The organism is Escherichia sp. WS1368, assembly GCF_046487485.1.
Lineage (GTDB): Bacteria > Pseudomonadota > Gammaproteobacteria > Enterobacterales > Enterobacteriaceae > Escherichia > Escherichia coli.
In genome coordinates this window covers 57,672-172,143 of record NZ_JBJQJI010000006.1, presented here as the reverse complement: position 1 = coordinate 172,143, position 114,472 = coordinate 57,672, and the positions used below count along the sequence as shown (strand labels likewise).

Genomic DNA, 114,472 nt, shown 5'->3' with positions numbered 1-114,472 from the left:
GTTTGTCGCTGAACGCCCCATATCAAGGAACGGATCAACGCCCATCAGCAAGATCAGCCCCGCTTCCGGAATATTGAACTGGTTGAGCGTGGCGGCGATAACCACCATTGAGGCGCGTGGTACGCCAGCCATTCCTTTCGAGGTCAACATCAGGATCAACAGCATGGTGATTTGCTCACCGATGGATAAATGGATATTGCAGGCCTGGGCGATGAAAACTGTGGCGAAGGAGCAGTAGGCCATTGATCCAACGAGATTAAATGAGTAGCCAATGGGTAAGACAAAGCTGGCAATTTTGGGGGAAACGCCAAATTGCTCCAGTTTTTCAAGCGTTCCCGGAAAAGCCGCTTCAGAACTGGATGTGGTAAATGCCAGCAGGGCGGGTTCCGAAAGGGCGCGGGTCAGGCGTCTGATGCAGGGGCCAACATAAACGATGGCCAGACCGATAAGCAGCACCCAAAGTAATAACATGGTGAAATAAAATTCACCCATAAAGATCCCGGCGCTCACCATAACTGCCAGTCCTCGTTCAGCAATCAATGCTGAAATAGCAGCGAATACGGTCAGGGGAGCGAAGAGCATGACGTAGCCAGTGAGCTTTAACATGGCATGTGCCAGCGAATCTAAGGCGTGAACGATGGCGCTGCCTTTCTCGCCAATCGCCGTCAGGCTACAGCCGAGGAAAATTGAGAACACCACGATTTGCAAAATTTCATTGTGCGCCATGGCATCGACAATGCTGGTGGGGAAAGCATGCGAAATAAATACTTTTAGCGTAAAGGGTTCTGACGCGACCACTCCGGTGGTTTCGGCTCCGTGTGCAACAAAATTAATTCCTGTGCCTGGCATGAAGAAATTTACTGTTATCAAGCCTAAGGCAATTGACAGCAATGAGGCGCAAATAAATAAAAAGAGTGTTTTAGAAAAAATACGACCAAGGGCTTTGGCATCTCCCATTTTAGCTATACCTACCACCAGGGTAGAGACCACTAACGGAGCGATAATCATTTTTATCAGTCGTAAGAAAATCGTCGTGAATATCGATATTTCTTGCGCATAGAGTTTTGCGGTTTCCGGTGAAGCAGTGTTATTGAGCACTACGCCGATAATCATTCCAAGTACCAGCGCCAAAAGAATCATCGTGGTTAAACTTATTTTCTTCATTTTTTCCTCCATCAGGTGCACCGCGATAAATCAGAATCAGGAGAAGTAGATGCTCGAATAGAGATTCAGGCATCTACCTGCTATTACAACCTTACAAATAGCTGAAGTGTTGAACTGCAATAAGTGACGGGATGTCAGTTGGCTAAAAGTGTTCGGATTTTTACAAATCGAAACTCATATTTAATAAAGGTGCATGTTGCTGTGCGCCATAGACATCATTGTCACCTACATTCCCGGAGATAATATCTCGTGGCATGACGATTTTTACTGCGTTAGAAGGATCAAACCAGACAATACGATGAATAAAGTCAGGTTCAACATGATATAAGCGCGCGATCAGTTCTGGGGTTAATTGCCCTGATGATTTAACTCGCTCATAGTTTTCTTTCGTTTTAAATAAAATATCTAAAACCAGTTCGTAAGGTCCGGCATTTTTCGAACGAATGACTTGCGCCAGTGAGACAATTGACTGTTTCATGCCTGAACTCCTTCTGGCGTCACCTGTTCAATATGGAAATCAAAACGCAGAGCGTCGTTGGCTTCAATCAGGTGATATATGGAAAATTCGTATACTGGCCCGCCCTGGATATCAGAAGGGGAGAACGGGAACGCCAGATTACCTGCGGTAGCGATGCGGTTTTCATAGCCGTAGTGCAGCATGGTAGAGCGCACCAGCGAGCAAACGCTGTTGGCAATTTCCTGGGTCGGTGCAACTACATCAAGGACAATCCCCAGCTCATGCCCGGCAGTTTGCATCGGTTCATGGTCTCCCATCACCCCGTTTTTGCCGTACAGGTGGAAATTGATGCGAATGCTGTCATCGTCGAGCGACAGGTTACGCGAAACGCTGGTTTTGACTTCATCGATGATTTTATCGATCCCGGCGATCATGATCGGGTCGCGCGTTCCTGCGATGGTCAGACAGCGGAAGCCCACTCGTCGCGCACCTTCCAGTTTCAGGGCATACGGCGTTTCTTCATGCTTAGAACCGCTGACGTACACTTCGCTGTCATTGACCGCTTTAAATGTGCAGCCTTTCAGGTTCAACACGCCGCCAGGTCCAGGCAGGAAGTAGGGATCGGATTTCTCATACAGTGTGTGTGCAGCCGCTGACGTTTCGGTAAATTTACGCTTCGGATTAAATGTCTTCAGCGTAAAGCCGTTGTCATCAATGATGCCCATCGCACAGTCAGAGCCTGAGCCGGGCGTTGCGGCGATTGCCGCGCATTCAAGGATTTTCCCACAATGCAGCGCCAGACCTTCATCAAAGCCTTGCATGATCGGAAGCGCAGCAAAGCAGGCCGGGTCGTAAGCGCGCCCGCCCAGCACCACTTGCGCGCCTTCTTTCAGCGCCCGCTGGAAGGGTTCGATGCCCATTTGCGCAACGATATACGTACTTTCGTCAATCGCGTCGTGGGTTAACGGCGGGACAAACTCCAGCGCCGTGATTTTGCCGTTATCCAGCGCCTGGTGGACGATGGCTTTGTCAACGTCTGCCGGGATCAGCGCCATTGAGAACGAGAGGTGCTCTTCCTGGGCAATCTCATGAATTATTTCTCGGCACCACTCCAGGTGTGGTGCGGCACCAGAACCGCCAGCCGTTCCGATCACCACCGGTATATTATTTTGCACGCCTGCGGTGATCATATAGCGCAGATCGCGCTTGACCCCTGCGCGATCGGTAAACGGTTTGCCTGCCCCGAGGTAGTGGGGGCCTGGATCGGAAGAGCCTGCATCAACGGCGATCAGATCGGGCGATTCTGCCATCGCTTTACGGAAGCTCTCTTCCGGGAATCCATACCCGAGGATTGCCGTTGGCGATAACACTTTAAAAGAACGAGCCATTTGTTAATCCTTAGCCTGCAACAGCGCGATAGTACGATTCATTTCGTTGAAGACGATATCGAGGCCTTCGTCAAAGCCCATCCCTGGCTTTACCAGCATACGCATAGGGCGAGCGGCAAGGGCGACGTGGACACAGGTGCGGGCACTGACATCAGTTTCATTGCAGGTGCCGCCCTGGTACGCTTCCATGCTGTGGCTATTGCAGTAAAGAACCGCATCGACGATGTTGTGAATACTGCCCAGATCCGGGGTTTTGATTTGCACCATGTGACAACTGGCGGCATCAGTAAAATCAACAATATCCTGGTAGGTGTTACACCATTCATCGGCCACAATTTTCACGCCGGAACCGAGGCGCGTCAGCTCTTTGGTAATCGCGGTCAGCAGGCGAATTTGATCGGGCTTGTTACCGGCATCGACCGGCCCTTCAATGTAGAGCGGCAGGCCTTGCGCTTCTTTTTCCAGGCTGGCGATGTATTGCGCACAGCGAAGCGGATCCATATCGAAGATCAGACCGATAGTGCCGTATACATCGATGTGCAGGGTAGGGTGGTAGCGTGCGCTGGTGCGCTTGCTCAGAATACGATCCGACAGCCAGCGGACATATTCGCGCAGTTTTTCACCTTTAAAGCCTAGTTTCTCTTCGACGTTATTAATCAGTGCATGGGGCAGCACGTCGATGCCCTTAAGGATCATCTTATCGACGGCGATATATCGATCGTCACCGCTCTGACCAAATAATGGAATGGATTCCGCCACGCGTGGCAACTGCCATTCATCGCAAACTACTTCAGTTTTCAGACGGCCGGTTGCCAGCGCGGTAGCATCAAGCAGCGCCTGTGATAATCCGTAGCGCACGGCGGTATGCAGCAAGTTGCCGTCAATACGCAATTTGTCGAAGAAACGGGCATTCGGCAGGAAAGCATCCACATCGCGGCCTACCAGTAATGGCTTGATATGGTCGTTGAGAAACGGAATAAAGTGCTCAGCGAGGAACAGTGGATCGCGACCACCTGCCCCGGAATACTGTACGGCAGCACAGTCACCTACGGCGACCGCGCCGTTTTCCAGAATCAACTGTACCGATACGCACTCCCCGGCCTGACGAACGGCGTTAAACCCCTGTGTTACCGGCTCCCCGGTATAAAAAAAGCCGTCATGACCCGCTCCGTTTTTTATCGCCTGCTGGTCATCGAAATAGAATGAGGAGTAGCCAGCGGTGAACAGGGCCTGTTTTATTTTCATTATGGTCTTCCTATTAATTTACTGTGGGATACAGCATTGATGTCATCTACAACCATCTGGAATGTCGGTTGGCGTCCTTCAAAGCGTGCGCGTTCAGCAACGTAATCGTGGTGGAGGTCGAGAATATCTTTTGGCAATGGAACGGCTCCAGCTTCCAGTACGCGTATCGCGCCGGTGTTGTCACGGACCGGAAGAATTTTGCCCGCGTTACACGCGGCTGGTGCAAACGGCACATCCAGTACGCCCGCTTCAAATGCCAGCACCGTACCGCGCGCAATATCACCATTACCCAGTTCGAACACTTTATTGAGTACCGCGCGAACCTCGCTCTTAATCAGTTCAATTTCCAGTTCAACCGCAGGGCACGGCGGGAATTTCTGCTCATTGACCATGTTGAGCATCTGGCGGGAGGCTTTCAGCCCCTGAATGTTGGCAGCGGCAGTCGGGATTCCACAGGCTTCGTGCGGACTTTTGGTGATGACTTTGGTGGCACCAGACATCCCCGCGACGGCTGCGCCCCAGGAGATAATAGCGAACGCTTTCGATTCGTCTTCCGGAAAGCCGCCCATCCACTGGTGAAACACGGTACTTAATTCATAGTCGGTATAGCCATAGCTCTGAAAATATTCGTGTGCAAGTTCACGCAGAGACTGGATCGCCGCAACATCCTGCGTCAGGCTGCCGACCTGTCCATAACCAACGGTGATAGATTTCACACCCTGTTCCAGCGCCAGCAAGCCTTCGATTATCGCGATAGAGTGCGAGATAAACGGCGGGATCAGCGTACCTGTTAGTGGGCCAAACGGTTCGCGGTTGATGCGGATCCCGTGTTCTTCATACATCCCCATTAAACGGTCGCAGTACTGCCAGTCGCGGATCGATTTTTCCAGCGTTACGCGTTTGGCATACGGAATGTTGTAGGAAATGCCGCCGCCTTCATAACTGGTAAAGCCGCTGGACATCGAGATTTCTGCCAGCAGACGCGCATCTGGCGTGCCGTGGCGGATCTGTAGCGGTTTTTGCAGGGCTTCGGTGAGGCGACGGCAAGCTGCGACACCATGGTTAACTACCGGCAAACCGTTCAGTTTAGAGGTTCCGGCTTCGATGGATTTTTTAATCCCTAAAGCCGCTTCTTCGTACCGATTCAGACGGGTATATGCATCGATAGTGCTCGGCAGCAGATCGCACTCTTCTTGTAGTGTTTTCAGTAGTTCGATGTGTTCGTCCATCAGCGCCACACCTGCGCGCGGTTGGCTAAGGGTTTTACCTTCCTTGTCTGCTTTCAACAGCGCAAGAGAGAAGCGTTTATGCTCAGGAATGGTTTGTTGGTATTTAACGCCATCTTCAAAGTTTTCAACATCCTTGCCGGTTTCCCAGGTTTTCAGTACCTGTTGCCGCTCGGTCATGAATTCGTCATGGGTTAATTTCTTATTTCGAAGTTCCATTGATTGCAGCCTTAATTGTTATAGGGTTAAGCATTGAATACTGGTGCGCGCGGCGGCCAGTGGATCGACTCTGGCGACGTTTGCCAGCAGTGGTAATAGCCCCCGGGAATCGCGGTAATATTCAAATTCGGTCGGTAAGAGAATGCGTTTACCGTCGTCGTTTAACTCGCGGTATTTCAACCAGTGATGCATATCGAACTGACTGGCACGCGAGAGCCAACCGCCGGAACCCACGACTTTACGCACGGTTGTCAGGTCACGTCCCATCTGTAAATCGACATTGCCGACGCAGGTGCAGACCTCTTTTTTGGTGCCCGCATGTCTTTCGGTGGCATAACCCACACACAGTCCGGCCAGGACGGTATCGAAATATTTTTCTTCTGCATTCGCGGGTAAGTAGTCGGGATGAGCGACTAGATGACGGAGGTAATGATAAAAAGCGTCCAACTGTGCGGGTTGCTTAGCAAAATTCACACTGACTAACTCTTTCGCACTTTCACCAACCACCATTGCCGAGACGCGCATTCCCAGATCGCCTTCCACCGTCCGTTTTACGAAGGGTTCCGGTACGCCATGTAAAACAGTGTCGGGCGAGAGCGTGTTGGCACAGGCGGAATAGACATCGGTGGTTGCACCGCCCATGTCGATCAGCATGAACTCTTTCCAGCTGTGATCGACGTTACTGATTGCCTTAACCAGTTCAAAGACCGTCCATGGTGTCGGCATTGGTTCTTCGCCTGTTTTATCAACAATGACATCCAGCCCTTTCCCTTTAACGATGCGTTTAAGGAATATGTCGCAGATAGCCTGGCGTGCAGCTAAAGGGTTCGGATGGTCAAGATCGGGCAGAACGTTGTCGACGATGGTCAGGTCTTTATGCCCGAGGATCTCCTGCACCTCGTCCTGAATATCCCGGTTTCCGGCATAAATAATGGCGCAGTCGAGTTTGGATTCTGCCAACACACGGGCGTTATTCAGTCCGTAGCTTTCTTCTCCGCCATCGGTGCCGCCGGTGAATAAGAGAATATCGGGCTGCGTTTCTTCCAGTGCCTGGATATCACGGCGGTTCAGCTTGTAGGCGTAATATTGCGCAATTTTAGCACCCGCAGAGTGAGCGGTTACTTTCGCGGTTTCCAGGGTGATAGAAGGCACCAATCCCATTGCGGCAACCGCCAGCCCACCTTTGGCAGAGGAGGAATACTTCAATGCAACCTCACCACTGTTTAACAGGGGGAGGGCATCATCTACGTTTAACACCTGGTCCAGGCTGGAGAAAAACCCCTTCGCCAGATGATGGGTGGTGGTTGGGGTCAGAACGTGGTTAACCAACGTTAACGCGTCCCCCTCCCGGGTGAAGAGGGCTGCTTTGGTCCACGTCGAACCAATATCGACAGAGACGATTTGCATCAGATTGCCTCTTCAAGAATGCGAGTATCAACGTTATGACGTTGGTTGATATCGTGGGCCATCAGCTGACAAACATCTTCTAAGTCATGACTTGGGGAAAAGACGCGATCAAATCCCATCTCTTTGAACTTGGTTTCCACGTCAGCGAAGTCATGTTTTCCGACCACCAGGTTACCGCCCACATAGAGCAGGATGTTACCCAGCCCACGCTCGATGCAGCATTCGCGCATGCCCAGACAATCGATATCGCCATGCCCATAGATAGAGGAGACGACAATCGCGTCAGCACCAGTTTCAATGGCAGCATCAATATATTCGTCCTGGCTGACCATTACGCCCAGATTAATAACTCTGAAGTCATGGTTGCTAAAAACGCGGTCCAGAACTTTATTGCCTACTGCATGGCAGTCCGCGCCAATAACGCCAATCACAAGTGTTGCTTTCTTCATGGGTAATCCTTTGTAAGACAGAGAGTAAAATAAGTTACACACGTCGTATTTATGGCCGCTCATAACGGCACAGGTTTAATATCACAGGAGTGTCTTTATCTGACCGTAATGTTGCAATTGATCTATTTTCAAAATGTCTTTCGGGAAATGATTGTTTAAAGTGTGTTTTCAAATTCTCATTTTAATTCAGTGTGTTATGTCAACTAATGTCATGAATGTTAAATTTTTAAAATTAACTTGATTTGATGTATTGAGATAATTGTGATCAACTTCTAATTTGCATTTTTGTGACGTGGCTTTAGCCATGAGTAAATGCATTTCATAAAAGTTAAGTCGAATTTCACTGCAATTCATCTCTGCTTAATGTAAAAATAATGTTGAAAATAACAAATAATTAATGATTCATGCGAATTATGACCTTTGTTAGCTCTTTTGATTTTTCGTAAAAAAGAAAAGTACATGAAGGTGCTACCAGTACGAGTAACGTTAATCAAAAGTTTTATTACGTCTGGCAATAACGCAGGCCATTTTCGCGACAGGAGGGATTTAATCAGTATAATCCTCATACAATAGGTCAGGATTTACTGAACCGTTAACGGGGATTTGGTGTTGAAATTTAGAAATGGCGGAGTCAATTAATGAAGACAATATCGGAAAAATGACAGTGTCAGAATTAATTTCAATTAATCCTTCTCGTTGTTGACCAAAAAAGATATTTATCTTGATTTCATTTGTACTACGGCAATCAATATGCAGTAATTTTTGATCGCTGAGATTTTCTGTTTCATAAATGTTTTTGGCGATAGTCGGATGTATTGATGCCAGACATCTGCTCAGATAAGCCAGATCCTTTAGGGAACACCCCGCTGAGTAGAGGATGTCAGAGAATTTTTGTGTGTCAACTGTTGTCTCTGAAGCGTATGTTGCATTGACAGGAAGGGTGTTGAACGAGATTTGAGATGGGATCATTATTTAAATCTTTCCGTGAGTAATAAAAATTAATCCCCGGGCATTGTTTGGCAATATTTGCCACAGGGAATATATAAAAATTAAAGTATTTGATTGGCATCGGTTAACTGATCAATAACCAGTGCCAGATTGGTAAACATTTTGAAAAAGCGATACTGGCTCGGAATATCTCTTTCAAAGACGAAACATTCAATGTCATTGTTTGAAAAATAAAGGACTAGTGTTGCTGATTCGTCAGGAAAAATATGGAAATATATCTGGTTACCAGAAGGAGGATAGTCCAGAAGAAGGGTATCTTTGCCCGTCACATACCTGTTGTGGTCGTGGATGCTACGCTCACACTTCATTAGAGGTGTCATGATACTCATGTATTCATCTGATGTTAATATATTAAAATCACCATCCATTTTAAAGAAACGATAAAGTAACAGTACATCCTCTTGCGTAACCGGTTCGTTTGTTTTTAGAGGGAAATAAGTGGGAACCAGAAGATGAGGTTCTAATCTATTTTGTTGAGCGCTATAACTAAATTTGAACATAAATTCCGGAACGCTCATCAATTGAGCGACATAATTATGCCTGGCTTCAAAAATTTTAACTTTTATCAGGTTAAATAAGTCTGTTTCGTCATCCTGTATTAAAAGACATTGGCCATAGCAGCCAGGCTTTTTTTCATTATAAGCAGAAACGGTTATTCTGTCAGGAGTGTCAACGTTATATCCAAAAGCCAGATAGTGACCTTCCTCATCGAGATTTGTTTCCAGGTTATTTAAATTCATCACATGAAGTGTTTGCAATGCTGATTCAATGAGCTGTTGACTCTCTGAGGTAAATGTTTCGCGCTGCGTTGTATAAAGTGTATCGATTCCAACGACTATCCGATGTGGGTCAAGGATGGCGGCAATCATCTTTATTACCTGCACAGTCACGGGTGATGTCATTGATTCTTTATCTGTTTTTAGAGAATCATTAGATGGCCAACCTGAGAAGCGATTGACAGCCGAACCGATATTATCAGGACTCATAGCAGCAACCTCATTGTAATCAAGCGAGGCGCTGAGCGTACTCGGCTATAGAAAAACTAACTTGCAAAAATCGCTCATTTTTCATTTATCAGGCGAAAGTGGCCTCTGTTCACTCAGAAACAATCACTCCCGCTAAGTCATACCTGTTTCATCGATACATTTAAGTGATTATTACTAATGAAACAATAACATAACGGGCATATGGTCGGTGCTCATAAAGGCAACAATCAATTAACTTTGATAAAAATATGTTATGTGAAATAGCAACAAATTGGCTACTCTAATCAATTGGTATTATAAAAAGTGGATAGGGCGGTTCTGTTAAATAAAACACTGTTTTTTTATCTATACTTTTTCATTGTAATAATTGTGTTGCATAAATATTTCACAATAAATTAACAATAAAATTACCAATGATCTATGGTTTATACATAATTAACATATTTGGTTGATTTTGATATAAATCAATTTTTAATTCTTGAAAAAAATCTGCAAAACACGATAAATTGTCGTAGATCAAATTGGTGAGATCGTGACAATTTCGCTATAAATTGATCACTGTCGAAAAATGCAAATTTGCTCAATAAAAACCTGTTTATTGTAAGGATTTTGCGGCGTAATATAATTACGGGATCAATTTGGTTTATTCATTAACATATTTGTAACTTTTTTATCATTGTCTTTTCCTCTTTTGATGAAATGGCAACGATAGAGGCGAGCAAATAATTTTGTATTGGGGCATGCGTGTGACCCTTTCTAACGGGGTTCACTCTCGGAGTCTTCATGCGATGAGCAAGGAGTCATGATGTTAGATATAGTCGAACTGTCGCGCTTACAGTTTGCCTTGACCGCGATGTACCACTTCCTTTTTGTGCCACTGACGCTCGGTATGGCGTTCCTGCTGGCCATTATGGAAACGGTCTACGTCCTTTCCGGCAAACAGATTTATAAAGATATGACCAAGTTCTGGGGCAAGTTGTTTGGTATCAACTTCGCTCTGGGTGTGGCTACCGGTCTGACTATGGAGTTCCAGTTCGGGACTAACTGGTCTTACTATTCCCACTATGTAGGGGATATCTTCGGTGCGCCGCTGGCAATCGAAGGTCTGATGGCCTTCTTCCTCGAATCCACCTTTGTAGGTCTGTTCTTCTTCGGTTGGGATCGTCTGGGTAAAGTTCAGCATATGTGTGTCACCTGGCTGGTGGCGCTCGGTTCAAACCTGTCCGCACTGTGGATTCTGGTTGCGAACGGCTGGATGCAAAACCCAATCGCGTCCGATTTCAACTTTGAAACTATGCGTATGGAGATGGTGAGCTTCTCCGAGCTGGTGCTTAACCCGGTTGCTCAGGTGAAATTCGTTCACACTGTAGCGTCTGGTTATGTGACTGGCGCGATGTTCATCCTCGGTATCAGCGCATGGTATATGCTGAAAGGTCGTGACTTCGCCTTCGCTAAACGCTCCTTTGCTATCGCTGCCAGCTTCGGTATGGCTGCCGTTCTGTCTGTTATTGTTCTGGGTGATGAATCTGGTTACGAAATGGGCGACGTGCAGAAAACCAAACTGGCTGCTATTGAAGCCGAGTGGGAAACGCAACCTGCGCCTGCTGCCTTTACTCTGTTCGGCATTCCTGATCAGGAAGAGGAGACGAACAAATTTGCGATCCAGATCCCTTACGCGCTGGGTATCATTGCAACGCGTTCCGTGGATACTCCAGTTATCGGCCTGAAAGAACTGATGGTGCAGCATGAAGAACGCATTCGTAACGGGATGAAGGCGTACTCTCTGCTCGAGCAACTGCGTTCTGGTTCTACCGACCAGGCGGTTCGTGACCAGTTCAATAGCATGAAGAAAGACCTCGGTTACGGTCTGCTGCTGAAACGCTATACGCCAAACGTGGCTGATGCGACTGAAGCGCAGATTCAACAGGCAACCAAAGACTCCATTCCGCGTGTAGCGCCGCTGTACTTCGCGTTCCGTATCATGGTGGCGTGTGGCTTCCTGCTGCTGGCAATCATCGCGCTCTCTTTCTGGAGTGTCATCCGCAACCGCATTGGCGAGAAAAAATGGCTGCTGCGCGCCGCGCTGTACGGTATTCCGCTGCCGTGGATTGCTGTAGAAGCGGGCTGGTTTGTGGCTGAATATGGCCGCCAACCGTGGGCTATCGGTGAAGTGCTGCCGACAGCTGTGGCGAACTCGTCACTGACCGCAGGCGATCTCATCTTCTCAATGGTGCTGATTTGCGGCCTGTATACCCTGTTCCTGGTGGCAGAATTGTTCTTAATGTTCAAGTTTGCACGCCTCGGCCCAAGCAGCCTGAAAACCGGTCGCTATCACTTTGAGCAGTCTTCCACGACTACTCAGCCGGCACGCTAAGACAGGAGTCGTCAAATGATCGATTATGAAGTATTGCGTTTTATCTGGTGGCTGCTGGTTGGCGTTCTGCTGATTGGTTTTGCAGTCACTGACGGTTTCGACATGGGGGTGGGCATGCTCACCCGTTTCCTCGGTCGTAACGACACCGAGCGTCGAATTATGATTAACTCCATCGCACCACACTGGGACGGTAACCAGGTTTGGCTGATCACCGCAGGCGGCGCACTCTTTGCTGCCTGGCCGATGGTCTATGCCGCTGCGTTCTCCGGCTTCTATGTGGCGATGATCCTCGTGCTGGCGTCTTTGTTCTTCCGTCCGGTCGGTTTTGACTACCGCTCCAAGATTGAAGAAACCCGCTGGCGTAACATGTGGGACTGGGGCATCTTCATTGGTAGCTTCGTTCCGCCGCTGGTGATTGGTGTAGCATTCGGTAACCTGTTGCAGGGCGTACCGTTCAACGTTGATGAATATCTGCGTCTGTACTACACCGGTAACTTCTTCCAGCTGCTTAACCCGTTCGGCCTGCTGGCTGGCGTGGTGAGCGTAGGGATGATCATTACTCAGGGCGCAACCTATCTGCAAATGCGTACCGTGGGCGAACTGCACCTGCGTACCCGTGCAACGGCTCAGGTGGCGGCACTGGTGACACTGGTCTGCTTCGCACTGGCTGGCGTATGGGTGATGTACGGTATCGATGGTTATGTTGTGAAATCAACAATGGACCATTACGCAGCCTCTAACCCGTTGAATAAAGAAGTGGTTCGTGAAGCTGGCGCATGGCTGGTTAACTTCAACAACACGCCAATTCTGTGGGCTATTCCGGCACTGGGTGTAGTTCTGCCGCTGCTGACCATCCTGACTGCTCGTATGGATAAAGCTGCGTGGGCGTTTGTGTTCTCCTCCCTGACGCTGGCCTGCATCATCCTGACTGCCGGTATCGCAATGTTCCCGTTTGTGATGCCGTCCAGCACCATGATGAACGCAAGTCTGACAATGTGGGATGCAACTTCCAGCCAGCTGACGCTTAACGTCATGACCTGGGTTGCGGTGGTTCTGGTACCGATCATTCTGCTCTACACCGCCTGGTGTTACTGGAAAATGTTCGGCCGTATCACCAAAGAAGATATTGAACGTAACACCCACTCTCTGTACTAAGTAAGGAGCTAAAAATGTGGTATTTCGCATGGATTCTGGGAACGCTTCTTGCCTGTTCGTTTGGGGTAATCACCGCGCTGGCGCTTGAGCACGTCGAATCAGGCAAAGCCGGTCAAGAAGACATCTGATGAGTAAGATTATCGCAACCTTGTATGCGGTAATGGACAAGCGCCCCCTGCGGGCGCTTTCCTTCGTGATGGCGCTTCTGTTAGCAGGATGTATGTTTTGGGACCCATCACGTTTCGCCGCGAAGACCAGTGAACTGGAAATCTGGCATGGTTTATTGCTGATGTGGGCCGTCTGTGCTGGTGTTATTCACGGCGTGGGCTTTCGTCCGCAGAAGGTTCTCTGGCAAGGGATTTTTTGCCCTTTGCTTGCCGATATTGTTCTCATTGTCGGGCTGATTTTCTTCTTCTTTTAAATCAGAATTCTCTTTAAAAATTTATGGGCCGCTCCAGGCCCATAAATTTTTACGCTCCCTTAACTTGCCCTCATTCCCAAACCTCAATCGCGCGCGTATAGTAGCAGCGTTTAAAAGCTCTAACTTTTGTTGCATTACCGGGATGTAAAGTGAATACAACGCTGTTTCGATGGCCGGTTCGCGTCTACTATGAAGATACCGATGCCGGTGGTGTGGTGTACCACGCCAGTTACGTCGCTTTTTATGAAAGAGCACGCACAGAGATGCTGCGTCATCATCACTTCAGTCAACAGGCGCTGATGGCTGAACGCGTTGCCTTTGTGGTACGTAAAATGACGGTGGAATATTACGCACCTGCGCGGCTCGACGATATGCTCGAAATACAGACTGAAATAACATCAATGCGTGGCACCTCTTTGGTTTTCACGCAACGTATTGTCAACGCCGAGAATACTTTGCTGAATGAAGCAGAGGTTCTGGTTGTTTGCGTTGACCCACTCAAAATGAAGCCTCGTGCGCTTCCCAAGTCTATTGTCGCGGAGTTTAAGCAGTGACTGACATGAATATCCTTGATTTGTTCCTGAAGGCTAGCCTTCTGGTTAAACTTATCATGTTGATTTTGATTGGTTTTTCAATCGCATCCTGGGCCATTATTATCCAGCGGACCCGTATTCTTAACGCAGCGGCGCGTGAAGCCGAAGCGTTTGAAGATAAATTCTGGTCTGGAATCGAACTCTCTCGCCTCTATCAAGAGAGTCAGGGGAAACGGGATAATCTGACTGGTTCGGAACAAATCTTTTACAGCGGGTTCAAAGAGTTTGTGCGCCTGCATCGTGCCAATAGCCATGCGCCGGAAGCCGTAGTGGAAGGGGCGTCGCGTGCTATGCGTATCTCCATGAACCGTGAACTTGAAAATCTGGAAACGCACATTCCGTTCCTCGGTACGGTTGGCTCCATCAGCCCGTATATTGGTCTGTTTGGTACGGTCTGGGGGATCATGCACGCCTTTATCGCCCTCGGGGCGGTAAAACAAGCAACACTGCAAATGGTTGCGCCCGGTATCGCAGAAGCGTTGATTGCGACGGCAATTGGTCTGTTCGCCGCAATTCCGGCGGTAATGGCTTATAACCGTCTCAACCAGCGCGTAAACAAACTGGAACTGAATTACGACAACTTTATGGAAGAGTTTACCGCGATTCTGCACCGCCAGGCGTTTACCGTTAGCGAGAGCAACAAGGGGTAAGCCATGGCCAGAGCGCGTGGACGAGGTCGTCGCGATCTCAAGTCCGAAATCAACATTGTACCGTTGCTGGACGTACTGCTGGTGCTGTTGCTGATCTTTATGGCGACAGCGCCCATCATCACCCAGAGCGTGGAGGTCGATCTGCCAGACGCTACTGAATCACAGGCGGTGAGCAGTAACGATAATCCGCCAGTGATTGTTGAAGTGTCTGGTATTGGTCAGTACACCGTGGTGGTTGAGAAAGATCGCCTGGAGCGTTTACCACCAGAGCAGGTGGTGGCGGAAGTGTCCAGCCGTTTCAAGGCCAACCCGAAAACGGTCTTTCTGATCGGTGGCGCAAAAGATGTGCCTTACGATGAAATAATTAAAGCACTGAACTTGTTACATAGTGCGGGTGTGAAATCGGTTGGTTTAATGACGCAGCCTATCTAAACATCTGCGTTTCCCTTGCTTGAAAGAGAGCGGGTAACAGGCGAACAGTTTTTGGAAACCGAGAGTGTCAAAGGCAACCGAACAAAACGACAAGCTCAAGCGGGCGATAATTATTTCAGCAGTGCTGCATGTCATCTTATTTGCGGCGCTGATCTGGAGTTCGTTCGATGAGAATATAGAAGCTTCAGCCGGAGGCGGCGGTGGTTCATCCATCGACGCTGTCATGGTTGATTCAGGTGCGGTAGTTGAGCAGTACAAACGCATGCAAAGCCAGGAATCAAGCGCGAAGCGTTCTGATGAGCAGCGCAAGATGAAAGAACAGCAGGCTGCTGAAGAACTGCGTGAGAAACAAGCGGCTGAACAGGAACGCCTGAAGCAACTTGAGAAAGAGCGGTTAGCTGCTCAGGAACAGAAAAAGCAGGCTGAAGAAGCCGCAAAACAGGCCGAGTTAAAGCAGAAGCAAGCGGAAGAAGCGGCAGCGAAAGCGGCGGCAGATGCTAAAGCGAAGGCCGAAGCGGATGCTAAAGCTGCGGAAGAAGCTGCGAAGAAAGCGGTTGCAGACGCGAAGAAAAAAGCAGAAGCAGAAGCCGCCAAAGCCGCAGCCGAAGCGCAGAAAAAAGCCGAGGCAGCCGCGGCGGCACTGAAGAAGAAAGCGGAAGCGGCAGAAGCAGCTGCAGCTGAAGCAAGAAAGAAAGCGGCAACTGAAGCTGCTGAAAAAGCCAAAGCAGAAGCTGAGAAGAAAGCGGCTGCTGAAAAGGCTGCAGCTGAGAAGAAAGCGGCTGCTGAAAAGGCTGCAGCTGATAAGAAAGCGGCAGCAGAGAAAGCTGCAGCCGACAAAAAAGCAGCAGAAAAAGCGGCTGCTGAAAAGGCAGCAGCTGATAAGAAAGCAGCGGCAGAAAAAGCCGCCGCAGACAAAAAAGCGGCAGCTGCAAAAGCAGCAGCTGAAAAAGCCGCTGCAGCAAAAGCTGCCGCAGAGGCAGATGATATTTTCGGTGAGCTAAGCTCTGGTAAGAATGCACCGAAAACGGGGGGAGGGGCGAAAGGGAACAATGCTTCGCCAGCCGGGAGTGGTAATACTAAAAACAATGGCGCATCAGGGGCCGATATCAATAACTATGCCGGGCAGATTAAATCTGCTATCGAAAGTAAGTTCTATGACGCATCGTCCTATGCAGGCAAAACCTGTACGCTGCGCATAAAACTGGCACCCGATGGTATGTTACTGGATATCAAACCTGAAGGTGGCGATCCCGCACTTTGTCAGGCTGCGTTGGCAGCAGCTAAACTTGCGAAGATCCCGAAACCACCAAGCCAGGCAGTATATGAAGTGTTCAAAAACGCGCCATTGGACTTCAAACCGTAATCGCGATGTTGACTGTTCCGACGGTCAACATCAGGCACCGGTTGCCACGGGGTTCTGGTAGTTTTGTGTATTTTAGTTTGTTAACATTCTGCTAAATTATCGTGGGCCATCGGTCCAGATAAGGGAGATATGATGAAGCAGGCATTACGAGTAGCATTTGGTTTTCTCATACTGTGGGCATCAGTTCTGCATGCTGAAGTCCGCATTGTGATCGACAGCGGTGTAGATTCCGGTCGTCCTATTGGTGTTGTTCCTTTCCAGTGGGCGGGTCCTGGTGCGGCACCTGAAGATATTGGCGGCATCGTTGCTGCTGACTTGCGTAACAGCGGTAAATTTAATCCGTTAGATCGCGCTCGTCTGCCACAGCAGCCGGGTAGTGCGCAGGAAGTACAACCAGCTGCATGGTCCGCGCTGGGTATTGACGCTGTAGTTGTCGGTCAGGTCACTCCGAATCCGGATGGTTCTTACAATGTTGCTTATCAACTTGTTGACACTGGCGGCGCACCGGGTACTGTACTTGCTCAGAACTCGTACAAAGTGAACAAGCAGTGGCTGCGTTATGCTGGTCATACCGCCAGTGATGAAGTGTTTGAAAAACTGACCGGCATTAAAGGTGCGTTCCGTACCCGTATTGCCTACGTTGTTCAGACCAACGGCGGTCAGTTCCCGTATGAACTGCGCGTATCTGACTATGACGGTTACAACCAGTTTGTCGTTCACCGTTCACCGCAGCCGCTGATGTCTCCGGCGTGGTCACCAGACGGTTCTAAACTGGCTTATGTGACCTTCGAAAGCGGTCGTTCCGCGCTGGTCATCCAAACGCTGGCAAATGGCGCTGTACGTCAGGTGGCTTCATTCCCGCGTCACAACGGTGCACCTGCATTCTCGCCAGACGGCAGCAAACTGGCATTCGCCTTGTCGAAAACCGGTAGTCTGAACCTGTACGTAATGGATTTGGCTTCTGGTCAGATCCGCCAGGTGACGGATGGTCGCAGTAACAATACCGAACCGACCTGGTTCCCGGACAGCCAGAACCTGGCATTTACTTCTGACCAGGCCGGTCGTCCACAGGTTTATAAAGTGAATATCAACGGCGGTGCGCCACAACGTATTACCTGGGAAGGTTCGCAGAACCAGGATGCGGATGTCAGCAGCGACGGTAAATTTATGGTAATGGTCAGCTCCAATGGTGGGCAGCAGCACATTGCCAAACAAGATCTGGCAACGGGAGGCGTACAAGTTCTGTCGTCCACGTTCCTGGATGAAACGCCAAGTCTGGCACCTAACGGCACTATGGTAATCTACAGCTCTTCTCAGGGGATGGGATCCGTGCTGAATTTGGTTTCTACAGATGGGCGTTTCAAAGCGCGTCTTCCGGCAACTGATGGACAGGTCAAATTCCCTGCCTGGTCGCCGTATCTGTGATAATAATTAATTGAATAGTAAAGGAATCATTGAAATGCAACTGAACAAAGTGCTGAAAGGGCTGATGATTGCTCTGCCTGTTATGGCAATTGCGGCATGTTCTTCCAACAAGAACGCCAGCAATGACGGCAGCGAAGGCATGCTGGGTGCCGGCACTGGTATGGATGCGAACGGCGGCAATGGCAACATGTCTTCCGAAGAGCAGGCTCGTCTGCAAATGCAACAGCTGCAGCAGAACAACATCGTTTACTTCGATCTGGACAAGTACGATATCCGTTCTGACTTCGCTCAAATGCTGGATGCACACGCAAACTTCCTGCGTAGCAACCCGTCTTACAAAGTCACCGTAGAAGGTCACGCGGACGAACGTGGTACTCCGGAATACAACATCTCCCTGGGTGAACGTCGTGCGAACGCCGTTAAGATGTACCTGCAGGGTAAAGGCGTTTCTGCAGACCAGATCTCCATCGTTTCTTACGGTAAAGAAAAACCTGCAGTACTGGGTCATGACGAAGCGGCATACTCCAAAAACCGTCGTGCGGTACTGGTTTACTAAGAGAATTGCATGAGCAGTAACTTCAGACATCAACTATTGAGTCTGTCGTTACTGGTTGGTATAGCGGCCCCCTGGGCCGCTTTTGCTCAGGCACCAATCAGTAGTGTCGGCTCAGGCTCGGTCGAAGACCGCGTCACTCAACTTGAGCGTATTTCAAATGCTCACAGCCAGCTTTTAACCCAACTCCAGCAACAACTCTCTGATAATCAATCCGATATTGATTCCCTGCGTGGTCAGATTCAGGAAAATCAGTATCAACTGAATCAGGTCGTGGAGCGGCAAAAGCAGATCCTGTTGCAGATCGATAGCCTCAGCAGCGGTGGTGCAGCGGCGCAATCAACCAGCGGCGATCAAAGCGGTGCGGCGGCATCAACGACGCCGACAGCTGATGCTGGTACTGCGAATGCTGGCGCGCCGGTGAAAAGCGGTGATGCAAACACGGATTACAATGCAGCTATTGCGCTGGTGCAGGATAAATCCCGCCAGGATGACGCAATGGTGGCATTTCAGAATTTCATCAAAAATTACCCTGATTCAACTTACCTGCCAAACGCCAATTATTGGCTGGGTCAGTTAAACTACAACAAGGGTAAAAAAGATGATGCGGCGTATTATTTTGCTTCGGTAGTGAAAAACTATCCGAAGTCACCAAAGGCTGCAGATGCGATGTTTAAAGTCGGCGTCATCATGCAGGACAAAGGTGATACCGCAAAAGCGAAAGCCGTATACCAGCAGGTTATCAGTAAATACCCTGGTACTGATGGCGCTAAACAGGCACAAAAACGTCTTAACGCGATGTAATGCATAACACACGACCAGAAGTCGCATTATTTCTGGTCGTGTCGTGCGAATCATAAGCAGTTGAGTGATCTACATCGAAATTTTTGTTGCGCTCAAGTCTGAAATCAGTAATATATGCCGCCGTTGCCACGGGATATCAAACAAACCGAAAGCAACGAAAAAGTGGGTCGTTAGCTCAGTTGGTAGAGCAGTTGACTTTTAATCAATTGGTCGCAGGTTCGAATCCTGCACGACCCACCACTAACCTAGTTAGTTGTAGTATCCAGCGTAGTATCGGGTGATTAGCTCAGCTGGGAGAGCACCTCCCTTACAAGGAGGGGGTCGGCGGTTCGATCCCGTCATCACCCACCACCGGGTCGTTAGCTCAGTTGGTAGAGCAGTTGACTTTTAATCAATTGGTCGCAGGTTCGAATCCTGCACGACCCACCACTAATTACGGTGGGTTCGGTGGAAGTAGTTTGTAGTATCCAGCGCAGTATCGGGTGATTAGCTCAGCTGGGAGAGCACCTCCCTTACAAGGAGGGGGTCGGCGGTTCGATCCCGTCATCACCCACCACTCGGGTCGTTAGCTCAGTTGGTAGAGCAGTTGACTTTTAATCAATTGGTCGCAGGTTCGAATCCTGCACGACCCACCAATTTTAACATCAAACTCAGATGTTAAGCGTGAAGGATAACGTTGCGCCAGCAACGGCCCGAAGGGCGAGCGAAGCGAGTCATCCTGCACGACCCACCAATTTTAAAGATTGGTTCCGAGTAGAAATCTTTCAGGTAACACCCGTATGGGTCGTTAGCTCAGTTGGTAGAGCAGTTGACTTTTAATCAATTGGTCGCAGGTTCGAATCCTGCACGACCCACCATCCTGAATGATTAAAGCAGCATAATCCCGCAAGGGGTCGTTAGCTCAGTTGGTAGAGCAGTTGACTTTTAATCAATTGGTCGCAGGTTCGAATCCTGCACGACCCACCAATGTAAAAAAGCGCCCTAAAGGCGCTTTTTTGCTATTCAGGCATCTCTCAATTTCAATTCTTAACCCTGATGACATACTCCGCGCTTGCTGCGTAAACAACTCTACGTCGGAGGAATAAGACGCAAAGTGTGGCATTCGTCATCTCATACGTAATTCGAGTGACTTTTCCCCACCATTCGACTATCTTGTTTAGCATATAAAACAAATTTCACCGATAACAGCGAATATTACGCTCATGTCGGTTTTAACGTTAAGCCTGTAAAACGAGATGGTAAGATGAGCGTGATGTTTGATCCAGACACGGCGATTTATCCTTTCCCCCCGAAGCCGACGCCGTTAAGCATTGATGAAAAAGCGTATTACCGCGAGAAGATAAAACGTCTGCTAAAAGAACGTAATGCGGTGATGGTTGCCCATTACTATACCGATCCCGAAATTCAACAACTGGCAGAAGAAACCGGTGGCTGTATTTCTGATTCTCTGGAAATGGCGCGCTTCGGTGCAAAGCATCCCGCTTCTACGTTGTTAGTCGCTGGGGTGAGATTTATGGGAGAAACCGCCAAAATTCTCAGTCCGGAAAAAACAATTCTGATGCCGACACTTCAGGCTGAATGTTCACTGGATCTCGGCTGCCCTGTTGAAGAATTTAACGCATTTTGCGATGCCCATCCCGATCATACTGTCGTTGTCTACGCCAACACTTCTGCTGCGGTAAAAGCGCGGGCAGATTGGGTGGTAACTTCAAGCATTGCCGTCGAACTTATTGATCATCTGGATAGTTTGGGTGAAAAAATCATCTGGGCTCCCGACAAACATCTGGGGCGTTACGTGCAAAAACAGACGGGCGCAGACATTTTATGCTGGCAGGGTGCCTGCATTGTGCATGATGAATTTAAGACTCAGGCGTTAACCCGCTTGCAAGAAGAATACCCGGATGCTGCCATACTGGTGCATCCAGAATCACCACAAGCTATTGTCGATATGGCGGATGCGGTCGGTTCCACCAGTCAACTGATCGCTGCTGCGAAAACATTGCCACATCAGAGGCTTATTGTGGCAACCGATCGGGGTATTTTCTACAAAATGCAGCAGGCGGTGCCAGATAAAGAGTTACTGGAAGCACCAACCGCAGGTGAGGGTGCAACCTGCCGCAGCTGCGCGCATTGTCCGTGGATGGCCATGAATGGCCTTCAGGCCATCGCAGAGGCATTAGAACAGGAAGGAAGCAATCACGAGGTTCATGTTGATGAAAGGCTGCGAGAGAGGGCGCTGGTGCCGCTCAATCGTATGCTGGATTTTGCGGCTACACTACGTGGATAACGAATAATAAGGCGTAACGTTACGCTTTGGGGGAAAGATGGATTTTTTTAGTGTGCAGAATATCCTGGTACATATACCAATAGGAGCAGGCGGTTATGATCTCTCATGGATCGAAGCGGTAGGCACGATCGCTGGGTTGCTGTGTATTGGCCTTGCCAGTATGGAGAAGATCAGCAACTACTTCTTTGGCCTGATCAACGTCACCTTGTTTGGCATTATTTTCTTTCAGATTCAGCTGTATGCCAGCCTGCTATTACAGGTGTTTTTCTTTGCCGCGAATATTTACGGTTGGTATGCGTGGTCGCGACAAACCAGTCAGAACGAGGCGGAGTTGAAAATTCGCTGGTTGCCATTGCCGAAGGCGCTCAGCTGGTTGGCGGTTTGCGTTGTTTCGATTGGTCTGATGACGGTATTTATCAATCCGGTGTTTGCATTTTTGACCCGCGTGGCAGTCATGATCATGCAAGCATTAGGATTACAGGTTGCGATGCCTGAACTACAGCCGGACGCTTTCCCGTTCTGGGATTCATGCATGATGGTGTTATCCATCGTGGCAATGATTCTGATGACGCGTAAGTATGTGGAAAACTGGCTGTTGTGGGTGATTATTAACGTGATTAGCGTCGTTATTTTTGCACTTCAGGGCGTTTACGCCATGTCTCTGGAGTACATCATCCTGACCTTTATTGCGCTTAACGGCAGCCGGATGTGGATCAACAGCGCACGCGAAAGAGGTTCACGCGCGCTGTCCCATTAATGGTGATGATGTGAATGGCCAGACACCCCTTCATTCAGGTGGCAGTCTGGCCCATGACAAGGTTGATATTCCATCTGAATAGTGGCGTGCTCAATCTGATAGTGATCCATCAGGTAGTGTTGGATCTGATCTAACAAGGCATCGTGATCGTGTGGCGGGATCACCTGCACATGCAGCGTCATCACCGGCTTCTCGCCTACCATCCATACATGTACATGGTGCACATTGCGGACTTCCGAGATTTCCCGGCACATACGACGCTTCAGTTCGGCGATATCCAGCGATACCGGTGCACCTTCAAGTAATTCATTCACGCTATCTTTCAACAGTCGCCACGCGCTACGCAGAACCAGAAGCGACACCAGTATTGAGAGAATGGGGTCAGCAGGTGTCCAGCCGGTCCAGATAATAATCAACGCGGCAATAATAGCCCCAACCGAACCCAGCAGGTCCCCGAGCACATGCAGTGCCGCTGCTCGCACGTTGAGGTTTTTCTCTTCGCTGCCGTGATGAAGTAACCAGAAAGAAAGTATATTTGCCAGCAGCCCAGCCACGGCAATTGCCATCATCATGCCGCCCTCGACCGGACGCGGAGTGCGGAAGCGTTCTATCGCCTCCCAGACAATCAAAATAGTAATCACCACCAGGGCGATGGCATTCACAAACGCCGCGAGCGTGGTCAATCTTAGCCAACCGAAAGTGTGGCGAATGGTGGGAGGACGACGGGAAAATTGCACTGCGAGTAGGGCGAAAAGCAGGGCGGCAGTATCGGTCAACATATGACCCGCATCGGCCAGCAATGCCAGAGAACCGGAAAGAAAACCACCAATGACTTCTACGAGCATAAACCCGGCAGTCACGCCGAAAGCATACAACAAGCGACGAGCATTATTATCTTCTGGCAGGTGTGAGGAAGTGTGTGAGTGTGAGTGCGCCATGACGAGTCATCCCTTAATTATTCTCACTTAACTTTATGACATCATACTGCTTTTAGAAGGGAAAAATTAAAAGGGAGAGACTCCGCTCTCCCATTATTGGCTATTTCGCAGGGTTACTGCGTGGTACCGTCGGTTTTGGTATCGACATCATTGTTGATGCCATCACCAGTTTGTACCTTTTTATTGATATCCGGACAGCGACCATCTTTGCACATGGTGTTCTTGTGCTCTTCATCTTTGGTCATGCCGTCATTGTTCATTGAAGAACCATCCGGATGCAGCATTGTGCCGCCAGAACCGGTATTTACCCCGTTATTGTCGACGTTATTTGGCGCGACATTTTCACGGGCATCAGGGGCTACCTGGCCCGCATCAGCTGCGGCGTTTGCCTGGCCGTTATTGCTTTGCGCTCCGCTATCGGCAGCCAGTGCGGCACCGCTGGCAAGGCTTAGAGTGGCAGTCAAAAATAGTGTGGCCAGTTTTGTCATTTTCATAGGATGCTCCTGTTATGGTCGTTATGTCGGATAACCTCTTCCAACAGTGCATTTGCAGGTGAATATAAGGCAATGGTTTAAGATTTCAGCCAAGCAAAGATACCCAGCAGAGAATCTTGAAATAATTAACAAACAAAGGAGTTACAGTTAGAAATTGTAGGAGAGATCTCGTTTTTCGCGACAATCTGGCGTTTTTCTTGCTAATTCCAGGATTAATCCGTTCATAGTGTAAAACCCCGTTTACACATTCTGACGGAAGATATAGATTGGAAGTATTGCATTCACTAAGATAAGTATGGCAACACTGGAACAGACATGAATTATCAGAACGACGATTTACGCATCAAAGAAATCAAAGAGTTACTTCCTCCTGTCGCATTGCTGGAAAAATTCCCCGCTACTGAAAATGCCGCGAATACGGTCGCCCATGCCCGAAAAGCGATCCATAAAATCCTGAAAGGTAATGATGATCGCCTGTTGGTGGTGATTGGTCCGTGCTCAATTCATGATCCTGTCGCGGCTAAAGAGTATGCCGCTCGCTTGCTGACGCTGCGTGAAGAGCTGCAAGATGAGCTGGAAATCGTGATGCGCGTCTATTTTGAAAAGCCGCGTACTACGGTGGGCTGGAAAGGGCTGATTAACGATCCGCATATGGATAACAGCTTCCAGATCAACGACGGTCTGCGTATTGCCCGCAAATTGCTGCTCGATATTAACGACAGCGGTCTGCCAGCGGCGGGTGAATTCCTGGATATGATCACCCCACAATATCTCGCTGACCTGATGAGCTGGGGCGCAATTGGCGCACGTACTACGGAATCGCAGGTGCACCGCGAACTGGCATCAGGGCTTTCTTGCCCGGTAGGCTTCAAAAATGGCACCGACGGTACGATTAAAGTGGCTATCGATGCCATTAATGCCGCCGGTACGCCGCACTGCTTCCTGTCCGTAACGAAATGGGGGCATTCGGCGATTGTGAATACCAGCGGTAACGGCGATTGCCATATCATTCTGCGCGGTGGTAAAGAGCCTAACTACAGCGCGAAGCACGTTGCTGAAGTGAAAGAAGGGCTGAACAAAGCAGGCCTGCCAGCACAGGTGATGATCGATTTCAGCCATGCTAACTCGTCAAAACAATTCAAAAAGCAGATGGATGTTTGTGCTGACGTTTGCCAGCAGATTGCCGGTGGCGAAAAGGCCATTATTGGCGTGATGGTGGAAAGCCATCTGGTGGAAGGCAATCAGAGCCTCGAGAGTGGGGAACCGCTGGCCTATGGCAAGAGCATCACTGATGCCTGCATCGGCTGGGAAGATACCGATGCTCTGTTACGTCAACTGGCGAATGCAGTAAAAGCGCGTCGCGGGTAAGGTTTAATTGTCGGATGCGCCGTCAGAGTGGCATATCCGATGAATCACCGTAGCCCTGATAAGACGCGCAGCGTAGCATCAGGCAATGTGCTCCATTGTTAGCAACGACAAACAAAAAAGCCGACTCACTTGCAGTCGGCTTTCTCATTTTTAAACGAATGACGTTTACTTCGCTTTACCCTGGTTCGCAACGGCTGCTGCTTTCGCCGCGATCTCGTCAGCATTACCCAGATAATAGCGTTTCAGCGGTTTGAAGTTCTCGTCAAACTCATAAACCAGCGGCACGCCGGTCGGGATATTCAGCTCAAGAATCTCTTCTTCGCTCATGTTATCAAGATATTTCACCAGCGCACGTAACGAGTTACCGTGTGCAGCGATGATTACGCGCTCACCGCTCTTCATACGCGGTAGAATAGTTTCATTCCAGTAAGGGATCACGCGGTCAATGGTCAGCGCCAGGCTTTCCGTCAGTGGCAGTTCTTTCTCGCTCAGCTTCGCGTAACGTGGATCGTGACCCGGATAACGCTCATCATCTTTAGTCAGTTCCGGCGGAGTCACTGCAAAACCACGACGCCACTGTTTCACCTGCTCGTCGCCATACTTTTCAGCAGTTTCCGCTTTGTTCAGACCCTGCAACGCACCGTAGTGACGTTCGTTCAGTTTCCAGGATTTCTCAACGGGCAGCCATGCCTGATCCAGTTCGTCCAGCACATTCCACAGGGTATGAATAGCGCGTTTCAGCACAGAGGTGTAAGCAAAGTCAAAGCTGTAACCTTCCTCTTTCAGCAGCTTACCTGCTGCTTTTGCTTCGCTTACGCCTTTCTCAGACAGATCCACGTCGTACCAACCGGTGAAACGGTTTTCTTTGTTCCACTGACTTTCGCCATGACGAACCAGAACCAGCTTAGTTACAGCCATATACTTACTCCTCAAATCATCTTTTAATGATAATAATTCTCATTATATTGCCGTGACGAAGCAACAGCAATGCTTACGCATAACCATAGCGAAAATAGTGTCGCAGTGTAAGGTTGTTGTGAATATTGAGTTGCAAATATGTCGGTGTTTGCTGGTGATTTGAACAATATGAGGATAAAGCCCTCATGACGAGGGCTTAACATTACTGAGCAATAAACTGATATTCCGTCAGGCTGGAATACTCTTCGCCAGGACGCAGGAAGCAGTCTGGTTGCGGCCATTCAGGGTGGTTCGGGCTGTCCGGCAGAAATTCGCTTTCCAGAGCCAGCCCTTGCCAGTCGGCGTAAGGTTCGGTTCCCCGCGACGGTGTGCCGCCGAGGAAGTTGCCGGAGTAGAATTGCAGAGCCGGAGCGGTGGTGTAGACCTTCAGCTGCAATTTTTCATCTGCTGACCAGACATGCGCCGCCACTTTCTTGCCATCGCCTTTGGCCTGTAACAAGAACGCGTGATCGTAACCTTTCACTTTGCGCTGATCGTCGTCGGCAAGAAACTCACTGGCGATGATTTTGGCGCTGCGGAAATCAAAAGACGTTCCGGCGACAGATTTCAGGCCGTCGTGCGGAATGCCGCCTTCATCAACCGGCAGATATTCGTCCGCCAGAATCTGCAACTTGTGATTGCGCACGTCAGACTGCTCGCCGTCAAGATTGAAATAGACGTGATTAGTCATATTCACCGGGCAAGGTTTATCAACTGTGGCGCGATAAGTAATGGAGATACGGTTATCGTCGGTCAGACGATATTGCACCGTCGCGCCGAGATTACCCGGGAAGCCCTGATCGCCATCATCTGAACTCAGGGCAAACAGCACCTGACGATCATTCTGGTTCACAATCTGCCAGCGACGTTTGTCGAACCCTTCCGGGCCGCCGTGCAGCTGGTTAACGCCCTGACTTGGTGAAAGCGTCACGGTTTCACCGTCAAAGGTATAACGGCTATTGGCGATGCGGTTGGCATAACGACCAATAGAGGCCCCCAGAAATGCGGCCTGATCCTGATAGCATTCCGGGCTGGCGCAGCCAAGCAGCGCCTCTCGGACGCTGCCATCGGAAAGCGGAATACGGGCGGAAAGTAAAGTCGAACCCCAGTCCATCAGCGTGACTACCATCCCTGCGTTGTTACGCAAAGTTAACAGTCGGTACGGCTGACCATCGGGTGCCAGTGCGGGAGTTTCGTTCAGCACTGTCCTGCTCCTTGTGATGGTTTACAAACGTAAAAAGTCTCTTTAATACCTGTTTTTGCTTCATATTGTTCAGCGACAGCTTGCTGTACGGCAGGCACCAGCTCTTCCGGGATCAGCGCGACGATACAGCCGCCAAATCCGCCGCCGGTCATGCGTACGCCACCTTTGTCGCCAATCACAGCTTTGACGATTTCTACCAGAGTGTCAATTTGCGGAACGGTGATTTCGAAATCATCGCGCATAGAGGCATGAGACTCCGCCATCAACTCGCCCATACGTTTCAGGTCGCCTTGCTCCAGCGCGCTGGCAGCTTCAACGGTGCGGGCGTTTTCAGTCAGGATATGACGCACGCGTTTCGCCACGATTGGGTCCAGTTCATGCGCAACAGCGTTGAACTCTTCAATGGTGACATCGCGCAGGGCTGGCTGCTGGAAGAAACGCGCACCGGTTTCGCACTGTTCACGACGGGTGTTGTATTCGCTGCCAACCAGGGTACGTTTGAAGTTACTGTTGATAATGACGACAGCCACACCTTTCGGCATGGAGACTGCTTTGGTACCCAGTGAACGGCAATCGATCAGCAAGGCATGATCTTTCTTGCCGAGTGCGGAAATTAGCTGATCCATGATCCCGCAGTTACAGCCAACAAACTGGTTTTCTGCTTCCTGGCCGTTAAGCGCGATTTGTGCGCCGTCCAGCGGCAGATGATAAAGCTGCTGCAATACGGTTCCGACTGCGACTTCCAGTGAGGCGGAAGAACTTAACCCGGCACCCTGCGGCACGTTGCCGCTAATCACCATGTCCACGCCGCCGAAGCTGTTGTTACGCAGTTGCAGATGTTTCACCACGCCACGAACGTAGTTAGCCCATTGATAGTTTTCATGTGCGACAATGGGCGCATCAAGGGAAAACTCGTCGAGCTGATTTTCATAATCGGCTGCCATTACGCGAACTTTACGGTCATCGCGTGGCGCACAACTGATCACGGTTTGATAATCAATCGCGCAGGGCAGAACGAAACCGTCGTTGTAGTCGGTGTGTTCACCAATCAAATTCACGCGGCCAGGCGCCTGAATGGTGTGAGTGGCAGGGTAGCCAAATGCGTTGGCAAACAGAGATTGTGTTTTTTCTTTCAGACTCATTTCTTACACTCCGGATTCGCGAAAATGGATATCGCTGACTGCGCGCAAACGCTCTGCTGCCTGTTCTGCGGTCAGGTCTCGCTGGGTCTCTGCCAGCATTTCATAACCAACCATAAATTTACGTACGGTGGCGGAGCGCAACAGAGGCGGATAAAAGTGCGCGTGCAGCTGCCAGTGTTGATTCTCTTCGCCATTAAACGGTGCGCCGTGCCAGCCCATAGAGTAGGGGAAGGAGCACTGGAAGAGGTTGTCATAACGACTGGTCAGCTTTTTCAACGCCAGCGCCAAATCGCTGCGCTGGCCGTCGGTCAAATCGGTGATCCGCAAAACGTGGGCTTTGGGCAGTAGTAGCGTTTCGAACGGCCAGGCAGCCCAGTAAGGCACTACGGCTAACCAGTGTTCGGTTTCGACAACGGTACGGCTACCGTCTGCCAGCTCGCGCTGAACATAATCCACCAGCATTGGTGATTTCTGTTCGGCAAAATATTCTTTTTGCAGGCGGTCTTCACGCTCAGCTTCGTTAGGCAGGAAGCTATTTGCCCAAATCTGTCCGTGCGGATGCGGGTTAGAGCAGCCCATCGCCGCACCTTTGTTTTCAAAGACCTGCACCCATGGGTATGTTTTCCCCAGTTCTGCGGTTTGCTCCTGCCAGGTTTTGACGATTTCCGTCAATGCCGCAACGCTCAGTTCTGGCAACGTTTTACTGTGATCCGGTGAAAAGCAGATCACCCGGCTGGTACCGCGCGCGCTCTGGCAACGCATCAGCGGATCTTTGCTTTCTGGCGCATCTGGCGTGTCAGACATCAAGGCCGCAAAGTCATTAGTGAAAACGTAAGTCCCGGTGTAATCGGGGTTTTTATCGCCTGTCACCCGCACATTACCTGCGCAGAGGAAGCAATCTGGATCATGCGCAGGTAACACCTGTTTGGCTGGCGTTTCCTGCGCCCCCTGCCAGGGGCGCTTAGCGCGGTGCGGTGAAACCAGAATCCATTGCCCGGTGAGCGGGTTGTAGCGGCGATGTGGATGATCAACGGGATTAAATTGCGTCATGGTCGTTCCTTAATCGGGATATCCCTGTGGATGGCGTGACTGCCAGTGCCAGGTGTCCTGCGCCATTTCATCGAGTGTGCGCGTCACGCGCCAGTTCAGTTCACGGTCGGCTTTGCTGGCGTCCGCCCAGTAGGCCGGAAGGTCGCCCTCGCGACGCGGTGCAAAATGATAGTTAACCGGTTTGCCGCAGGCTTTGCTGAAGGCATTAACCACGTCCAGCACGCTGCTGCCTACGCCAGCGCCGAGGTTGTAGATGTGTACGCCTGGCTTGTTCGCCAGTTTCTCCATCGCCACGACGTGACCGTCCGCCAGATCCATTACGTGGATGTAATCGCGCACGCCAGTACCGTCTTCGGTCGGATAATCGTTACCAAAAATCGCCAGCGAGTCGCGACGGCCTACAGCAACCTGGGCGATGTATGGCATCAGATTATTCGGAATGCCTTGCGGATCTTCGCCCATATCGCCCGACGGATGCGCGCCAACCGGGTTGAAGTAGCGCAGCAGGGCAATGCTCCAGTCCGGCTGGGCTTTTTGCAGATCGGTGAGGATCTGTTCCACCATTAGCTTGCTTTTGCCGTAAGGGCTTTGCGGTGTGCCGGTCGGGAAGCTTTCAACGTATGGAATTTTGGGCTGATCGCCATAGACGGTGGCGGAGGAGCTAAAAATAAAGTTTTTGACGTTCGCGGCGCGCATGGCGCTAATCAGGCGCAGGGTGCCGTTGACATTGTTGTCGTAATATTCCAGCGGTTTTTGTACCGATTCGCCAACGGCTTTCAGCCCGGCGAAGTGGATCACGGTGTCGATAGCGTGATCGTGCAGGATCTCGGTCATCAACGCTTCGTTACGAATATCGCCTTCAACAAACGTTGGATGTTTGCCGCCTAAACGCTCGATAACGGGCAGTACGCTGCGCTTACTGTTACAGAGGTTATCAAGAATGATGACATCATGACCGTTTTGCAGTAATTGCACACAGGTATGACTTCCAATGTAACCGCTACCACCGGTAACCAGAACTCTCATAATTCGCTCCATTAGGCTTATGGTATGAAATAACCATAGCATAACAAAGATGCGAAAAGTGTGACATGGAATAAATTAGTGGAATCGTTTACACAAGAATTTAGCCGTTTTTTATGCGCGATTAAGTGATTATAAAACAGAGGGTTTATGAATGATTGCGCTTTTTATCTGAAAAAAAAGACGCGGTTTCATGCCTGGATGCGTCGAACCGTTGGCCGGAGAGGGCGCTTAGGCCGCCTCCGGCACGGTCAGCACTACCGACTCAATTTATTTTTGTCAGCACATAGCGATAGAGTCCGCCGTCTGGCACGAACTCAAGACGATGGGTAATACAGGCAGGCGCATCTTCAGCGTGGTGCGAAACAAACAACAATTGCGTTTCACCTTCGCTAATCAGCACATCAACAAAACGGCGGATAAGCTGGCGATTGAGCGGATCAAGCCCCTGTAGTGGTTCATCGAGAATAAGCAACGTCGGATGTTTCACCAGTGCACGGACGATCAGCGCCAGGCGTTGTTGCCCCCAGGAAAGACTATGGAACGGAGCGTCAGCCGTGCGTTTATCAATGCCGAGAATATCCAGCCACTGCTGCACCAGTTTTTGCTGGCGATCCGAAACGGCCTGATAAATGCCAATCGAATCAAAATAGCCAGAAAGGATCACATTACGCACGGTAGTGCTGACCCGGTAATCCAGATGCAAACTACTGCTGACGTAACCGATATGCTTTTTGATATCCCAGATGGTTTCGCCGCTGCCGCGACGTCGTCCGAAAAGCGTCAAATCGTTGCTGTAACCTTGCGGATGATCGCCAGTAATCAGGCTTAATAACGTCGATTTTCCCGCGCCATTTGGCCCGACAATTTGCCAGTGCTCGCCTGGATTCACCTGCCAGCTAAGGTTATTAAGAATGGGGCGATCGTTATAAGAAACCACGCCGTTGTTCAGCACAATGCGCGGTTCGTTGGCGGGTAAGGCGTGACGTGCTGAAGGTTCATCCGGCTCCGGCAGTTGTACACCTTCAAGCTGTTCACTATGCGCCAGTTGCGCGACGAGTGCTTGTTGGAGCAGTTCCTCTTTAGCGCTAGTTTCCGCTAACGTGCAATCCGCCAGCACGCCAGCAAACTGGACAAACTCCGGGATCTCATCGAAGCGATTGAGCACCAGTACCAGAGTAATACCGGACTGATGTAACGAGGCGAGTCGCTCAGCCAGCTGCTGACGTGAGGCAACATCCAGGCCATCGAACGGCTCATCAAGAATCAACAAGTCAGGCTCCGACATCAGCGCCTGACACAGCAGGGTTTTTCGTGTCTCGCCAGTGGAAAGGTATTTAAAGCGTCGGTCGAGGAGGGCGGTAATACCGAACTGCTGCGCCAGTTGCATGCAACGCGGAGTATCCTTTACTTCATCCTGAATGATCTCAGCCGTGGTACGCCCGGTGTCATCTTCGCCAGGACTAAGCATATCGGTGTTATTCCGCTGCCATTCGTCGCTGACGAGCTTTTGCAATTGCTCGAAGGAGAGACGAGTGATGTGGGAAAACTGGCTTTGCCGTTCACCTTTCAAAAGCGGAAGTTCCCCCGCCAGCGCGCGGGCCAGGGCCGATTTCCCGCTTCCATTCGAACCGACAAACGCCCAACTATCACCCGCGTTTAACGTTAGCTGAGGCAATTGCAGCGTTTTTGTGTCGCTAAGACGAAACGTGCCTTGCAAAATTTGCAACGATGACATTTTATATCCCATTTTGTGCAGCGATTACTGACAGGGATACGTGTTTCATAACAAATTGTCAACACGCTTAGCATAGCGTGGCGATAATCACGCTGTCGGCATTAAAGTAGGCCGTGACATTCTGTCCTTGCTGAAGAGAAGTCGCTTCATTTACCGGCACTGTGGCGCACAGTGTTTGCCCGTCGGGTAGCGCCATTAATACTTCGCACTGCTCTGCGCCGCGCTCAATATGACTAATAATACCCGGTAATTGGTTGTCGGCGTTTTGTGCGACCGCTTCGTCCTGAGTAATGCCTACCCACGGCGCTTTTAGCAATATCAACACTTCTTTGCCTTCATCCAGCCCCAGACGTGCGCCGCTTTGTGCGGTAATTGCGACTTTCAGGCGTGTTTTTCCATCAGCCAGTAAGACATCAACATGCTGTTGAACGTCATCATGATCGCGGGCGGTGATGGTACCGAACCACTGGTTACGGGCGCTGGTTTGCAGTGAAAAACGTGAGATCGCGGCCAGCAGGCTGTTCAGCGGCAGGGCGTCATCGTCACTTAACACATCAAAGGCTTTTTGCTGGATTTGCGCCAGTAAGTCATAGAGCTGAATCAGTCGCTGACCATAGCGGGTCAGTACTGCGCCGCCTCCACCTTTACCGCCTGTTGCGCGCTCAACCAGAATATGCTCACTTAACTGATTCATCTCGTTAATGGCATCCCAGGCGCTTTTATAGCTGATACCGGCATCTTTCGCTCCCTGGCTAATGGAACCGGAAAGCGCAATGTGTTTTAGTAGCGAAATGCGGCGCGGGTCGGCGAATAATTTTTGTTGGAGCTTAAGGGTGAGAAGGATTTCGGCCTGCATAACAATGTCCTGGCAAAAGTCTTATTGTGACGGAAAACGAACGCCACGCAAAGCTGACCGCACAAAAGGGGAGTGCTTTTCTGTGCTTAGCGGTTAGAATAGTCTCATGACTATATCTGGAGTTGACCATGTTAGAGTTATTAAAAAGTCTGGTATTCGCCGTAATCATGGTACCTGTCGTGATGGCCATCATCCTGGGTCTGATTTACGGTCTTGGTGAAGTATTCAACATCTTTTCTGGTGTTGGTAAAAAAGACCAGCCCGGACAAAATCATTGATTCCCTGAATGCCCGCTTAGTCGGGCATTTTCTTTTTCTCAACTTCCTGCTTTTCCTGCCGATATTTTTTCTCATCTACCTCACAAAGGTTAGCAATAACTGCTGGGAAAATTCCGAACTTGCCGTTATATTGACGCCTACATAACGTTACATTAAGGGGTTACCAATGGCTCGTAAATGGTTGAACTTGTTTGCCGGGGCGGCACTCTCTTTCGCTGTTGCTGGCAATGCACTGGCAGATGAAGGGAAAATCACGGTGTTCGCCGCCGCATCACTGACTAACGCAATGCAGGACATTGCTACGCAGTATAAAAAAGAGAAAGGCGTGGATGTGGTTTCTTCTTTCGCTTCGTCATCTACTCTCGCCCGTCAGATTGAAGCGGGAGCCCCTGCGGATCTGTTTATTTCTGCCGATCAGAAATGGATGGATTATGCGGTTGATAAAAAAGCGATCGATACAGCTACGCGTCAGACACTGCTCGGCAATAGCCTGGTCGTTGTAGCACCGAAAGCCAGTGAGCAGAAAGATTTCACCATCGACAGCAAAACCAACTGGACTTCACTGCTGAATGGCGGTCGCCTGGCGGTTGGCGATCCGGAACATGTCCCTGCTGGCATTTATGCAAAAGAAGCACTGCAAAAACTGGGCGCATGGGATACGCTCTCCCCGAAACTGGCTCCGGCGGAAGATGTTCGTGGCGCGCTGGCGTTGGTCGAACGCAATGAAGCGCCGCTGGGTATTGTTTACGGTTCTGACGCAGTTGCCAGCAAAGGGGTAAAAGTGGTTGCCACCTTCCCGGAAGATTCACATAAAAAAGTGGAATATCCGGTTGCTGTTGTGGAAGGGCATAATAATGCGACAGTGATAGCATTTTATGATTATCTGAAGGGGCCGCAGGCTGCGGAAATCTTTAAACGTTACGGATTTACAACCAAGTAATGATACTGACCGATCCAGAATGGCAGGCAGTTTTATTAAGCCTGAAAGTTTCTTCCCTGGCTGTGCTGTTTAGCCTGCCGTTTGGGATCTTTTTTGCCTGGTTACTGGTACGTTGCACGTTTCCGGGCAAAGCTCTGCTCGATAGCGTACTGCATCTACCGCTGGTGTTACCGCCCGTGGTCGTCGGTTACTTATTATTAGTTTCGATGGGACGGCGCGGATTTATCGGTGAACGTCTGTATGACTGGTTTGGTCTTTCTTTCGCGTTTAGCTGGCGCGGCGCGGTTCTCGCTGCCGCCGTCATGTCGTTTCCGCTGATGGTGCGGGCAATTCGTCTGGCGCTGGAAGGGGTTGATGTCAAACTGGAACAGGCCGCAAGAACACTGGGTGCCGGGCGCTGGCGCGTTTTCTTTACTATCACGTTACCGCTGACCTTACCGGGCATTATTGTTGGTACGGTACTGGCTTTTGCTCGTTCTCTCGGTGAGTTTGGTGCAACCATCACCTTTGTGTCGAACATTCCTGGTGAAACGCGAACCATTCCTTCTGCCATGTATACCCTGATCCAGACTCCCGGCGGGGAAAGTGGCGCGGCGAGACTGTGCATTATTTCTATTGCACTGGCGATGATCTCCCTGTTGATTTCAGAATGGCTGGCCAGAATCAGCCGTGAACGGGCGGGGCGCTAATCATGCTGGAACTGAATTTTTCCCAGACGTTGGGCAACCATTGCCTGACCATTAATGAAACGCTGCCCGCCAATGGCATCACTGCTATCTTTGGCGTCTCCGGTGCCGGAAAAACTTCGCTGATTAACGCCATCAGTGGACTGACGCGCCCGCAAAAAGGGCGGATTGTCCTCAATGGGCGGGTACTAAATGATGCCGAAAAAGGTATCTGCCTGACGCCAGAAAAGCGTCGCGTTGGCTATGTTTTTCAGGATGCACGGCTGTTCCCGCATTACAAAGTGCGTGGCAATCTGCGCTACGGCATGTCGAAAAGTATGGTCGATCAGTTCGATAAGCTGGTGGCGCTTTTAGGCATTGAACCGTTGCTTGACCGTTTACCAGGCAGCCTGTCCGGAGGCGAAAAACAGCGCGTGGCGATTGGTCGGGCTTTGCTGACAGCACCGGAATTGCTGTTGCTGGATGAACCGCTGGCGTCACTGGATATTCCGCGTAAACGCGAACTGTTGCCTTATCTGCAACGGCTGACACGGGAAATCAACATTCCGATGTTGTATGTCAGCCATTCGCTGGATGAGATCCTCCATCTGGCAGACAGAGTGATGGTACTGGAAAACGGTCAGGTGAAAGCCTTTGGCGCGCTGGAGGAAGTGTGGGGCAGTAGCGTGATGAATCCGTGGCTGCCGAAAGAGCAACAAAGTAGCATTCTGAAAGTGACGGTGCTTGAGCATCATCCGCATTACGCGATGACCGCGCTGGCGCTGGGCGATCAGCATTTGTGGGTCAATAAGCTGGACGAACCGCTGCAAGCTGCGCTACGTATCCGCATTCAGGCTTCCGATGTTTCTCTGGTTTTACAACCGCCGCAGCAAACCAGCATTCGTAACGTATTGCGGGCAAAAGTTGTTAATAGTTATGACGACAACGGCCAGGTGGAAGTGGAGCTGGAAGTCGGCGGTAAAACGCTGTGGGCGCGTATCAGCCCGTGGGCCAGGGATGAACTGGCGATCAAACCAGGCCTGTGGCTGTACGCGCAAATTAAAAGTGTGTCGATAACCGCCTGATTAAATCAGGTGGCTATAAATGAACCGGGCAATGCTGTCGGTGGTGTTATCACCAATCACAATGTTGGCGCGCGCTTTTACCGCATCATCGGCGTTGCCCATCGCCACGCCTGTACCAGCGGCTTCCAGCATACTGATATCATTAAAGTTATCGCCGAATGCCACGACGTTTTCCATCGACCAACCTTGTGCCTCAACCCATTTCGCCAAACGTTTACCTTTGCTGTTGCCGCCGCGTGCAATATCAACCTGATCGTGCCAGGACCATTCACACTCAAGTCCCAGTTCATGTTCGACATGCTTACCAAAATGCTGCAATTGCGGCAGGTCATCGTGCGTCAGGGCGAACTTCCATACGGCGTTAACTTGTTGCGCCGTTTCAGCCAGAGAAGCGACTTGTGTGAAAGTCGGACGCTGTTCCGGCGGCAGGGTTTGCGCCCAGTTAGACGTGCGAATGACATGCCCGGTCGGGTGCTCATAGACCATTGCATCATCGACATACATCAGACCGTGAATGTGGTGTTCATTCAGCATCTCAATGAGTTGCAGGGCTTTATTAACGGGCATTGGGTCCGCTTCCAGCACTGTTTTTGCATGATAATCATACAAATAGGTGCCATTACAGCAAATAGCAGGTGTATCCAGCGCCAGCGCCTGATAAAAAGGATGAATAGCGACGTGATGGCGACCTGTGACGATGATTAATTGATAGCCTGCTTCGCGAGCGCGGGCCAGGGCTTCTATCGATGATGGAAGCAAGGTCTTTTTCGGGGTCAATAAGGTGCCGTCTAAGTCGAGAGCAATCACGCGTGTGGTCATGGCGTATTCCAGATTAAGGTTAAGAATTTTCTTCTGCGCGAATGGTACACCGATACCACTATCGGACAAAATTCTGCGTTTTAATTCAGCATTCACCGCCAAAAGCGACTAATTTTAGCTGTTACAGTCAGTTGCTAAATGCAAAGGAGCATTCATGAAGCAAACAGTTTATATCGCCAGCCCTGAGAGCCAGCAAATTCACGTCTGGAACCTGAATCATGAAGGCGCACTGACGCTGACACAGGTTGTCGATGTGCCGGGGCAGGTGCAGCCGATGGTGGTCAGCCCGGACAAACGTTATCTCTATGTTGGTGTGCGCCCTGAGTTTCGCGTCCTGGCGTATCGTATCGCCCCGGACGATGGCGCGCTGACCTTTGCTGCAGAGTCTGCGCTACCGGGTAGCCCGACGCATATTTCCACCGATCACCAGGGGCAGTTTGTCTTTGTCGGTTCTTACAATGCGGGTAACGTGAGCGTAACGCGTCTGGAAGATGGCCTGCCAGTGGGCGTCGTCGATGTGGTCGAGGGGCTGGATGGTTGCCATTCCGCCAATATCTCACCGGACAACCGTACGCTGTGGGTTCCGGCATTAAAGCAGGATCGCATTTGTCTGTTTACGGTCAGCGATGATGGTCATCTGGTGGCACAGGACCCTGCGGAAGTGACTACCGTTGAAGGGGCCGGCCCGCGTCATATGGTATTCCATCCAAACGAACAATATGCGTATTGCGTCAATGAGTTAAACAGCTCAGTGGATGTCTGGGAACTGAAAGATCCGCACGGCAATATCGAATGTGTCCAGACGCTGGATATGATGCCGGAAAACTTCTCCGACACCCGTTGGGCGGCTGATATTCATATCACCCCGGATGGTCGTCATTTATACGCCTGCGACCGTACCGCCAGCCTGATTACCGTTTTCAGCGTTTCGGAAGATGGCAGCGTGTTGAGTAAAGAAGGCTTCCAGCCAACGGAAACCCAGCCGCGCGGCTTCAATGTTGATCACAGCGGCAAGTATCTGATTGCCGCCGGGCAAAAATCTCACCACATCTCGGTATACGAAATTGTTGGCGAGCAGGGGCTACTGCATGAAAAAGGCCGCTATGCGGTCGGGCAGGGACCAATGTGGGTGGTGGTTAACGCACACTAACCGCTGATTTACCCGGCGCAGTCTCTCCTGCGCCGGTGTATTAACCTATCTCCTGTAACGCATGTCTCTGGCGTTCGACGATATTGGTCCACAAATTGTCTTTATCGTCAGTCCACAAATTAATCAGCAAGGCAAAAAAGCGTTCAGCTGCCGGAGAAAGCACGGCATCTTTGCGGCGAATAATCCCCAATGTCCGACGTATAACGGGTTCCACCAGTGGGATACCAATAATCGAAGAATAGGGCGCATGGGGCATTGCCAGACCAGGAAGCGCCGAAATCCCCAGTCCTGCCTCCACCAGTCCTAATGACGTCGAAAGATGACGCACTTCGTAAAACCAGTCCAGCTTCCAGGGCTTGTCGGCTAGCTGTTGTTCTATCAACAGTCGGTTGCCGCTGGAGGAGCGTACGCCAATCATTTTGTAACCCACTAACTCCTGCCATTCTACAAGCTGCTTTTTGACCAATGGATGGTCACGCCGACAGGCCAGCACGAACGGCTCGTTGACCAGTGGGGTAAAATCGATGGATGAATTTGTGACGTTGTTCATGTTTATGCCAAAGTCTGATTCGTTACACAGCACCGATTCCATGCAATTATTCGTGCCTTGTTCCAGAATCCGCACTTTAATATTGGGATACAGCTCATTAAATTTACCGATTGCCAGCGGTAAAAAATAAAATACTGCGGTCGGAATACACGCTAATGTCACCATACCACGATGATAAGCATTCATATCACGAATATTAAAAAGCGTTTCATCGAATTTCTTTATTAATTCCCGCGCCTCCGGGAGCAATCTTTTTCCTACTTTTGTTAACGTAACCTTGCGAGTTGTACGCTCAAATAGTTGGATATGTAAATCTTCCTCCATCTTTTTTATTCTTCGCGTTAATGCAGGTTGCGTAATATTGAGTAATTTAGCGGCATTGTTAAATGAACTGGACTCTGCCAGTATGACAAATGCCTTCATACTTGATAATTCATGCTTCATTATTACTCCGGAAAATGGAAGCGTCGATTTTGGGTGGCTGACCGTTAAAAATTTTAACTGCATTTAACCAACTTAAATTAATGAAAAAATGTTATTAATCGTTGAGCTAAAGTCATTAGAGATGCTTTGCCCTTAATGTAACCATATCGCAATAAGTTATGTTTTTAAATTGAGGGCATTATTATGAAAAAAATACCCTGCGTGATGATGCGAGGTGGAACCTCGAGGGGCGCGTTCCTGTTAGCGGAACATCTACCCGAAGATCAAACGCAGCGCGATAAAATATTGATGGCAATTATGGGTTCCGGTAACGATCTGGAAATTGACGGTATTGGCGGCGGTAATCCGCTGACCAGTAAAGTCGCCATTATTAGCCGCTCCAGCGATCCGCGTGCAGATGTCGATTATCTGTTTGCTCAAGTTATCGTCCATGAGCAACGTGTCGATACCACGCCTAACTGCGGCAATATGCTGTCTGGCGTTGGGGCATTCGCCATTGAAAATGGTTTGATTGCAGCGACTTCGCCAGTTACCCGCGTACGTATCCGCAACGTCAATACGGGTACGTTCACCGAAGCTGATGTGCAAACGCCAAATGGTGTTGTCGAGTACGAGGGCAGCGCCAGAATTGACGGCGTACCGGGTACTGCCGCACCGGTTGCGCTCACTTTCCTGAATGCCGCCGGAACCAAAACCGGAAAAGTCTTCCCGACGGATAATCAGATTGATTATTTTGACGATGTCCCGGTGACCTGTATCGATATGGCGATGCCAGTTGTCATTATTCCTGCTGAATATCTGGGAAAAACAGGCTATGAATTACCGACGGAGTTGGATGCCGACAAAGCATTATTAGCTCGCATTGAATCTATCCGTCTACAAGCGGGTAAAGCAATGGGCTTAGGCGATGTCAGTAATATGGTTATCCCTAAACCTGTACTTATTTCTCCAGCGCAGAAAGGCGGGGCAATTAATGTGCGTTATTTTATGCCGCATTCTTGCCATCGCGCTTTGGCGATAACCGGTGCTATTGCTATTTCCAGTAGTTGTGCATTGGAAGGCACCGTCACCCGACAAATCGTCCCTTCTGTAGGATACGGCAATATCAATATTGAACACCCCAGTGGTGCGCTCGACGTTCATTTAAGTAATGAAGGTCAGGATGCCACGACGTTACGCGCATCTGTTATTCGGACGACCAGAAAAATATTTTCCGGTGAAGTTTATCTTCCCTGAAAAAATTCGTTGTCAGGATAAGGACAATCAATAAAGGACTTCTGTATGAGTCATACAGAAAGAACAGGATATTAAATGAATAAGAAATCGTTATGGAAGCTAATTCTGATATTAGCAATCCCATGTATTATTGGCTTTATGCCAGCTCCAGCAGGATTAAGCGAACTGGCGTGGGTGCTTTTTGGTATTTACCTGGCGGCCATTGTGGGGCTGGTTATCAAGCCTTTCCCGGAACCTGTCGTACTGTTAATTGCCGTCGCCGCATCGATGGTAGTGGTGGGTAACTTATCAGGTGGGGAATTTAAAACCACCGCCGTATTAAGCGGTTACTCTTCCGGTACCACCTGGCTGGTGTTTTCTGCGTTTACTTTAAGCGCCGCGTTTGTAACCACAGGCTTAGGTAAACGTATTGCCTATCTGCTGATTGGTAAAATTGGTAGCACTACCCTGGGTCTGGGTTACGTTACGGTATTTCTCGATCTGGTACTGGCTCCGGCAACACCGTCTAACACCGCGCGTGCGGGCGGCATTGTGTTACCGATCATCAACAGCGTGGCGGTGGCTTTGGGGTCAGAACCGGAAAAAAGTCCGCGTCGTGTCGGACATTACCTGATGATGTCCATTTACATGGTCACCAAAACCACCAGCTATATGTTCTTTACCGCAATGGCGGGGAACATTCTGGCGCTGAAAATGATCAACGACATTCTGCACCTGCAAATTAGCTGGGGTGGATGGGCGCTAGCCGCCGGATTGCCTGGCATCATTATGCTGCTGGTCACCCCGCTGGTGATTTACACCATGTATCCACCAGAAATTAAGAAGGTGGATAACAAAACCATCGCTAAAGCGGGCCTTGCCGAACTGGGACCGATGAAAATCCGCGAAAAAATGCTGCTCGGTGTCTTTGTGCTGGCGCTGCTGGGCTGGATTTTCAGTAAGTCTCTGGGGGTTGATGAATCCACCGTGGCAATCGTTGTTATGGCAACTATGCTGCTGCTGGGTATCGTTACCTGGGAAGACGTGGTTAAAAATAAAGGCGGCTGGAATACCTTAATCTGGTACGGCGGTATTATCGGCTTAAGCTCCTTATTATCGAAAGTTAAATTCTTCGAATGGTTAGCTGAAGTCTTTAAAAATAACCTGGCATTTGATGGTCACGGGAACGTTGCTTTCTTCGTTATTATTTTCCTCAGCATCATCGTGCGTTATTTCTTCGCTTCTGGTAGTGCCTATATCGTTGCCATGTTACCGGTATTTGCCATGCTGGCGAATGTCTCCGGCGCACCGTTAATGTTAACCGCGCTGGCACTGTTGTTCTCTAACTCCTATGGCGGCATGGTTACTCACTATGGCGGCGCGGCAGGTCCGGTCATCTTTGGCGTGGGTTACAACGATATTAAATCCTGGTGGTTGGTCGGTGCGGTACTGACGATATTAACCTTCCTGGTGCATATCACCCTCGGCGTGTGGTGGTGGAATATGCTGATCGGCTGGAACATGCTGTAAATATACTCGTCATACTTCAAGTTGCATGTGCTGCGTCTGCGTTCGCTCACCCCAGTCACTTACTTATGTAAGCGCCTGGGGATTCACTCTCTTGTCGCCTTCCTGCAACTCGAATTATTTAGAGTATATCCATTTATTATCTTTCTGCGCACTTTCCGGTGCGCAGATATCTGGAGCATTTGATGATCAAGTTATCTGAAAAAGGCGTGTTTCTCGCCAGTAATAACGAAATAATTGCCGAAGAACATTTCACCGGCGAAATTAAAAAAGAAGAAGCCAAAAAAGGCACTATTGCCTGGTCTATTCTCTCTTCTCATAATACGTCCGGAAATATGGATAAACTTAAAATTAAGTTTGATTCATTAGCCTCTCACGATATTACCTTTGTTGGTATTGTACAGACCGCTAAAGCGTCCGGTATGGAACGTTTCCCGCTGCCGTATGTGCTGACCAACTGCCATAACTCACTCTGCGCCGTCGGCGGCACTATTAACGGTGATGATCATGTTTTTGGTTTATCGGCAGCCCAGCGTTATGGCGGTATTTTTGTGCCTCCGCACATTGCGGTCATCCATCAATATATGCGTGAGATGATGGCAGGCGGCGGCAAAATGATCCTCGGGTCAGACAGCCATACCCGTTACGGTGCGTTAGGGACAATGGCGGTTGGCGAGGGCGGCGGCGAGTTGGTAAAACAACTGCTTAATGACACCTGGGATATCGACTATCCGGGCGTGGTTGCGGTGCATCTGACCGGAAAACCTGCGCCGTATGTGGGGCCGCAGGATGTGGCGCTGGCTATCATCGGTGCCGTGTTCAAAAACGGTTACGTCAAAAACAAAGTGATGGAGTTCGTAGGTCCCGGTGTTGCAGCGCTCTCTACCGATTTCCGCAACAGCGTTGACGTGATGACCACTGAAACGACCTGTTTAAGTTCTGTCTGGCAAACCGATGAAGAAGTCCATAACTGGCTGGCGTTGCACGGTCGCGGCCAGGATTACTGCCAGCTTAACCCTCAACCAATGGCGTACTACGATGGCTGCATCAGCGTTGATTTAAGCGCCATCAAACCAATGATTGCGCTGCCGTTCCACCCGAGCAACGTCTATGAAATCGACACGCTGAACCAGAACCTGACCGACATTCTGCGTGAGATTGAAATTGAGTCCGAACGCGTGGCGCACGGTAAAGCCAAACTCTCGCTGCTGGATAAAGTCGAAAACGGTCGCCTGAAAGTGCAGCAGGGGATTATCGCGGGCTGTTCTGGCGGTAACTACGAAAACGTCATCGCGGCGGCGAATGCACTGCGCGGTCAATCCTGTGGCAATGACACCTTCTCGCTGGCGGTTTACCCGTCATCACAGCCGGTGTTTATGGATCTCGCCAAAAAAGGTGTGGTCGCAGATTTGATTGGCGCAGGCTCAATCATCAGAACCGCGTTCTGCGGCCCATGCTTTGGCGCGGGCGATACGCCAATCAACAACGGTTTGAGTATTCGCCACACCACGCGTAACTTCCCGAACCGCGAAGGCTCTAAGCCAGCTAATGGGCAGATGTCAGCGGTGGCGTTGATGGACGCTCGTTCTATTGCGGCGACTGCGGCAAACGGTGGCTATTTAACCTCTGCCAGCGAGCTGGATTGCTGGGACAACGTGCCGGAGTACGCCTTCGATGTAACGCCGTATAAAAACCGTGTTTATCAGGGCTTTGTGAAAGGGGCGACCCAGCAACCGCTGATTTACGGACCGAACATTAAAGACTGGCCAGAATTGGGTGCGCTGACTGACAATATCGTCCTCAAAGTGTGCTCGAAGATCCTCGACGAAGTGACCACCACCGACGAACTGATTCCTTCCGGTGAAACCTCTTCTTATCGTTCAAATCCGATTGGTCTGGCGGAGTTTACCCTGTCACGCCGCGATCCAGGTTATGTTGGTAGAAGTAAAGCGACTGCTGAGCTGGAAAATCAGCGTCTGGCGGGAAATGTCAGCGAGCTGACAGAGGTGTTTGCGCGCATTAAGCAGATTGCTGGTCAGGAGCATATTGATCCGCTGCAAACTGAAATTGGCAGCATGGTTTATGCGGTGAAACCAGGCGATGGGTCTGCGCGTGAACAGGCGGCGAGTTGTCAGCGTGTGATTGGCGGTCTGGCGAATATTGCCGAGGAGTACGCGACTAAACGCTATCGTTCTAACGTCATCAACTGGGGGATGTTACCGCTGCAGATGGCGGAAGCACCGAACTTTGACGTAGGTGATTACATTTACATCCCTGGCATTAAAGCAGCGCTGGATAATCCGGGTACGACGTTTAAAGGTTATGTGATCCATGAAGATGCGCCGGTAACGGAAATTACGCTTTACATGGAAAGCCTGACGGCCGAAGAGCGCGAGATTATCAAGGCGGGTAGTTTGATTAACTTCAATAAAAACCGTCAGATGTAAAAAAAGGCGCTATGAAATATAGCGCCCAGTTTCATTAACCCGATGGTTCAGACTATCGGGTTTTCTTTTTTACTTCTTCGCCTCTGCAACCACTTTGCTACCCACGCCGCGGTTATTGTATTCCCACATGCGGTTGTAGTTAGTGTCATTCAGATTGCGCTGTACTTCGTCGTTATCATCAACGTTGCCAGTATTACCCGCAAACGGACGATTGGAAATCACCGCATCGGCCCACGGTTTCGCCGTGTTAAAACCTTCGTTGATGGCGCTATCACGGATCACTACCTGACCGTTGGTATTGGCATCAACATCCAGCGAGCGGCCCAGTTGCGCCACGCCATCCCCGGAAGCATTGAAACGGCTGTTTACGGCGAGGAAACCGTAGTAAATGTTGGACAGCGTAGCCGGTGCAAACACATACGCTTCTTGCTGGGTACGGGAGTTCACCACGCGGAATTCGGTGTTATCGAACACCACTGCGCCGCGACCAGAAACGATATCCACATCCCCTTCAATGTAGCTGTTAGTCACCAGGGTACGCGGCTGACGGTTGCTTTCCAGACGGTTTTGCACACCGCTGTTGGTGACAAAGAAGGTATTCTGGCGACCGAGAATATTGACGTTATTGATCTGCACTTTGTCGCCATCAGTACGCAGTGCCACCGCCGGATGGTTACCCGCATCTACGCTATCGCCCAGTGTGTTTTCGATGGTCAGGTTTTGCAGTTGCAGGCCATTGTTTTGTGACCAGAAGACCGCAGAACAGAGCACGCCAATGCTGTCGCTGCGTTTGCTCTGGCAGCTATCGTACATATACCACGCTGGTTTACCCGGCATATATTTGCCGCGTGGGTTGACGTCGTGACGCCAGTCGGCTGGGCTCATGCCCCCATCAAGGGAAAGCCCAATTTTCACATCAATCGGTTTTTCACCTGTACCGTACAGAGTAATTCCACCCGGAGCGGCAGGGACATACACCGTTCCCTGATACTCACCAGGCATCACGGCAATATACTGGCGCTTGTTGGTACGCTTGATAATTGCCGCATCTACCGCCGCCTGAATCGTGGTATGCGTTACACCTTGAGTACCCGCCGGGCCGACAACAAAGTCAGGTTGTGCAGGCAGGGTAATCGGGGAAGGATTCCACGCTGCAGCACCTGGTGTCAGGGATGCAAAATAGTGTTGAGCATCGAAATTCTGCGCTTCTTTTGCCGACAGAATCGGGCGAGAAGAGGTACCAGGCGCGGTTTGATCAGAAGGACGTTGATCGGGCGGTGTTGAGCTACAGGCGGTCAGCGTCACGCCAAAAGCCAATGCCAGCGCCAGACGGGAAACTGAAAATGTGTTCACAGGTTGCTCCGGGCTATGAAATAGAAAAATGAATCCGTTGAAGCCTGCTTTTTTATACTAACTTGAGCGAAACGGGAAGGTAAAAAGACAAAAAGTTGTTTTTAATACCTTTAAGTGATACCAGATGGCATTGCGCCATCTGGCAGAGTGATTAACTAAACATCGCAGTAATCGAGGCTCTCGCCAGAGAGTGAAAATGAACGTTAAACCCGACCATCGCGCCGCTGGCACCTTCATCGACATCAATACGTTCTACATCCAGCGCGTGAACGGTAAAAATGTAGCGATGGGTTTCGCCTTTCGGCGGCGCTGCGCCATCGTATCCGGTTTTACCAAAGTCGGTACGCGTCTGCAAAACGCCGTCTGGCATTGCTACCAGACCAGAGCCAAACCCTTGCGGTAATACGCGGGTATCCGCGGGTAAATTAACAACTACCCAGTGCCACCAGCCGGAGCCAGTTGGCGCATCCGGGTCGTAGCAGGTGACAACAAAACTTTTCGTTCCCACAGGAACATCATCCCACGCCAGATGCGGTGAAATATTATCGCCATCGTAACCCATGCCGTTAAAGACATGACGATGCGGCAGCTTATCGCCATCGCGTAAATCATTACTGATGAGTTTCATGAGCCCTCCTTTCTTGTTTGCAGAAAGTGTAGCCAGAAACCCTCACGCTAACTTCCCGTTATTGGCAAAAAAATGTTTCATCCTGCACCGCACGATTAACCGCTGCGGTCAGACGCTGCAACTGTTGCGGGAGAATAATATAGGGCGGCATCAGGTAAATCAGTTTGCCAAAAGGCCGGATCCAGACACCCTGTTCGACAAAGAATTTTTGCAGCGCTGCCATATTCACCGGACGAGTGGTTTCGACCACGCCGATTGCCCCCAGTACGCGCACATCGGCAACCATTTCGGCGTCACAGGCGGGGGCAAGTTGCTCGCGTAGCTGCCCTTCAATAGCCGCCACCTGATGCTGCCAGTCGCCAGATTCGAGAATCGCCAGGCTGGCGTTTGCTGCTGCGCAGGCCAGCGGATTGCCCATAAAAGTTGGCCCATGCATAAAGCAGCCGGCTTCGCCGTTACTGATGGTTTCCGCAACCTCGCGCGTGGTGAGCGTGGCGGAAAGGGTCATTGTGCCGCCGGTTAAGGCTTTACCGAGACACAAAATATCCGGCGCGATTTCTGCATGTTCACAGGCAAACAGTTTGCCGGTACGACCAAATCCGGTGGCGATCTCGTCGGCAATCAGCAAGATACCTTCGCGATCGCACATTTTGCGGATTCGTTTTAACCATTCCGGATGGTAGATGCGCATCCCGCCTGCGCCCTGGACAATCGGTTCAATGATCACTGCGGCGATTTCATGACGATGCGCCGCCATCAGGCGGGCAAAGCCCACCATATCGCGTTCATCCCATTCACCATCCAGGCGGCTTTGCGGGGCGGGAGCAAACAAGTTTTCTGGCAGATAGCCTTTCCACAGGCTGTGCATTGAGTTGTCCGGATCGCACACCGACATCGCGCCAAAGGTATCGCCATGATAACCATTGCGGAAGGTCAGAAAACGCTGGCGCGCTTCGCCTTTGGCCTGCCAGTACTGCAACGCCATTTTCATCGCCACTTCTACCGCTACGGAGCCGGAGTCCGCGAGAAAAACGCACTCCAGCGGTTGCGGCGTCATTGCCACCAATTTGCGGCACAGCTCAATGGCGGGCGCATGGGTGATACCGCCAAACATCACATGCGACATAGCATCAATTTGCGATTTCATCGCCGCATTAAGCTGCGGGTGATTGTAACCGTGGATCGCCGCCCACCAGGACGACATACCGTCAACAAGGCGTCTGCCGTCAGACAAAATTAGCTCGCAACCCTCGGCGCTCGCCACCGGATAAACCGGTAGCGGGGAGGTCATGGATGTGTATGGGTGCCAGATATGGCGTTGGTCAAAGGCAAGATCGTCCGTTGTCATAATCGACTTGTAAACCAAATTGAAAAGATTTAGGTTTACGAGTCTACACCGAATTAACAACAAAAAACACGTTTTGGAGAAGCCCTATGGCTCACCGCCCACGCTGGACATTGTCGCAAGTCACAGAATTATTTGAAAAACCGTTGCTGGATCTGCTGTTTGAAGCGCAGCAGGTGCATCGTCAGCATTTCGATCCACGTCAGGTGCAGGTCAGCACTTTGCTGTCGATTAAGACCGGAGCTTGTCCGGAAGATTGCAAATACTGCCCGCAAAGCTCGCGCTACAAAACCGGGCTGGAAGCCGAGCGGTTGATGGAAGTTGAACAGGTGCTGGAGTCGGCGCGCAAAGCGAAAGCGGCAGGATCGACGCGCTTCTGCATGGGCGCGGCGTGGAAGAATCCCCACGAACGCGATATGCCCTACCTGGAACAAATGGTGCAGGGAGTAAAAGCGATGGGGCTGGAGGCGTGTATGACGCTGGGTACGTTGAGTGAATCTCAGGCGCAGCGCCTTGCGAACGCCGGGCTGGATTACTACAACCACAACCTCGACACCTCGCCGGAGTTTTACGGCAATATCATCACCACGCGTACCTATCAGGAACGCCTCGATACGCTGGAAAAAGTGCGCGACGCCGGGATCAAAGTCTGCTCGGGCGGCATTGTGGGCTTAGGCGAAACAGTAAAAGATCGCGCCGGATTATTGCTGCAACTGGCAAACCTGCCAACGCCGCCGGAAAGCGTACCAATCAACATGCTGGTGAAGGTGAAAGGCACGCCGCTTGCTGATAACGATGATGTCGATGCCTTTGATTTTATTCGCACCATTGCAGTTGCGCGGATCATGATGCCGACCTCTTACGTACGCCTTTCTGCCGGACGCGAGCAGATGAACGAACAGACTCAGGCGATGTGCTTTATGGCTGGCGCAAACTCGATTTTCTACGGTTGCAAACTGCTGACCACGCCGAATCCGGAAGAAGATAAAGACCTGCAACTGTTCCGCAAACTGGGGCTAAATCCGCAGCAAACTGCCGTGCTGGCGGGCGATAACGAACAACAGCAGCGTCTGGAGCAGGCGCTGATGACCCCGGACACTGACGAATATTACAACGCGGCAGCACTATGAGCTGGCAGGAGAAAATCAACGCGGCGCTCGATGCGCGGCGTGCTGCCGATGCCCTGCGTCGCCGTTATCCAGTGGCGCAAGGAGCCGGACGCTGGCTGGTGGCGGACGATCGCCAGTATCTGAACTTTTCCAGTAACGATTATTTAGGTTTAAGCCATCATCCGCAAATTATCCGTGCCTGGAAGCTGAGTGCGGAGCAATTTGGCGTCGGTAGCGGCGGCTCCGGTCACGTCAGCGGTTATAGCGTGGCGCATCAGGCGCTGGAAGAAGAACTGGCCGAGTGGCTGGGCTATTCGCGGGCACTGCTGTTTATCTCTGGTTTTGCCGCTAACCAGGCAGTTATTACCGCGATGATGGCGAAAGAGGACCGTATTGTTGCCGACCGGCTTAGCCATGCCTCATTGCTGGAGGCTGCAAGTTTAAGCCCGTCGCCGCTTCGCCGTTTTGCTCATAACGATGTCACTCATCTGGCGCGACTGCTTGCTTCCCCCTGTCCGGGGCAGCAACTGGTAGTGACAGAAGGCGTGTTCAGCATGGACGGCGATAGTGCGCCACTGGAGGAAATCCAGCAGGTAACGCAACAGCACGATGGCTGGTTGATGGTCGATGACGCCCACGGCACGGGCGTTATCGGGGAGCAGGGGCGTGGCAGCTGCTGGCTGCAAAAGGTAAAACCAGAATTGCTGGTGGTGACTTTTGGCAAAGGATTTGGCGTCAGCGGGGCAGCGGTGCTTTGCTCCAATACGGTGGCGGATTATCTGCTGCAATTCGCCCGCCATCTTATCTACAGCACCAGTATGCCGCCCGCTCAGGCGCAGGCATTACGTGCGTCGCTGGCGGTCATTCGCAGTGATGAGGGTGATGCACGGCGCGAAAAACTGGCGGCACTCATTACGCGTTTTCGTGCCGGAGTGCAGGATTTGCCGTTTACGCTTGCTGATTCATGGAGCGCCATCCAGCCATTGATCGTCGGTGATAACAGCCGTGCGTTACAACTGGCAGAAAAACTGCGCCAGCAAGGTTGCTGGGTCACGGCGATTCGCCCGCCAACCGTACCCGCTGGTACTGCGCGACTGCGCTTAACGCTAACCGCAGCGCATGAAATGCAGGATATCGATAGTCTGCTGGAGGTGCTGCATGACAACGGTTAATAAACAAGCCATTGCAGCGGCATTTGGTCGGGCAGCCGCGCACTATGAGCAACATGCGGATCTACAGCGCCAGAGTGCTGACGTCTTACTGGCAATGCTCCCACAGCGTAAATACACCCACGTACTGGATGCGGGTTGTGGACCTGGCTGGATGAGCCGTCATTGGCGGGAACGTCACGCGCAGGTGACGGCGTTAGATCTCTCGCCGCCAATGCTTGTTCAGGCACGCCAGAAGGATGCCGCAGACCATTATCTGGCGGGAGATATCGAATCCCTGCCGTTAGCGACTGCAACCTTCGATCTTGCATGGAGCAATCTCGCGGTGCAGTGGTGCGGTAATTTATCCACGGCACTCCGCGAGCTGTATCGGGTGGTGCGCCCCGGAGGCGTGGTCGCGTTTACCACGCTGGTGCAGGGATCGTTACCCGAACTGCATCAGGCGTGGCAGGCGGTGGACGAGCGTCCGCATGCTAATCGCTTTTTACCGCCAGATGAAATCGAACAGTCACTGAACGGCGTGCATTATCAACATCATATTCAGCCCATCACGCTGTGGTTTGATGATGCGCTCAGTGCCATGCGTTCGCTGAAAGGCATCGGTGCCACGCATCTTCATGAAGGGCGCGACCCGCGGATATTAACGCGTTCGCAGTTGCAGCGATTGCAACTGGCCTGGCCACAAAAACAGGGGCGATATCCTCTGACGTATCATCTTTTTTTGGGAGTGATTGCTCGTGAGTAAACGTTATTTTGTCACCGGAACGGATACCGAAGTGGGGAAAACCGTCGCCAGTTGTGCACTTTTACAAGCCGCAAAGGCAGTAGGCTACCGGACGGCAGGTTATAAACCGGTCGCCTCTGGCAGCGAAAAGACCCCGGAAGGCTTACGTAATAGCGACGCGCTGGCGTTACAGCGCAACAGCAGCCTGCAGCTGGATTACGCAACGGTAAATCCTTACACCTTCGCAGAACCCACTTCGCCGCACATCATCAGCGCACAAGAGGGCAGGCCGATAGAATCATTGGTAATGAGCGCCGGATTACGCGCGCTTGAACAACAGGCTGACTGGGTGTTAGTGGAAGGTGCTGGCGGCTGGTTTACGCCGCTTTCTGACACTTTCACTTTTGCGGATTGGGTAACACAGGAACAACTGCCGGTGATACTGGTAGTTGGTGTGAAACTCGGCTGTATTAATCACGCGATGTTGACGGCACAGGCAATACAACACGCCGGACTGACTCTGGCGGGTTGGGTGGCGAACGATGTCACGCCTCCGGGAAAACGTCACGCTGAATATATGACCACGCTCACCCGCATGATTCCCGCGCCGCTGCTGGGCGAAATTCCCTGGCTTGCAGAAAATCCAGAAAATGCGGCAACCGGAAAGTACATCAATCTTGCCTTAATGTAGTCATCCTGTACTTGGTTAAATTGCGAGCGAGATCGCGTCTTCGATTGACTGCAATTTAACCAATTAAATTCTAAAAAAATCACGAAAAAAATTTTACCTCCGCATCATGCGGTGAATGTGGGAATTGCCCAGGCGGCGGGGGATAGGGGCTGCAGACAGTTATCCACTATTCCTGTGGATAACCATGTGTATTAGAGTTAGAAAACACGAGGCAAGCGAGAGAATACGCGGCTTGCACGCGAATTGGCGTTAAAGACGGCTCAAAGAAATATCTTTTATTTTTTAACTGGTTAGATAATTGCAATGGCAGTCACTGAAGAGGCATCTCTTGCCATAAAACTGTCATCACTCATCTTGACAAATGTTAAAAAAGCCGTTGCTTTGGGGATAACCCGGTAAGGCCGGAGTTTTATCTCGCCACAGAGTAAATTTTGCTCATGATTGACAGCGGAGTTTACGCTGTAACAGAAATATTATGGTGAGAAACTGTTTTTTTATCCAGTATAATTTGTTGGCATAATTAAGTACGACGAGTAAAATTACATACCTGCCCGCCCAACTCCTTCAGGTAGCGACTCATGAGTAAACCGTTCAAACTGAATTCCGCTTTTAAACCTTCTGGCGATCAGCCAGAGGCGATTCGACGTCTCGAAGAGGGGCTGGAAGATGGCCTGGCGCACCAGACGTTACTCGGTGTAACTGGCTCCGGGAAAACCTTCACCATCGCCAATGTCATTGCTGACCTTCAGCGCCCAACCATGGTACTGGCGCCCAACAAAACGCTGGCGGCCCAACTGTACGGCGAAATGAAAGAGTTCTTCCCGGAAAACGCGGTGGAATATTTCGTCTCCTACTACGACTACTATCAGCCGGAAGCCTATGTACCGAGTTCCGACACCTTCATTGAGAAAGATGCCTCGGTAAACGAACATATTGAGCAGATGCGTTTGTCCGCTACCAAAGCGATGCTGGAGCGGCGTGATGTGGTTGTGGTGGCGTCTGTTTCCGCGATTTATGGTCTGGGCGATCCTGATTTATATCTCAAGATGATGCTCCATCTCACGGTCGGCATGATTATCGATCAGCGCGCGATCCTGCGCCGACTGGCGGAGCTGCAATACGCTCGTAATGATCAGGCATTCCAGCGCGGTACTTTCCGCGTTCGTGGTGAGGTGATAGATATCTTCCCGGCAGAATCGGATGACATTGCACTTCGCGTGGAACTGTTTGACGAGGAAGTGGAACGATTGTCGTTATTTGACCCGCTAACCGGGCAGATTGTTTCCACTATTCCACGTTTTACCATCTACCCGAAAACGCACTACGTCACGCCACGTGAGCGCATCGTACAGGCGATGGAGGAGATCAAAGAAGAACTGGCCGCCAGACGCAAAGTGCTGTTGGAAAACAACAAACTGCTGGAAGAGCAGCGGCTGACCCAGCGTACCCAGTTTGATCTGGAGATGATGAACGAGCTGGGCTACTGTTCGGGGATTGAAAACTACTCGCGCTTCCTCTCCGGTCGTGGACCGGGTGAGCCACCGCCGACGCTGTTTGATTACCTGCCTGCCGATGGGCTGCTGGTCGTCGACGAATCTCACGTCACCATTCCACAAATTGGTGGCATGTATCGCGGTGACCGGGCGCGTAAAGAGACTCTGGTGGAGTACGGCTTCCGCCTGCCATCAGCGCTGGATAACCGTCCGCTGAAATTTGAAGAGTTCGAAGCATTAGCGCCGCAAACCATCTATGTTTCGGCGACGCCGGGTAATTACGAGCTGGAAAAATCCGGTGGTGATGTGGTGGATCAGGTGGTGCGTCCAACAGGCTTACTCGACCCGATTATCGAAGTGCGGCCGGTAGCAACACAGGTGGATGATCTTCTTTCGGAGATTCGTCAGCGAGCGGCAATTAACGAACGCGTACTGGTTACAACTCTGACCAAGCGGATGGCGGAAGATCTCACTGAATATCTCGAAGAACACGGTGAGCGCGTGCGTTATCTTCACTCAGATATCGACACCGTCGAACGTATGGAGATTATCCGCGACTTGCGTCTGGGTGAGTTCGACGTATTGGTAGGGATCAACTTACTGCGCGAAGGTCTGGATATGCCGGAAGTGTCGCTGGTGGCGATCCTCGACGCTGACAAAGAAGGCTTCCTGCGTTCCGAACGTTCGTTGATCCAGACCATTGGTCGTGCGGCACGTAACGTTAACGGTAAAGCGATTCTCTACGGCGATAAGATCACCCCATCAATGGCGAAAGCGATTGGCGAAACCGAACGTCGCCGCGAGAAACAGCAGAAGTACAACGAGGAACACGGCATTACGCCGCAAGGCTTGAACAAGAAAGTGGTCGATATCCTGGCGCTGGGGCAGAACATTGCCAAAACCAAAGCGAAGGGCAGAGGAAAATCGCGCCCGATTGTTGAGCCGGATAATGTGCCGATGGATATGTCGCCTAAAGCGTTGCAGCAGAAGATCCATGAACTGGAAGGGTTGATGATGCAACACGCGCAGAATCTGGAGTTCGAAGAAGCGGCGCAAATTCGTGACCAGTTGCATCAGCTGCGTGAGCTGTTTATTGCCGCGTCGTGACAAGATGAAAAAGCCGGAATGTACTTCCGACTCAGATTAACGATCAAGTCAAAAAAGTGCTCGAACGGTCCCCTCGCCCCTCCGGAGAGAGGGTTAGGGTGAGGGGAACAGGTCGCATTGCACCAGAAGCCTGGTCAGCAATCTCGGCCACATTAACCCAGTGCCTGTAATGCCTTTTCCAGCGCGCTATGCAGCAACTGGCGGTCATGACGATACGGAATATCGCTGGCCTCCAGCACCTCCTGAATCACAATCCGCTCTTTCACCGCCGAGACATCCACTTTGGGCCCGACGATGACCGCATCAATGACCTTTTTACCAACATACTGCTCCATAATTGCCAGCTTGCTTTCCAGCTTCAGATTAGCCGCAGGTAAACTTAACTCACGCCCCAGATTGCCGATATAGACCATCGGCGCTGGCGTGCGGCGTAATGCTTGTGCGATTTCATTCAGCAGCAGAATTGGCATCAGGCTGGTGTAAAAACTGCCAGGCCCAATAATGATGAGATCCGCTTCACTGATAGCGTGAACCGCCTCACGGGTTGCGGGTACATTCGGCGTTAACAATAACTCTTGAATCGGCGCAGTTAACTGGTCGATATTGACCTCGCCGTAAACTTCATGCCCCTGATCGTCAATCGCCATCAGATCAACAGGATGCTCCGACATCGGAATCAAATGTGCGTCCACTTTCAGCAGATTGCGAATCAGATTGATCGCTTCAAGAGGTCGCACGCTAAGGTGATCCAGTGCCTTCAGCATCAGGTTTCCAAGGTTGTGTCCGGAAAGTTCGCCATTACCGCCGAAACGATATTCAAACATTGCGGAAGCGACGCTGGGTTCAGTTATCAGCTGGTTGAGGCAGTTACGCATATCGCCCCAGGCAATACCGCCTTCTGAGCGGCGAATACGCCCCGTCGAGCCACCATTATCCGTGGTGGTGACGATACCCGTTAAACGAGAACCCAAAGACGAAAGTGATGAGAGAACGCGTCCCAGTCCATGCCCTCCGCCGAGAGCAACGACACGATCAAGGTCAGCCAGCGTACGATTGCGCATATAGTTTCCTGGAGTCAGATTATCCGCGCTACAGTAGCGCAAATTGCGGGGAAACAGCAATTAACCTGCCAATATTGAGGATACAAACTATTTTCTTCTACCTCTAAAGGACGATGTACGCTATGCCTTCCTGATGATGTATATCAAAGTAAAACCGCCATTTTCCCTTATTCTGTAGCGAAATAGCACGATCATGACGCTATATACATGATTACATAGCGAAAGTGTGGATGGTAAAAATCTCATTTACACGCTAGTATCGGCTTAACCACTAAACACTCTAGCCTCTGCACCTGGGTCAACTGATACGGTGCTTTGGCCGTGACAATGCTCGTAAAGATTGCCACCAGGGCGAAGGAAGAAATGACTTCGCCTCCCGTATCTGGAAAGGTGTACATGGCTTCACAACTGACTGATGCATTTGCGCGTAAGTTTTACTACTTGCGCCTGTCGATTACCGATGTGTGTAACTTTCGTTGCACCTACTGCCTGCCGGATGGCTACAAACCGAGCGGCGTCACCAATAAAGGCTTTCTTACCGTCGATGAAATTCGCCGGGTTACGCGCGCCTTCGCCAGTCTTGGCACCGAAAAAGTCCGTCTGACAGGTGGTGAGCCGTCTTTACGCCGCGACTTTACCGATATCATCGCCGCTGTGCGGGAAAACGACGCTATCCGCCAGATTGCGGTCACCACCAATGGTTACCGTCTGGAACGCGATGTGGCGAACTGGCGCGATGCTGGACTTACTGGCATCAACGTCAGCGTTGATAGCCTTGACGCTCACCAGTTTCATGCCATTACCGGGCAGGATAAATTCAACCAGGTCATGGCAGGGATCGATGCCGCATTTGAGGCCGGTTTTGAAAAGGTCAAAGTCAATACCGTGCTGATGCGTGATGTTAATCATCATCAGCTCGACACCTTTCTGAACTGGATCCAGCATCGCCCTATCCAGCTGCGTTTCATCGAATTGATGGAAACGGGTGAGGGCAGCGAGCTCTTCCGTAAGCATCACATCTCTGGTCAGGTTCTGCGTGACGAGCTACTGCGTCGCGGCTGGATCCACCAATTACGTCAACGCAGCGACGGTCCCGCGCAAGTCTTTTGTCATCCGGATTACGCCGGAGAGATTGGCCTTATCATGCCGTATGAAAAAGACTTCTGCGCCACTTGCAACCGCCTGCGCGTTTCCTCCATTGGTAAACTCCATCTCTGCCTGTTTGGTGAAGGCGGCGTTAACCTGCGCGATCTGCTGGAAGACGATACCCAGCAACAGGCGCTGGAAGCGCGTATTTCAGCGGCGCTGCGGGAGAAGAAACAGACCCATTTCCTGCATCAAAACAACACCGGTATTACGCAAAACTTATCGTACATTGGCGGCTAAAACGTCAAAAGGAGAGATCAGATGAGTCAGGTAAGCACTGAATTTATCCCGACCCGTATTGCTATTCTTACGGTTTCTAATCGTCGTGGTGAAGAAGACGATACCTCCGGTCACTATCTGCGCGATTCGGCGCAGGAAGCGGGCCATCACGTTGTCGATAAAGCCATTGTGAAAGAAAACCGCTACGCTATTCGCGCTCAGGTATCTGCGTGGATCGCCAGCGACGATGTACAAGTGGTATTGATTACGGGTGGTACTGGCCTGACGGAAGGTGATCAGGCTCCCGAAGCGCTGCTGCCGTTGTTCGACCGTGAAGTTGAAGGTTTTGGTGAAGTGTTCCGGATGTTGTCGTTTGAAGAGATTGGCACCTCAACGTTGCAATCTCGTGCGGTAGCGGGCGTCGCTAACAAAACGCTGATTTTCGCCATGCCGGGTTCGACCAAAGCGTGCCGCACCGCGTGGGAAAATATCATCGCGCCGCAGCTCGATGCCCGTACACGTCCATGCAATTTCCATCCACATTTGAAGAAATAAGTATGTCGCAACTGACCCATATCAACGCCGCTGGCGAAGCACACATGGTGGATGTCTCCGCCAAAGCGGAAACCGTGCGTGAAGCGCGGGCGGAAGCCTTTGTCACCATGCGCAGCGAGACGCTGGCGATGATTATTGATGGTCGCCACCACAAAGGCGACGTATTTGCCACTGCGCGTATCGCCGGTATTCAGGCGGCAAAACGCACCTGGGATCTGATCCCGCTGTGTCACCCGCTGATGCTCAGCAAAGTTGAAGTCAATTTACAGGCCGAGCCGGAGCACAATCGGGTACGTATAGAAACCTTATGCCGCCTGACCGGGAAAACCGGTGTCGAAATGGAAGCGTTAACCGCGGCCTCCGTGGCGGCGCTGACCATTTATGACATGTGCAAAGCGGTGCAAAAAGATATGGTAATTGGTCCGGTACGTTTGCTGGCGAAGAGCGGCGGCAAGTCGGGTGACTTTAAGGTGGAAGCGGATGATTAAAGTTCTTTTTTTCGCCCAGGTGCGCGAGTTGGTGGGAACAGATGCAACCGAAGTGGCTGCGGATTTCCCAACCGTTGAAGCGTTACGCCAACATCTGGCTGCGCAGAGCGATCGCTGGGCGCTGGCGCTGGAAGATGGCAAATTGCTGGCTGCCGTCAACCAGACGCTGGTGAGTCTTGACCATCCGCTGACTGACGGCGACGAAGTGGCTTTCTTCCCGCCGGTAACCGGAGGTTAAGATGGCAGAAACCAAAATTGTTGTCGGCCCGCAGCCATTCAGCGTAGGAGAAGAGTATCCGTGGCTGGCGGAGCGTGATGAAGACGGTGCGGTAGTCACCTTTACCGGTAAGGTGCGCAACCATAACCTTGGCGACAGCGTCAAAGCATTAACCCTCGAACACTATCCGGGGATGACTGAAAAAGCACTGGCAGAAATTGTCGATGAAGCGCGTAACCGCTGGCCGCTGGGGCGCGTCACGGTGATTCACCGCATCGGGGAATTATGGCCGGGCGATGAAATCGTTTTTGTCGGTGTCACCAGTGCGCATCGCAGCAGTGCGTTTGAAGCCGGGCAGTTTATTATGGATTATCTCAAAACCCGCGCACCGTTCTGGAAGCGCGAAGCCACGCCGGAAGGCGACCGCTGGGTCGAAGCTCGGGAGAGCGATCAGCAGGCGGCAAAACGCTGGTAGTTTTTTGTTAGCCGGATAAGGCACCGCTGCGTCCGGCAATTTCACCGCTCAGTACATGCGTTTACGCTGCGTCGATGCACAGCCTCATCATTTTGCAGTATCCTTAAGATATTCCTTATATCTTCAGGAGATCGTCATGGACAGATTCCCACGTTCTGATTCAATTGTACAACCCCGGGCTGGCTTGCAAACTTATATGGCGCAAGTCTATGGCTGGATGACCGTTGGCTTGTTGCTGACCGCATTTGTTGCCTGGTATGCGGCTAATTCCGCGGCCGTGATGGAGCTGTTGTTCACTAACCGTGTCTTTTTAATCGGTCTGATCATCGCGCAATTAGCATTGGTTATTGTGTTATCAGCGATGATTCAAAAGCTGAGCGCAGGTGTAACGACGATGCTCTTTATGCTTTATTCGGCGCTGACGGGTCTTACGCTTTCCAGTATTTTCATTGTCTATACCGCTGCTTCTATCGCCAGTACTTTCGTCGTTACTGCCGGGATGTTTGGCGCAATGAGCCTGTACGGTTACACCACGAAGCGCGATCTAAGCGGCTTTGGCAATATGCTGTTTATGGCGTTAATCGGCATTGTGCTGGCATCGCTGGTCAACTTCTGGCTGAAAAGCGAAGCATTGATGTGGGCAGTTACCTACATCGGCGTGATTGTCTTTGTCGGATTGACGGCGTATGACACTCAGAAATTGAAAAATATGGGTGAGCAGATTGATACCCGCGACACGTCGAACCTGCGCAAATATTCCATTCTTGGCGCGTTAACCTTGTATCTGGACTTCATCAACTTGTTCCTGATGTTGTTGCGGATCTTCGGCAACCGCCGTTAATTCTTTTTCACCATCAATATCCCGGCCATGTGTCGGGATTTTTTTCTTACTAAAAACGACACTTAACAAGTACCAGGTATAAAATATGCCTTATGGCCGAGCGGAAGTGTTTTCCGTATCCATAAATACAAAAATATTTTGTATGCGTGGTTTTAAATTTATTGATGGTGAATATTAATGTTTTTTCTAAGGACAACTAAAAGAATGGAATCATACTCGCAAAACAGCAATAAATTAGATTTTCAGCACGAGGCCAGGATATTAAACGGTATATGGCTCATTACCGCTTTGGGTATGGTGGCAACCGCAGAGCTGGCCCTGGTGATCATCATGGATGCCGCATTAATGAGTGAACGACCCGTTTGGGTAATAAGTTGCTTAATGATAGTGTTATGGTCAGGCATTATCTCGCATGGACGAAATAAGCTCCTTGAACTGGCAGGAAAATGCCATAGCGAAGAGTTGTGGAGTCCGGTTCGTTGCGCTTTTACAGGTGCATTAACACTCTATTACTATTTTATCGGCTTCTTTGGGATACTTGCCGCGATAGCTATAACGCTTGTCTGGCAAAGGCATACGCGTTTTTTTCATTAGTCGTAAATGCACATACTAAAGAACTTAACTAAACTTCACATCGCCGCTTCATTTTTCGCTCGTAGCTTCTTCGCCTGGCTTTCCAGTAGCAGGTAACAGATCAGCGCCAGCAGCAGCGGGATAAAGTAATACAGGACGCGATAAGCGAGCAGGGCGGCGATAATGCTCCCTTTCGAGGTATGCTCCCCAGCCAGTAGCGCGATAAATACCGCTTCCAGCACACCAATCCCCGCCGGAATATGCACGATGACGCCAGCAATACTACTAACCAGTAACACGCCCAGTACAAAGAAATAGTTCACGCTTTGACCAAGTAACAGCCAGATAATCGCCCCCATTACCATCCAGTTAACGCTGGAAATCAGCATCTGGGCGAGGGCAAATTTCCATGAAGGCAGCACCAGCTTTTGTCCTTTGATGGTCATATGGCGGTGCTTCGCGAAAGCGCAAAACCACAAATAAACCGCGATAATCATCAATAAGCCAATGCCGAGAATACGCAGCGTGGTTTGATCGACATACCAGTGATCCGGCAACTCCACCACGCCTGCGGTAAAGATAATCCCTGCCAGTAAAATATAGCCCAGCCAGTTGGTGGTAATACTGAGCGAGAAAATCCGCGTAATAGTGCTGCCCGGTAACCCTAGCCGGGAGTACAAACGATAGCGCATACCAATGCCGCCGACCCAGGTACTGAGCGTCAGGTTGAAGGCGTAGCAGATAAACGACACCAGCATCACCTGGCGCTTCGCCAGTTTGTGACCGCAGTAAAAGCGGGCGAGCAGATCATAGCAGCCGTAAATCAGATAACTGACGACCACCAGCCCGACCGCACTGAGCAACGCAACGCGATTGTAGTCGCGGATGACCTTCCAGACCTCTTCCCAGTCCACCTTTTTGGCGTAGACCACCAGCAACACTATCACCGCGATAAAAAACAGCCAGGTGAGGATCTTCTTTGCTAAGCGCCAGCGTGGGTGTGATTTACTCATCAGGGTTTTACCCCCGTGTTTTCAGTTTCTACCCGATCCTGCGTTTCCATTGTCGGCTGAGCGGGCGGGTCAACCTGCGCCAGACGTGGTGTGTGTGCCGGAAGCCAGCCGACCAGCGCCGGGAAGTGGCGTAAAAAGTGGAAGGCCAGCACGCTTTTGGTCAGATTCCACCAGGTGCGTTTCGGCAGCATGGTTTCATCCACCTGCTGGCAGTCTGCGGCGATAATGCCGTTCAGATTATCGCGCAGCGTCTGGTTAAAATGACGATCGTGGATGATGACATTTGCTTCGAGATTCAGTGACAAACTGAGCGGATCGAGATTACTGGACCCTACCGTCGCCCAGTGATCGTCCATCAACGCCACTTTGCCGTGGAGCGGGCGGCGGCGATACTCAAAAACCTGAACGCCGCCTTTAACCAGATAGTTATACAGCAAGCGCGCGCCGACTCTGACAATCGGCATATCCGGTTCGCCCTGAATGATCAGTTTGATCCGCACCCCGCGCCGTGCCGCTTTACGCAAGGCGTGTAAAAATCGATAGCCGGGGAAGAAGTAGGCGTTGGCGATAATCACTTCCCGCCGTGCCTGAGTGAGCATTTTCAGATAGTGACGTTCAATATCATCGCGATGTTCTTCGTTATCGCGCCAGACCAGCAATACCTGCGCTTCTCCCGGCTGGCGGTTCTCTTCCGCTTTGTGATGACGTCGCCACCAGCGTCGTGCCGCGCTCTGTCCTGGCAGGTTTTCCAGTTCAAATTGCAGAATATCTTCGACAATCGGCCCTTCAAGGCGCACCGCGTAATCCTGTTTAGCCTCTGGACCGTAGCTGGACATATGCTCGGCGGAGTAATTCAGCCCGCCAATAAAGGCGATATGCGCGTCGATCACCACAATTTTGCGATGCATCCGGCGAAACACATTGGTGCGCATACCAAAAAGGCGAGGGCGGGGATCGTAGTAGCGGAACACCACGCCAGCGGCCGTCAGTTCATTGACAAACTCATCGCTGAGATCCGGCGAACCGTAGCCATCAAGTAAGACTTCCGCTTTTACCCCGCGTTGCGCTGCTGCCAGTAGTGCCGCATGCAGTTGTTTGCCGACGTCATCCTCAAACCAGATAAACGTTTCAAGAATGATGCGTTCTTGTGCCTCGCCAATCGCCTTAAACACCGCGGGATAATATTGCTCGCCGTTTTCCAGCAACTGGATCTTATTGCCTTCGCGCCAGCTACATTTCATAAATGAATCTCCGCACTTAAAGGGGCATGATCAGAAAGGTGTCGCCATGTCCGCAGCGGCAACGCGGTTGGCGCGCTGGCGCTGGCATTTTTGACGTAGATCCTGTCCAGTCGTAGTAGAGGAAATTGCACCGGAAACGTGCGCGCCGGGCGTCCGTGGGCGCGGGTAAAAATCTCATCCAGTCCGGCCTGCACTTTTAACGGATGATTAGCTTTTTGCCGCCAGTCATTGAAATCACCCGCCACCAATACCGGTTCGCCGTCCGGTAGCTCATTCACCCATTCGGCGAGCATCGCAAGCTGCGCCTGACGGTGCGCCTCACGCAGGCCCAAATGTACGCACATTACATGAATCGCTTTTCCGGTCATCGGCGGCACAATGCGGCAGTAGAGCACGCCGCGCTTTTCCGCACCATCGACCGAAACATCGCGGTTTTCATAATGTTCAATGGGATAGCGCGACAGTACGGCGTTACCGTGATGCCCTTCCGGGTATACGGCATTGCGACCGTAGGCAAAATCGCTCCACATAGTGTCGGCGAGAAACTCGTAGTGCGAGGTATCGGGCCAGTTTTCCACATGCAGCGGATGAACTTCGTGCGCGCCCATCACTTCCTGCAGGCAAACAATATCGGCGCTGACGGTACGCACGGCGTCGCGAAGTTCCGGCAAAATGAAGCGTCGGTTAAACGCGGTAAAGCCTTTGTGAATATTGATGGTGAGCACCTTGAACGAAAATTGTTGTGTTTGATCGGGCATAATTTTCCTGTCTTTGCCTCTTATCTCATTGAAATAGTGTAGTCGGCGTCACAAAAAGGTGCGGTCTTACGGAATTTTCCGTAAAGTTCGGTACTCTGAGTAAGTAGAGATAAATTCTTCAGGAGAGAAGCCATGAAGTGGCAACAACGTGTTCGTGTCGCAACGGGTCTAAGTTGCTGGCAGATTATGTTGCATTTACTGGTAGTGGCGCTGCTGGTGGTGGGCTGGATGAGTAAGACTCTGGTTCACGTCGGCGTGGGATTATGCGCACTGTATTGTGTCACGGTAGTGATGATGCTGGTGTTTCAGCGCCACCCCGAGCAACGCTGGCGTGAGGTGGCAGACGTGCTGGAAGAGCTGACCACGACCTGGTATTTTGGCGCAGCGCTGATTGTGCTGTGGCTATTGTCCCGTGTACTGGAAAACAACTTTTTGCTGGCGATTGCAGGGCTGGCAATCCTTGCCGGCCCGGCGGTGGTGTCTTTGCTGGCGAAAGATAAGAAGTTACATCACCTTACGTCTAAACATCGCGTACGCCGCTGACCCTGTCGTGGCCGTTATCACCAGTAGCGGCCACAAACTATTCCACACAATATCCAGACTCGCATCCTTCAAATAAATCTGCTTGGTAATGTCCGTAAAGTGGCGAATAGGGTTAATCCACGTCAGGTTTTGCAGCCATACTGGCATGTTTTCCACCGGAGAAACGTAACCGGAAAGGAGAATGGCGGGCATCATAAAAACAAACACGCCGATAAACGCCTGCTGTTGTGTCGAGCAGAGTGATGAAATCAACAGACCGAATCCCACCAGCGATAAACCGTAAATCACCATCGTAAAGTAGAACAGCGCCAGCGATCCGGCGAAGGGGATTTGATACGCCCAGATACCAATCGCCAGCACAATGGTGGCCTGGAAGGTGGCGACAATTAATGCCGGTACGGCCTTGCCGATGAAGATCTGCCAGGTGGTGAGCGGCGAAACCAGTAGCTGATCGAGCGTACCTTGTTCACGTTCGCGGGCAACAGAAAGTGAAGTGACGATCATTACGCCGATAGTGGTGATCATGGCGATCAGCGACGGCACCACAAACCATTTGTAGTCGAGATTCGAGTTATACCAGTTGCGTACCACCAGCTCGCTGTTGTTAGGTTTCGGTTTTCCTTCCAGCAGCTCCTGCTGATAATTTTTGACGATCTGTTGCAGGTAGTTGGCGGCAATTTGCGCACTGTTGGAGTTACGCCCGTCGAGGATCAACTGCAACGGCGCGGTCTGGAAGGTATCCAGTTTGCGCGAGAAGTCAGCCGGGAAACGCACCAGTAGTAACGCCTTTTGTGTGTCGATGGTTGGGCGGATCTCCTGTGGGCTTTTCAGCAGCAGCACATGAGTAAAGGCGCTGGCGCGGGCAAAACGTTGGGTCAGCTCCACCGAATGCTCGCCGTTATCTTCATCGTAGATGGCGATGGTGGCGTTAGTCACTTCCAGCGTGGCGGCGAACGGGAACAGGATCACCTGAATCAGCACGGGTAAAATAAGAATCGCACGGGTTTGCGGTTCGCGCAGCAGCGACTGCAACTCTTTGCGGATTAACGTCCATAAGCGATGAAACATGCTCTTCTCCCTAATCCAGCCGACGTTTGGTTTTCAGCCACGTCAGGCCGATAAACATCACCGCCGAAGCGATCAAAAACAGTACGTTCACCACCAGCACCACCGGAATATTCCCGGCGAGAAACAGGCTTTGCAGGGTGCTGACGAAATAACGTGCGGGAATAATGTACGTCACCGCGCGGATCACCGCGGGCATACTGTCGATCTGAAAAATAAAGCCGGAAAGCATAATCGACGGCAGAAAAGCCGCGTTCAGGGCGACCTGAGCGGCATTGAACTGGTTGCGGGTAATCGTGGAAATAAGCAGCCCCATCCCCAGGGTACTGAGTAAAAACAGGCTGGAGATAAAAAACAGAATCAGCAGCGACCCGCGATACGGCACGCCGAGAATAAACACCGACACCAGCATACACAGCAACATCGCCAGCATCCCGAGGAAATAGTAGGGTATGAGCTTACACAGCAGCAGTTCCGTGCGGGTAATCTCCGTAGAGAGCAGAGCCTCCATGGTGCCGCGTTCCCATTCTCGCGCCACCACCAGCGAGGTGAGAATCGCGCCGATGACCGTCATGATGATGGTCACCGCACCGGGGATAATGAAGTGCTGGCTAATCGCCGCCGGGTTAAACCAGTAGCGGGTTTGTACATCAATAAGCGGTTCAAAAGTCTGCCCGTTGTCCTCCGCTCGCTGCATTTGCCAGATCTGCCAGATCCCTTCGACATACCCCTGCACAAAGTTAGCGGTATTCGGCTCACTGCCGTCGGTGATCACCTGAATCGGTGCGGTGGCGTTGGCGCGCTCCATCTGTTCGGCGAAATCCACCGGAATAACCACCAGACCGCGAATTTTCCCCGCCTGCATTTTGGCGATCAGTTCCTGACGGTTATCGCTGATGGTGGCGTCGATGTAGGGCGAACCTGTCATGGTGTGGGTGAAATCCAGCGCCGCTTCGCTACGCTGTTCCAGCAATATCCCGACCCGCAGCTTGCTGGAGTCGAGGTTAATGCCGTAGCCAAAAATAAACAGCAGCAGCAGAGGGATCACTACCGCAATCAGCCAGCTACTCGGATCGCGAACGATCTGCCGTGTCTCTTTGACGCACAGCGCCCGCACGCGACGCCAGGACAGGATCGGATTACTCATTGCTATGCTCCTTATCCCAGTCGTGGATCAACTGAATAAAGGCTTGCTCCATAGTGGGATCGGGTTGCTCATCGTTGGCCGACTGCGCTTTCAAATCGTCCGGTGTGCCGCTGGCGATTAATTTCCCGCGGTACACCAGGCCGATGCGGTCGCAATATTCCGCTTCATCCATAAAGTGGGTGGTGACCATCACCGTGACGCCTTTCTCTACCATACTGTTGATATGTAGCCAAAATTCACGGCGGGTGATGGGATCAACGCCGGACGTCGGTTCGTCGAGAAACAGAATGTCCGGTTCATGCATCAGCGAGCAGGCCAGTGCCAGCCGCTGTTTAAAACCTAATGGCAGTTCATCGGTCGCGTGGGAGGCGATACTTTTCAGGCCGAACGCCTCGCTCATACGGGAGATTTTTTCGTTCTGCGCCCGACCGCGTAAGCCATACACACCAGAGAAAAAGCGTAAATTCTGTTCGACCGTCAGGTTGCCGTAGAGCGAAAATTTTTGCGCCATATAGCCGAGATGCTGGCGCGCTTTACCGGAACTCTCTTTCAGATCCATGCCCAGCACCAGCGCCTGGCCAGAGGTCGGTACCAGCAAACCGCACATCATCTTAAAGGTGGTCGATTTGCCCGCGCCGTTTGGCCCCAGCAAACCAAAAATCTCCCCGCGTTTAACGGCAAAGTTGACGTGATCGGTGGCGGCAAAATCACCAAATTTCTTGGTCAGTTCTTTCGCTTCGATCACCGTCTCACCGGGTGTGCCTTCTACCGTATGCAATATTGCACCCAGCGGCGATTCCGAGGTTCCGGCACCGCCCAGCAAATCAATAAACGCATCTTCAAAACGCGGCGTAGTTTCGTTGATGTTGATTTCCGGCATCCCGTCGGCATGGCGAATATCGTCTGGTGTGGCCTCTTTTTTGAGGATCAGACGTACCGATTTCCCCTGAATCATGCCGTCGCTGACTTGCGGCAGTTTCAATGCCCGTTGCAACAGTTTGCGGTTGCCCTCGTGCGGGCTGGTCATCAGAAAGCTGCGTCCGGCCATGGTTTGTGTCAGGGCCGTCGGTTCTCCCTGGTACAACAATTCGCCTTCGTTCATCAGTAACACGTCACGGCACTGCTCGGCTTCGTCGAGATACGAGGTGCTCCAGAGAATTAACATCCCTTCGCCCGCCAGCTCATGCACCATCTGCCACAGTTCGCGCCGTGAGATAGGGTCAACGCCGACGCCGGGTTCATCGAGCAGCAACACTTTCGGTTCGCCCACCAGGGTACAGGCCAGGCCGAGTTTTTGTTTCATCCCACCGGAGAGCTTGCCCGCCAGGCGTCCGGTAAACGGGCCAAGAGACGTAAACTCCAGCAGGCGAGAAAAAGTCTGCTTCCGTGCCTCGCCGGTGACGCTGCGCAAATCCGCGTAAAGATTGAGGTTCTCCATCACCGTCAGATCTTCATACAGACCAAATTTCTGCGGCATATAGCCGAGCACGGCGTGCAGCGCGCCGTCATTTTTGATCGGATCAAAGCCAATCACCGTGGCACTGCCGCTGTCGGGTTTCAGTAATCCCGCCAGCATCCGCATCAGCGTGGTTTTACCCGCACCGTCTGGCCCTACCAGCCCCGTCACATAACCGGCATGAATGGTGCAATCGAGCGGCGCGACGGCGGGCTTGTTCATGCCCGGAAAGCGTTTTTCCAGGCCGTTCAGCGTGATAACGGCATCATTCATGTCCTGCCTCGTCACCGAATTGTACCGTCACTGGCATTCCCTGGCGTAACGCATCATCGGCGTCGGTCACCACAATACGCAGGCGATAGACGAGGTCGGTACGCAGATCCGGCGTTTCGACGGTTTTCGGGGTAAATTCAGCAGTCGGTGAAACGAAACCAATCTGCCCGTGATACGGCTTGTCCGGGCGACCATCGGTATAAAGCAGCACTTTGCGCCCCGGCTGGGCCTGGTCAAGATTACGTTCGTCAACATAGGCACGCACCCACACTGGACGTGTTAGCGAGACGGTAAACACCGTGCCACCTTCATTGAGAACCGTGCCTGGCTCCACCGCGCGCGTTAACAGCGTGCCATCAGACGGGGCTATCAACGTTGAGTCCTGCAAATTCAGCTCCGCCTGCGCCAGTTGCGCCTGCGCCTGTTCGAGGCTGGCTTTTGCCTGGGCGATATCCTGTTCGCGGTTACCGGAACGGTACTGACGCAATTTATCCTGTGCCGATTTCAGCGTTGCCTGCGCCTGGTCGCGCGAGGAGCGGGCATTTTCCAGGTCATTTGCCGAAATGGTGCGGCTTTTCCACAGTCCTTGCTGGCGGTTATAGAAGTTCTGCGCATAGTCATAGGCAGCTTGCGCCTGTTTCACCGCTGCGGCGGCCTGAGCGATTTCTTCATCGCGATACCCGGCAAGCATCAGGTCATACTGCGCCTGAGCCACCGAAACGCCCGCTTTCGCCTGCATCAGGGCAATCTCATACGGCTTGTGATCCAGTTCGCCCAGCACCTGGCCCGCTTTGATCGCATCACCTTCGTCCACTGCCAGCGACTCAACGCGCCCCCCAACACGGAAACTAAGATTCACCGTACGAATATCCACGTTGCCATACAGCGTCAGGCCGTTATCCTGGCGGCTTTGATACCACCAGTAGCCTCCGGCAACCACGGCGGCAAGTACTACTACCGCCAGTCCGATCACGACAGGTTTTTTCATCACTACAAACTCCTTTGCGATAATCCTTGCAAAATCAGGTCGATATGACAGGTCACCGTCTGGTTAATCAGTTCGGTCTTTTCTTCATCGAACGCGGTCCAGCCGGTACGTAACAGAATTGTTTCTTTGCCAAGACGAAACGCCAGAATCTCACCAATCAACGCATGGGTATGAAGGATCATGCGGGTATCATTGGCGTCGCAGCCGGTCCAGGCGGCAATCAGGCGTGTAAGGTGGCTGTGTAGCGGACTAATCACCTGTTCGTGCACCAGGTGATAGGCTGCCGTGGGAGAGAGCTGCTCACGGGAGATAAATTTGCTGAGGTTGACAGTGTCATCCTGGGTGAGCAGCTTAATCATGTTCCTGCAGGCGCGAAGGATCAGTTCACGGATGGCAGCCCGATCTGGCTGTGGTTGTGCGAACAAGCGTTCGGCCTCTTCGGCGTGCGGACGGAACTGCTCGCCAATAAAATCGGCAATCCACTGGGCGCAGGCGAGGTACAAATCCTCTTTCGAACCGAAGTAGTAGGTGATGGCAGCGATATTCTGCCCGGCCTGGGCGGCTATCTCGCGGGTGGTGGCGTTCATTCCATATTCACCAAACTGCGCCAGTGCGGCAGCAATCAGCTGTTTTTTCGCCTGTTCACCCTTGATTGTCATGGCAGGATTATTCATCGCACAGTCCATTCTTAATCAAATGATTGATTAAGATTATGACTCCATATGGGAGTTGTCCAGTATGGCTAAGAATTTTAGCAACGCCAGTCACAGGGATAATTTATGCGCTGCGTCACAAAAACTGCTACACTCCGCTCCCTCATGACATTGTGGTTTTTGTCATTTTCCTTTTCAGTATCTCCCTGAAAACTACACCGGTAACGGTCGGGGCGGTTCGGAGTAGTTATGTCTTTCGATTCTTTGGGTTTAAGCCCTGATATCCTGCGCGCCGTTGCCGAGCAGGGTTACCGTGAACCCACCCCTATTCAGCAGCAGGCGATCCCTGCGGTGCTGGAAGGCCGCGACCTGATGGCTAGCGCCCAGACTGGCACCGGCAAAACAGCGGGCTTTACGCTGCCGCTGTTGCAACACCTGATCACTCGCCAGCCGCACGCCAAAGGGCGTCGTCCGGTACGTGCGCTCATTCTTACCCCGACCCGTGAACTGGCGGCGCAGATTGGCGAAAACGTCCGTGATTACAGCAAATACCTGAACATTCGTTCGCTGGTGGTGTTTGGCGGTGTCAGCATTAACCCGCAGATGATGAAGTTGCGCGGCGGCGTTGATGTGCTGGTTGCAACGCCGGGACGTCTGCTGGACCTGGAACATCAGAATGCGGTGAAGCTGGATCAGGTTGAAATCCTCGTCCTCGATGAAGCTGACCGCATGCTCGACATGGGCTTTATCCACGATATCCGTCGCGTGTTAACAAAACTACCTGCGAAGCGCCAGAACCTGTTGTTCTCCGCGACCTTCTCTGACGATATTAAAGCTCTGGCGGAAAAACTGTTGCACAACCCGCTGGAAATCGAAGTGGCACGCCGCAATACCGCGTCTGATCAGGTGACCCAGCATGTTCACTTTGTTGATAAGAAACGCAAACGCGAATTGTTGTCGCACATGATTGGGAAAGGGAACTGGCAGCAGGTGCTGGTGTTTACCCGTACCAAACATGGCGCTAACCATCTGGCTGAACAGCTCAATAAAGATGGCATCCGTAGTGCGGCGATCCACGGCAATAAATCGCAAGGTGCGCGTACCCGTGCGCTGGCTGATTTTAAATCGGGCGATATTCGTGTACTGGTGGCAACTGACATCGCTGCGCGCGGCCTGGATATTGAAGAGCTGCCGCACGTGGTCAACTATGAACTGCCAAACGTACCGGAAGATTATGTCCACCGTATCGGGCGTACCGGTCGTGCGGCTGCTACCGGTGAAGCGTTGTCGCTGGTGTGTGTTGATGAACACAAACTGCTGCGTGATATCGAAAAACTGCTGAAAAAAGAGATCCCGCGCATTGCGATTCCGGGTTATGAGCCGGACCCGTCAATCAAAGCCGAACCGATCCAGAACGGTCGCCAGCAACGTGGCGGCGGCGGTCGTGGGCAAGGTGGTGGTCGCGGTCAACAGCAACCACGCCGTGCGGAAAGTGGTGCGAAGTCTGGTAACGCGAAGCCCGCAGAAAAACCGTCTCGTCGTCTCGGCGATGCCAAACCGGCAGGCGAACAACAACGTCGCCGCCGTCCGCGTAAACCTGCCGCTGCGCAGTAATCTTTTATGCCGGGCGATGCCCGGCATCTTCGCAACAAGTCTCTTTCTACCGCAATTTTATCCTGGGCAATTTACGATCAAGGTGCTGCAATTTATTATTAATTGCTCTATCTTTAATTATAAATTGCATGCTGTATACAAAGAGGTTAGCGCATTATGGCACCAGAAACGATCGATCACTCAACCTTACATAAACTGGTTGAATCTGGCGTAGTGGATGCAGCACACGTTATTGGCACCCAGGGAGGCTGGTCGTTGACCGTGAAATACGGCCACACTGAACGGCCTCTTGCAGCACAACGCAGTCGGCAAATCCGCCTGTTCAAACGGCTGGAAACGGTTGTCAACTACCTGAAAGATGTTGGTATTGCCCGGTTTGAAGTCGACGCCTCTAATTACGACCCGGACGGTCAGAAGAAAACGACCCGACCAGACAGGGCTGAGGCATTAAAACGAGCTCATGAAGCTGCCGCGTATGATGCCTGGTTTCGAGAGCAGGTGCAGGCCGCCATTGACGATCCACGCCCGGCACTCTCTCATGAAGAGGCCAAAAGTCTATTTGCTGCCCGTAAAAAAGCCTTGCTGAAGGGGGATTAATGCGTCTGGAATGGAAGCCAATGTCCCTGTCTGACAGGGAGCAAATCATGGAATACATCAGTAAAGATAATCCGCTAGCGGCAATAGCCCTTGATAATCAATTTGAAGCCATTGCGGAACAGGCCTGTGAACGCCCGGAGATGTACCGGGCCGGACGAGTCGCTGGTACACATGAAGCCGTTGTCAGGCCGCATTATGTGCTTGTCTATCAAGTGGAGGGCGATACGCTCTCGGTACTGCGTGTTTTACATACCGCTCTGCAATGGCCGCCAGCGGAATAAGCTGATGTACAATGTCTTTTGCTGCACAATGATGTTTCTTCTGCCGCGAGAAAACTTCACATCCGGAAAACGTTATTGCGAGCCGCTTTCCAGAAACAGAAAAACCATTACCCCTGAAAACCGAAAAATGCCACAATATTGGCTGTTTATACAGTATTTCAGGTTTTCTCATGGCATTAACCGCCGCGCTTAAAGCGCAAATTGCCGCCTGGTATAAGGCGCTTCAGGAACAGATCCCCGACTTTATTCCCCGTGCGCCGCAGCGGCAGATGATTGCGGACGTCGCCAAAACGCTGGCCGGAGAAGAAGGGCGGCATCTGGCGATTGAAGCCCCCACCGGCGTTGGGAAAACGCTCTCTTATTTGATTCCCGGCATCGCCATTGCCCGCGAAGAGCAAAAAACGCTGGTGGTGAGTACCGCCAACGTGGCATTGCAGGATCAGATCTACAGCAAAGATTTACCGCTGCTGAAAAAGATCATTCCCGATCTTAAATTCACTGCCGCTTTTGGGCGTGGGCGCTACGTTTGCCCGCGTAATCTGACGGCGCTCGCCAGCACTGAACCCACGCAACAGGATCTGCTGGCGTTTCTTGACGACGAACTGACGCCAAATAATCAGGAAGAGCAAAAACGTTGTGCGAAGCTGAAGGGCGATCTCGACACTTATAAATGGGATGGTCTGCGCGATCATACTGATATCGCTATAGATGACGATCTCTGGCGTCGTTTAAGTACCGACAAAGCCAGCTGCCTCAACCGCAACTGTTATTACTATCGCGAATGCCCGTTTTTTGTCGCTCGTCGGGAGATTCAGGAAGCGGAAGTGGTGGTGGCAAACCATGCGCTGGTGATGGCGGCGATGGAAAGCGAAGCCGTATTGCCTGACCCGAAAAATTTGCTGCTGGTGCTGGACGAAGGTCATCACCTGCCAGATGTGGCGCGGGATGCGCTGGAGATGAGTGCCGAAATCACCGCGCCGTGGTATCGACTACAGTTGGACTTGTTCACGAAACTGGTCGCTACCTGCATGGAGCAGTTTCGCCCGAAGACCATCCCGCCGCTGGCGATCCCTGAACGTTTGAATGCGCATTGTGAAGAGTTGTATGAGCTTATCGCCTCGTTAAACAACATTCTCAATCTCTACATGCCTGCCGGGCAGGAGGCAGAGCACCGTTTTGCGATGGGCGAACTGCCAGATGAAGTGCTGGAGATCTGCCAGCGGCTGGCAAAACTCACCGAGATGCTGCGTGGCCTGGCGGAGTTATTTCTTAACGATTTAAGTGAGAAAACCGGCAGCCATGACATTGTACGTCTGCATCGGTTGATTTTGCAGATGAATCGCGCGCTGGGGATGTTCGAGGCGCAAAGCAAACTCTGGCGGCTGGCGTCTCTGGCGCAATCTTCCGGTGCGCCGGTGACCAAATGGGCGACGCGGGAAGAGCGCGAAGGGCAGCTGCATCTCTGGTTTCACTGTGTGGGTATTCGTGTCAGCGATCAGCTGGAAAGGCTGCTGTGGCGCAGTATTCCGCACATTATTGTCACTTCCGCGACCTTACGTTCGCTGAACAGTTTTTCGCGTTTGCAGGAGATGAGTGGTCTGAAAGAGAAAGCGGGCGACCGCTTTGTGGCGCTGGATTCGCCCTTTAACCACTGCGAACAGGGCAAAATTGTTATTCCCCGGATGCGCTTTGAGCCTTCCATCGACAACGAAGAGCAGCACATTGCTGAAATGGCAGCCTTTTTCCGTGAGCAGGTGGAGAGCAAAAAACATCTCGGTATGTTGGTACTGTTTGCCAGCGGACGGGCGATGCAGCGGTTTCTCGACTATGTGACGGATTTACGCCTGATGTTGCTGGTGCAGGGCGATCAGCCGCGTTACCGTTTAGTTGAACTGCACCGCAAACGCGTCGGCAACGGTGAGCGCAGCGTGCTGGTGGGCTTACAGTCATTTGCCGAAGGGCTTGATCTGAAAGGCGATCTGCTCAGCCAGGTGCATATCCACAAAATCGCTTTTCCGCCCATCGACAGCCCCGTGGTGATCACCGAAGGGGAATGGCTGAAAAGCCTCAACCGCTATCCGTTTGAGGTGCAAAGCCTGCCGAGCGCCTCGTTTAACCTGATTCAGCAGGTTGGGCGACTGATTCGAAGCCACGGTTGCTGGGGCGAAGTGGTGATTTACGATAAACGCTTGCTCACCAAAAACTACGGCAAGCGGCTACTGGATGCATTACCGGTATTTCCGATAGAGCAACCGGAAGTCCCTGAAGGTATAGTTAAAAAGAAAGAAAAAACGAAATCCCCACGCCGTCGGCGGCGTTAATGATGTGAGTCAGGTAAGGAGTCGTAAATGGACTATCGCAAAATCATTAAAGAGATCGGGCGCGGGAAAAACCACGCGCGCGATTTAGACCGGGATACTGCGCGCGGTCTGTATGCCCATATGCTCAATGGTGAAGTCCCTGACCTTGAGTTGGGCGGCGTATTGATTGCGCTGCGTATCAAAGGGGAAGGGGAAGCAGAGATGCTCGGCTTTTACGAAGCCATGCAAAATCACACCATCAAGCTGACGCCGCCTGCAGACAAGCCGATGCCGATTGTCATCCCCAGTTACAACGGCGCGCGTAAACAGGCCAACCTGACGCCGTTGTTGGCGATTCTCCTGCACAAACTCGGTTTTCCTGTGGTGGTTCACGGGGTTAGCGAAGATCCAACCCGCGTGCTGACAGAAACCATTTTCGAACTGATGGGTATTACGCCAACGTTGCACGGCGGGCAGGCGCAGGCGAAGCTCGACGAACATCAACCGGTGTTTATGCCTGTCGGCGCGTTTTGCCCGCCGCTGGAAAAACAACTGGCGATGCGCTGGCGGATGGGCGTGCGTAACAGTGCACATACCCTGGCGAAACTGGCGACGCCATTTGCCGAAGGTGAGGCACTGCGTCTTTCCAGCGTTTCGCATCCGGAATACATCGGGCGAGTCGCGAAGTTCTTTAGCGATATCGGCGGGCGGGCGTTACTAATGCATGGTACTGAAGGCGAAGTGTATGCTAATCCGCAGCGCTGCCCGCAGATCAATCTCATTGACCGTGAAGGGATGCGGGTGCTGTATGAAAAACAGGACCCTGCTGGTAGCGAGTTACTGCCACAAGCAAAAGATCCGGAAACCACGGCGCAGTGGATTGAGCGTTGCCTGGCTGGCAGCGAACCGATTCCCGAATCGCTGAAAATCCAGATGGCTTGCTGCCTGGTGGCTACGGGGGAAGCGGCAACTATCAGCGACGGCCTGGCGCGTGTTAATCAGGCATTTTAATTTTCATCTCAGCCGGATGAGCCATGTCATCCGGCTTTTACCCCACCACAATATGAAATTCCTGCATCTTTATTGACCTTCCCGCGCCCGGCGTGCAGCATAAAAAAACAACAAACACATAACATAAACAGGAGTTAACCATGGAAAGTGGTCATCGCTTTGATGCTCAGACGCTGCACAGTTTTATTCAGGCTGTATTTCGTCAGATGGGTAGTGAGGAACAAGAAGCGAAATTAGTTGCCGATCATTTAATCGCGGCAAACCTGGCAGGGCATGATTCACATGGTATTGGCATGATCCCAAGCTATGTGCGCTCCTGGAGTCAGGGGCACCTGCAAATTAACCATCATGCCAAAATCGTTAAAGAGGCGGGGGCGGCGGTCACGCTCGATGGCGATCGCGCATTTGGTCAGGTCGCGGCACATGAAGCGATGGCGCTGGGGATTGAGAAAGCGCATCAGCACGGCATTGCCGCCGTGGCGCTCCATAACTCGCATCATATCGGCCGTATCGGTTACTGGGCGGAGCAGTGTGCAGCGGCGGGGTTTGTCTCTATCCACTTTGTTAGCGTGGTCGGTATTCCAATGGTCGCGCCGTTCCACGGTCGCGACAGCCGCTTTGGCACCAATCCGTTCTGTGTGGTTTTCCCTCGTAAAGATAATTTCCCGCTGTTGCTTGATTACGCCACCAGCGCCATCGCATTTGGCAAAACCCGCGTCGCCTGGCATAAAGGCGTCCCCGTGCCGCCAGGTTGCCTGATTGACGTTAACGGCATGCCGACGACCAATCCGGCGGTAATGCAGGAGTCGCCGTTGGGTTCGCTGTTGACCTTTGCCGAACATAAAGGCTACGCCCTTGCAGCGATGTGTGAAATTCTTGGTGGGGCGCTTTCCGGCGGTAAAACGACGCATCAGAAAACGTTACAAACCAGTCCCGATGCCATTCTTAACTGCATGACCACTATCATCATCAACCCGGAACTGTTCGGCGCGCCGGATTGTAGCGCGCAGACCGAAGCCTTTGCCGAGTGGGTGAAAGCCTCGCCGCATGATGACGATAAGCCGATTTTGCTACCGGGCGAGTGGGAAGTTAACACGCGTCGCGAACGGCAGGAGCAGGGGATTCCATTGGATGCGGGAAGCTGGCAGGCCATTTGTGATGCGGCGCGAAAGGTTGGTATGCCGGAAGAGACGTTGCAGGCTTTCTGTCAGCAGTTAGCCAGCTAAAAAAAAGCCCGTCCAGTGGCGGACGGGCAAACAAGGGTAACATAGGATCAATGAGGGTTAGAGCATATGCGTCTGTCGGCAAACAGACAGGGAAATACTTGTGCTGGACGTAGCGTAAACGCCTGATCCGGCTTACGAATTACTTATAAATTACCGCAGTACCGCTTAATTTATTGTTGTTGGTGGCAGAAGTGATGCTGTATCCACTCGCCCCAGCTGCCGCAGCTTTCTCAGCCAGTTTCGCTTCCAGGGCATCGAGGGTGGATGCGCCATCGGCAGAAACCACGCCGATTTTATTCATGTTCTGTGCCTGGGATGCCGTTACCGGTTCCGCGGCAAACACGCCAAATGACAGAGTTGAAAGAGCCATAGCAGCAACAACAGTATTGATAGTTTTCATAATTAATCTCTCGCAGGTGATTTTTGTATAAGTGACGTTGTTTCGTCGATGTGATGAGTATCACGTTTTTTTTCGAGAGATAAAATCGAAGAGAATTGACCGCCTTGTTCAAATAAATTGATTGATATCTAACATACTGATAATCCATTTATTTGTTGAACTTATGGACTTGTTTTATGCAGCGTGGCAGTCACGACAGCGTTAAAGGCACGGAATGCCACGCAAAATACAAATTATACTCGCTATACATCCCGCCAGTTGTAGTTAACGTAACTGGCTGTCTTTCGAACCTCTGCGATTATATCCTGTATAAGCTGGTTTTTGTAAATCTTTCTCCTGCTGACAATGAATGCATAAGCGCACACCAGGAATGGCTTCCCGACGGGCTTGCGGGATGGGGGCTCCGCACTCTTCACATTCATACAGGCTTTCGCCACGCGGAATTTCACCCCGAGCGCGGGCAATCGCATCTTCAATTGTACTGTTGATCTGTTCGTTGACGGCGTCATCGTTAGCCCAACCGGATGCCATATCGTCCTCCCCATATCAATACTTGTACAGTTAAGTGTAGCTAATATAGGGACGAACTCGGGCAGTTCAAGCGTCAGATCTCCGACCATTCCCGCAGCAGATTATGATAAAGATTGAGCAGCGACAGGATCTCTTCACTTTCGCCGTAGCGGCTTTTCAGCGACTGAATATTGTTGTCCAGTTCAAACAGCATGGCGCGCTTTTTATCATCACGGATCATCGACTGGATCCACATAAATGATGCCACTCGTACGCCGCGGGTTACGGGTGTCACGCAATGCAAGCTGCTGGAGGGATACAACACCAGATCGCCTGCCGGAAGTTTTACCCGATGTTGCCCGAAGGTGTCATTAACGACCAGTTCGCCGCCATCGTAGCTTTGTGGATCGCTTAAAAACAGCGTGGCAGAAAGGTCAGTGCGCATCCAGCCGTTTTGTGGGTGACTGCGTACTGCGCCATCCACATGAAAACCATAAGTTTCATTGTTCTGATAGCGATTAAACAGCGGCGTGGAAAGGGTACGCGGCAAGGCCGCGGCAAAGAACAAAGCATGTTGGTTAACCGCGTTCAGCACCTCATTTTGCAGGGCGGCGTATAACGTGCTGCGGGTGTCTACCTGTTGATTGTTCTTAACTTGCGCACCTTGTGCGCCGGTGGTGACGCGTCCATCCACCCATTCGGCTTGTTCCAGTTGTTCGCGAAAACGGGCGACGTCCTTTGGCGATAGCACGCCGGGAATGTGGTACATCATACAAGTTCTCCAAAAAGTGGGGCCTGCGCCCCACATCTGAATCAGAAATGCATATTGGCCGTGAGCAAGAAGGTTCTTGGCTCGCCCGGGTGATAACGGTAGCCGCTCTTGTTGATTGAGGCGACGTAATCGGTATCAAACAGGTTGTAGACGTTTAGCTGGAAGTCGAGATTGCGATTAACCCGATACCCCAGTTTAGCGTCGGCGACCCAATAACCTTCGGTAAACGCTGGCGTTCCCACCGCGCCGTCAGAACCTTTATGCATACTGCCGATATAGCGTGCGCCCGCACCAACGGAAATATCATCGGTTGCCTGATACTGGCTCCATAAGGTAAAGGCGTGCTCCGGGGTATACGGCAGCGATGAGGAACCATCCTGGGCAACATCTTTGCCGTTTTTGATGGTTGCTTTTTGCTGGGTATAGCCGCCAATCACCTGCCACGCGGGAGTGATATTCCCGGCCACGGATATCTCATAGCCTTCGACGCGTTTCTTACCGTATTGCGAGTAAGTTCCGTCATCATTTTGCTCAACTTCATTTTCGATATCAGTACGGAACAGCGCGGCGGTGAGCAACAGGCGTTTATCCAGAACCTGCCATTTGGTGCCAATCTCGCTGGTGTTGGCTTTTTGCGGTTTAAAATCGGTGCGGTTGGCACTGTTACCGCTGCCAGACTGCGCAAGGGCGAAGTTGTTGCCGCCCGGAGGCTGCTGGGAAACGGCATAGTTAATATAGACATTACCGTTTTCCGTCAGGTGATACAGCGCCCCGGCTTTCCAGTTCACCAGATTGCCCGACTTGGCGGTGTCGACGGTGGTGACCGGAGAACCTTTTGCCACACCAGCTGGGCAGGTGATGGCACCGCGTCCGCTGCCGCCGCAGGCGGTGGCACTGTCATATTCAGTATGATAATTATCCAGACGGATCCCGCCGTTCAGCTCAAAATCACGGGTGATTTGCAGCGTATCGAAGGCGTAAATTGCGAAGGTATCCGTCTGACCATTGGCGTTTGCGCCGTTGCGCGTCAGGCCGCCGGGATGAATGCTGCTGTCAGGATGATAAATATTTACCGCAGGTAACGTCACCGGATTAACGCCGTAGTTAGTCTGCGTTTCACGGGTAAATTCCACGCCGGTACTGACATCATGACCGATAGAAGCGGTATAGAACGTCGAGGTCAGGTTGGTCTGGTTGGTGAGAATTTTATTACTCACATCTTTAGTATTCGCCGTGCGTGACCAGGTCCAGCTATTCACATCGCTGGTGGGCTGGGTAATATTCGACGCCCCACCCATAATCGCCGTCATCAGGTAATCCTGCTTCACGCGCGACCAACGGGTAGTATTGCGAATGGTGGTGTTATCGTTGATGTCGTGCTCAAAACGCATGGTAGCGGTGTCGGTGGTCGAATCGTCGTAATCGGAATCCGTGCCGTAAAAGTTATGCGTATCAACTTTTCCGGAATGATTCAGGGCCGCCGTTCCCGCAGATGGGGCAGAATAGCCCGGCAAACCGATGGTCGGAATGCCGCCGTCTGGCGTGTTGTGCTGGGTGACATGCAGATAATTAAGATACAAACGATTCGCTGTACCAAGGCCAAAAGCGACAGAAGGGGCGATGCCGTAACGCTCATTTTTGACTTTGTCGCGTCCGGCATCGTGCGTTTTTTCGCCCATCACATTCAGGCGCGCCGCGGTGGTATCACCAATGACCTGATTGACGTCCAGCGTGCCGCGGCGGAACCAGGCGCTACCAATACTGGCGGAGGCGTCAATGCCGGAATCATTGCGCGGCTGCTTGCTGATCATATTGATCGAGCCTGTCGGTGCGCTGCGCCCGTAGTCGGTGCCGGACGGCCCTTTAATCACTTCGACCTGCTCGGTATTGAAGGTGTCGCGCGAGACGCTGCCGATATCGCGAATGCCATCAATATAAATACTGTTAGAGGTATCAGCACCGCGCATATAAATGGCGTCGCCAGTGGTGGAGTTACCGTTCTCACCCGCAAAAAACGCACCCACGTCGGGGACGTTTTTGAGTGCGTCGGTAAGGTTGGTTGCGCCCTGATCTTTAATCACTTGTTCAGAAATCACCGTCATCGTGCGGGTAGTATTCGCTACCGGACGCGAGAATTTCGGATCTGCAGATTGTTGTGGCGCATAAAGCGAAGGCGTTGATGCTTCGACAACCAGCGTGTCATCCGCGTTAGCTTGCCCTTCGGCGGCGAGTGCCTGTGCCACAGGCGTAATACCAATACAAAGACCGGCAAAGAACGTGAGCGAATGAAATTGTCTGGCAGGGAAATTGCGATTGTTTTCCATTTTGCAGGTGACTTTTTCTTATATGTTGAAATTTTCACTGCCACGAGAAAGCCTCTCTGCGGATGCGATGCCACTGTTAATCTCGTGATAGTGTTCGTGCAAGTGATAATAATTTTGATAAGCATTATCACTTGGCGCGATTTTCTATCACCCATTGCGCGAAAAAGAAATACATTTATTTACATTGCGTTCATATTTGATGTTTTTTGATTACAAAACAGGCGAAAACTGCATCCAGAGGCGAATGCAGTTACGTTGGTGGGGTTATTTGTAGATGGTTGCAGTACCGAACATCTGGTCATTTCCGCCTGCGGAATTAATGACATAACCTTTCGCGCCTTGCTCGCGCGCTTTTTCTGCCAGTTTATCCTCCAGATCGCTTAGGTTTGATGCGCCAGTTGCCGAAACGGTACCGGCGGGCCGTAGCTGACCGCTGTCCAGGTTACTCATCGGTTGCGCGGCATAAGCCGTGAGAGAGATTCCGCTCAGGACGGTGGCAATCAGTAGTGTGAGGCACTTTTTCATAATGACATCCTCATAAATACAACGGGTAGTGCCAGATAAGTGTAGGTCGCCTGCGCGATGAAAATGACGCAAAAAATTGACAGAGATGCGCTTATTTTTTGAACGATATATTTTTACAAAATAAGACAAATCAATAACATGCATGATGATGATTTTTATGGTGAATTGCCATAAACCATAGCCATGTGAAGGTTTTTAGAAATGATAAACGCAGCCAGATATTTACCCTGTCGCGTTATGCGGGTATCTTACGCCGCTGCTTAAAGGAGAATGCTATGTCCGCCCAGAAACCGGGGTTGCATCCGCGCAACCGTCATCACAGCCGCTACGATCTCGCCACGCTTTGTCAGGTCAATCCTGAACTCAGGCAATTCCTCACGCTTACACCCGCCGGGGAGCAAAGCGTAGACTTTGCCAATCCGCTGGCGGTGAAGGCGCTCAATAAGGCGTTGCTGGCCCATTTTTACGCCGTAGCGAACTGGGATATCCCGGACGGTTTTCTCTGCCCACCAGTACCGGGCCGGGCGGATTATATTCATCACCTTGCCGATTTACTGGCCGAAGCAAGCGGAACAATTCCAGCGAATGCCAGCATTCTGGATATCGGCGTTGGTGCGAACTGTATTTATCCGCTGATTGGCGTACATGAATATGGCTGGCGTTTTACCGGTAGTGAAACCAGCAGCCAGGCGTTAAGCAGTGTGCAGGCGATCATCAGTGCTAATCCGGGGCTTAACCGCGCCATTCGTCTGCGTCGGCAAAAAGAGAGTGGGGCGATTTTTAACGGCATTATCCATAAAAACGAGCAATACGACGCGACCTTGTGTAACCCGCCATTCCACGATTCCGCCGCTGCGGCGCGGGCAGGTAGTGAGCGTAAACGCCGTAACCTGGGGCTGAACAAAGACGATGCACTGAACTTTGGTGGTCAGCAACAGGAGTTGTGGTGTGAAGGCGGTGAAGTCGCCTTTATCAAAAAGATGATTGAAGAGAGCAAAGGCTTCGCGAAGCAGGTGATGTGGTTTACCTCGCTGGTATCTCGTGGTGAAAACTTACCGCCGTTGTATCGTGCTCTGACGGACGTGGGCGCGGTGAAGGTGGTTAAAAAAGAGATGGCCCAGGGGCAAAAGCAGAGTCGCTTTATTGCCTGGACCTTTATGAACGACGAGCAGCGCCGCCGTTTTGTTAATCGCCAACGTTAAAGCGTTGGCTCCCCCGGCGGCAGCGGTGCAGCCGGGGTCGCGCCCGGAGCAGGCAGCACCTGATAAGTCTGCACTGGCGCGCGAACGCCCGCCAGGTCGAAATGTTTTTTCACCTGGCTGTCGAGGGCAAAGCGTACCGTCCACTGTTTGAGTGGCAGCGTGGTGAACGAAACACGCAGTGTAAACGCGGTATTGCTTAAGCCGACAATCCCGGCAAAGTTCGGTTCACCAATAATCAGCCCGCGAATATCTTCGTTTTCCATCAATTCCGTTACCGCATCTTTCAGTGCCTGATTGGCTTTATCAGCATCTTCATGGCGATCAACATCGTAATTTGCCACTACCGAACCAATGCCGCGGACAAAGTTAGCAAAGGTGGTAATCGAAGACCACGGAATGATGTGATACGCCCCGGTATCCTGACGCACGCCCACGGAGCGAATCGACATCCGTTCCACAGTGCCGGTCAACGGCCCGATAGTCACCAAATCTCCAGTGTTCATGCCGTTTTCAAACTGAATAAATACCCCGGTGATAATATCTTTCACCAGCGTTTGCGAACCAAAAGAGATAGCCAGCCCCAATGCACCGGCACCTGCCAGCAATGGCGCGATATTGACGCCGATTTCCGACAACACAATCATGATGGTGATGGTACTGATAATCACCGCCAGCGCGTTACGAAACAGCGTCAGCAGGGTACGCGTACGGGCGCTGGGTAGCGGGCGGCCATGAATATCCGAAGCCAGCCGGTTTTCGATCAAACTGGCGAGCACTGTCCAGCCAACCGCCGAGAAGAAAAGAATGAGTGCGATACGGATCAGGATATCTACAGTTTTCTGCCCCGCGCCGTTTTGCAGCCAGTTCCAGAAATCGAACAATCCCCATGCGCTCAACAGCAACATTACCGCCACGCAGACTGTCAGAATACGCGCCGTTTTCAGCGCCGCCGACAGCCAGCCATTCAACCGTTTTTGCAGTTCTGGATAGTTACGCTGAGTATGTGGCGAGAGGGTGATGGTTTTTGCCAGCCAGCGGGAAAACATACCGGAAACAAATGCTGCGATACCAATAATCGCCAGGCTGCGCACCGTTGCACCCATCATAAATTTCAGGCTGTTGCCCGGATCGAACAACGAAAAGAAAAACAGCACGATAAAATAGGCGCTTGCCAGCCAGTGCCACACCAGCGCAAAGGCGCGGATAAACAAGCTGAAAAAGGCCAGCGAATGCTCCGCAAAGTTGAGCAAATGTTGGGTAATCTCTTTTTTATTACGAAAGATCAGGTACAACGCCCAGATGGTCATGCACAGCATAATGATGACGTTCGCCAGCGCGCCAATTTGTACATTCACCTGATTAGAGATAATCGGCACGGCCACAATCAGGCCATAACCTATCAAACTGCTTAACCAGCTCAGGCGGCGACTCCAGTAACGGGCGCTCTCGTCCTGTATCGTGAACGGGCGCAGTTCCGCCACGTTTGGGCAAAAAATCAGGCGTAGTACGGCTTTGAAAAATTCAATCAGGGCAAAGGCGCTGAGAAACAAACTTTGTTGGAAAGCGATGGTGCGACTGCCCGCATTCAGGTTGTCGCTTAAAACCTGACCGACAAATAATGTCAGTGCCAGTAACAGCAGGTCGATAATAAACGCCCCGATAATCATCGCCGGAAGCTGCAACCAGTTGCTGCGTTCGCGATTTTTTTGCCGCGCCCACTGGCCCATTTTGCGATACAGCGGCAGTGCGCACAGACGAATCAGCCAGTAAAAACCAAACACTAATACCGCTAACATTGAAAAATGGGTCAACGCATTGCTGAAGGTTTGTGGATTAAACGGCTTATGCGGGGAGCCGGTGATATTGCGATAAAGTTGTCCGAAGCGGGCGGAAAGGGCTTCACCATAATGGCGGCTGACTTCGGTGACTTTTTGCAGCACGGTTTGCTCTTCAACCAGCGTCGGCGGCACGATCTTCGGTACGGGTTCCGCAGGGGGCGTCGCGGCGACGGTGCGCAACTGGTCGATCAACTCTTTACGCGAGGTGTCATTATCCAGCACATCCGCCAGTGCGCCATAGGCCGCTTTTTTTTGTTCGATATCCGGTTCCGGGGCCGGTTCAGTCGTTGAGTCCGTTGTCGTTGTGGTTGTAACGCCGGGTATGGATACCGCGTGGGCAGGTGCGCCCAGCAGGCAGAAGAGGATGAACAGGATCCACCGCATGACTCCTCCAGTGAGAAAACAGAGCAAAAAGATAAGTATAGATGCTGGGGGAGGGGCGATTTTAAATGAGAGGAATCTGGTGTGCCTCCCTTTCGGGGGAAAGGGAGGCTGAGAAGTTAAGAGACGTGCTGCAAAAATTCCTGCAAGCGCTGGCTCGGTGGGTTCTTGATTAACACCTGCGGATCGCCATCTTCCGCAATCCGGCCTTTGTCGATAAAGATCAGGCGCGAAGCTACTTTCTCGGCAAAACCGATTTCGTGGGTCACGATCACCATCGTCATCCCTTCTTCAGCCAGGTCCTGCATAACCTTCAGCACTTCATGGCGCAGTTCCGGGTCAAGAGCGGAAGTCGGTTCATCGAACAGCATCATTTTCGGTTTTACCGCCAGCGCACGGGCAATCGCCACACGCTGTTGCTGACCACCAGAAAGCTCGGAAGGGTAGTGGTGAGCGCGTTCTGCCAGGCCGACTTTCGCCAGCAGCTCACGCGCCAGTTTTTCCGCCTCTTCTTTGTTCGCGCCACGCACGCGTAGCGGACCAAACATGACGTTTTCCAGCGCCGTCAGATGCGGGAAGAGGTAAAACTGCTGGAACACCATACCTGCTTCCTGGCGAATCAGGCGCTCGTCAACTTTCGGATCGTTAACCTTCAGGCCATCGACAATCAGATCGCCGGAAGTGATTTCTTCCAGTTTGTTGATGCAGCGCAGCAGGGTCGATTTACCGGAACCGGACGGCCCGATAATCACCACGACTTCGCCCTGAGCAATGTTCAAATCGATATTGTGCAGCACCTGGGTTGGACCAAAATGCTTGGAGACGTTTTTAAATTCAATCACAGGATTTTCATCCTTCTTTCCAGACGACGCAGAATAAAGCTCAGCACCAGGGTAATAATCAGATAGAACACCGCCACGGCGCTCCAGATCTCAAGGGCGCGGAAGTTACCGGCAATAATTTCTTGCCCCTGACGGGTCAGTTCCGCCACGCCGATAACAATAAACAGCGAGGTATCTTTTATACTGATGATCCACTGGTTACCCAGCGGCGGCAGCATACGACGCAGTGCCAGCGGTAAAATGACGTAGCGAATGGTTTCCCAACGTGAAAGACCGAGCGCCAGTCCTGCTTCACGAAAACCTTTGTGAATAGACAGCACCGCACCACGCGTGATTTCCGCAATGTACGCGCCGGAGTTGATCATGATGGTGACCACCGCCGCAGTAAACGGGTCGATGCGTAAGTCGTTAAACGCCATCGGCAGGGCGAAATAAATAAACATCACCTGGACGACGATAGGTGTGCCGCGGATCACTTCAATAAAGACCAGCGCGACGTGGTTGGCTATCCAACCACCGAAGGTGCGTGCAAAACCTGCCAGCAATCCGATCACCAGACCGCCAGCCAAACCGAGGACCGAAATCCACAGGGTCATTTTGGCACCTTCAATCAGAAGCGGAATGGCAGGCCAGATGGCACTCCAGTCAAACTGCATATGTTGTTCCTGTTACCGTGGTGTAAATAATCAAATTCAGGGTAATTAATGGCCCCGGAGCGGGTTTGCGCCCCTCACCCTAATCCTCTCCCCAGAGGGGAGAGGGAACTGCCAGTGCGCTTTACAGGCGTAGCGTTATTATTTCGGTTCAGTACCGAACCATTTTTTGTAGATTTCGTTGTAAGTTCCGTTCTCGCGCAGGGTTTTCAACGCGCCGTTGACTTTGTCACGCAGCTCGTCGCTACCTTTCGGGAACGCAATACCGTATTGCTGTGCTTCCAGAGAGTCACCTACCGCTTTGAACTGACCGTTACCGGCGGTTTTGATGAAGTACAAAATATTTGGCGTATCGTGCAGAACGGCATCTGCGCGGTTGGTGCCCAGTTCCATATAGGCGTTATCAATGTTCGGGAACTGACGCAGATCTTTAGTTTTGATGTTTGCTTTCGCGTAATCAACGGAGCCAGTGCCGCTCTTCACAGCAACCACTTTCCCGTCGAGATCTTTCACGCTTTTCACATCGTTATTGTTAGCTTTCACCATCACTAACAGGCCGCTTTTGTAGTAGCCGTCAGAGAAATCGATCGCTTTTTTACGCTCGTCGGTAATGGTGATGCCCGCCAGCGCCAGATCGACGTTTTTGGTTTGCAGTGCCGGAATGATCCCACTGAAATCCATCGGCTTCAGTTCGTAATCCAGCTTCAGTTCTTTAGCGATGGCAGCCCACAGATCAACGTCAAAGCCCACGTATTTATCGCCCTGTTTAAATTCAAACGGAACGAAGGCGGTATCCGTCGCGACAACTAATTTTTTATCCGCGGCATGAGAAGAAACCGCAAAAGCCAGGGTCAGTGCAGCCAGTGAAACTTTTAATACAGACTTCATAGCATTTCCTTTTTTCTATCCACGGGACGATCCCCTGCGTGACATTCACATATATGAAAAAATCGTGCCAGTTTTGCAACTCATTGATTTTTCGAGATGCGGCAAAAACGTGATGCACGATTTATAGGGCAATACCCTGAAGATGCACCATTCTGGGGCACCAAACTGGTGCGCTAAAATTGTGCACTCAACACAGTGATTATTTAGCGTAAAACCTGATGAAAAAACAATCTTTATGTAACGATTGTGTGATGATGTGGATACAAAAAATTTACTTAACCAGCTGGGGATAGCAGATGGATGCACTAAATAAGTGCGTTGAGGCGGGCTACAAAACAAAACGGCCTCCTGTCAGGAAGCCGCTTTTATCGTGTACTAAAGTTCTGCACCATCAACGATGGATTTATTCGATGTTAGACTCGATAAACCACAGGAATTTATCCAGGTCGCGAGACGCGGCGGTCAGGATATCTGCGGTGTCGTCATCTTTCGCTTCGCCAATCGCTTTGCGTACGTCATTAGCGACGATTGCGTAACGGTCAGCCAGCTCTTTCAGGTGATCCTGAACGTTGTGGATGTCCAGCGGGTAACTTTTCAGCGGAGTTTTGCTGTTGATAACTTGAGTGGTCCCCAGAGCTACACCGCCCAGCTGCACTGCACGTTCTGCCATGGTATCCAGATGATCGATCAGTGCGGTGCGGAAGCCATCCAGCATTTCATGTACGGCAATGAAGTTAGCGCCGCGCATGTTCCAGTGCGCTTGTTTGGTAATCAAAGAAAGATCAATAAACTGGATAACCTGGCGATTCAGCAACTCTACTGTTGCTTTTTTCTCGCTGTCGGAGACATCGTTGCGGGTATAAAGCAGATTGGTCGCTTTTGATTTAACTAATTTAGCGGTACTCATAATTTCATATCCTCTTGATGTTATGTCCCAGTAATTAACGAGACTAAGTATAGCACCGGCTATGTGTTCCGCTATTCTGGCTGTTCCTATCACACTAATAGTGGTAACAAGCGTGAAAAACAAAACTAATAAAAATTCAATGGGTTAGTTATATTGATAAGAACAATTCTTATTTATTGGCTCGCCAGGAATTTTCGGAATAAATATGCTTTTGCATAATTCGATATATAAAGACGGTGTAGAGGAAAAGTAGCGAGAAATTCTGCATGGTTATGCATAACCATGCAGAAATGTAAATTTAATTAATGTCTAATTCTTTTATTTTGCTCTCTTTGCGTACTGTCAGCGTAGACCCCATTGAAGCGGCGATGATAGCGCCGAGCGCCAGCAGCTGTATGGGTGTCAGTGTTTCTCCGAGGAAAATCATCCCGGAAACGGCAGCCAGCGCCGGTTCCATGCTCATCAGCGTACCAAATGTCCGTGTTGGCAAACGGGTGAGGGCAATCATTTCCAGCGAATAAGGCAGAGCGGTCGAGAGAATAGCGACCGCCAGACCCAATGGAATAACCGACCAGTGCCAGAGTGCTTCACCAGCCTGAAGCGCTCCAATTGGCACGAAAATTAACGCTGCAATCAACGAACCAATAGCCACCGTCGCAGGGCCATGTTCCGCTCCTGCGCGTTGCCCACTTAAAATGTAAATAGCCCAACAAGCCCCGGCCCCCAGTGCCAGCGCACAGCCGATTAAATCGACATGGGAAACGTCTTGCCCCAGCGGTAGCAGGAACCACAGACCAAGAACCGCCAGCACAACCCAGACGAAATCTACCGGGCGACGAGAAGAGAACAGCGCCACCGCCAGTGGTCCGGTGAACTCCAGCGCCACCGCAATACCCAGCGGTACCGTCTGAATAGAAAGATAAAAAAGATAATTCATCCCCCCCAGCGAAACGCCGTAAAACAACAGCGGTAACCGTTGCTCTTTGGCAAAGCGCAGTCGCCATGGCTTAAAGAACGCGATGAGGATCAGCGTTCCTAATGCCAGACGCAGCGCAGTGACACCCGGTGCGCCCACCAGAGGAAAAAGTGACTTAGCTAACGAGGCTCCACCCTGAATAGACGCCATGGCAACGAGCAATATGACTATTGGTAACCAGACCGGCATTTTACGTAATGAACCAGGCATCCTTTCTCCCACAAATATCTAGACTTAAGTAAAGCGTGGAGTGTACTGGATATACCCAATGCTGGTTGAGCATTTGTTGAAAAAATTTTCCCCCGTTTTGACTAAAATGCGCCAGGATTGATGGAATCATTAGTCTGGTGATTAGGAATAATCTGGATGAATGACAGGGAAAACATGCGTAATACTTACGCAGTTCTCTGAAAAAGTGATTTAAATTTAGATGGATAGCGGTGTATGGAAACGTTCTGTTACATGAAATGGCCCGTTAGACATCACAAATCGCGAAGAGTTTCCCATTAATTTTTGATATATTTAAAACTTAGGACTTATTTGAATCACATTTGAGGTGGTTATGAAAAAAATTGCATGTCTTTCAGCACTGGCCGCAGTTCTGGCTTTCACCGCAGGTACTTCCGTAGCTGCAACTTCTACCGTAACTGGCGGTTACGCACAGAGCGACGCTCAGGGCCAAATGAACAAAATGGGCGGTTTCAACCTGAAATACCGCTATGAAGAAGACAACAGCCCGCTGGGTGTGATCGGTTCTTTCACTTACACCGAGAAAAGCCGTACTGCAAGCTCTGGTGACTACAACAAAAACCAGTACTACGGCATCACTGCTGGTCCGGCTTACCGCATTAACGACTGGGCAAGCATCTACGGTGTAGTGGGTGTGGGTTATGGTAAATTCCAGACCACTGAATACCCGACCTACAAACACGACACCAGCGACTACGGTTTCTCCTACGGTGCTGGTCTGCAGTTCAACCCGATGGAAAACGTTGCTCTGGACTTCTCTTACGAGCAGAGCCGTATTCGTAGCGTTGACGTAGGCACCTGGATTGCCGGTGTTGGTTACCGCTTCTAATCACTTCGGTGATATAAAAAATCCGCCTCTCGGGGCGGATTTTTGTTTTTAAGGTTTCGGGTCGAAAATATCGGTTCCGAGATGGTTGTAATCCACCTTCTGTAACTGGAAGTTGGTGATGTATATCGGCCCGGCTTTCTTCTCAGATATAAACGGGTATTTGATGTTAATTTCCTTCGCTTTAATTCCCGTCCACTGGGAGAAAAAGCCTAAGAAGTCATTGGCAGAGCGGCGGGCTTTAATCACCCGATGCGCTTTATCGTCGCTCGAAATGACCATAAAAGGCACCTGGAAATTTTGCTGATATTTATCATCATGGGCAAGGTATTGCACGTCTTTGCCGCGCTCTTTAAAGGCCAGACCGTGGTCAGAAAAGTAAACCAGCGAGAAGCTGCTGCCGCTGTTGCGTAACTGATCGTACAGCTTACGCAGTAAATCGTCTGTTTGCGTCATGGTATAGAGATAGCACGACGTTTCTTTCGATTGCACAAAGGTTTCGTATTTGCCTTGTGTCCTGTCGCAGGCCTGCGGATGCGAGCCCATCAGATGTAAAACAATCAGCTGCGGTTGCGAGTGCTCTTGTGCCAGCACTTGAGCGGTCATATCCAGTAACGCTTCGTCTTTCGTGTTTTTATCTGCTTCAAAATTACCTTCTTTCAGGAAGTACACTTCATCTGCACGTTTGGCGATGCTGGCGATGGCGGTATCGTATTCGCCGATTTGGCCCTGGTTGGAAAACCACCAGGTCTGGAAGCCCGCGCGATTTGCCAGGGTGACAAAGTTATCCTGAAACTGTGGTTTGCCATCGACTACGCGATTGAGCGTTAAGCCAAGCGATTTCTGCGTGGAGCCACTGGCGGCAATGTAGTCAGCAAATATCAAACCGTTAACACTGCTGGCAAACGGGGTATTGTCCCAGTGACCGCCAAAGGCACCGAGGGCATCGCGACGCGCGCTTTCACCGATCACCACCACATAGGTCTGATATTTCGGCTTAACGGCAGTGACCGTCCAGGTATCTTTCATTCCGGAAAGTTTTGCCATCCGTTCTTGCTCTTCAATCACCTCGTTATTATTGACGATGACATCCTTAGCAAAACGAAATACCGGATAGCCGGTATCTTTCAGTTTAAATACGCCGCCCCAGGCCAGGTTTTGCATGGGAGCAACAAAAAATGTCGCCACACTGAATACCAGACACAGGCTGTCGAAGGTATTCCAGCGCGCTTTTTCATTCTCTTTTTTTCGCCTGATTGCTATTAAGCCGAGCGCAAAAATAAATAAGCCGACCAGGTAGCTGTACCACGGAAAAATCGTCAGGATTTCGGTCGACTCTTCCATATTGGTGGAGTGCAATGCCAGCAATGTATTGAAATTAGGCGCGCCGTAGGCCTGAGCAAAAGGGAAATAACAAGCCGCCACCAGCGAACTGACACCGACCAGAACTTTTTGTACGCGAGGCAATGTTCGCCATAGCAAAAGCAACATAGCCGTAAACGCAGCGGTGTAGAGCAAACTGAAGGGATAACCTAAGCCGAGGTTAATTAATAGCGACTGTAAAAAGTAGAACGCAGTCCACGGGCTAAATACCCGGCTACGGGTAACAAGCGATTCTTTGAGGGTTAAATTCATATGCCACTATCGTAACAAACGCCATGTGCTTACCCTGGCGTCAAGGGTCAATACCTGCAAGAGTGCGTGGAGAGGGGAAAGGGGTCCGCATCCGCGAGCCGCAATATACGCAGGGCTGCAAGAAGATAGAGCGCGCCGCCGTTCAGGTCAACTACTGACGAACAAATCTTTTGCGAAGGGGATTGCAAATCCGACAAAAAGTGGGGTTTTTCAGACCAAAACGCGTTGTGCCTGCATAAAAGCAGGAGTGAAGCGGCGTACCGTGACGCCGCTATTTATCGGAAGGTTTATCTTGCTGCGGTTTGTTGTTGACCATATCGCACAACATAGAGAGCAGCATTAACCGTACTTTAAAGGGAGAATGACTAAACACGCGCATACACCTCTTGAACTCATTCATAAGACCTCCTGACTTGCTAATCCCGTCGATCCTTGAGGGATGATTGCATTACATACAGATATAGCACAGGCTATATTATATAGCTATTGCTAAAACGTTAATTTTTTGTACCTTCGCAACTCTGGTTTACAATGTGCGCACGAAATGAGAACGCTATGTATGCGTCACCATAATGAGGAAGCACAATGAGTCGTCGCGCAGGTACGCCAACAGCAAAAAAAGTGACGCAGTTAGTGAACGTGGAAGAGCACGTTGAAGGGTTCCGCCAGGTCAGAGAGGCGCATCGGCGCGAGCTTATTGATGATTACGTTGAGCTGATTTCTGACTTGATCAGGGAAGTGGGGGAAGCTCGTCAGGTAGACATGGCTGCTCGTTTGGGAGTTTCGCAACCGACGGTGGCTAAAATGCTTAAGCGACTGGCAACCATGGGGCTGATTGAAATGATCCCCTGGCGTGGCGTGTTTTTAACGGCAGAAGGAGAGAAGCTGGCGCAGGAAAGCCGCGAGCGACATCAGATAGTCGAAAATTTCTTGTTGGTGTTGGGCGTCAGTCCGGAAATCGCCCGTCGCGACGCGGAAGGCATGGAGCACCATGTTAGTGAAGAGACGCTCGACGCTTTTCGTTTGTTTACCCAGAAACACGGTGCCAAATGAGCCTGCCTTTTTTACGCACGCTGCAAGGCGATCGTTTTTTTCAGTTATTAATTCTTGTTGGTATCGGATTAAGCTTTTTCGTGCCTTTTGCACCGAAATCCTGGCCTGCTGCTATCGACTGGCACACCATCATCACCTTAAGCGGCCTGATGCTGCTGACCAAAGGTGTGGAGTTAAGCGGTTATTTTGATGTGCTGGGGCGCAAAATGGTGCGCCGCTTTGCTACGGAGCGTCGGCTGGCGATGTTTATGGTGCTGGCGGCGGCGCTGCTTTCTACCTTTCTGACCAACGATGTCGCGCTGTTTATTGTTGTTCCGCTGACTATCACGCTAAAAAGACTGTGTGAGATCCCGGTTAATCGGCTGATTATTTTTGAAGCGCTGGCAGTCAACGCTGGTTCGCTACTGACGCCAATTGGCAACCCGCAAAATATTCTTATCTGGGGACGTTCTGGTCTTTCGTTTGCCGGATTTATTGCCCAAATGGCACCACTGGCTGGCGCAATGATGCTGACGCTCCTGCTCCTGTGCTGGTGTTGTTTCCCTGGAAAGGCACTGCAATACCATACGGGGGTGCAAACTCCGGAGTGGAAACCGCGGCTGGTGTGGAGTTGTCTGGGGCTGTATATCGTCTTTCTGACGGCGCTGGAGTTAAAACAAGAGCTGTGGGGACTGGTGATTGTGGCGGCGGGCTTTGCGCTGCTGGCACGTCGCGTGGTGCTCAGTGTGGACTGGACGCTGCTGCTGGTGTTTATGGCGATGTTTATCGACGTCCATTTACTGACCCAGCTTCCAGCGTTGCAAGGTGTGTTGGGTAACGTGAGTCATTTATCTGAACCCGGGTTATGGTTAACGGCAATCGGTTTATCGCAGGTGATCAGTAACGTGCCGAGTACCATTTTGCTGCTCAATTATGTACCGCCGTCTTTATTACTGGCATGGGCGGTAAACGTGGGGGGCTTTGGTTTATTACCCGGATCGCTGGCAAATTTGATTGCGTTACGGATGGCGAACGATCGCCGTATCTGGTGGCGTTTCCATCTCTATTCAATACCGATGCTGTTGTGGGCGGCGCTGGTGGGATACGTTTTATTCGTTATGCTCCCGGCCTGGTAGGATCTGGCAAATAAAAAAGGCGGATGATGAGTCCGCCTCTGTTTTTACGTTTTGACGATTAATTCAGACGAACCGGCATCCCGGAACGATTTTTGATCGCTTCATCCAGAACAACCTGGTCAACATCAGGCTGACCGGTCACTGTCTGCACACTCTTCGTCAGGGTAATTGGCACAATTTCCTGACCTTCAAACTGGGCTTCGGTGGTAGACAGCGGATTATGGACTTCAATATAACGGCTGCCGTCTGGCTCGGTGGTCGCTTTTACCGGCTCATCAATAAACTGTACGCGAGTACCGACCGGCACTTTCTCGAACAGGAATTTGATGTCTTCGTTACGCAGGCGCACACAACCATGACTTACGCGCAGGCCGATACCGAAGTTGGCGTTGGTGCCATGGATAGCGTACAGGCGACCGATGTAGAGTGCATACAGACCCATCGGGTTATCCGGACCTGCCGGAACGACAGCCGGAAGCGGTTCGCCCGCAGCGCGGTACTCTGCGTGCATTTTAGCGGTTGGCGTCCAGGTCGGGCCTGCTTTCTTACGCTCAACTTTGGTGGTCCAGTTGATAGGCGTGTCTTTGCCTAACTGACCAATGCCGATCGGCAGCACGATAACGGTGTTGGTTCCTTTCGGATAGTAATACAGACGCATCTCTGCACTGTTAATGACGATGCCTTCATGAACGGTATCCGGCAGGATCAGCTGCTGCGGAATGTTCAGTACAGTACCGCCTTTCGGCAGGAAGGTATCCACACCCGGGTTCGCTTCCATCATATTGGAAAGCCCCATCTGGTACTCGGCGGCAAAATACTCCAGCGGCTGAGTGTTACCTTCAGGAATGGTGATCACCTGATTCTGACCAACCAGGCGACTCCCGTCGGTTGGCAGAGGATAAGTTACCGCAGAGGCGGTACTGCAAAAGCCGACAACAGCGAAGGCCGCTGCGAATAATGTTTTCAATTTCATATTCATGTTAAGCGAGATTTTGTGCCTGGCAGGCCATTGGGTTGAGAATATTAGAGTATTGGAAGCGCATTATAAGTTCATTCCTGCTCACAGTGAAATCAGATGTGTACGAAATCACATTTTTTGCCTTTGGCTTGAGTGTAGACCTTAAGCGAGGAGCAGGATCTTCTTTCAGACTTATGGCATAATGCGCGGTTTGTCATATCTCTTTTCAGGATACGCCTGTGTTAGTTTCCAGTAACGTCACCATGCAGTTCGGCAGTAAGCCGTTGTTTGAAAACATTTCCGTCAAATTTGGCGGCGGCAACCGTTACGGCCTGATTGGCGCGAACGGTAGTGGTAAATCCACCTTTATGAAGATCCTCGGCGGCGACTTAGAGCCGACGTTGGGTAACGTTTCCCTCGATCCCAACGAGCGCATTGGTAAGCTGCGTCAGGATCAGTTTGCCTTTGAAGAGTTCACTGTGTTGGATACGGTGATCATGGGGCATAAAGAGTTGTGGGAAGTGAAACAGGAGCGTGACCGCATCTATGCTTTGCCGGAAATGAGTGAAGAAGACGGCTATAAAGTGGCCGATCTGGAAGTGAAATACGGCGAAATGGACGGTTACTCTGCGGAAGCTCGCGCCGGTGAACTGTTGCTTGGCGTGGGAATTCCAGTGGAACAGCACTACGGCCCGATGAGTGAAGTTGCTCCTGGCTGGAAGCTGCGTGTGCTGCTGGCGCAGGCGCTGTTTGCTGATCCAGACATTCTCCTGCTCGACGAACCGACCAACAACCTCGACATCGACACCATTCGTTGGCTGGAACAGGTGCTGAACGAGCGTGACAGCACCATGATCATCATCTCGCACGACCGTCACTTCCTTAACATGGTTTGTACCCACATGGCGGATCTGGATTACGGCGAGCTGCGCGTTTATCCAGGTAACTACGATGAGTACATGACGGCGGCGACCCAGGCGCGTGAGCGTCTGCTGGCTGATAACGCCAAGAAGAAAGCGCAGATTGCTGAGCTGCAATCTTTCGTTAGCCGCTTTAGCGCCAACGCCTCGAAATCTCGCCAGGCAACTTCGCGCGCGCGCCAGATTGATAAAATCAAACTGGAAGAGGTGAAAGCCTCCAGCCGTCAGAACCCGTTCATCCGTTTTGAACAGGATAAGAAACTGTTCCGTAACGCGCTGGAAGTGGAAGGTCTGACCAAAGGGTTTGATAACGGTCCACTGTTTAAAAATCTCAACCTGCTGCTGGAAGTGGGTGAAAAACTGGCTGTACTGGGTACCAACGGCGTCGGTAAATCAACGCTGCTGAAAACGCTGGTGGGCGATCTGCAACCGGACAGCGGCACCGTAAAATGGTCTGAAAACGCACGCATTGGTTACTACGCCCAGGACCACGAATATGAGTTTGAAAATGATCTGACCGTGTTCGAATGGATGAGCCAGTGGAAGCAGGAAGGCGATGATGAGCAGGCGGTACGCAGCATTCTCGGTCGTTTGCTGTTCAGCCAGGACGACATCAAAAAGCCAGCGAAAGTGCTTTCCGGTGGAGAAAAAGGGCGGATGCTGTTTGGTAAGTTAATGATGCAGAAGCCGAACATTCTGATCATGGACGAACCGACCAACCACCTGGATATGGAATCTATTGAGTCGCTGAACATGGCGCTGGAACTGTATCAGGGCACGCTGATCTTTGTGTCTCACGACCGTGAGTTTGTAAGCTCCCTGGCGACCCGAATTCTGGAAATCACCCCGGAACGCGTGATCGACTTTAGCGGTAATTACGAAGATTACCTGCGTAGTAAAGGGATCGACGGTTAATTTCCCGCCGTCTTTCATGCGGCAGATGCATTGGCTTCACCTGTTCACCCCGGTCACTTACTTATTTAAGCTCCCGGGGTTTACAGGTTTGCTGCCTTCCTGCAGCGTGAAATACTGAGGTAAAGGATTCGATGGCTGGACCGGGTAAGGCGCAGTCGCCTCCCGGCCCCGGTAATGATTTAACGCATCCATTCACTCCCTTCAACACCATTGACCAGCAGCGTGCGTTTTTCTTCCACTGGTAATGACACTTTCAGTGCACTCCATGCAGGTCGATAATCCCCGCGCGCGTTGACTTTCAGGTTGATGGTCGCCCCATCGCAAACCATTTCCCATTCCACCCAAAGCGCATTACCAGTTTGGTAGCCCCAGCTTTCGCCATCGTCTTCAAACAGCAGGCCGGACGTTGTGCCCACACCTTTCAGCGGGAACAGTTTCAGTTCGCGGGTATCGTCTTGTTCTGCGCTCACATAGGTGATGCGTTTGCTGAGCGGTAGACCAGCCCCGGCACGCACCATCAGCGGCAGTTTCTCCAGCGGTGCGTCGAGGGTGATCCACTGACCGCCACTGAACCATTCGCCGTTGTAGAAATCGTACCAGCCAGTTTCGTTATCTGGCAGCCATACACGGCGCTGGCGCTCGCCTTGCTCTACGACGCTGGCAACCAAAATATCGCGACCAAGCAGGAAGTCATCACACTCTTCAAAAGTCTGAACGTCGTGCTCGTGGTCAAGGAAAGTCGGACGCAGCATTGGTTCATCATCGGCGTATGCCTGCCACATCAGGGTATAAAAGTAGGGCAGCAGGCGATAGCGCAACTCAATAGCGCTGCGGATCGCCGGAGTGACGCCCGGATACATCCACGGTTCGTTTACGGTATGGTCATCGTTCCACGAGTGAATCGTAAAGCGCGGATGCATCACGCCGTTTTGTACCCAGCGTACAAACAGTTCCGGGTCCGGCTTATCACCGGAGAAACCGCCGACGTCGTGACCGAGGTTATACAGCCCGGAGAGGCTCATCCCCAGACCCATGCGGGTGTTGTAGCGCAGAGTGTCCCAGCTAGTGCGGTTATCGCCGCTCCAGGTCTGCACATAGCGCTGCATTCCCGCGCAGCCGGAGCGGGAGATCAAGTACGGACGTTTTTCCGGAGCGAAACGTTGCTGGGCTTCCATCGAGGCTCGCATCATCAGCAGTGGCATCACCGGGCGAATATGTTTGATCGCGATCGTCTGACCAAAGCCGTGACAGCGTGCTTCACCGTCCCATACTTCGAATTCGTTGTTGTCGTTCCAGGTGGAGTCGATACCCATATCCAGAAGCTGTGTGGTCACGCCTTCCTGCCACCACTGGATGGTCTGCGGATTAGTAAAGTCGAGGTTAGAACCTTCGTCATCCCAGAAGCTGGAACGTTCTGGTTCATCTGTTTCTGAATCACGGATGAACAGTCCTCTTTCTGCCACTTCGTTATAGCGTGGGTGATCCTGCAACAGGCACGGCTTGATATTGGCGGCCAGGTGCAAACCAGCATTGTGAAATGCCTGGCTCATCACTTTCGGCTGCGGCACTTTGTCGTAATTCCAGTTGAACACATAGCGCTTGCCGTTAATTGAGGTATAACCGGAAGAGAGCTGGAACGAATCGCAGGGAATCGCATGTTCTTCACACAGGCGGATAAAGTTCATCAACTGATTTTGTGCGTCCGGCGCATCGGTGTAGTGCATAGTTGAACCGCTGTAGCCCAGGCTCCATTTCGGTCCGAACAGGGTTTTGCCGGTCAGGCGTACGAAGGCTTTGGTGATATCAAGTACGCGTTCGCCGGTAAACAGGTAGTAGTCGATATCACCCGCTTCCGCCTGCCAGCGGCGATAGGCGGTGTGGTAGTTGTCGATCTCGTTGCCCAGATCCAGCCAGCAGCTGCTGAGGTTGTCATAAAACAGGCCGAAGCTAATGTCATCGCGGCGGGTGATGGTGAATGGAATGTGTTTGTACAGCGGGTCAGTACTAACGGCGTTGTAGCCCATCGCGTCGAGGTTACGCATCTCGTAACGTTTACCGTTGCGTTGCAGGTCGCCGGCTTTATCTCCGAGGCCATAAAAGCGTTCATCTTTACGACGGCTCTGATAGTGTGCCACGCCATCGCCGTGGGCATTCAGCAGATAAGCGCTGGTCGGGCGGTCATTCACCAACGGCAGCCATTCGCCTTCGTTGTTACGATAGTGCCACTCCAGCCACAGCGGCTGGTGAACGGTGGCACGCAGTGACTCGGTGGCGATAACCACGGTGTCGTCGTGCTGGATCAATGTCCACGCGGGCAGGCTAAAGCCGCTGAGATCTTCGCGGCTGCGCCCTTCCCATGGCACATCCTGCGCCGGAGCAATGCTCCAGGTGCGATCCAGCGCCAGCTCGCCTTTGCGTTTTAACAGCACGCGGAACAGATTTTCTTCCAGCACGTACAGGCACAGGATATGCTGGCCATCGACCAGCAGTTCAACGTGGTGGGCAGACTGTTTGTGCAGGGTCCAGTTTTTCAGCGTTTTCATGTTTACATCCACTCTCAGGCGCGTTTTGCGCGACGTTCAGCAATAAAGGTGACCAGGAAGAAAGCGCCAATCAGGTCAAAGAAGCCCATGGCGATAAACAGGGGGTTAAAGCCGATTTTGTCAGCGGTAACCCCGATAATCAGGGAGAACAGGAAACTTGCGATCCACGCGGCAGAACCGCGCATGCCGTTAACAGTGGCCATCTGACCTTTGTCGAAGGATTCCACCACCAGTGCGCTCAGCATGCAGGAGATGATCTGGTGACCGAAGCCGCCGATGGAAATAAGGACGATGGCGATATACGGGTTATTGGTAAAGGCCATCACCGCCAGCGAAACCATCAAGAATGCGCCACTGACCGATGATGCGACAACGGAGTTCACACGACTCAGCCCAAACAGGCGGGTGTAAAGTTTGGTCAGATAGCCGCTGGCAATACTGCCAAGATCAGCGGCGAGGAACGGCAACCAGGCGAATAATGCGATCTGCTTCAGGTCCATGCCATAGGTTTTGGACAGGTATAGCGGCACCCAGAAACTCATCACCGCCCACGCCGGTTCTGCCATAAAGGCCGGGATAGCGATACCGTAAAAGCGTTTATTTTTGCCCACGGTTTTCAGTGCGGTCAGAAAGGGTAATTTAATCGGGGGCGCTTCGTTATCCTGGCGGATAAAGTCCAGCTCGGCTTTGCTGAGGTTCGGATGCTTATCCGGGTTGTGATAGAACGCCCACCACAGCACCACCCACAGCATCGCCAGGATGCCAGTGAACATAAATGCACCCTGCCAGCCGAATGAAGCGTGGGCAAAATAGATAATCGGTGGGGCCAGCATGGCACCGATGGAAAAACCGACGCCTGCCCAGCCTGCGGCGATCGGGCGTTCTGATTTTGGAAACCATTCACCGATGGTTTTGGCGTTTGCTGGGGTTGCCGCGGCTTCCGCACCGCCCATAAAGAAGCGCAACAGCGCCAGATGTACTCAGTTTCCCGCCCCCGCATGCATCAGACAGGCCAGCGCCCACAGTCCCGCGCAGATCATAAAGCCCAGTTTGAGGCCAATGACGTCAATCAGCCATCCACACAACGGTTGGAATAGGGTATAGGCGAGCTGGAAAGCACCTACAATCCAGGAATATTGTTCGGTGGTAATCCCCAGGTTGCTTTTCAGTTCGGGGGCGAGAATACCCAGCGAGTTACGCGTGATGTAGTTGACAGTAACACCGAGCAAAAAAAGGACCAGTATCCACCAACGCAGATTTTTGACGATATGGCGCGGTTTACTGGCAGTCATATCGTTATTGATACCCTGACTCATATGCACTCCACAGAATGGTATAGGGTTTGTGTGGCAACGTCAGAATGGAGTTGTCACACCACTTTTAACTTTTTGATAAATAAAGTCTTTATTGTTCGTTTTTCCATTATTTTTGTATGGAAGTTGTTCTACCAATTCACAGTAAGAGACCCTAAAAGCGAAAGAAAGCGGGTTTTGTGCACGTTTTTCCATGAGTGACTGATATACATTACTGAAATGGATTTAATGCCAGACAGAATGGGCTTTTTTGCTCATGAAAATTCTGTCATTTCCGAATTAGAGGCAGATCACAAAATGGACAAGAAGCTGAAAATCGCCGATATCGCCGCACGTACCGGGCTATCGCCGAGTACGGTTTCGCGGGTGCTGGCTGGCAAAGCGAATACCAGTGCACGCGCTCGCGAACAGGTGCTGGCCTGCGCGCGTGAGTTGGGCGTGATGGATGGCATGGCAGCAGGTCGTATGTTGCTGAACAACCTGATTATTTTCGCGCCGCAACGCGCTTTTGACCAACGATCTGATATCTTTTATTACCGTGTGATCCAGAGCATCAGCAAAGCGTTATCGCCGCATGAAGTGCGGCTGCGTTACTGCGCGCTGGAGGAGTTTGACAGCGATCCCGCGCTATTTCTCTCGCGGATGAATGAAGCAGATACGCAGGCGGCGATCCTGCTGGGGATTGACGATCCGCACATCCATGATCTGGCCGCCGATCTCGCTAAGCCTTGTGTGCTGATCAACTGCCGTGATGAACGAATGCGCCTCCCGGCGATTGCGCCGGACCATCGGTTAATTGGCGCGTTCGCCGCCCGCTATCTGTTTGAAATGGGTCACCGGGAGGTGATGAATGTGATGTGCCTGCGCCGCTACACTATGGAGCAGCGGTTTGCAGGGATTAAAGAATCATGGCGTCAGCATAATCTGGCCTTTCACCATGACCGTCATTTGCTGAATATCAGCAGTTTTAGCGCTAAAGAAGCGGAAGAAAAGGTCGGAGCGTGGCTGGATGCCGCCAATGGCAAGACGTTGCCGACGGCGTTTCTGGTCGGCGGGGATTTTATGGCGGCGGGAACGGTAAATGCGCTACATCGTCGTGGTCTGCGCGTACCACAGGATGTCTCGGTGATGAGTATCGACGGCTTTAACCTTGCGGCAATCGAGGATGTTCCCCTGACGGCTGTGCATGTGCCACGCGATGAGCTAGGCAATGAAGCGGTGCAAATGTTGCAACAGCGGCTGATTCGCCCGGATGCTCCGGTGGGCTCGCTGCTGCTGCACGGACGATTGGCGGTGCGGGAGTCAGTGCGGCGGGTTCGCCCAGGAAAAGGGAACACCGCCGTGGAACGGGAAGGGCTGTACGACACTCAGCTGTCGATTCCCAACGCTCGCTTACCGTGAATGTTGAGGTCGGCAAGCGTAAAGCGTCCTTCCCAGTTTGTTTCATAGTCCTCGCGCGGGAAGTCGCCCGGCGATGCGCCTTTTTCCAGTGCGGCCTTCACCTTGTGCGCGTAGGCAAGATTTTTCTCGCACATCGGTGCCGCAGGAATGTACATCACGTTGCCCCAGCCCTGTTGATTTTCAACGGGGGCAACGGAATGGATGACGTCGCAGTGCCACCAGACGGAGTCTCCGGCTTCGAGTTTTGGAATGCTGGTTAACGCCTCAATCAACAGTGGATGCCATTGCTCTGATACCGGCAATACTCTTCCGGGCGCTACGCCGCACAGTTCATCCTCCGGCACATCATCAAGCAGCGGACGTAACAGTACGTACGCCATGGCTTCAGGAATGGGCACGACGTGCAGCAGCCCCTGACCAGGCAGCATATCAGAGAGCGCTGTCCAGCCCTGGAATGTCCGAAACACGGAACATTTGGTGGTGTTGTCCACCGTGTACTCTTCAACTTCCGTACGATGTGCCGCATGCCAGGGATCATATTGCGCCAGATTGCCATTAAAGACGTTGGCGAAAACGCGCTGATACGCTGGAAGCAGCCAGCGTTCCAGTGCCCCGGAGTCGGTATGCGCTCCAAGACCTTTGGAGGTCGTTCCGGGCGGACGGCGGCGGATACGGTCAGGGTAGATGACGCTCACATCCGGGTTAAACCATTGCTTTCCATCACTTTCAAATGTCCACAGACGATTGAGAAACGACTGCGCATTCGCCATTTCTTCACTCTGGCGAGCCTGCATTTGCGCCTGCGACCAGTAGATGGGGTAAATCTCGGGACGTGAAGCGCTGAGCGTCCCGAAGAAATTATCGCCGGGGCCTTTGTAGACCTCGTCAAAGCGGTTGCGGTCCAGATAGTCCAGCATCGACTGATCCCAGCCTAGCGCTTGTTCGCGGGGGAAATGGCCTTTTATCACCGCACAACCGCGACGTTTAATCTGTATGCGCTGCTCTGCAGTAACATGACCTGCTTTGATATCGGCATAAGACAGCACCGGCCAGACGGCATCGCCCTGTGCTTTGAGTGCGTTGATTTCAGCCACTCGCGTGGCAATGTCATCGCTTAGCTGATTAAAGATCTGCTGGACGTCGCCAAGCTGCGCCCGCAGCGCGTGCTTCATCTGACGGATAGCTGCTTTGTGATCGGCAGGCAATGTGTCGCTGGTAAAAGTAGAAGCCATAACCACCTCGCATTAACTTTCATTCGAAACTATAATGATTTGCATGTGACAATATAAGTTATAAATAAGTTAATGCAAGTTTAATGATTTGATGTGATGTACAGGATGTAAAAAGAAGGGAAAACCGGAGCGCATGGCTCCGGTAGAGAGGTCAGCTGTTAAAAGGGGATGTGTTATCCAGCACAGCCTGAATCACATTCAGCGCGCCTTCATGATTATTATCATCGGTAGCGTAACGGGCGATTTGTTTAATGTTTTCCGCAGCATTGCCCATCGCAAAGGAATAACGCGCCATTTTCAGCATCTCCGCATCGTTACCGCTGTCGCCAATCGCTACCACATTTTGCGGTGACAGATCCCAGCGTTTCAGTAACCGCGAAATACCATTCGCTTTATGCAGGCCAGGAATAATCAGGTCGATAAAGCCAAAACCACTGGTAACCGGCTTCATAATGCCGTCGAGCGCTACGTGCAGTTTGTCGATCACTAACGGGATTTGTTCATCCGGCAGGTTGAGCGAAAACTTGAACAGTACGTCGTCAATCTCCTGATAATCTTTTACAGGTTTCAGGCGATGGTAGTGTTTTGCCATCAGTGCGACGAATGCTTCGGGGGCATTTTCGCTGACATATGCACTTTGCAGACCGCAGGCGACAAAATTGAGTTGCTTATCTTTTAGCAACTCGCCAATAACAATCCGCGATTCATGTCGGGTCAGTTCGCCGTGGAACAGTTGCTTGCCATGTTCGTAAACCAGTGCGCCGTTTTCCGCGACAAAAGAGATCTCATCCTTTAGCTCAGGAAAGAATGAAATAAGCTGGTAATACTGATTACCGCTGGCGACAACGAACTCAATGCCGCGCTTTTTCAGTTCCTGATATTGCGCCATAAAACGTGGTTGGTTGTACGTTTTGGCGTCGTTAAGAAAAGTACCGTCCATGTCTGTGACGATAACTTTTACGCTCATAGGTGTGCTCCTGGCTCGAAAATGAAACCGTAACAGTGTAATAACAATGTGACGCAGAGCACAAATTATATTTCGAATGAAAGCGAGGCTAAAATTGATGGTGTGAATGATTTAGCCCGGCGACGACGCCGCCGGGCTGAGAAGATTACAGCATATGTTCAGTACGGGCGATGATATCGTCCTGAGCGTCTGGAGAGAGCGCGGTGAAGAAGGCGGAATAACCCGCGACACGCACTACCAGATCGCGGTACTGATCCGGATGTTTTTTCGCTTCCAGCAGCGTCTCGCGGGAAACGATGTTGTACTGAATATGCCAGCCTTTATGCACCTCGAAGAAGGTGCGCAGCAGGATCATCAGTTTCTGCTTGTCAGATTCGTTCTCCAGTGTTGCTGGATTCAGTTTCTGGTTGAGCAACACGCCGCCGAGAATCGCTGCCGTAGGCAGTTTACCCACCGAGCCAATGACCGCAGTAGGGCCAAGATGATCAGTACCGGAAGCCGGGCTTGCGCCTTCTGCCAGCGGGGTGTGGGCTTTACGCCCGTCCGGTGTTGCCATAGTCTGCGCGCCAAACGGTACGTTAGCGGAGATAGACGACGTACCCGCGTAATAGTTGCCGCCAACCGGACCACGACCGTAGCGTGGGTTATGGTACTGTTTCAGTTCGTCGATATAGGTCTGATAAGCGCGAGCCAGCAGCGTATCGACGGTATCATCGTCGTTGCCGTACTTCGGCGCACCGTTAATCAGCCGCTGACGCAGCTGCTCGTGAGTCAGGCCGTCGAAGTCATCCGCCAGTGCGGCAGCCAGCTGTTGCTGACCAATCGCGCCCTGTTCAAATACCAGTTTCTTCACTGCCGCCAGGCTGTTGCCGAGGTTGGCAATGCCAACCTGCAGGCCAGAAACCCAGTCATATTTCGCGCCGCCTTGTTTGATACTTTTCGCTCGCTCAATACAGTCATCCACCAGCGCCGAGCAGAGAATATCGTGTACGTTCTCTTCCAGCATGGTGTCGACGACATACTCAATTTCGATTGATTTGCGGGTGTAGTAACGGATTTGCGTATCCCACGCGTCCATCACTTCATCGAAGTTGTTGAAGTTACCTGCCGACAACGCTTTTTCTTGTGGCAGGAACACTTTGCCGCTAGTGGCATCACGACCGCCTTCCAGCGCCGCCAGCATCACACGGGCGAAGTTGATAAAGCTCATGCCGGTACAGCGATAGCCCCATTTGCCACCGACGGCGGTTTCGATACAACCAATCGCTGCATAGTCGTAAGCGTCCTGCGGTTCAATACCGAGTTTAATAAATTCCGGGATCACGATTTCGTCGTTGTTGAACGCCGGCATCCCGAAGCCGCAGCGGATCACCTGTACGCAGGCGTCGAGGAAATCGTTGCTCATTCCTGCATGGTAACGCACGCTGAGGTTAGGCTGAGTGGAACGCAGGCGACCGCAGGATTCGAGGATCGCGTAAGAGAGTGGATTCACCGCGTCCATTGGTTGACCATCAACCAGATTTTGCCCGCCAATAGTGACGTTCTGATACAGCGGACTTCCCGCAGAGGCTTTTGAGTGCGAGCCGGAGCGGATCTTGTTCACTTCCAGCAATTTCAGCCAGCAGCTATGCAGCATCTCGATGGCGTGTTCACGATCCAGCGTCTGGTTGAGTTCAACGTCGCGACGATAATACGGGTACAGATACTGGTCCATACGACCAAAAGATACTGAGTGACCGTTAGATTCAATCTGCAAAATCAACTGGATGAAGTAACACAGTTGCAGCGCCTGCCAGAAAGTCTGCGGCGGTTGGTGGGCGATAAGATCGCAGTTTTCTGCCATCGCCAGCAGTTCATCGCGACGGCTTTCGCGGGTTTCGGTTGCGGCCATTTCACGCGCCAGGGCAGCGAAACGTTCAATATGTTCACTGACCGCTACCAGCACGATATCAATCGCTTTCAGGAATTGCTCGCCATGTAAATCTTCCAGCACCGTCAGGTTGATGCGCGAGCGACGTTCCGCTACTTTCTCGCGCAGACCATCAAGCCCTTTTTCCAGCAGCAGCGGGAAATTCACCGCCAGGTGCGCATCGCCGGAGGTCATATTGCCTTCCGCTTTAATGATTCCGGTCGCCAGCAGACCTTTTTGCTCATCGGTAAACATGCCGTAGCAGCGATCCTGTACGGTCTGACCGCGCCACCAAGGGCACACTTCATGCAGAACACGTTTGTTCTCTTCGCTCACCGCAAAACCAGCACCCGGACGATCCGCCAGATCATCAATCTCTTTTTCGATCCAGGAGACGGTATATTCCGGGAAGATCGGCGCGGCGCGAACTTCGCTTGCCTGGTTGCCAATGATCAACTCATCGTGCTTGATCCAGATGGTGCGATTCGCCAGGTGATGCGCCAGCGCCAGCGCGCGACGTACCGGGATCGGCTTATCGAGATGTTGTTGATACATCTCAGTATAGTGCTGCGCGCGCTCGGTACAGACCGGCGGTTTCACAATATGCACCAGCGCATTTTTGTGCGCTTTAATGCGGTCGCTGAGCGTGTCCAGTTTCAGTGTGGTCATGGTTGTTATCCTCGTAAGGTCGCGGTTAACCCTTTCTGGCAGGCATACTGCTGGGCAAAGTCGAGCAGTTCTGGCGCATCAAGCGGTTTTTCCGGGGCGTCATAGGGCAGATTAAGTAAGTAATATTTGTTGATGCCCAGCGTGTGGTAGGGCAGGAAATGAATTTCGCTAACGTGCAGCTCGTCGGCGGCAAAATCGGTAATGGCTTTTACAGAGGTTTCGTCGGCATTAAAGCCCTGAATCAGCGGCACGCGGATAATGATTTTTTTGCCCGCTGCGGCGAGTTTTTTCAGGTTATCCAGCACTCTGGCGGCGTTACCGTCGGTCCACTGTTTAAACGGCGCGTCGGCAACGTGTTTTAAATCGGCAAGAAACAGATCGATATAGGGCAGAGAAGGGGCGATATATTTCCACGGCACATGCAGACAGGTTTCTACCGCAGTATGAATGCCGGCCTCGTGGCTGGCTTGCAGCAGCGCCGTCGCCATTTCCGGCTGCATGAATGGTTCACCGCCGGAAAGCGTTAAGCCGCCGCCGCTGCGATCGTAAAACGGTTTATCGCGCAAAACGGTCGCCATGATCTCCTCAACGCTTTTCACTTCACCACACACGGTTAACGCCTGTGTCGGACAGCAGTCGGTTAACGCCGTCAGATGCTCCGGGGTTAACTTTTCCCGATGAATAAGCAAACCATTCAGCGCGCGCTCAATCACTTCCGGCGCGGCCTTAGCGCACAGCTCGCAGCCTTCCAGACACAGTCGTGCGTCATACAGCAGATCTTGCGTGCGGGCGCGGCTTTCCGGGTTCTGACACCAGCGGCAGCCCAGCGAACAGCCTTTAAGAAATACGACCGTGCGGATACCGGGGCCATCATGGGTCGAGTAGCGCTGAATATTGAAAATCATAGTTGCCTCTCTGTTTCGTTCAAACATTAAAATACTTTCGAATGAAAGTTAGATTGATGTGCGTCAACTGTTCAGAGAGTTTTCCCGTGATAGTCTACATTCAGACAAAAAGTACATTTTGAGGATGGTTATGGAACTGTATCTGGATACTTCAGACGTTGTTGCGGTGAAGGCGCTGTCACGTATTTTTCCGCTGGCGGGTGTGACCACTAACCCAAGCATTATCGCCGCGGGTAAAAAACCGCTGGAGGTTGTGCTTCCGGAACTTCATGAAGCGATGGGCGGTCAGGGGCGTCTGTTTGCCCAGGTAATGGCTACCACTGCTGAAGGGATGGTGAATGACGCACGTAAATTGCGTTCTATTATTGCGGATATCGTGGTGAAAGTTCCGGTGACCGCTGAGGGGCTGGCAGCTATTAAGATGTTAAAAGCGGAAGGGATTCCGACGCTGGGAACCGCGGTATATGGCGCAGCACAAGGGCTGCTGTCGGCGCTGGCAGGTGCGGAATATGTTGCGCCTTACGTTAATCGTATTGATGCTCAGGGCGGTAGCGGTATTCAGACTGTGACCGACTTACACCAGTTATTGAAAATGCATGCGCCGCAGGCGAAAGTGTTAGCCGCGAGTTTCAAAACCCCGCGTCAGGCGCTGGACTGCTTACTGGCAGGGTGTGAATCAATTACTCTGCCGCTGGATGTGGCACAACAGATGATTAGCTATCCGGCGGTTGATGCCGCTGTGGCGAAGTTTGAACAGGACTGGCTGGGAGCGTTTGGCAGAACGTCGATTTAACCGGACGTTCTGCATCCTCATAAATTGCTGATGACGTGGCGGAGTGCACCGATGCCTGCTACGTCTTATCTGGCCTGAGGTGGCAATTACTGCCCACACACCTCACACCCCGGGTTACGCATCAGTTTCATTTCACGAAACTGACAGGTCATCGCATCGTACATGACGATTTTCCCGCTGGCCGGTTTGCCATAACCTGCCAGCAGTTTGATCGCTTCCATTGCCTGCAACGAACCAATTACGCCGATCAACGGTGCCATCACGCCTGCTTCTACGCAGGTTAACGCGTTCTCGCCAAACAAACGGCTAAGGCAGCGATAGCACGGTTCGCCGTCCTGATAAGTGAAGACCGTGATTTGACCTTCCATACGAATTGCCGCGCCGGAAACCAGCGGCACCTTCGCGGCAAAACAGCCTGCGTTCAGTTGATTACGTACCGCAACGTTATCCGTACAGTCGAGCACCAGATCGTGTTTTGCAATCATCGCAGCAAGTTCTGCGTCATCCAGCAGTGCATTGACTGGCGTAATCGCGATATGTGGGTTGATCCGCGTCAGGGCGTCACGGGCAGAATCCACCTTCGGTTGCCCGACTGTGGCATCGCTGTGCAGCGTTTGGCGCTGTAAATTTGAGAGCGAAACCGTGTCGAAGTCGAGCAGCGTCAGGTTGCCGACACCGGCGCTTGCCAGATACTGTGAGGCTGCGCAGCCGAGTCCACCGAGGCCGACGATCAGCACACGAGAATCTTTTAGCGCCTCCTGACCATCAAAATCAAAGCCGCGCAGAATGATTTGCCGGTTATAGCGCAGCATCTCCTGATCGCTGAGTTCCGCCATTACAGGCCTCCGAACAACGCGTTAAACGGTTCTACTTCCACCCATTCGCCCGCTTCCACATTGCCGCGTTCGCGCTCCAGCACGATAAAGCAGTTGCCGAGGCTAAAGGAGCTAAATATATGTGAACCCTGATGTCCGGTGGTCGTCACTTCCAGTTCGCCATCGGCGTTGCGTTGCAGCACGCCGCGCTGGAAATCAAGGCGTCCTGGCGTTTTTTTCAGACGCGATGCCGTGCGTACACGCTGGCGCGCGGGCAGGCCGCTGGCGGTATTGCCGCTTAGTTTTGCCAGCAAAGGCTGTACCAGTTGATAGAAGGTCAGCGTTGCTGAAACCGGGTTGCCCGGCAGGCCGCAGAACCAGCTATTGCTGAGTTTACCGAACGCGAACGGTTTACCTGGTTTAATCGCCAGCTTCCAGAAGGCGATCTCCCCCAGCTCTTCAAGAATCGTTTTGGTGTAATCCGCTTCACCCACTGAAACACCGCCGGAACTGATCACCACATCCGCCTGGCTGTCGGCTTCAATAAATGCGGCGCGCAGGGCATGGGGATCGTCGCGGATAATCCCTAAGTTGATTACCTCGCATCCCAACTGTTCTAACATCAGGTGTACGGCGAGACGGTTGGTATCGTAGATTTGGCCGTCGCCCAGCGGCTGGCCTGGCAACTGGAGTTCATCACCGGTAGAAAACAGCGCTACACGCACTTTACGAATCACCGGAACTTCGGCAATCCCCAGTGAAGCAATTACTGGCAGCTCTGCGGTAGTCAGGCGTGTTCCCGCCGGGAAAACAACCGCACCTGCAGAGATATCTTCACCGCGACGGCGAATATTTTGCCCGCTACGCACTTCAGCAGTAAAACGCACGCCAGCGTCAGTCTGTTCGGTCTGTTCCTGCATCACCACCGCTTCGCAGCCTTCCGGCACCGGCGCACCGGTCATAATACGAATGCAGGTACCCGCAGGCCATTCACCATGGTACGGCTGACCGGCAAAGGATTTACCGGCAACGGGCAGCGGTTGCCCGGAGGCAATATCGGCTAAACGCACCGCGTAGCCGTCCATAGCGGAGTTATCAAACCCCGGGACATCCAGTGGCGAAACGACATCGCTCGCCAGAATACGACCAAAACACTGTACCAGTGGCAGCGTTTCCTGGGCGGTCAGTGGGGTAACGCGAGAAAGCATCTCATTAAGCGCGGTGTCGAGCGACATCAATCCGGTGGTAAATTCCATGAAAACACTCCTGCGGAGGCAAAATCGAATTTGCCTATTATGTCAGAAAAACGCCACAGACTGTATGCCACCTCGGGCGTAGCGCTGGGTCCTGCCTTTACATGCCATATCCATCTTTCTATATTCAAAAATTGAATGAGTAATTCATAAAAATTCTGATATTTATAGCAAAAGTGGCGAGCCACCCTTAATGGACGAATACTATGGGCAAAGCAGTCATTGCAATTCATGGCGGCGCAGGTGCAATTAGCCGCGCGCAGATGAGTCTGCAACAGGAATTACGCTACATCGAGGCGCTGTCTGCCATTGTTGAAACCGGGCAGAAAATGCTGGAAGCGGGCGAAAGTGCGCTGGATGTGGTGACGGAAGCGGTGCGTCTGCTGGAAGAGTGTCCACTGTTTAACGCCGGAATTGGCGCTGTCTTTACGCGTGATGAAACCCATGAACTGGACGCCTGTGTGATGGATGGTAACACCCTGAAAGCCGGTGCGGTGGCGGGCGTTAGTCATCTGCGTAATCCGGTTCTTGCCGCCCGGCTGGTGATGGAGCAAAGCCCGCATGTGATGATGATTGGCGAAGGGGCAGAAAATTTTGCGTTTGCTCATGGCATGGAGCGCGTCTCACCGGAGATTTTCTCCACGCCTTTGCGTTATGAACAACTAATGGCAGCGCGTGAGGAAGGGGCAACAGTCCTCGACCATAGCGGTGCGCCACTGGATGAAAAACAGAAAATGGGCACCGTGGGGGCCGTGGCGTTGGATTTAGACGGCAATCTGGCGGCAGCCACGTCCACGGGCGGAATGACCAATAAATTACCCGGACGAGTTGGCGATAGTCCCTTAGTGGGTGCCGGATGCTACGCCAATAACGCCAGTGTGGCGGTTTCATGTACCGGCACGGGCGAAGTCTTCATCCGCGCGCTGGCGGCATATGACATCGCCGCGTTAATGGATTACGGCGGATTAAGTCTCGCGGAAGCCTGCGAGCGGGTAGTAATGGAAAAACTCCCTGCGCTTGGCGGTAGCGGTGGCTTAATCGCTATCGACCATGAAGGCAATGTCGCGCTACCGTTTAACACCGAAGGAATGTATCGCGCCTGGGGCTACGCAGGCGATACGCCAACCACCGGTATCTACCGTGAAAAAGGGGACACCGTTGCCACACAGTGATGAACTTGATGCCGGTGATGTGCTGGCGGTTGAAAATCTGAATATTGCCTTTATGCAGGACCAGCAGAAAATAGCTGCGGTCCGCAATCTCTCTTTTAGCCTGCAACGCGGTGAGACGCTGGCAATTGTTGGCGAATCCGGCTCTGGTAAGTCAGTGACTGCGCTGGCATTGATGCGCTTGTTGGAACAGGCGGGCGGTTTAGTGCAGTGCGATCAAATGCTGTTGCGGCGGCGCAGTCGCGAAGTGATTGAACTTAGCGAGCAGAGCGCTGCACAAATGCGCCATGTGCGCGGTGCGGATATGGCGATGATATTTCAGGAACCGATGACATCGCTGAACCCGGTATTTACTGTGGGTGAACAGATTGCCGAATCAATTCGTCTGCATCAGAACGCCAGTCGTGAAGAAGCGATGGTCGAGGCGAAGCGGATGCTGGATCAGGTACGCATTCCGGAGGCACAAACCATTCTTTCACGTTATCCGCATCAACTCTCTGGCGGGATGCGCCAGCGAGTGATGATTGCGATGGCGCTGTCATGCCGCCCGGCGGTGCTGATTGCCGATGAGCCAACCACCGCGCTGGATGTCACTATTCAGGCGCAGATCCTGCAATTAATCAAAGTATTGCAAAAAGAGATGTCGATGGGCGTTATCTTTATCACTCACGATATGGGCGTGGTGGCAGAGATTGCCGATCGGGTACTGGTGATGTATCAGGGCGAGGCGGTGGAAACGGGTAGCGTCGAACAGATTTTTCATGCACCGCAACATCCTTACACCCGTGCGCTGTTAGCTGCTGTTCCGCAACTTGGTGCGATGAAAGGGTTAGATTATCCCCGACGTTTCCCATTGATATCGCTTGAACATCCAGCGAAACAGGAACCACCCATCGAGCAGAAAACGGTGGTGGATGGCGAACCTGTTTTACGGGTGCGTAATCTGGTCACCCGTTTCCCTTTGCGCAGCGGTTTGTTGAATCGCGTAACACGGGAAGTGCATGCCGTTGAGAAAGTCAGTTTTGATCTCTGGCCTGGTGAAACGCTATCGCTGGTGGGCGAGTCTGGCAGCGGTAAATCCACTACCGGGCGGGCGTTGCTGCGCCTGGTCGAATCGCAGGGCGGCGAAATTATCTTTAACGGTCAGCGAATCGATACCTTGTCATCCGGTAAACTTCAGGCATTGCGCCGGGATATTCAGTTTATTTTTCAGGACCCTTACGCTTCGCTGGACCCACGTCAGACCATCGGTGATTCGATTATCGAACCGCTGCGCGTACACGGTTTATTGCCAGGTAAAGAAGCGGCTGCACGCGTTGCGTGGTTGCTGGAGCGCGTGGGCCTGTTACCTGAACATGCCTGGCGTTACCCGCATGAGTTTTCCGGCGGTCAGCGCCAGCGCATCTGCATTGCTCGCGCGTTGGCATTGAATCCAAAAGTGATCATTGCCGACGAAGCCGTCTCGGCGCTGGATGTTTCTATTCGCGGGCAGATTATCAACTTGTTGCTCGATCTCCAGCGTGATTTCGGCATTGCGTATCTGTTTATCTCCCACGATATGGCCGTGGTAGAGCGGATTAGTCATCGTGTGGCGGTGATGTATCTCGGACAAATTGTTGAAATTGGTCCACGGCGCGCGGTCTTCGAAAACCCGCAGCATCCTTATACGCGTAAATTACTGGCGGCAGTTCCGGTCGCTGAACCGTCCCGACAACGACCGCAGCGTGTACTGCTGTCGGACGATCTTCCCAGCAATATTCATCTGCGTGGCGAAGAGGTGGCAGCCGTCTCGTTGCAATGCGTCGGGCCGGGGCATTACGTCGCACAACCACAATCAGAATACGCATTCATGCGTAGATAACATTCAGGCGGAGAATAAAATGGCAAGAGCTGTACACCGTAGTGGGTTAGTGGCGCTGGGCATTGCGACAGCGTTGATGGCATCTTGTGCATTCGCTGCCAAAGATGTGGTGGTGGCGGTAGGATCGAACTTCACCACGCTCGATCCGTATGACGCAAATGACACGTTATCTCAGGCCGTAGCGAAATCGTTTTACCAGGGGCTGTTCGGTCTCGATAAAGAGATGAAACTGAAAAACGTACTGGCGGAGAGTTATACCGTTTCCGATGACGGCCTTACTTACACCGTGAAACTGCGGGAAGGAATTAAATTCCAGGATGGCACCGATTTCAACGCAGCGGCGGTAAAAGCGAATCTGGACCGGGCCAGCGATCCGGCGAATCATCTTAAACGCTACAACCTGTATAAGAATATTGCCAAAACGGAAGCGATCGATCCAACAACGGTAAAGATTACCCTCAAACAGCCGTTCTCAGCGTTTATTAATATTCTTGCCCATCCGGCGACCGCGATGATTTCGCCGGCAGCGCTGGAAAAATATGGCAAGGAGATTGGTTTTCATCCGGTGGGAACCGGGCCGTATGAACTGGATACCTGGAATCAGACCGATTTTGTGAAGGTGAAAAAATTCGCGGGTTACTGGCAGCCAGGATTGCCCAAACTGGACAGCATAACCTGGCGTCCGGTGGCGGATAACAACACCCGCGCGGCAATGCTGCAAACCGGTGAAGCGCAGTTTGCTTTCCCCATTCCTTACGAGCAGGCCGCACTGCTGGAGAAAAACAAAAATATCGAGTTGATGGCCAGTCCGTCAATTATGCAGCGTTATATCAGTATGAACGTGACGCAAAAGCCGTTCGATAACCCGAAGGTCCGTGAGGCGCTGAATTACGCCATTAACCGCCCGGCGCTGGTGAAAGTGGCCTTCGCGGGCTATGCAACGCCAGCTACTGGTGTGGTACCGCCGAGTATCGCCTACGCGCAAAGTTATAAACCGTGGCCTTACGATCCAGTGAAAGCGCGCGAATTACTGAAAGAGGCGGGATATCCCAACGGTTTCAATACCACGCTGTGGTCGTCACATAACCACAGCACCGCGCAGAAAGTGCTGCAATTTACCCAGCAGCAGTTAGCGCAGGTCGGGATTAAAACCCAGGTGACTGCGATGGATGCCGGACAGCGGGCGGCAGAAGTTGAAGGTAAAGGGCAAAAAGAGAGCGGCGTGCGGATGTTCTACACTGGCTGGTCGGCTTCAACCGGCGAAGCGGACTGGGCACTATCGCCGCTGTTTGCATCGCAAAACTGGCCACCGACGCTGTTTAATACCGCGTTTTACAGCAATAAACAGGTGGATGACTTCCTGGCTCAGGCACTGAAAACTAATGATCCGGCGGAAAAGACCCGTTTATATAAGGCGGCGCAGGATATCATCTGGCAAGAGTCGCCGTGGATCCCGCTGGTGGTAGAAAAACTGGTGTCGGCACACAGTAAAAACCTGACCGGTTTTTGGATCATGCCAGACACCGGTTTCAGCTTTGAAGACGCGGATTTGCAATAAGCAACGCAGGGAGTGGAATGCTTAATTACGTTATCAAACGCTTACTGGGGTTGATTCCAACGCTGTTTATCGTCTCGGTGCTGGTGTTTTTATTTGTGCATATGCTGCCCGGCGATCCGGCGCGATTGATTGCCGGGCCCGAAGCTGATGCGCAGGTTATAGAACTGGTGCGTCAGCAGCTGGGGTTGGATCAGCCGCTGTATCACCAGTTCTGGCACTATATCAGCAATGCTGTGCAGGGGGATTTTGGCCTGTCGATGGTGTCGCGTCGTCCGGTTGGCGATGAGATTGCCAGCCGCTTTATGCCAACGCTGTGGCTGACCATAACCAGTATGGTCTGGGCGGTGATATTTGGTATGGCGGCGGGAATTATCGCCGCCGTCTGGCGTAATCGTTGGCCGGATCGATTGAGTATGACCATTGCGGTGTCGGGGATCTCGTTTCCGGCATTTGCGCTGGGGATGCTTTTAATTCAGGTATTCTCCGTTGAACTGGGCTGGCTGCCTACCGTGGGAGCAGACAGTTGGCAGCACTACATTTTACCCTCCCTGACGCTCGGCGCGGCAGTGGCAGCCGTGATGG

Annotated in this window: 107 protein-coding genes, 7 tRNA genes, 1 pseudogene and 1 riboswitch (2 of these 116 only partly in view); of the genes and pseudogenes, 61 read left to right on the top strand and 54 right to left on the bottom strand. The window is 51.7% G+C overall.

Annotation, left to right across the window (positions count from 1 at the left end):
* From ACJHYD_RS14075 to ACJHYD_RS14035, 9 genes are all read right to left on the bottom strand, one after another.
* On the bottom strand, positions 1-1,164 hold the 5' portion of the coding sequence (locus ACJHYD_RS14075) for a dicarboxylate/amino acid:cation symporter (protein WP_000724204.1). The gene continues 117 nt to the left of window position 1, outside the view; the window shows 1,164 of its 1,281 coding nt (coding positions 1-1,164); it begins with the start codon at positions 1,162-1,164; its stop codon lies off the left edge, out of view.
* Positions 1,165-1,324: 160 nt separating this feature from the next.
* Entirely contained in the window at positions 1,325-1,642 is a 318-nt protein-coding gene (locus ACJHYD_RS14070) for a DUF4387 domain-containing protein (protein ID WP_000813947.1), read from the bottom strand.
* On the bottom strand, positions 1,639-3,009 hold the full coding sequence (locus ACJHYD_RS14065; RefSeq protein ID WP_000124258.1) for an acyclic terpene utilization AtuA family protein: 1,371 nt from the start codon (positions 3,007-3,009) through the stop codon (positions 1,639-1,641). The genes ACJHYD_RS14070 and ACJHYD_RS14065 overlap by 4 nt, the downstream gene beginning before the upstream one ends.
* Positions 3,010-3,012: 3 nt before the next feature.
* Positions 3,013-4,254, bottom strand: coding sequence for a methylaspartate ammonia-lyase (locus tag ACJHYD_RS14060; protein ID WP_000695027.1), 1,242 nt, complete (start codon positions 4,252-4,254; stop codon positions 3,013-3,015).
* A complete protein-coding gene (locus tag ACJHYD_RS14055; protein ID WP_001550824.1) occupies positions 4,254-5,699 on the bottom strand; it encodes a methylaspartate mutase subunit E in 1,446 nt (481 codons plus the stop codon). Before ACJHYD_RS14055 ends, ACJHYD_RS14060 begins: the two co-directional genes overlap by 1 nt.
* An 18-nt stretch (positions 5,700-5,717) precedes the next feature.
* The gene (glmL, locus tag ACJHYD_RS14050; protein WP_001550825.1) at positions 5,718-7,106 is read right to left on the bottom strand and encodes a methylaspartate mutase accessory protein GlmL; all 1,389 of its coding nucleotides are present in this window, start codon (positions 7,104-7,106) and stop codon (positions 5,718-5,720) included.
* The gene (gene glmS, locus ACJHYD_RS14045; protein ID WP_001550826.1) at positions 7,106-7,555 is read right to left on the bottom strand and encodes a methylaspartate mutase subunit S; all 450 of its coding nucleotides are present in this window, start codon (positions 7,553-7,555) and stop codon (positions 7,106-7,108) included. The genes glmL and glmS overlap by 1 nt, the downstream gene beginning before the upstream one ends.
* Before the next feature lie 546 nt (positions 7,556-8,101).
* Positions 8,102-8,524: a hypothetical protein gene (locus ACJHYD_RS14040; protein WP_000613113.1), complete on the bottom strand. Its 423-nt coding sequence runs from the start codon at positions 8,522-8,524 to the stop codon at positions 8,102-8,104.
* Positions 8,525-8,604: 80 nt separating this feature from the next.
* Positions 8,605-9,549: a hypothetical protein gene (locus ACJHYD_RS14035; RefSeq protein ID WP_001550827.1), complete on the bottom strand. Its 945-nt coding sequence runs from the start codon at positions 9,547-9,549 to the stop codon at positions 8,605-8,607.
* A gap of 805 nt (positions 9,550-10,354) precedes the next feature.
* On the opposite strand from ACJHYD_RS14035, the gene cydA reads away from it, so the two are divergent.
* From cydA to pnuC, 20 genes are all read left to right on the top strand, one after another.
* Complete coding sequence (cydA, locus tag ACJHYD_RS14030; RefSeq protein ID WP_000884361.1) at positions 10,355-11,923, top strand: cytochrome ubiquinol oxidase subunit I; 1,569 nt, start codon at positions 10,355-10,357, stop codon at positions 11,921-11,923.
* 15 nt (positions 11,924-11,938) lie between these two features.
* Entirely contained in the window at positions 11,939-13,078 is a 1,140-nt protein-coding gene (cydB, locus tag ACJHYD_RS14025) for a cytochrome d ubiquinol oxidase subunit II (protein ID WP_000568275.1), read from the top strand.
* Positions 13,079-13,092: 14 nt separating this feature from the next.
* Complete coding sequence (cydX, locus tag ACJHYD_RS14020) at positions 13,093-13,206, top strand: cytochrome bd-I oxidase subunit CydX (RefSeq protein WP_000270282.1); 114 nt, start codon at positions 13,093-13,095, stop codon at positions 13,204-13,206.
* Positions 13,206-13,499, top strand: a complete 294-nt coding sequence (gene ybgE / locus ACJHYD_RS14015) for a cyd operon protein YbgE (RefSeq protein ID WP_000034602.1) — start codon at positions 13,206-13,208, stop codon at positions 13,497-13,499. The genes cydX and ybgE overlap by 1 nt, the downstream gene beginning before the upstream one ends.
* A gap of 149 nt (positions 13,500-13,648) precedes the next feature.
* Positions 13,649-14,053: a tol-pal system-associated acyl-CoA thioesterase gene (gene ybgC, locus ACJHYD_RS14010; RefSeq protein WP_001098384.1), complete on the top strand. Its 405-nt coding sequence runs from the start codon at positions 13,649-13,651 to the stop codon at positions 14,051-14,053.
* Complete coding sequence (gene tolQ / locus ACJHYD_RS14005; RefSeq protein ID WP_000131314.1) at positions 14,050-14,742, top strand: Tol-Pal system protein TolQ; 693 nt, start codon at positions 14,050-14,052, stop codon at positions 14,740-14,742. Before ybgC ends, tolQ begins: the two co-directional genes overlap by 4 nt.
* A 3-nt stretch (positions 14,743-14,745) precedes the next feature.
* Positions 14,746-15,174: a colicin uptake protein TolR gene (gene tolR / locus ACJHYD_RS14000; protein WP_000090097.1), complete on the top strand. Its 429-nt coding sequence runs from the start codon at positions 14,746-14,748 to the stop codon at positions 15,172-15,174.
* A 64-nt stretch (positions 15,175-15,238) separates the two neighbouring features.
* Complete coding sequence (tolA, locus tag ACJHYD_RS13995) at positions 15,239-16,537, top strand: cell envelope integrity protein TolA (protein ID WP_001550828.1); 1,299 nt, start codon at positions 15,239-15,241, stop codon at positions 16,535-16,537.
* Positions 16,538-16,669: 132 nt separating this feature from the next.
* Entirely contained in the window at positions 16,670-17,962 is a 1,293-nt protein-coding gene (tolB, locus tag ACJHYD_RS13990) for a Tol-Pal system beta propeller repeat protein TolB (RefSeq protein WP_001295307.1), read from the top strand.
* A 34-nt stretch (positions 17,963-17,996) separates the two neighbouring features.
* Positions 17,997-18,518: a peptidoglycan-associated lipoprotein Pal gene (pal, locus tag ACJHYD_RS13985; protein WP_001295306.1), complete on the top strand. Its 522-nt coding sequence runs from the start codon at positions 17,997-17,999 to the stop codon at positions 18,516-18,518.
* Positions 18,519-18,527: 9 nt separating this feature from the next.
* A complete protein-coding gene (gene cpoB / locus ACJHYD_RS13980) occupies positions 18,528-19,319 on the top strand; it encodes a cell division protein CpoB (RefSeq protein WP_000097569.1) in 792 nt (263 codons plus the stop codon).
* A 164-nt stretch (positions 19,320-19,483) separates the two neighbouring features.
* Positions 19,484-19,559, top strand: a tRNA-Lys gene (locus tag ACJHYD_RS13975).
* Between the two features lie 35 nt (positions 19,560-19,594).
* Positions 19,595-19,670: transfer RNA gene (locus tag ACJHYD_RS13970), tRNA-Val, on the top strand.
* A 2-nt stretch (positions 19,671-19,672) separates the two neighbouring features.
* Positions 19,673-19,748: transfer RNA gene (locus tag ACJHYD_RS13965), tRNA-Lys, on the top strand.
* Positions 19,749-19,799: 51 nt separating this feature from the next.
* Positions 19,800-19,875, top strand: a tRNA-Val gene (locus tag ACJHYD_RS13960).
* A 3-nt stretch (positions 19,876-19,878) separates the two neighbouring features.
* Positions 19,879-19,954 (top strand) — tRNA-Lys (locus tag ACJHYD_RS13955).
* Positions 19,955-20,100: 146 nt separating this feature from the next.
* Positions 20,101-20,176, top strand: a tRNA-Lys gene (locus tag ACJHYD_RS13950).
* A 33-nt stretch (positions 20,177-20,209) separates the two neighbouring features.
* Positions 20,210-20,285: transfer RNA gene (locus ACJHYD_RS13945), tRNA-Lys, on the top strand.
* 277 nt (positions 20,286-20,562) lie between these two features.
* Entirely contained in the window at positions 20,563-21,606 is a 1,044-nt protein-coding gene (gene nadA, locus ACJHYD_RS13940; protein ID WP_000115271.1) for a quinolinate synthase NadA, read from the top strand.
* A 37-nt stretch (positions 21,607-21,643) separates the two neighbouring features.
* Positions 21,644-22,363 carry a nicotinamide riboside transporter PnuC gene (gene pnuC, locus ACJHYD_RS13935; protein ID WP_001550829.1) on the top strand — a complete coding sequence of 240 codons (720 nt, stop codon included), beginning with the start codon at positions 21,644-21,646 and terminating at the stop codon, positions 22,361-22,363.
* On the opposite strand, the gene zitB is transcribed toward pnuC, so the two are convergent.
* Positions 22,360-23,301 carry a CDF family zinc transporter ZitB gene (zitB, locus tag ACJHYD_RS13930; RefSeq protein ID WP_001550830.1) on the bottom strand — a complete coding sequence of 314 codons (942 nt, stop codon included), beginning with the start codon at positions 23,299-23,301 and terminating at the stop codon, positions 22,360-22,362. The genes pnuC and zitB overlap by 4 nt on opposite strands.
* A 113-nt stretch (positions 23,302-23,414) precedes the next feature.
* The gene (locus ACJHYD_RS13925; protein ID WP_000784342.1) at positions 23,415-23,795 is read right to left on the bottom strand and encodes a YbgS-like family protein; all 381 of its coding nucleotides are present in this window, start codon (positions 23,793-23,795) and stop codon (positions 23,415-23,417) included.
* 315 nt (positions 23,796-24,110) lie between these two features.
* Between ACJHYD_RS13925 and aroG the strand changes: the two genes are divergently transcribed.
* Positions 24,111-25,163 (top strand): 3-deoxy-7-phosphoheptulonate synthase AroG, encoded by a 1,053-nt coding sequence (gene aroG, locus ACJHYD_RS13920; RefSeq protein ID WP_001550831.1) that lies wholly within the window; start codon positions 24,111-24,113, stop codon positions 25,161-25,163.
* Between the two features lie 165 nt (positions 25,164-25,328).
* On the opposite strand, the gene gpmA is transcribed toward aroG, so the two are convergent.
* The 7 genes from gpmA to modE all read right to left on the bottom strand — a co-directional run bounded on the left by gpmA (position 25,329) and on the right by modE (position 33,133).
* Positions 25,329-26,081 carry a 2,3-diphosphoglycerate-dependent phosphoglycerate mutase gene (gpmA, locus tag ACJHYD_RS13915; protein ID WP_001295305.1) on the bottom strand — a complete coding sequence of 251 codons (753 nt, stop codon included), beginning with the start codon at positions 26,079-26,081 and terminating at the stop codon, positions 25,329-25,331.
* Between the two features lie 202 nt (positions 26,082-26,283).
* Positions 26,284-27,324 (bottom strand): galactose-1-epimerase, encoded by a 1,041-nt coding sequence (galM, locus tag ACJHYD_RS13910; RefSeq protein ID WP_001550832.1) that lies wholly within the window; start codon positions 27,322-27,324, stop codon positions 26,284-26,286.
* Positions 27,318-28,466 (bottom strand): galactokinase, encoded by a 1,149-nt coding sequence (gene galK / locus ACJHYD_RS13905; RefSeq protein ID WP_000053415.1) that lies wholly within the window; start codon positions 28,464-28,466, stop codon positions 27,318-27,320. Before galK ends, galM begins: the two co-directional genes overlap by 7 nt.
* A 3-nt stretch (positions 28,467-28,469) precedes the next feature.
* On the bottom strand, positions 28,470-29,516 hold the full coding sequence (galT, locus tag ACJHYD_RS13900; RefSeq protein ID WP_001522630.1) for a galactose-1-phosphate uridylyltransferase: 1,047 nt from the start codon (positions 29,514-29,516) through the stop codon (positions 28,470-28,472).
* A 9-nt stretch (positions 29,517-29,525) separates the two neighbouring features.
* A complete protein-coding gene (gene galE / locus ACJHYD_RS13895) occupies positions 29,526-30,542 on the bottom strand; it encodes a UDP-glucose 4-epimerase GalE (protein WP_001265443.1) in 1,017 nt (338 codons plus the stop codon).
* Positions 30,543-30,804: 262 nt separating this feature from the next.
* The gene (gene modF, locus ACJHYD_RS13890; RefSeq protein ID WP_001550833.1) at positions 30,805-32,277 is read right to left on the bottom strand and encodes a molybdate ABC transporter ATP-binding protein ModF; all 1,473 of its coding nucleotides are present in this window, start codon (positions 32,275-32,277) and stop codon (positions 30,805-30,807) included.
* A gap of 67 nt (positions 32,278-32,344) precedes the next feature.
* Entirely contained in the window at positions 32,345-33,133 is a 789-nt protein-coding gene (gene modE / locus ACJHYD_RS13885) for a molybdenum-dependent transcriptional regulator (RefSeq protein WP_001147439.1), read from the bottom strand.
* Between the two features lie 128 nt (positions 33,134-33,261).
* Between modE and acrZ the strand changes: the two genes are divergently transcribed.
* The 4 genes from acrZ (at position 33,262) to modC (ending at position 36,101) form a co-directional block, all read left to right on the top strand.
* A complete protein-coding gene (gene acrZ / locus ACJHYD_RS13880; RefSeq protein ID WP_000891515.1) occupies positions 33,262-33,411 on the top strand; it encodes a multidrug efflux pump accessory protein AcrZ in 150 nt (49 codons plus the stop codon).
* A gap of 166 nt (positions 33,412-33,577) precedes the next feature.
* Positions 33,578-34,351 (top strand): molybdate ABC transporter substrate-binding protein, encoded by a 774-nt coding sequence (gene modA, locus ACJHYD_RS13875; protein ID WP_001550835.1) that lies wholly within the window; start codon positions 33,578-33,580, stop codon positions 34,349-34,351.
* Positions 34,351-35,040, top strand: a complete 690-nt coding sequence (gene modB / locus ACJHYD_RS13870) for a molybdate ABC transporter permease subunit (protein ID WP_000604039.1) — start codon at positions 34,351-34,353, stop codon at positions 35,038-35,040. The genes modA and modB overlap by 1 nt, the downstream gene beginning before the upstream one ends.
* A 2-nt stretch (positions 35,041-35,042) precedes the next feature.
* On the top strand, positions 35,043-36,101 hold the full coding sequence (gene modC / locus ACJHYD_RS13865) for a molybdenum ABC transporter ATP-binding protein ModC (RefSeq protein WP_000891692.1): 1,059 nt from the start codon (positions 35,043-35,045) through the stop codon (positions 36,099-36,101).
* Here the strand turns inward: modC and ybhA are convergent, their stop codons facing one another.
* A complete protein-coding gene (ybhA, locus tag ACJHYD_RS13860) occupies positions 36,102-36,920 on the bottom strand; it encodes a bifunctional pyridoxal phosphate/fructose-1,6-bisphosphate phosphatase (RefSeq protein ID WP_001550836.1) in 819 nt (272 codons plus the stop codon).
* Between the two features lie 154 nt (positions 36,921-37,074).
* Here ybhA and pgl point away from each other — a divergent pair, with 154 nt between their 5' ends.
* Positions 37,075-38,070, top strand: coding sequence for a 6-phosphogluconolactonase (pgl, locus tag ACJHYD_RS13855; RefSeq protein ID WP_000815435.1), 996 nt, complete (start codon positions 37,075-37,077; stop codon positions 38,068-38,070).
* Between the two features lie 40 nt (positions 38,071-38,110).
* On the opposite strand, the gene ACJHYD_RS13850 is transcribed toward pgl, so the two are convergent.
* A complete protein-coding gene (locus ACJHYD_RS13850) occupies positions 38,111-39,064 on the bottom strand; it encodes a LysR family transcriptional regulator (protein ID WP_001550837.1) in 954 nt (317 codons plus the stop codon).
* 183 nt (positions 39,065-39,247) lie between these two features.
* Between ACJHYD_RS13850 and ACJHYD_RS13845 the strand changes: the two genes are divergently transcribed.
* The 3 genes from ACJHYD_RS13845 (at position 39,248) to ACJHYD_RS13835 (ending at position 44,253) form a co-directional block, all read left to right on the top strand.
* The gene (locus ACJHYD_RS13845) at positions 39,248-40,300 is read left to right on the top strand and encodes a 4-oxalomesaconate tautomerase (RefSeq protein ID WP_001550838.1); all 1,053 of its coding nucleotides are present in this window, start codon (positions 39,248-39,250) and stop codon (positions 40,298-40,300) included.
* A gap of 75 nt (positions 40,301-40,375) precedes the next feature.
* Positions 40,376-41,809, top strand: a complete 1,434-nt coding sequence (locus ACJHYD_RS13840; protein WP_001036491.1) for an anion permease — start codon at positions 40,376-40,378, stop codon at positions 41,807-41,809.
* Between the two features lie 182 nt (positions 41,810-41,991).
* Complete coding sequence (locus ACJHYD_RS13835) at positions 41,992-44,253, top strand: hydratase (RefSeq protein ID WP_001550839.1); 2,262 nt, start codon at positions 41,992-41,994, stop codon at positions 44,251-44,253.
* 69 nt (positions 44,254-44,322) lie between these two features.
* Here ACJHYD_RS13835 and ACJHYD_RS13830 read toward each other — a convergent pair whose 3' ends face one another.
* The 3 genes from ACJHYD_RS13830 to bioA all read right to left on the bottom strand — a co-directional run bounded on the left by ACJHYD_RS13830 (position 44,323) and on the right by bioA (position 47,582).
* Entirely contained in the window at positions 44,323-45,606 is a 1,284-nt protein-coding gene (locus ACJHYD_RS13830; RefSeq protein ID WP_001550840.1) for a putative acyl-CoA thioester hydrolase, read from the bottom strand.
* 151 nt (positions 45,607-45,757) lie between these two features.
* Complete coding sequence (locus ACJHYD_RS13825) at positions 45,758-46,234, bottom strand: kinase inhibitor (protein ID WP_000767410.1); 477 nt, start codon at positions 46,232-46,234, stop codon at positions 45,758-45,760.
* Positions 46,235-46,292: 58 nt separating this feature from the next.
* The gene (bioA, locus tag ACJHYD_RS13820) at positions 46,293-47,582 is read right to left on the bottom strand and encodes an adenosylmethionine--8-amino-7-oxononanoate transaminase (protein ID WP_001550860.1); all 1,290 of its coding nucleotides are present in this window, start codon (positions 47,580-47,582) and stop codon (positions 46,293-46,295) included.
* Between the two features lie 86 nt (positions 47,583-47,668).
* Between bioA and bioB the strand changes: the two genes are divergently transcribed.
* From bioB to uvrB, 5 genes are all read left to right on the top strand, one after another.
* Positions 47,669-48,709, top strand: coding sequence for a biotin synthase BioB (gene bioB, locus ACJHYD_RS13815; protein WP_000951213.1), 1,041 nt, complete (start codon positions 47,669-47,671; stop codon positions 48,707-48,709).
* The gene (gene bioF, locus ACJHYD_RS13810; RefSeq protein ID WP_001550861.1) at positions 48,706-49,860 is read left to right on the top strand and encodes an 8-amino-7-oxononanoate synthase; all 1,155 of its coding nucleotides are present in this window, start codon (positions 48,706-48,708) and stop codon (positions 49,858-49,860) included. Before bioB ends, bioF begins: the two co-directional genes overlap by 4 nt.
* Positions 49,847-50,602: a malonyl-ACP O-methyltransferase BioC gene (gene bioC / locus ACJHYD_RS13805; RefSeq protein ID WP_001550862.1), complete on the top strand. Its 756-nt coding sequence runs from the start codon at positions 49,847-49,849 to the stop codon at positions 50,600-50,602. Before bioF ends, bioC begins: the two co-directional genes overlap by 14 nt.
* Positions 50,595-51,272 carry a dethiobiotin synthase gene (gene bioD, locus ACJHYD_RS13800; RefSeq protein WP_001550863.1) on the top strand — a complete coding sequence of 226 codons (678 nt, stop codon included), beginning with the start codon at positions 50,595-50,597 and terminating at the stop codon, positions 51,270-51,272. Before bioC ends, bioD begins: the two co-directional genes overlap by 8 nt.
* A gap of 578 nt (positions 51,273-51,850) precedes the next feature.
* Positions 51,851-53,872 (top strand): excinuclease ABC subunit UvrB, encoded by a 2,022-nt coding sequence (uvrB, locus tag ACJHYD_RS13795; protein ID WP_000042533.1) that lies wholly within the window; start codon positions 51,851-51,853, stop codon positions 53,870-53,872.
* Between the two features lie 152 nt (positions 53,873-54,024).
* Here the strand turns inward: uvrB and yvcK are convergent, their stop codons facing one another.
* Positions 54,025-54,933 (bottom strand): uridine diphosphate-N-acetylglucosamine-binding protein YvcK, encoded by a 909-nt coding sequence (gene yvcK / locus ACJHYD_RS13790; protein ID WP_001550864.1) that lies wholly within the window; start codon positions 54,931-54,933, stop codon positions 54,025-54,027.
* A 264-nt stretch (positions 54,934-55,197) separates the two neighbouring features.
* Positions 55,198-55,342, top strand: a riboswitch (molybdenum cofactor riboswitch).
* On the opposite strand from yvcK, the gene moaA reads away from it, so the two are divergent.
* The 7 genes from moaA (at position 55,330) to ACJHYD_RS13755 (ending at position 59,468) form a co-directional block, all read left to right on the top strand.
* Positions 55,330-56,319 (top strand): GTP 3',8-cyclase MoaA, encoded by a 990-nt coding sequence (gene moaA / locus ACJHYD_RS13785; protein WP_001550865.1) that lies wholly within the window; start codon positions 55,330-55,332, stop codon positions 56,317-56,319. It overlaps the preceding riboswitch by 13 nt.
* Before the next feature lie 21 nt (positions 56,320-56,340).
* On the top strand, positions 56,341-56,853 hold the full coding sequence (gene moaB, locus ACJHYD_RS13780; RefSeq protein WP_000084639.1) for a molybdenum cofactor biosynthesis protein B: 513 nt from the start codon (positions 56,341-56,343) through the stop codon (positions 56,851-56,853).
* Between the two features lie 2 nt (positions 56,854-56,855).
* Entirely contained in the window at positions 56,856-57,341 is a 486-nt protein-coding gene (gene moaC, locus ACJHYD_RS13775; RefSeq protein ID WP_000080885.1) for a cyclic pyranopterin monophosphate synthase MoaC, read from the top strand.
* On the top strand, positions 57,334-57,579 hold the full coding sequence (moaD, locus tag ACJHYD_RS13770) for a molybdopterin synthase sulfur carrier subunit (RefSeq protein ID WP_000598614.1): 246 nt from the start codon (positions 57,334-57,336) through the stop codon (positions 57,577-57,579). Before moaC ends, moaD begins: the two co-directional genes overlap by 8 nt.
* A 1-nt stretch (position 57,580) precedes the next feature.
* The gene (gene moaE, locus ACJHYD_RS13765; RefSeq protein ID WP_000852287.1) at positions 57,581-58,033 is read left to right on the top strand and encodes a molybdopterin synthase catalytic subunit MoaE; all 453 of its coding nucleotides are present in this window, start codon (positions 57,581-57,583) and stop codon (positions 58,031-58,033) included.
* A gap of 136 nt (positions 58,034-58,169) precedes the next feature.
* Positions 58,170-58,874 carry a Bax inhibitor-1/YccA family protein gene (locus ACJHYD_RS13760; RefSeq protein WP_000373624.1) on the top strand — a complete coding sequence of 235 codons (705 nt, stop codon included), beginning with the start codon at positions 58,170-58,172 and terminating at the stop codon, positions 58,872-58,874.
* 204 nt (positions 58,875-59,078) lie between these two features.
* Positions 59,079-59,468 carry a hypothetical protein gene (locus ACJHYD_RS13755; RefSeq protein ID WP_000446922.1) on the top strand — a complete coding sequence of 130 codons (390 nt, stop codon included), beginning with the start codon at positions 59,079-59,081 and terminating at the stop codon, positions 59,466-59,468.
* A 35-nt stretch (positions 59,469-59,503) separates the two neighbouring features.
* On the opposite strand, the gene ACJHYD_RS13750 is transcribed toward ACJHYD_RS13755, so the two are convergent.
* The 3 genes from ACJHYD_RS13750 to ACJHYD_RS13740 are packed head-to-tail and all read right to left on the bottom strand — an operon-like array spanning position 59,504 to position 62,459.
* The gene (locus ACJHYD_RS13750; RefSeq protein WP_000045448.1) at positions 59,504-60,460 is read right to left on the bottom strand and encodes a YbhN family protein; all 957 of its coding nucleotides are present in this window, start codon (positions 60,458-60,460) and stop codon (positions 59,504-59,506) included.
* On the bottom strand, positions 60,460-61,701 hold the full coding sequence (clsB, locus tag ACJHYD_RS13745) for a cardiolipin synthase ClsB (RefSeq protein WP_000650323.1): 1,242 nt from the start codon (positions 61,699-61,701) through the stop codon (positions 60,460-60,462). The genes ACJHYD_RS13750 and clsB overlap by 1 nt, the downstream gene beginning before the upstream one ends.
* A complete protein-coding gene (locus tag ACJHYD_RS13740) occupies positions 61,698-62,459 on the bottom strand; it encodes an endonuclease/exonuclease/phosphatase family protein (RefSeq protein ID WP_001113348.1) in 762 nt (253 codons plus the stop codon). Before ACJHYD_RS13740 ends, clsB begins: the two co-directional genes overlap by 4 nt.
* A 132-nt stretch (positions 62,460-62,591) precedes the next feature.
* Between ACJHYD_RS13740 and ACJHYD_RS13735 the strand changes: the two genes are divergently transcribed.
* Positions 62,592-63,002 (top strand): YbhQ family protein, encoded by a 411-nt coding sequence (locus tag ACJHYD_RS13735; protein ID WP_000871982.1) that lies wholly within the window; start codon positions 62,592-62,594, stop codon positions 63,000-63,002.
* On the opposite strand, the gene ACJHYD_RS13730 is transcribed toward ACJHYD_RS13735, so the two are convergent.
* Genes ACJHYD_RS13730 through cecR form a run of 5 tightly spaced genes read right to left on the bottom strand, consistent with a single transcriptional unit; the run spans position 62,964 to position 68,605 of the window.
* Positions 62,964-64,070, bottom strand: a complete 1,107-nt coding sequence (locus tag ACJHYD_RS13730) for an ABC transporter permease (RefSeq protein ID WP_001550868.1) — start codon at positions 64,068-64,070, stop codon at positions 62,964-62,966. The two genes, ACJHYD_RS13735 and ACJHYD_RS13730, sit on opposite strands and share 39 nt — an antisense overlap.
* 10 nt (positions 64,071-64,080) lie before the next feature.
* Positions 64,081-65,214, bottom strand: a complete 1,134-nt coding sequence (locus ACJHYD_RS13725) for an ABC transporter permease (protein ID WP_000070131.1) — start codon at positions 65,212-65,214, stop codon at positions 64,081-64,083.
* On the bottom strand, positions 65,207-66,943 hold the full coding sequence (locus ACJHYD_RS13720; protein ID WP_001550869.1) for an ATP-binding cassette domain-containing protein: 1,737 nt from the start codon (positions 66,941-66,943) through the stop codon (positions 65,207-65,209). The genes ACJHYD_RS13725 and ACJHYD_RS13720 overlap by 8 nt, the downstream gene beginning before the upstream one ends.
* Positions 66,936-67,931: a secretion protein HlyD gene (gene hlyD, locus ACJHYD_RS13715; protein WP_000743444.1), complete on the bottom strand. Its 996-nt coding sequence runs from the start codon at positions 67,929-67,931 to the stop codon at positions 66,936-66,938. Before hlyD ends, ACJHYD_RS13720 begins: the two co-directional genes overlap by 8 nt.
* 2 nt (positions 67,932-67,933) lie before the next feature.
* Positions 67,934-68,605 (bottom strand): DNA-binding transcriptional regulator CecR, encoded by a 672-nt coding sequence (cecR, locus tag ACJHYD_RS13710; RefSeq protein ID WP_001296991.1) that lies wholly within the window; start codon positions 68,603-68,605, stop codon positions 67,934-67,936.
* Between the two features lie 228 nt (positions 68,606-68,833).
* Between cecR and rhlE the strand changes: the two genes are divergently transcribed.
* From rhlE to ybiE, 7 genes are all read left to right on the top strand, one after another.
* Entirely contained in the window at positions 68,834-70,198 is a 1,365-nt protein-coding gene (gene rhlE / locus ACJHYD_RS13705; RefSeq protein ID WP_001550870.1) for an ATP-dependent RNA helicase RhlE, read from the top strand.
* A gap of 156 nt (positions 70,199-70,354) precedes the next feature.
* The gene (locus ACJHYD_RS13700; RefSeq protein WP_001522657.1) at positions 70,355-70,795 is read left to right on the top strand and encodes a hypothetical protein; all 441 of its coding nucleotides are present in this window, start codon (positions 70,355-70,357) and stop codon (positions 70,793-70,795) included.
* Complete coding sequence (locus ACJHYD_RS13695) at positions 70,795-71,076, top strand: type II toxin-antitoxin system mRNA interferase toxin, RelE/StbE family (RefSeq protein WP_001522659.1); 282 nt, start codon at positions 70,795-70,797, stop codon at positions 71,074-71,076. Before ACJHYD_RS13700 ends, ACJHYD_RS13695 begins: the two co-directional genes overlap by 1 nt.
* A gap of 170 nt (positions 71,077-71,246) precedes the next feature.
* A complete protein-coding gene (dinG, locus tag ACJHYD_RS13690; protein ID WP_001550871.1) occupies positions 71,247-73,397 on the top strand; it encodes an ATP-dependent DNA helicase DinG in 2,151 nt (716 codons plus the stop codon).
* A 27-nt stretch (positions 73,398-73,424) separates the two neighbouring features.
* Positions 73,425-74,387, top strand: coding sequence for a DNA-binding protein YbiB (gene ybiB, locus ACJHYD_RS13685; protein ID WP_000386515.1), 963 nt, complete (start codon positions 73,425-73,427; stop codon positions 74,385-74,387).
* A 140-nt stretch (positions 74,388-74,527) separates the two neighbouring features.
* On the top strand, positions 74,528-75,613 hold the full coding sequence (hcxB, locus tag ACJHYD_RS13680; RefSeq protein WP_001550872.1) for a hydroxycarboxylate dehydrogenase HcXB: 1,086 nt from the start codon (positions 74,528-74,530) through the stop codon (positions 75,611-75,613).
* A gap of 66 nt (positions 75,614-75,679) precedes the next feature.
* Positions 75,680-75,739: a protein YbiE gene (gene ybiE, locus ACJHYD_RS13675; protein WP_211180490.1), complete on the top strand. Its 60-nt coding sequence runs from the start codon at positions 75,680-75,682 to the stop codon at positions 75,737-75,739.
* A 13-nt stretch (positions 75,740-75,752) separates the two neighbouring features.
* On the opposite strand, the gene ybiJ is transcribed toward ybiE, so the two are convergent.
* The 5 genes from ybiJ to mcbA all read right to left on the bottom strand — a co-directional run bounded on the left by ybiJ (position 75,753) and on the right by mcbA (position 80,144).
* Entirely contained in the window at positions 75,753-76,013 is a 261-nt protein-coding gene (ybiJ, locus tag ACJHYD_RS13670) for a DUF1471 family protein YbiJ (RefSeq protein ID WP_000849301.1), read from the bottom strand.
* Positions 76,014-76,277: 264 nt separating this feature from the next.
* Entirely contained in the window at positions 76,278-76,544 is a 267-nt protein-coding gene (ybiI, locus tag ACJHYD_RS13665) for a C4-type zinc finger protein YbiI (RefSeq protein WP_000146357.1), read from the bottom strand.
* Between the two features lie 73 nt (positions 76,545-76,617).
* The gene (gene ybiX / locus ACJHYD_RS13660) at positions 76,618-77,295 is read right to left on the bottom strand and encodes a PKHD-type hydroxylase YbiX (RefSeq protein WP_000990146.1); all 678 of its coding nucleotides are present in this window, start codon (positions 77,293-77,295) and stop codon (positions 76,618-76,620) included.
* A gap of 41 nt (positions 77,296-77,336) precedes the next feature.
* A complete protein-coding gene (locus tag ACJHYD_RS13655) occupies positions 77,337-79,619 on the bottom strand; it encodes a catecholate siderophore receptor Fiu (protein ID WP_069903711.1) in 2,283 nt (760 codons plus the stop codon).
* A gap of 264 nt (positions 79,620-79,883) precedes the next feature.
* Positions 79,884-80,144: a DUF1471 family periplasmic protein McbA gene (mcbA, locus tag ACJHYD_RS13650; RefSeq protein ID WP_000710619.1), complete on the bottom strand. Its 261-nt coding sequence runs from the start codon at positions 80,142-80,144 to the stop codon at positions 79,884-79,886.
* A gap of 275 nt (positions 80,145-80,419) precedes the next feature.
* Between mcbA and rlmF the strand changes: the two genes are divergently transcribed.
* On the top strand, positions 80,420-81,346 hold the full coding sequence (rlmF, locus tag ACJHYD_RS13645; RefSeq protein WP_001550874.1) for a 23S rRNA (adenine(1618)-N(6))-methyltransferase RlmF: 927 nt from the start codon (positions 80,420-80,422) through the stop codon (positions 81,344-81,346).
* Here the strand turns inward: rlmF and ybiO are convergent.
* The 6 genes from ybiO to rhtA all read right to left on the bottom strand — a co-directional run bounded on the left by ybiO (position 81,343) and on the right by rhtA (position 88,041).
* Entirely contained in the window at positions 81,343-83,568 is a 2,226-nt protein-coding gene (gene ybiO / locus ACJHYD_RS13640) for a mechanosensitive channel protein (RefSeq protein WP_001550875.1), read from the bottom strand. The two genes, rlmF and ybiO, sit on opposite strands and share 4 nt — an antisense overlap.
* A 116-nt stretch (positions 83,569-83,684) precedes the next feature.
* On the bottom strand, positions 83,685-84,407 hold the full coding sequence (gene glnQ, locus ACJHYD_RS13635) for a glutamine ABC transporter ATP-binding protein GlnQ (protein WP_000569080.1): 723 nt from the start codon (positions 84,405-84,407) through the stop codon (positions 83,685-83,687).
* Entirely contained in the window at positions 84,404-85,063 is a 660-nt protein-coding gene (gene glnP, locus ACJHYD_RS13630) for a glutamine ABC transporter permease GlnP (protein ID WP_001159065.1), read from the bottom strand. The genes glnQ and glnP overlap by 4 nt, the downstream gene beginning before the upstream one ends.
* 138 nt (positions 85,064-85,201) lie before the next feature.
* Positions 85,202-85,948, bottom strand: coding sequence for a glutamine ABC transporter substrate-binding protein GlnH (gene glnH / locus ACJHYD_RS13625; RefSeq protein WP_000843866.1), 747 nt, complete (start codon positions 85,946-85,948; stop codon positions 85,202-85,204).
* 403 nt (positions 85,949-86,351) lie between these two features.
* Complete coding sequence (gene dps / locus ACJHYD_RS13620) at positions 86,352-86,855, bottom strand: DNA starvation/stationary phase protection protein Dps (RefSeq protein WP_000100800.1); 504 nt, start codon at positions 86,853-86,855, stop codon at positions 86,352-86,354.
* 298 nt (positions 86,856-87,153) lie between these two features.
* Positions 87,154-88,041, bottom strand: a complete 888-nt coding sequence (rhtA, locus tag ACJHYD_RS13615; RefSeq protein ID WP_001550876.1) for a threonine/homoserine exporter RhtA — start codon at positions 88,039-88,041, stop codon at positions 87,154-87,156.
* Positions 88,042-88,275: 234 nt separating this feature from the next.
* Here rhtA and ACJHYD_RS13610 point away from each other — a divergent pair, with 234 nt between their 5' ends.
* Together ACJHYD_RS13610 and ompX are read left to right on the top strand one after the other, a co-directional pair.
* The gene (locus tag ACJHYD_RS13610; RefSeq protein WP_120795379.1) at positions 88,276-88,341 is read left to right on the top strand and encodes a protein YliM; all 66 of its coding nucleotides are present in this window, start codon (positions 88,276-88,278) and stop codon (positions 88,339-88,341) included.
* Between the two features lie 52 nt (positions 88,342-88,393).
* Complete coding sequence (gene ompX / locus ACJHYD_RS13605; protein ID WP_001295296.1) at positions 88,394-88,909, top strand: outer membrane protein OmpX; 516 nt, start codon at positions 88,394-88,396, stop codon at positions 88,907-88,909.
* Positions 88,910-88,957: 48 nt separating this feature from the next.
* Here ompX and opgE read toward each other — a convergent pair whose 3' ends face one another.
* Positions 88,958-90,541: a phosphoethanolamine transferase gene (gene opgE, locus ACJHYD_RS13600; RefSeq protein WP_001550877.1), complete on the bottom strand. Its 1,584-nt coding sequence runs from the start codon at positions 90,539-90,541 to the stop codon at positions 88,958-88,960.
* 271 nt (positions 90,542-90,812) lie between these two features.
* Positions 90,813-90,941 carry a manganase accumulation protein MntS gene (gene mntS / locus ACJHYD_RS13595; RefSeq protein WP_001001761.1) on the bottom strand — a complete coding sequence of 43 codons (129 nt, stop codon included), beginning with the start codon at positions 90,939-90,941 and terminating at the stop codon, positions 90,813-90,815.
* A 185-nt stretch (positions 90,942-91,126) separates the two neighbouring features.
* On the opposite strand from mntS, the gene mntR reads away from it, so the two are divergent.
* Together mntR and ACJHYD_RS13585 are read left to right on the top strand one after the other, a co-directional pair.
* Positions 91,127-91,594 (top strand): manganese-binding transcriptional regulator MntR, encoded by a 468-nt coding sequence (gene mntR / locus ACJHYD_RS13590; RefSeq protein WP_000091016.1) that lies wholly within the window; start codon positions 91,127-91,129, stop codon positions 91,592-91,594.
* Positions 91,591-92,709, top strand: coding sequence for an anion transporter (locus ACJHYD_RS13585; RefSeq protein ID WP_001550878.1), 1,119 nt, complete (start codon positions 91,591-91,593; stop codon positions 92,707-92,709). Before mntR ends, ACJHYD_RS13585 begins: the two co-directional genes overlap by 4 nt.
* Before the next feature lie 58 nt (positions 92,710-92,767).
* Here ACJHYD_RS13585 and ldtB read toward each other — a convergent pair whose 3' ends face one another.
* Positions 92,768-93,688 carry a L,D-transpeptidase gene (gene ldtB / locus ACJHYD_RS13580; RefSeq protein ID WP_001056384.1) on the bottom strand — a complete coding sequence of 307 codons (921 nt, stop codon included), beginning with the start codon at positions 93,686-93,688 and terminating at the stop codon, positions 92,768-92,770.
* Between the two features lie 218 nt (positions 93,689-93,906).
* On the opposite strand from ldtB, the gene ACJHYD_RS13575 reads away from it, so the two are divergent.
* Entirely contained in the window at positions 93,907-95,502 is a 1,596-nt protein-coding gene (locus ACJHYD_RS13575) for an ABC-F family ATPase (RefSeq protein ID WP_000961457.1), read from the top strand.
* 179 nt (positions 95,503-95,681) lie between these two features.
* On the opposite strand, the gene ACJHYD_RS13570 is transcribed toward ACJHYD_RS13575, so the two are convergent.
* Together ACJHYD_RS13570 and ACJHYD_RS13565 are read right to left on the bottom strand one after the other, a co-directional pair.
* Positions 95,682-98,045 (bottom strand): TIM-barrel domain-containing protein, encoded by a 2,364-nt coding sequence (locus tag ACJHYD_RS13570; protein ID WP_410228825.1) that lies wholly within the window; start codon positions 98,043-98,045, stop codon positions 95,682-95,684.
* A 14-nt stretch (positions 98,046-98,059) separates the two neighbouring features.
* Positions 98,060-99,361, bottom strand: a pseudogene (locus ACJHYD_RS13565) (MFS transporter).
* A gap of 237 nt (positions 99,362-99,598) precedes the next feature.
* On the opposite strand from ACJHYD_RS13565, the gene ACJHYD_RS13560 reads away from it, so the two are divergent.
* Entirely contained in the window at positions 99,599-100,759 is a 1,161-nt protein-coding gene (locus ACJHYD_RS13560; protein WP_000505359.1) for a LacI family DNA-binding transcriptional regulator, read from the top strand.
* Here the strand turns inward: ACJHYD_RS13560 and ACJHYD_RS13555 are convergent.
* The 4 genes from ACJHYD_RS13555 to ACJHYD_RS13540 form a co-directional block, all read right to left on the bottom strand.
* A complete protein-coding gene (locus tag ACJHYD_RS13555) occupies positions 100,726-101,991 on the bottom strand; it encodes a DUF1479 domain-containing protein (protein WP_001550880.1) in 1,266 nt (421 codons plus the stop codon). The genes ACJHYD_RS13560 and ACJHYD_RS13555 overlap by 34 nt on opposite strands.
* Before the next feature lie 151 nt (positions 101,992-102,142).
* A complete protein-coding gene (ybiV, locus tag ACJHYD_RS13550; RefSeq protein WP_000114258.1) occupies positions 102,143-102,958 on the bottom strand; it encodes a sugar-phosphatase YbiV in 816 nt (271 codons plus the stop codon).
* A 145-nt stretch (positions 102,959-103,103) separates the two neighbouring features.
* Positions 103,104-105,536, bottom strand: a complete 2,433-nt coding sequence (locus ACJHYD_RS13545) for a glycyl radical protein (RefSeq protein ID WP_000209345.1) — start codon at positions 105,534-105,536, stop codon at positions 103,104-103,106.
* Positions 105,537-105,541: 5 nt separating this feature from the next.
* Complete coding sequence (locus tag ACJHYD_RS13540) at positions 105,542-106,441, bottom strand: glycyl-radical enzyme activating protein (protein WP_001550881.1); 900 nt, start codon at positions 106,439-106,441, stop codon at positions 105,542-105,544.
* A gap of 130 nt (positions 106,442-106,571) precedes the next feature.
* Between ACJHYD_RS13540 and fsa the strand changes: the two genes are divergently transcribed.
* Positions 106,572-107,234, top strand: a complete 663-nt coding sequence (fsa, locus tag ACJHYD_RS13535; RefSeq protein WP_001550882.1) for a fructose-6-phosphate aldolase — start codon at positions 106,572-106,574, stop codon at positions 107,232-107,234.
* 86 nt (positions 107,235-107,320) lie between these two features.
* Here fsa and moeB read toward each other — a convergent pair whose 3' ends face one another.
* Together moeB and moeA are read right to left on the bottom strand one after the other, a co-directional pair.
* Positions 107,321-108,070, bottom strand: a complete 750-nt coding sequence (moeB, locus tag ACJHYD_RS13530) for a molybdopterin-synthase adenylyltransferase MoeB (RefSeq protein ID WP_000829211.1) — start codon at positions 108,068-108,070, stop codon at positions 107,321-107,323.
* A complete protein-coding gene (gene moeA, locus ACJHYD_RS13525) occupies positions 108,070-109,305 on the bottom strand; it encodes a molybdopterin molybdotransferase MoeA (RefSeq protein ID WP_001550883.1) in 1,236 nt (411 codons plus the stop codon). Before moeA ends, moeB begins: the two co-directional genes overlap by 1 nt.
* A gap of 203 nt (positions 109,306-109,508) precedes the next feature.
* Between moeA and iaaA the strand changes: the two genes are divergently transcribed.
* The 4 genes in view from iaaA to gsiC are tightly spaced (at most 19 nt apart) and all read left to right on the top strand, a layout consistent with a single transcriptional unit that may run on beyond the window.
* The gene (gene iaaA / locus ACJHYD_RS13520) at positions 109,509-110,474 is read left to right on the top strand and encodes a beta-aspartyl-peptidase (RefSeq protein ID WP_000513768.1); all 966 of its coding nucleotides are present in this window, start codon (positions 109,509-109,511) and stop codon (positions 110,472-110,474) included.
* On the top strand, positions 110,461-112,332 hold the full coding sequence (gene gsiA, locus ACJHYD_RS13515; protein ID WP_001445743.1) for a glutathione ABC transporter ATP-binding protein GsiA: 1,872 nt from the start codon (positions 110,461-110,463) through the stop codon (positions 112,330-112,332). The genes iaaA and gsiA overlap by 14 nt, the downstream gene beginning before the upstream one ends.
* A 19-nt stretch (positions 112,333-112,351) precedes the next feature.
* Entirely contained in the window at positions 112,352-113,890 is a 1,539-nt protein-coding gene (gsiB, locus tag ACJHYD_RS13510; protein WP_001550885.1) for a glutathione ABC transporter substrate-binding protein GsiB, read from the top strand.
* Between the two features lie 17 nt (positions 113,891-113,907).
* Positions 113,908-114,472: the 5' portion of a glutathione ABC transporter permease GsiC gene (gene gsiC, locus ACJHYD_RS13505; RefSeq protein WP_000936052.1), read on the top strand. 356 nt of this gene lie beyond the right edge of the window; only the first 565 of its 921 coding nucleotides appear in the window; it begins with the start codon at positions 113,908-113,910; its stop codon lies beyond the right edge, outside the window.

Bases quoted from the DNA above. Each gene is read 5' to 3' on its own strand.
- ACJHYD_RS14070 (WP_000813947.1), bottom strand. From the start codon at position 1,642: ATGAAACAGTCAATTGTCTCACTGGCGCAAGTCATTCGTTCGAAAAAT.
- ACJHYD_RS14065 (WP_000124258.1), bottom strand. From the start codon at position 3,009: ATGGCTCGTTCTTTTAAAGTGTTATCGCCAACGGCAATCCTCGGGTAT.
- ACJHYD_RS14060 (WP_000695027.1), bottom strand. From the start codon at position 4,254: ATGAAAATAAAACAGGCCCTGTTCACCGCTGGCTACTCCTCATTCTAT.
- ACJHYD_RS14055 (WP_001550824.1), bottom strand. From the start codon at position 5,699: ATGGAACTTCGAAATAAGAAATTAACCCATGACGAATTCATGACCGAG.
- glmL (WP_001550825.1), bottom strand. From the start codon at position 7,106: ATGCAAATCGTCTCTGTCGATATTGGTTCGACGTGGACCAAAGCAGCC.
- glmS (WP_001550826.1), bottom strand. From the start codon at position 7,555: ATGAAGAAAGCAACACTTGTGATTGGCGTTATTGGCGCGGACTGCCAT.
- ACJHYD_RS14040 (WP_000613113.1), bottom strand. From the start codon at position 8,524: ATGATCCCATCTCAAATCTCGTTCAACACCCTTCCTGTCAATGCAACA.
- ACJHYD_RS14035 (WP_001550827.1), bottom strand. From the start codon at position 9,549: ATGAGTCCTGATAATATCGGTTCGGCTGTCAATCGCTTCTCAGGTTGG.
- cydA (WP_000884361.1), top strand. From the start codon at position 10,355: ATGTTAGATATAGTCGAACTGTCGCGCTTACAGTTTGCCTTGACCGCG.
- cydB (WP_000568275.1), top strand. From the start codon at position 11,939: ATGATCGATTATGAAGTATTGCGTTTTATCTGGTGGCTGCTGGTTGGC.
- cydX (WP_000270282.1), top strand. From the start codon at position 13,093: ATGTGGTATTTCGCATGGATTCTGGGAACGCTTCTTGCCTGTTCGTTT.
- ybgE (WP_000034602.1), top strand. From the start codon at position 13,206: ATGAGTAAGATTATCGCAACCTTGTATGCGGTAATGGACAAGCGCCCC.
- tolR (WP_000090097.1), top strand. From the start codon at position 14,746: ATGGCCAGAGCGCGTGGACGAGGTCGTCGCGATCTCAAGTCCGAAATC.
- tolB (WP_001295307.1), top strand. From the start codon at position 16,670: ATGAAGCAGGCATTACGAGTAGCATTTGGTTTTCTCATACTGTGGGCA.
- pal (WP_001295306.1), top strand. From the start codon at position 17,997: ATGCAACTGAACAAAGTGCTGAAAGGGCTGATGATTGCTCTGCCTGTT.
- cpoB (WP_000097569.1), top strand. From the start codon at position 18,528: ATGAGCAGTAACTTCAGACATCAACTATTGAGTCTGTCGTTACTGGTT.
- nadA (WP_000115271.1), top strand. From the start codon at position 20,563: ATGAGCGTGATGTTTGATCCAGACACGGCGATTTATCCTTTCCCCCCG.
- pnuC (WP_001550829.1), top strand. From the start codon at position 21,644: ATGGATTTTTTTAGTGTGCAGAATATCCTGGTACATATACCAATAGGA.
- zitB (WP_001550830.1), bottom strand. From the start codon at position 23,301: ATGGCGCACTCACACTCACACACTTCCTCACACCTGCCAGAAGATAAT.
- ACJHYD_RS13925 (WP_000784342.1), bottom strand. From the start codon at position 23,795: ATGAAAATGACAAAACTGGCCACACTATTTTTGACTGCCACTCTAAGC.
- aroG (WP_001550831.1), top strand. From the start codon at position 24,111: ATGAATTATCAGAACGACGATTTACGCATCAAAGAAATCAAAGAGTTA.
- gpmA (WP_001295305.1), bottom strand. From the start codon at position 26,081: ATGGCTGTAACTAAGCTGGTTCTGGTTCGTCATGGCGAAAGTCAGTGG.
- galK (WP_000053415.1), bottom strand. From the start codon at position 28,466: ATGAGTCTGAAAGAAAAAACACAATCTCTGTTTGCCAACGCATTTGGC.
- galT (WP_001522630.1), bottom strand. From the start codon at position 29,516: ATGACGCAATTTAATCCCGTTGATCATCCACATCGCCGCTACAACCCG.
- galE (WP_001265443.1), bottom strand. From the start codon at position 30,542: ATGAGAGTTCTGGTTACCGGTGGTAGCGGTTACATTGGAAGTCATACC.
- modF (WP_001550833.1), bottom strand. From the start codon at position 32,277: ATGTCATCGTTGCAAATTTTGCAAGGCACGTTTCGTCTTAGCGACACA.
- modE (WP_001147439.1), bottom strand. From the start codon at position 33,133: ATGCAGGCCGAAATCCTTCTCACCCTTAAGCTCCAACAAAAATTATTC.
- acrZ (WP_000891515.1), top strand. From the start codon at position 33,262: ATGTTAGAGTTATTAAAAAGTCTGGTATTCGCCGTAATCATGGTACCT.
- modA (WP_001550835.1), top strand. From the start codon at position 33,578: ATGGCTCGTAAATGGTTGAACTTGTTTGCCGGGGCGGCACTCTCTTTC.
- modB (WP_000604039.1), top strand. From the start codon at position 34,351: ATGATACTGACCGATCCAGAATGGCAGGCAGTTTTATTAAGCCTGAAA.
- modC (WP_000891692.1), top strand. From the start codon at position 35,043: ATGCTGGAACTGAATTTTTCCCAGACGTTGGGCAACCATTGCCTGACC.
- ybhA (WP_001550836.1), bottom strand. From the start codon at position 36,920: ATGACCACACGCGTGATTGCTCTCGACTTAGACGGCACCTTATTGACC.
- pgl (WP_000815435.1), top strand. From the start codon at position 37,075: ATGAAGCAAACAGTTTATATCGCCAGCCCTGAGAGCCAGCAAATTCAC.
- ACJHYD_RS13850 (WP_001550837.1), bottom strand. From the start codon at position 39,064: ATGAAGCATGAATTATCAAGTATGAAGGCATTTGTCATACTGGCAGAG.
- ACJHYD_RS13845 (WP_001550838.1), top strand. From the start codon at position 39,248: ATGAAAAAAATACCCTGCGTGATGATGCGAGGTGGAACCTCGAGGGGC.
- ACJHYD_RS13840 (WP_001036491.1), top strand. From the start codon at position 40,376: ATGAATAAGAAATCGTTATGGAAGCTAATTCTGATATTAGCAATCCCA.
- ACJHYD_RS13835 (WP_001550839.1), top strand. From the start codon at position 41,992: ATGATCAAGTTATCTGAAAAAGGCGTGTTTCTCGCCAGTAATAACGAA.
- ACJHYD_RS13825 (WP_000767410.1), bottom strand. From the start codon at position 46,234: ATGAAACTCATCAGTAATGATTTACGCGATGGCGATAAGCTGCCGCAT.
- bioA (WP_001550860.1), bottom strand. From the start codon at position 47,582: ATGACAACGGACGATCTTGCCTTTGACCAACGCCATATCTGGCACCCA.
- bioB (WP_000951213.1), top strand. From the start codon at position 47,669: ATGGCTCACCGCCCACGCTGGACATTGTCGCAAGTCACAGAATTATTT.
- bioF (WP_001550861.1), top strand. From the start codon at position 48,706: ATGAGCTGGCAGGAGAAAATCAACGCGGCGCTCGATGCGCGGCGTGCT.
- bioC (WP_001550862.1), top strand. From the start codon at position 49,847: ATGACAACGGTTAATAAACAAGCCATTGCAGCGGCATTTGGTCGGGCA.
- uvrB (WP_000042533.1), top strand. From the start codon at position 51,851: ATGAGTAAACCGTTCAAACTGAATTCCGCTTTTAAACCTTCTGGCGAT.
- yvcK (WP_001550864.1), bottom strand. From the start codon at position 54,933: ATGCGCAATCGTACGCTGGCTGACCTTGATCGTGTCGTTGCTCTCGGC.
- moaA (WP_001550865.1), top strand. From the start codon at position 55,330: ATGGCTTCACAACTGACTGATGCATTTGCGCGTAAGTTTTACTACTTG.
- moaB (WP_000084639.1), top strand. From the start codon at position 56,341: ATGAGTCAGGTAAGCACTGAATTTATCCCGACCCGTATTGCTATTCTT.
- moaC (WP_000080885.1), top strand. From the start codon at position 56,856: ATGTCGCAACTGACCCATATCAACGCCGCTGGCGAAGCACACATGGTG.
- moaD (WP_000598614.1), top strand. From the start codon at position 57,334: ATGATTAAAGTTCTTTTTTTCGCCCAGGTGCGCGAGTTGGTGGGAACA.
- moaE (WP_000852287.1), top strand. From the start codon at position 57,581: ATGGCAGAAACCAAAATTGTTGTCGGCCCGCAGCCATTCAGCGTAGGA.
- ACJHYD_RS13760 (WP_000373624.1), top strand. From the start codon at position 58,170: ATGGACAGATTCCCACGTTCTGATTCAATTGTACAACCCCGGGCTGGC.
- ACJHYD_RS13755 (WP_000446922.1), top strand. From the start codon at position 59,079: ATGGAATCATACTCGCAAAACAGCAATAAATTAGATTTTCAGCACGAG.
- ACJHYD_RS13750 (WP_000045448.1), bottom strand. From the start codon at position 60,460: ATGAGTAAATCACACCCACGCTGGCGCTTAGCAAAGAAGATCCTCACC.
- clsB (WP_000650323.1), bottom strand. From the start codon at position 61,701: ATGAAATGTAGCTGGCGCGAAGGCAATAAGATCCAGTTGCTGGAAAAC.
- ACJHYD_RS13740 (WP_001113348.1), bottom strand. From the start codon at position 62,459: ATGCCCGATCAAACACAACAATTTTCGTTCAAGGTGCTCACCATCAAT.
- ACJHYD_RS13735 (WP_000871982.1), top strand. From the start codon at position 62,592: ATGAAGTGGCAACAACGTGTTCGTGTCGCAACGGGTCTAAGTTGCTGG.
- ACJHYD_RS13730 (WP_001550868.1), bottom strand. From the start codon at position 64,070: ATGTTTCATCGCTTATGGACGTTAATCCGCAAAGAGTTGCAGTCGCTG.
- ACJHYD_RS13725 (WP_000070131.1), bottom strand. From the start codon at position 65,214: ATGAGTAATCCGATCCTGTCCTGGCGTCGCGTGCGGGCGCTGTGCGTC.
- ACJHYD_RS13720 (WP_001550869.1), bottom strand. From the start codon at position 66,943: ATGAATGATGCCGTTATCACGCTGAACGGCCTGGAAAAACGCTTTCCG.
- hlyD (WP_000743444.1), bottom strand. From the start codon at position 67,931: ATGAAAAAACCTGTCGTGATCGGACTGGCGGTAGTAGTACTTGCCGCC.
- cecR (WP_001296991.1), bottom strand. From the start codon at position 68,605: ATGAATAATCCTGCCATGACAATCAAGGGTGAACAGGCGAAAAAACAG.
- rhlE (WP_001550870.1), top strand. From the start codon at position 68,834: ATGTCTTTCGATTCTTTGGGTTTAAGCCCTGATATCCTGCGCGCCGTT.
- ACJHYD_RS13700 (WP_001522657.1), top strand. From the start codon at position 70,355: ATGGCACCAGAAACGATCGATCACTCAACCTTACATAAACTGGTTGAA.
- ACJHYD_RS13695 (WP_001522659.1), top strand. From the start codon at position 70,795: ATGCGTCTGGAATGGAAGCCAATGTCCCTGTCTGACAGGGAGCAAATC.
- dinG (WP_001550871.1), top strand. From the start codon at position 71,247: ATGGCATTAACCGCCGCGCTTAAAGCGCAAATTGCCGCCTGGTATAAG.
- ybiB (WP_000386515.1), top strand. From the start codon at position 73,425: ATGGACTATCGCAAAATCATTAAAGAGATCGGGCGCGGGAAAAACCAC.
- hcxB (WP_001550872.1), top strand. From the start codon at position 74,528: ATGGAAAGTGGTCATCGCTTTGATGCTCAGACGCTGCACAGTTTTATT.
- ybiJ (WP_000849301.1), bottom strand. From the start codon at position 76,013: ATGAAAACTATCAATACTGTTGTTGCTGCTATGGCTCTTTCAACTCTG.
- ybiI (WP_000146357.1), bottom strand. From the start codon at position 76,544: ATGGCATCCGGTTGGGCTAACGATGACGCCGTCAACGAACAGATCAAC.
- ybiX (WP_000990146.1), bottom strand. From the start codon at position 77,295: ATGATGTACCACATTCCCGGCGTGCTATCGCCAAAGGACGTCGCCCGT.
- ACJHYD_RS13655 (WP_069903711.1), bottom strand. From the start codon at position 79,619: ATGGAAAACAATCGCAATTTCCCTGCCAGACAATTTCATTCGCTCACG.
- mcbA (WP_000710619.1), bottom strand. From the start codon at position 80,144: ATGAAAAAGTGCCTCACACTACTGATTGCCACCGTCCTGAGCGGAATC.
- rlmF (WP_001550874.1), top strand. From the start codon at position 80,420: ATGTCCGCCCAGAAACCGGGGTTGCATCCGCGCAACCGTCATCACAGC.
- ybiO (WP_001550875.1), bottom strand. From the start codon at position 83,568: ATGCGGTGGATCCTGTTCATCCTCTTCTGCCTGCTGGGCGCACCTGCC.
- glnP (WP_001159065.1), bottom strand. From the start codon at position 85,063: ATGCAGTTTGACTGGAGTGCCATCTGGCCTGCCATTCCGCTTCTGATT.
- glnH (WP_000843866.1), bottom strand. From the start codon at position 85,948: ATGAAGTCTGTATTAAAAGTTTCACTGGCTGCACTGACCCTGGCTTTT.
- dps (WP_000100800.1), bottom strand. From the start codon at position 86,855: ATGAGTACCGCTAAATTAGTTAAATCAAAAGCGACCAATCTGCTTTAT.
- rhtA (WP_001550876.1), bottom strand. From the start codon at position 88,041: ATGCCTGGTTCATTACGTAAAATGCCGGTCTGGTTACCAATAGTCATA.
- ompX (WP_001295296.1), top strand. From the start codon at position 88,394: ATGAAAAAAATTGCATGTCTTTCAGCACTGGCCGCAGTTCTGGCTTTC.
- opgE (WP_001550877.1), bottom strand. From the start codon at position 90,541: ATGAATTTAACCCTCAAAGAATCGCTTGTTACCCGTAGCCGGGTATTT.
- mntS (WP_001001761.1), bottom strand. From the start codon at position 90,941: ATGAATGAGTTCAAGAGGTGTATGCGCGTGTTTAGTCATTCTCCCTTT.
- mntR (WP_000091016.1), top strand. From the start codon at position 91,127: ATGAGTCGTCGCGCAGGTACGCCAACAGCAAAAAAAGTGACGCAGTTA.
- ACJHYD_RS13585 (WP_001550878.1), top strand. From the start codon at position 91,591: ATGAGCCTGCCTTTTTTACGCACGCTGCAAGGCGATCGTTTTTTTCAG.
- ldtB (WP_001056384.1), bottom strand. From the start codon at position 93,688: ATGAATATGAAATTGAAAACATTATTCGCAGCGGCCTTCGCTGTTGTC.
- ACJHYD_RS13570 (WP_410228825.1), bottom strand. From the start codon at position 98,045: ATGAAAACGCTGAAAAACTGGACCCTGCACAAACAGTCTGCCCACCAC.
- ACJHYD_RS13560 (WP_000505359.1), top strand. From the start codon at position 99,599: ATGGGCTTTTTTGCTCATGAAAATTCTGTCATTTCCGAATTAGAGGCA.
- ACJHYD_RS13555 (WP_001550880.1), bottom strand. From the start codon at position 101,991: ATGGCTTCTACTTTTACCAGCGACACATTGCCTGCCGATCACAAAGCA.
- ybiV (WP_000114258.1), bottom strand. From the start codon at position 102,958: ATGAGCGTAAAAGTTATCGTCACAGACATGGACGGTACTTTTCTTAAC.
- ACJHYD_RS13545 (WP_000209345.1), bottom strand. From the start codon at position 105,536: ATGACCACACTGAAACTGGACACGCTCAGCGACCGCATTAAAGCGCAC.
- ACJHYD_RS13540 (WP_001550881.1), bottom strand. From the start codon at position 106,441: ATGATTTTCAATATTCAGCGCTACTCGACCCATGATGGCCCCGGTATC.
- fsa (WP_001550882.1), top strand. From the start codon at position 106,572: ATGGAACTGTATCTGGATACTTCAGACGTTGTTGCGGTGAAGGCGCTG.
- moeB (WP_000829211.1), bottom strand. From the start codon at position 108,070: ATGGCGGAACTCAGCGATCAGGAGATGCTGCGCTATAACCGGCAAATC.
- moeA (WP_001550883.1), bottom strand. From the start codon at position 109,305: ATGGAATTTACCACCGGATTGATGTCGCTCGACACCGCGCTTAATGAG.
- iaaA (WP_000513768.1), top strand. From the start codon at position 109,509: ATGGGCAAAGCAGTCATTGCAATTCATGGCGGCGCAGGTGCAATTAGC.
- gsiB (WP_001550885.1), top strand. From the start codon at position 112,352: ATGGCAAGAGCTGTACACCGTAGTGGGTTAGTGGCGCTGGGCATTGCG.